The following is a 114013-nucleotide window of genomic DNA, read 5'->3' as shown; positions in this document are numbered from 1 at the left end:
GCGGAGCCATCGGATACGCCGCCCGCTTCCCCGGCAGGTTCACCGCCGCCGCCTCCTCCTTCAGCGGAGCGCTCGACAACGACCAACCGGTCTGGACCGCCACGCAGGCCACCAAGGACACACCCGCCTGGGCGGCATGGCTGCCCGGAGACCTCCCGATGGCCTCGCACCCGGTGATCGGCCGGCTGGAGGACGGCCGCCCGGTGGCCTTCGCCGTGGACGCCGGTGGCGAGCCGTGGGTGCTGCCGCAGACCGCGGCGAGCGGGCCGTACACCTCGTGGATCAGCCTCGGCGTGGCCGGGCTCGGGAGCGCCACCCCGACGGTGACCACGGTCAGCGGCGGGATCAGGGTGTTCGTCCGCGGGACCGGCGGAACGGTGCTCACCAATCGGCAGGACAACGCCTGGGAGCAGGCGCCGGGCTTCACCGTCGCCGGTCGCCCTCCTCAGCCCGACGACCGGCAAGACCGAGATCTTCACCCTCCCGGCACGGACGGGGCCGTCTACAGCACCGGCGAGACCACGCAGGGCTCCGGCACGTGGCGTGGCTGGGAACGCAAGACGTTCGACCCCGGCATGTGCGCGACCGATCCCACCGCGTTCGCCTTCCCCAGCGTCAACGGCCCCGACTGGGCGTTCCCGTTCCGCAACGCCGACAACCGGACCCGGATCTACGTGGTCCCGACGTCGCCGGCGGCCGCGGCGCAGTACGGCGAGGCCGGGCAGGACGCCGGGCGTTCCCCACCTGCCCTCGCGGCGGTCGCTGCCTGCGCTTGCCCGTGACGGCACGCGTCTGTTGCGGCGGCCGCCGCGGCCGGGCATCGTAGAAGCGCCGTTCCCTTCCTGGAGGCGGACCATGACGCGGGTGCGGGGGTGAGGGTTTGTCCGGCAGGCTCGCGTCGTCCGCCCGTCGGCTTTCCGCTCTGGACCCGCGGTTGCTCGACGTCGCCCTGGCGGTCGCGCTGGGCGTCGGCACCTCGTTGTGGGAGGTGCTGGAGCTGGGCAAGGGGCGCCCGGCCGATGCGCGGTCGCTGGCGCTGACCGCGCTGGTGAACGCGCCCCTCGCGCTGCGCAGGCGGGCGCCGTTCACGGTCCTGGTCGTCTCGACGTCGGCTGCGCTGCTCTACCACCTGCTGGGCCACCACCCGGGGCTCAACAGCATCGGCCCGCTGCTGGCGCTGTACTCCGTGGCGGCGCACGGTTCCTGGCAGGCCGGCGCGGGCGGGGCGGTGCTGGTGGTGGCCGAGTGGACGCATGCCTCGGTCAACCAGCCCGGCGTGGCGCTGTGGTCGGCGCTGGGCCAGTCGCTCATCGTGGGCGGCTGGGCCTTCACCACGGGGACGATCGTGCGCCTGCTGAGCGCGCGCGGCAAGCAACTGGTGGCGCTGGCCGAGCAGTTGGCCGCGGAACGGGACGCGGCCGCCCGCCGGGCGGTGACCCGCGAGCGGGTGCGCATCGCCCGGGAGCTGCACGACGTCGTCGCACACCACATGTCGGTCATATCCGTACAGTCCGGGTTAGGCCGTTACGTGGCGCTGTCCGACCCCGCCACCGCGCACGCCACGCTGGGCGTCATCGCCGACACCAGCCACGAGGCGCTCACCGAGATGCGGCGCCTGCTGTCGATCCTGCGCGTCGAGGCCCACGAGCAGGACGAAGGGCGCTACTCCACGATGTCCCGCCTGAGCGACCTGGAGACCCTCGTGGAACGCATGCGCGCGGCCGGGCTGAACGTCCGGTTGACCGTCGAGGGCCCGGCCAGGACACTACCGCCGGGCCTCGACCTGTGCGCCTACCGCATCGTCCAGGAGTCGCTGACCAACGTGCTCAAACACGCCGGGGCCGGCCGGGCGGACATCAACCTGACCTACGCCCCCGACAAGCTGACCCTCCGCGTCACCGACGACGGCGCGGGCCCCGCCCCGGGACCAGGCCGTGGCGGGCACGGGTTGATCGGCATGACCGAACGTGTCAGGCTCTACCAGGGAACGATCATCGCAGGCGGTCGCCCGCAGGGCGGCTACGAGGTTCTGGCGACCTTCCCGCTCTCCCCCTCCGAAGAGGACGAACGGATCTGATGACCAAGGTCCTGGTGGTGGACGATCAGGTGCTCATCCGGGCCGGCCTGGCGGCGCTGCTGCGGGCCGCCGGGCTGGAGGTGGTGGGCGAGGCCGTCGACGGCGAGGAGGCCGTGCGCCTGGCCGCCGAGCTCCGGCCCGAGGTGATCCTCATGGACATCAGCATGCCGCGACTGGACGGCATCACCGCCATGGAGCGCATCCTGGCCTCCGCCGCCGGCCTCCCGCCCAAGGTCCTCATCCTGACCACCTTCGACCTGGACGAGTACGTCTACAACGCCTTACGCCTGGGGGCCAGCGGCTTCCTGCTCAAGGACACCTCCCCCGAGCGCATCATCTCGGCCATCGGCGCCGTCGCCACGGGTGACGTGCTGCTGGCGCCGGGCATCACCAAGCGCCTGATCGAGGCGTTCATCGTCCCGCCCACGCCCCCGCCCTCCCTCGACGGCCTGACCGCCCGCGAGACGGAGGTGCTGTGCCTGGTGGGGCAGGCGCTGTCGAACAAGGAGATCGCCGACCGGCTGTCGGTGAGCGAGGGCACCATCAAGACCCATCTCAACCGGCTGATGAGCAAGCTGGGCCTGAACAGCCGCGCGCAGGCGGTGGTGCTGTCCTACGACTGCGGCCTGGTCAAGCCCGCCGCCCCCTGACCGGCGCCTCGGCAGGCGGTGCGTCTGGGATGACGGGCTCCTTCGCCGCGCTGCGACTGCTGCCCATGAGCGATCGAGACAAGGACATACGCCGACGAGACCGGCTCGGCGGAGTCCTCCACGAGTACTCACATGCCGCGTGACCTCTATGGAGGTAATTTCTGGCAGGTGCACTTCCGGACAGACCCGTTCTCCGAAGCCGGCGCCGACACCGTGCGTGCCTTGTCGTCGCGCCGTTCCGGCGAGCCGCTCGAATGAGCAGCTAATCTATTAATAAACTTTACTTTAAATTCTGTCCGGCCCGCAGGTAGAAAGAGCCCTATGAAAAGACATGCTCTTCGACTGGTGGTCATCGCCCTCGCCCTGACCGCCGTCGGCGGCATCCCCGCCAACGCCGGCACCGCCGATCAGCCCGTGCCTCTCGGCCGCACCACGCTGGGTGGCGCCGACCCCAGCGTCATCAAGGTCGGCGATCTCTACGTCGCGGCCAAGTCGGTGAACGGCGGCGTCGCTGTACGGACGGCGACCACTCTCGAGGGCATCGCCGTCGCGTCCCCGCGCCAGGTGTGGATGGACACCGGAAACCTCGGTGAGGTGTGGGCTCCCGAGATCGTGCACCACGACGGCCGCTACCACATCTACTTCGCGGCGGGCCGCGGCGCCGCCCACCGGATGTACCACATCAGCTCCGCCACCGCCGATTCCGGTTATTCCGCCGCGACGAAGGTCGCCCTGCCCGGCGACAAGTGGGCCATCGACGGCGTGCCGTTCACCTTCAACGGCCAGCGCTGGTTCGTGTGGTCCGGCTGGGCGGGCGACACCAACGTCGAACAGAACCTCTACCTCGCCCGGATGAGCGGCCCGACCACGACCACCGGCGGCCGGTACATCATCTCCCAGCCGCGGGAGCCGTGGGAGCGGGTCGTCGGCAACCCGTTCATCAACGAGGGCCCCGAGCCGATCCTGGACCCGAACGGGCAGTTGCACATCGTGTACTCGGCGAACGGCAGTTGGAGCAGCAAGTACTGCCTCGCCGATCTGCGGCTGCGCTCCGGTGGTGACCCGACGAACGTGTGGGACTGGTACAAGAGCAACGGTTGCCTGTTCGGCTCGTACGCGGAGTACATGATGGCGGGCTGGACCCCGACGCTGCACGTGGACGGCCCGGGTCACCACACGTTCGTGCTGGAGCGCGGGGACATCGCCACCAGCCCGCCGTCCGGCAACCGGTTCCCGACCATGTACCACGCGGTTGCCAAGGGCACGCCGTACTCGTGGTCCAACCGGTACTGGTACACCGGCACGGCCGTGTGGTGGAGCAATACCACCTACCGGCGGGCGAACGTGCCCGGCGCCAACACCAACGTCGGGTACAGCCTCAAGTTCTTCGAGTGACGCACGTACGACGCCTGATCCGCCATCCTTGGTGAGCGCCTCGACTGGTTCGTCACATCCGAGCCGATGTCGGTGCGGAACGGCGCCTCCCGTACGGGCGCGCATCGCCGAGCGCGCCGGGACCTCCCCGGCCGTGCCGGTGTTGTGGAGCTGCGAGTCGCCGCACCGGACCGCGACAGGAGCGGCCCGATCACGATCAGGAACGCCGGTCCCCTCCTCAGCCGGAGGCGCTGCGGCCTTCGAGGCGGCTGATCGCCTGGGTTCCGGCGTTGCCGCGCAGGCCCGCGGCGTAGTGCCAGCCGTTCAGCGCACCGGGCTGGGTGAAGTCGACGCGGCCCTGGGTCGTGCTCGTCATGATCTGGGACCAGCCCCAGCCGCGCCCGCGGTCGACCCACGTGCTGATCGCGTTGCCGTCGAGGACGAACGCCCAGCGATCGGCGGGCTCCAGGGGCCCCGTGGCGCAGCAGGCGCTGGTGAGCTTGCCGTCGATCCTGATGTCGATGCCGTGCTGGCCCTTGATCCCGGTCCAGGCCATGACGTAGTTGCGCTCGTCCTTGACCAGCCCGTTGAACAGGGCGTCCTGCCCCTTCCCCGTGCCGGCCCATTTGCCGTGGTCGACGATCACCACGGCCCGGGAGCTCTTCGGCCCGGAGCCATGGGCGACCAGCCCGTAGTAGGCGCCCGGCCCCTGCGCCCGCAGGGTGCCCGCGCCGAAGGTCAGCTGCGGCAACGCCTCGCTCGCCGACGGCTTGTGGAGCGTGTAGCCGGCGCTGGAGTCGGTGTCGAAGGTGTCGTCCACGCCGACCTCGGGGTAGGCCTCGGGGGCGAAGTCGACCGTCGATCTGCTGATCGTCTGGATCGCGTGCTCGCCCCAGCTCGCGGTGGCGGTGAAGTCCGCGGTCCGGCCGGTCGACACGGCCGATTCGGACCGTACGGTGAACGCGACATGACGGGCTTCGCCGGGCTTCAGTGAGCTGATCACATCAGACTCGGCGGCGGTCGCGGTCCAGCCCTTCGGGGCCGACAGCCGCACTCGGACGTTCCTCGCCGTCCTGGCGGTGTCGTTGACCACCGAGACGATCGCCGTCCCGGAGCCGGATCCGGGAGAGATCGCGGCCGGAGCCTGGTACACCGAGAGCCGGGAGTCGACAGCCCGGAATCGTGGACGCTCGTCGGGCACGGAGACATGACCGCTGACCAGCGTGGGCGGTGTGCCGTGGCGGCCCGAGCGGGCGCCGAAGATCGACAGCCCGCCGCCGTCGGAGGCGAAGCGCACGGTGACGGTGTCGGCGTCGCCGAGTTGCCGCGTGGTGATCGGGATCGCGACGCGATAGCCGTAGCGGTTGCCGAAGTCCCCCGCGATCGAGCCGCGTGATCGACCGGCCAGCGCCGTCGGACCGTGGGGATCGTCGGGCAACTCGATCATCGGCAGCGAACTGCCGTTGACGGACACGGTGAGGCGGGTGGGGTAGCGGCGCGCGCTGGTCACGTTGTTGGGGTCGTACCAGCCGCGTGCCTGGGCGGCCGCGATCTCCGCCACCAGGGTCGCCCCGCGCGCCCGGGCCGTGCGTACCTCCTCCGGCACCTGGACCTTGTACTCGAAGTGGCCACGGCCGTAACCGGTGACCCAGTCCGACCCGCCGGTGGTCTTGGCCTGGGCTCCGCCGGTCCACTCCTGCGCGGTCACCTCGCCTGCCGGGAAACCGGCTTCGCCGTCAGGGCCGGGGGTGTCGAAGGTGAGGTAGTTCTCGGCGACGGTCCTGCCGCCGGCCTCGAGCCAGATCCACAGGTGCCCGGCCCGCAGCTTGCCGGGTGCGGTGACCGACACAGTGCCGGCGTCGGAGACGCCGTACCGCGAGGGGGCGACCGGCCGCGACCCGCCACCGGCGTCGGAGACCCAGCGGCCCTCGTCGTCGTATCCGCCGATCTTCCACCGGAGCTCGGCCCGGGAGAGATCGTCATCGGAGAAGTGGCTGATCCTGACCGGGACGTCGATCGCGCCTCCACGCTCGACGGTGCGCGTCGATGGGCCCATCAGGGAGATCGCGTCGTCGCCCTGGAACATCTCGATGCCGCGGGACCTGCCGTCATGGTCCGTGAACTCCGGCTGGTTCGGCTGCCGGTCGAAGGTGACCGGGCTGTGGACCTCCTGCTCGGTTTCGGCCAGTTGGACGCCGACGTAGCCGTTCAGCTGGGGATAGGCGCGGAAGAGGCTCGCCGTGTGCGGGAACTGTCCGGACCTGATGGCGAACTCGGAGTTGAGCCAGGGCTGTCCGCTCTGGGCGCCGTCGTCGAAGTTCCAGGTGGAGCCCGGCTTGACCTGAGCGTCGAACCCGTCCAGGAGTCTCTTCCACTCGTCGTAGGTGGACAGGTAGTAGTGGAAGTCGTTGAGATCGGTGTCGAGGTGGCCGTTCTGGCAGCAGGCGGAGTTGTCGACGACCAGCCGGGTCGGGTCGAGGCCGTGCGCGGTCTGCACCATCCTGCGCACGTACGGGAATGCCGCCGCCGGGATCGGCTGCTGCCACGGTTCGTCGTTGATGCCCCAGGATTCGTTGAAGATCGTCCAGATCACGATCGACGGGTGATTGTGATCACGCTGGAACGTGTCGCGCAGCAACCCCTCGAAGAGCCGCTCCGCCTCCTCTCCCAGGGAGTGCCAGCCCGCGTTGGGGAGGTCGTACCAGATCATCAGCCCGAGCTTGTCCGCCCAGTGGTAGTAGGCCGGTTCGTTGACCTTGAGGTGGTTCCGGATCACGTTGAACCCGAGCTTCTTGGCGTTCTTCAGGTCGAGCAGGATCGACCCGCGGCCCGGCTCGGCCTCCGTCCCGGTGCGCAGATCGGGGCCGGCGGTGACCCCGGTGTAGGTGTACAGGCCCCACGGGTTGTAGCCCTGGTCGAGGACGCCGCGCAGGTAGACCGGCCGGTTGTTGAGATGGATGTACTGGTATTCGCCGGTGTGGCCGGGCGCCCATTGACGGTCGATCGTGCGCATCCCGAAGGTGGTCCGGATGCCGTCGTCGTCGCCCAGCCGGATGTCGGCGGTGTACAGGGCCGGATCGTCCGGCTCCCACAGGAGCGGGCGCTCGATCGGGATCCGCGCCGAGCCCTTGCCGTCGCTCAGGGGTACGGTGACGGCGCCGGCGACCTTTCCGCCGGGGTCCTTGATCTTCACCGTGGCGGTTCGCGCGCCGACGGCGGTGACGTCGATCCTCGCGGCCGCCGCGGACGGGGCGCGCGTGTCCCCCTCGAAGGTCAGCTCCGGGGTCACCCGCGTCTGGACGAGCCGGGCGTCGGTGTACGGCTCGATCCACACCGACTGCCAGATGCCGCCGACGTCGGTGAACCAGCCGGTGTTCTCCCCGTCGGGCACGCCCGTCTGCTTGCCCATGGGGTACGGCGATTCGGGCGTCGTCGGTGGCGCGACCACCCGGATCGTCACCGTGTGGGTCGAGCCCGGAGCCAGTGCGCCCAGCCCGGCGCTGATCTCGGTGTAGCCGTTCCCGGTGTAGGGCAGCACCGGCCTGCCGTCGAGCCAGACCGCCGCGCCCCAGTCGGCGGCCCCGATGCGCAGCCGCACCTGCCCGGAGAAACCCTTGGGCACGGTGAACGAGCGCCGGTACCAGACCGTCCCGCGGTAGCCGGAGAAGGCGCTGCGGAAGATCTCCTTGGTCGCCAGTTCCTCCTCGCCCCAGGCGGCGAGCGACTGGTAGCCGAACGGCACCCGGATCGCCTTGCCCAGCGTGTGGGCCGGGTCGAACCACCGCTCACGCTCGCCCACGTCGCCGGGGTCGAAGTCGAACGACCAGGTGCCGTTCAGCGACAGCCACGCGTCGCCGGTGAACGGGCGCCGATCGGCGTCCGGGCGCGGGTACTCCGTCCTGGCCGGCTCGTCAGGCTTGAGCTTGAGGGTGAGCGAACTTCCCACGACCGTCGATGCGAAGGCGTAGCCCTCCTTGGCCGCGACCACGAGGGCGCTGCTGTCGGGCACGCCGGCCAGCGTGAAGGTGCCGTCGCCCGCGGTCGTCGCGTAGACCCCGGACCTCGAGGCGTGCACGCCGGCCCCTGCGATCGGCATGCCGTCACGGGCGTCCACCACCCGGCCTCGTACCTCGATCGTCCCGCCCTGCACGGGGGCGACGGCGAAAGCGGCGTCGGGGGTGAGGGCGGCCGGGGACAGCAGCGTCAAGACGGTGACCAGCCCGACGGCGAACGCCCGCCGCTTCTTCGCGCTGGTTAACATCCCTCGGCCTCAGATCGCGCCTGCTCGATGGCGGCCGGACGTAGCTGTGCCGCGCGGATCCGCGAGACGTCCAGCTTGCTGGAGCGGTCGAAGCGATAGATCCCGTTCTGTTCCTGGAAGACGTCGGTGAGCTGCGTGTAGCAGTAGCCGAACATCCGAGGGTCGTTCAGCAGGACCCCGACCAGGCCGGCGAACCGCTGCTGGAGCTCCTCCTCGCCGGCGGGGCGCTCGCCGTATCCCCAGGAGCTCTCATCGGGACGCACGTCCGGATTCCACCAGATGCCGCCGAACTCGCTGCAGAAGTACGGCTGCCCCTGGTACGGCACCGACCACGCCGTGCCGTCGGGATCGGCGTTGACGTACGGCGTCCCGTCGGCCAGCCCCGCCATCAGCTTGCCGAACACCTCGGGATCCTGCTCGTAGCAGTGCGAGTCGTAGACGTCGGCGCCGGGGACCCGGTGCGCGTAGCCGGACGCGTCGATCACCGGGCGGGTGGGGTCGGCCGCCTTCGTGGCCAGGTACATGCCCCGGGTGACGTCGTCGAGCACGGTGATCCGGTCGTGCAGCCGCTGCCAGGTCTCGTTGAGCGGGCACCAGCCGACGATGCTCGGGTGGGAGTAGTCGCGCTCGACCGCCTCCAGCCACTGGGTCACGAACGACGCGGTCGGCTGCTGGTTGTCGCCGGGCGGCCCGCCGACGTTGGCCCCCCAGTCCCCGAACTCGCCCCAGACCAGGAAACCCGCCCGGTCCGCGTGGTACAGATACCGCTCCTCGAACACCTTCTGGTGCAGCCGCGCGCCGTTGAACCCCGCGGCCACGGCCAGCTCGATGTCGCGGCGCAGGGCCTCGTCCGTGGGCGCGGTCATCAGGCCGTCGGGGTAGTAGCCCTGGTCGAGCACGAGCCGCTGGTAGCGCACCTCGCCGTTGAGCAGGACGGCGTGCCCGTCGATGGCGACCGAGCGGAGCCCGGCGTAGCTGGTGGCGGTGTCGACCACGGCGCCGTCGCCGTCGAGCAGGTCGATGCGCAGGTCGTACAGGTGCGGGTCCTCGGGGGACCACAGCCGTACCCGGTCGTCCGGCAGCGGCAGCCAGACTTCGGCGGCCAGGTCGAGGCCGGCGCGAGCCTGCGCCTGCGCGAGGTCGCCGGCCTGGTCCGACACCGTCACCCTGACGGCGTGCCCGGAGCGGTCGCCCGACACCGGCACGGTGACGCGGAACGCGGAGGCCGCGACGTTCGGCGTGATCCGCGGCCGGCCGAGGTGCGTGCCGGGCACGGGCTCGCACCACACCGTCTGCCAGATGCCGGTGGTGCGCCCGTAGTGCGCGCCGCGCCCCTCGTAGTCGGTGCTCTGCTTGCCGCGCGCCTGCGGGCCGGAGCGGGCGTCGCGGGCGCGCACGACCACGGTGTACGTGTGCGCCGGATCGGCCGCCGCGGTCAGATCGCAGGTGAACGGGGTGAACCCGCCCCGGTGCCGGCAGGCCTCGACGCCGTCCACCCACACCGTGGTGTCGTGGTCCACCGCCTGGAAGTGCAGCAGCACCCGCTGCCCGGCCCAGTCCTGCGGCACCCGGACGGTACGGCGGTACCAGACGGCCGGATGGAAGTCCGGATCGCCGATGCCGGACAGCGACGCCTCCGGGCAGAACGGCACGACGATCTCGCCGATCAGATCCCGGTCGAGCAGGCCCCGCTCCAACCCCGAGTCGCCGGGGTCCCTCTCGAACTGCCAGGTTCCGTTGAGGCACCGCCATGCGGGGCGGACGAACTGCGGACGCGGGTACTCGGGACGGGGAATGACGGTGTTCACAAGACTCGCTTTCTCCGGGGATTCAGGACTTGACGGCACCGGCGATGCCCTCGACGAAGTACCGCTGCAGGACGATGAACAGAGCGACGACGGGCAGCAGCGAGATCGTCGCCGCGGCGGCCATGCCGGACCAGTCGGTGGTGTTCTCGCCGACGAACGCCAGCATGCCGACGCTGACGGTGCGCAGGTCGGGCCTGGAGAACGTGAAGACCAGCGGCAGGAAGAACGCGTTCCAGGTGTTCAGGAAGGTGAGCACGGTGACCGTGGCCGTCACCGGCTTGGCCAGCGGCAGCATGATGCGGAAGAAGACGGTCAGGAACCCGGCGCCGTCGATGAGCGCGCTTTCGGACAGTTCCTTGGGGATGCCGCGGAAGTATCCGGCGTAGAGCAGGATCGCCGACACGTTCGCGGCCCCCGACATCGCCACGATCATGCCCGTCAGCGAGTTCAGCAGGCCGAGCTGCTGGGAGAGGTCGACCAGCGGGATGATGGTGTATCCGGCCGGGACGAACAGCGTGGCGACCAGGACGCCCATGACGATCCGGCGCCCGCGGAATTCGTGACGGGCCAGGACATAGCCGGCCATGGCGCACCGGACGAGCACCACCACGACCGTGCTCACCGTGACGATCACGGTGTTGAGCAGGTACTTCCCGAACTGCGCGCTGCTCCACGCGCGCTCGTAGTTCTCCCATGCCGGGTTGTCGGGCAGCAGGCCGAGCCCTTGGGTGAACACCTCCGCCGACGTCTTCAGCGACGCGGAGACCATCCACAGGAACGGGTAGATCCACAGCAGGCAGCCGATGGCGAGCGCGGCGGCGGCCAGCCACCAGGGCAGCCGGCGCAGCGTCGCGCTCCAGGTCCGTCGCGGGCGGGGGCGCGTCTGCGCGACCGTGCTCATGCCGCCCTCCTGGTCCGCCGGGCGGCGCGGACCGCGAGCAGCTGCAGGATGCCGACGAGGCAGACGAACAGGCCGAACAGGACGGCGGCCGCGGAGGCGTACCCGAGGCGGGGGATGGTGGCGGCGAAGGCCCACCGGTAGATGTAGACCTCGATCACCTCGGTCGAGTAGAACGGGCCGCCGCCGGTCATGGTCAGGACGAGGTCGAAGACCTGCAACGACGCCTCGATCGACAGCAGCGTGATGATGACCAGGAAGGGCTTGAGCAGGGGCAGGGTGATGTGCCGCAGGATCGCGGGGGCTCCGGCGCCGTCGAGGCGTGCCGCCTCGTACACCTCGTTCGGCACCGTCTGCAACGCGGCCAGCCAGTAGACCAGGGTGATCCCGAACCACTTCCACACGTACACGGCGATCGTCGTGCCCAGCGCCGTCGACGACTGGCCGAGGAAGTCGATGCCGTCCGTCACCAGGCCGGCCTCGCGTAACGCGAGGTTCACCGGGCCGCTGGCCGGGTCGAAGACGAACTGCATGACGACGCCGACGATCGCCGTGGTGGTGACCACCGGTAGGAACAGCGCGGTGCGGAACAGCTTGCGCAGCGGCATGCGGGGCGAGTTGAGCAGGATCGCGACCAGCAGGGTGACCAGCACCTGGAGCGGCACCGCGCAGACCATGCACGTCAGCGTCAGCCGGAACGAGCTCCAGAACATGGGGTCGGCGAGGACCTCGCGGTAGTTGGCCACGCCGATGAACGTCCGGCCCGTGTCGAACCCGTTCCAGTCGGTGAGCGAGTACGCGTAGCTGCCGATGATCGGGTAGACGGTGAAGGCGCCGTACAGCAGCACGGTCGGGGCCAGGAACAGCCAGACGTACGCGGTGCCGCGCGGTCGCGTTCCCGAAGCGGCAGGAAGTGCGACCGTCATCGGCGCGTCTCCGGAGCGCTCTGCCCGGTGCCGCCGGTGGTGCTCTGGTCGATCACCAGCCGCCAGGGCGCCTCCAGATGGACGGGCGGGCCCTGGTCTCCCTCGACGCGCTCCAGCAGGCGGGTCACGGCGAGCTCGGCGATCCGCTTCTTGTCGGGCGCGATGGTGGTGAGCGCCGGATTGGCGAACCGGCCCTCCTCGATGCCGTCGAACCCGACGACGGCGACGTCCTCGGGCACCCGCAGCCCCCGGGACACCACCGCCCGCACCGCCCCGATGGCGAGCAGGTCGTTGTAGCAGAACACCGCGTCCGGCGGCTCCGCCAGATCGAGCAGCTGGTCCATCGCGCGCCGGCCGTCTTCGCGCTGGTAGCGCCGCACCCGTACGGTGAGCTCGGGCCGGAGCGGCAGCCCCGCCTCGGCCAGCGCCTGCTCGTATCCGTCGGACCGGTGCGCCGAGGTCTGCCTCCGCGCCGCGGCGGTCTCCGAGCGCGGCAGGTGGGGCACGCCGATGGCGGCGATCCGGGTGCGGCCCAGCGAGACCAGGTGCGCGGTGGCGCTGCGCGCCGCGGCGGTGTCGTCGATGGCGACGTGGTCCATGCCCTCCACCCGCATCTCGCCCAGCATCACCGTCGGGCAGTTGCCGGCCCAGCTACGCAGCTCGTCCTCGGTCAGGCCGAGCGGGCTGAAGATGAACCCGTCGAAGAGGGCCGACCGGTCCCGCCGCATGACGATCTGCCGCTCCCGTTCGGCCACCCCCTCGGTGCGGTCGATGAGCACCGTGTACCCGCGCTCCTCGGCCCGATCCACCACGTGGGCGGCCAGTTCGGTGAAGTACGGCACGTCCAGCGGCAGCACGAGGGCCAGCAGGTTCGACCGCCCCCGGTTCAGGCTGCGCGCCGCGACGTTGGGCCGGTAGTCGAGTTCGTCCAGGGCGCGCTGGACCTGGGCGCGGGTCTCCTCCGACACGTAGGCGAAGTTGTTCACGACGTTGGAGACGGTCCGCACGGAGACTCCGGCCAGCCGCGCAACGTCACGTTGTGTCACCACGGTCGTTCACATCCTCCAGGGGAAGCCGATGACATTGAGTTCATACAAGAGTCTTGCCGCGCGGCATGCCGCGTGGCAAGAATGAATTTGCCGCGCGGCAACATTTTTACGCGACGTTCACAGCCGCCGGTGGGAGGCAGGACCGATGACCGCGATGACTCGGCGGGGATTCCTCTCCGCAGCAGGCACCCTGGCCGCCGTGGCGGCGACCGGCGCGTGCGGTGGCGGCGGAGGCGGTGGCGGCGGTGCCGCGGGCGGGTCGCTGACCTGGTGGGACCACCAGAACCAGCTGCAGAAGGCGAAGGCGGACATCTTCGCCAAATTCGCCAAGAGCGCCGGCGGCGCCCCCGTCCAGTACACGTACTACAACCCCGCGAAGATGGGCCAGGCGCTGCAACTGGCCAAGCAGAGCAACCAGCTGCCGGACGTCCACTCCAACGCCGGCCTCAACAACGTGCCGCCCGCGGCGCTCATCGCCGCCGGGTGGGCACAGCCGCTGGATCTCGGCGACGAGGCGACGGCCCGGGTCAAGGACTCGCTCATCGAGGGCCTGCACGTCTTCGACGGCAAGATCTACGCCTTCCCCGTCTTCAGCCACCAGGTCTACGTCGCGGCGTCGTGGTTCAACACGGAGCTGGTCACGCGCGCCGGGCTGGACCCGCAGGCCCCGCCCAGGACCTACGACGAGTTCCGGGCCGCGGCCCGGACGGTGCAGAGCAAGAGCGGCGGCCAGTCGTACGGCTGGGTGTGGAACGTCGGCATGCCGCAGCGGCTGGGCGAGCAGGTCCACGACCTGGCGCAGGCGGCCGGGTTCGAGGGCGGCCTCGGCCTGCGGTACGCCACCGGCGAGTACGCCTTCCACGCCGACGAATACCTCGACGTGATCGAGTTCCTGGTGTCGCTGAGCCGGGACAAGCTGCTGGTGCCGGGGGCGAACTCCTGGACCGACGACGTGGCGCGCGCCCGGTGGACCGCCGGGGTGGCGGCGTACTACTTCGACGGCCCGTGGTGCCCCGGCGTGGCGCTGCAGAGCACGCCCGACTTCGCGGACAAGCTCGGCGTGGGGCCGATCCTGGTGCCCGACGCGGGCGACACCGTGGCCACCTACCATGTGCCGCAGCCCGGCGAATACTGGCTGTCGCCCGGAAGCAAGCACGCCGCGGCGGCGAACAAGCTGCTCGGCGACTACTTCACCACGGAGGACTACTCGCGCCGGGTCGCCGAGACCATGTCGCAGCCACCCCGCGACATCGCCGTCGTCGAACAGTCCCAAGCGCACCCCGCCTACAAGAAGCTGATCTCCTGGTTCAAGGAGAGCGTCTACCTCGCCCCCACTCCGGTCGCCGGGAACAAGGACGTCCAGCGGGTGCAGATCGAGTCCAAGCCGGTCACCCCCACCCTCGGGGACATCGTCCAGGGCGCGTTCAGCGGCGACGTCACCGACGTCCGCGCGGCGCTGACCAAGCTGTCCAGCGACAGCGCCAAGGAACGGGACGCGGCGATCGCGGCGGCCAAGGGCAAGGGCGCGAAGGTCGGCCTGGACGACTACGCCTTCCCCAACTGGAAGCCGCGGGCGGACTACCTCAAGCCCATGTACGCCGAGCGCTAGCGATGGGGGCTCATCCCGTGAACCGACCGAACATCGTGCTGATCATGACCGACCAGCAGCGTGCCGGCTGGACCGCCGCGAGCGGCTTCCCCCTGGACACCATGCCCTTCCTCGACGGGCTGATGGGCGGCGGCACGCAATTCCAGCGGGCGCACACCACGTCCCCGCTGTGCGTGCCCGCCCGGGTCAGCCTGCTCACCGGACGCTACCCGTCCGCGCACCGGGTCAGGCAGAACAGCGCGGCGCAGCACGTGCTGCGCGGCCCCGACCTGGTGGACGTGCTCCGCGACGCCGGCTACGCGCTGCACCTGGCGGGCAAGACGCACTTCCACCGCAAGCCCGGCGACTTCGACACCTTCGCCGCACCGTACTGGCACAACCGCGGCCCGGCCGGCGCGGCGACCGCCGACCAGGCGCGGTTCGAGCAGTGGCTCGGCGCGCTCGACCACTCGGTCAGCCACGAGCCGACACCGTTCCCGCTGGAGTGCCAGTTCCCGCACCGGATCGTCTCCGACGCGATCAGCGCGATCGACCGGACGCCCGGCGACCGGCCGTTCTTCGCCTGGCTGTCGTTCCCGGAACCGCACAATCCGTACCAGGTCCCGGAGCCGTACTTCAGCCTCTTCGGGCCGGACCAGGTGCCCGACCGGCTGGCCGGGCCCGAGGGCGCCGCGCGCAAGGGCGGCGCCTACACCTGGCTGCGCAAGCTGATCGAGGAGAAGCGGCCCGGCTACGACGCCGAGTGGCGGCGCTACCGCGCCAACTACTGCGGCATGCTCCGGCTGATCGACGACCAGCTCCAACGGTTCTTCGCGCACCTGCGCGAACGCGGGCGGGACGCGGACACGCTGGTGCTCTTCGTCGCCGACCACGGCGACTACGTCGGAGACTACGGGCTGCAGCGCAAGGGCGCGGGCATGCCCGAGTGCCTGATGCGCATCCCGTTCGCCGTCGCCGGGCCGGGCGTGCGGGCCATGGACAACCGCACCGACTTCGTCTCGCTCGCCGATCTGTTCCCGACGATCTGCGACGCGATCGACGTCGAGATCCCGCCCGGTGTCCAGGGCCGTAGCCTGTGGCCCCTGCTCACCGGGGCTCCGTATCCGGCCGAGGAGTTCGCCAGCGGATACGGCGAACGCGGGTTCGGCGGGCTGTCCTACGACGTCGACGAGCGCCCGCCGTTGCACTTCCCGTACGAGGGCCGGACCTTCGACGAGCTCAACACCGTCACCCAGTCCGGCACGACGGTGATGCTCCGGCGCGAGCAGTGGAAGCTGCTCCTGGACGAGCGCGGCGCCGGCGAGCTCTACGACCTGGACGCCGACCCCGCGGAGCTGGACAACCGGTACGACGATCCCGCGCTCGCCGAGATCCGTGCCGCCCTCACCACCGATCTCGCCCGCTGGATGATCCGCGTCCGGGACGACCTGCCGGAGGCGGTCTACACCCTCAAACGCGCGTCACACAACTGGCACCAGGCCGGCTCCGCCCCGGCCGGCGCGGAGGCGGTGGAGGCGCGGTAGACCATGGACACGGGGAGCACGACATCCTCCGGCGAGGTGCCTCCGGACGCGATGCGATCGAGGAGGAGGCGGACGGTGCTCATCACCCTGGGGACCGTGGCGCTGGTCGTCCTGCGCTGCGCGCTGGCCGGCTACGTCATCGCCCACCGGAACTTCATCGGCAAGCGCGCGGTGGTCGCCGTCCTGCTCTACGCCGGCTATTTCAGCCGCATCCCGCGTGAGCTCGAAGAAGCGGCGATCATGGACGGCGCCGGCTTCCTGCGGACGTTCTTCCGGGTCATGCTGCCGCTCGCGGGACCGGTTACCGCGACGGTTGGTCCGGCCTCGCCGCCGCGGGCACCATCTCCCTGATTCCGCTGCTCGTCGTCTTCCTCGCGCTCCAGCGCTACTTCGTCGAAGGCATCGCCGGGGCCGTGAAGTCCTGACCTCGAATGAGAGACATGAATCAACCGAACATCCTGCTCATCTGCACCGACCAGCAGCGCTTCGACGCGATGGGCGCCTACGGCAACGACGAGATCGACACGCCCAACCTCGACCGGCTGGCGGCCCAGGGCGTGCTCTTCGAGAACTGCTACGTACAGAGCCCGGTCTGCGGCCCCTCCCGCGCCAGCCTGATGTCGGGCCGCTACGTTCACGCGCACGGCGCCTGGGCGAACGGCGTCGGGCTGCCCGCGCATGAGCACCTGTTCTCGCGCACCCTGGCCGACCACGGCTACGACTGCGGCCTGGCCGGGAAGTTCCACGTCGGCGGGGCCTGCTTCGGCGGCCGTCTCGAGCCGCGGCTGGACGACGGCTTCCGCGTGTTCCGGTGGGCACACGACCCCTACGTCGGGTCGTCCGAGAACGCCTACCACCGGTGGCTGCGGGCCGTACGGCCGGACCTGTACGAGGCCGCCGCCCAGGCCGATTCCGGGGCCGGCTTCGACACGCTTCCCACGGAGTTCCACTACAGCCGGTGGATCGGCGACGAGACCATCGACTACCTGCGGCGCTCGCGCGACGCGGACAAGCCGTTCTTCTTCGTGGCCAACTTCTTCGACCCGCACCACGGGTTCGGCGCGCCGAAGGAGTACGTCGATCGTTACCGCGGAAAGGCTCTGCGGCGTCCGGTCACCCGGGACCAGGAGCTCGCCGGCAAGCCGCCCGTGCAGACCGAGGCCTCGCACCGCTCCTACGCCGGCCACGCACGCGGCTACACGGAGTACACGGAATCCGAGCTCCACGACGTCAGGGTCAACTACTACGCGATGGTGAGCTTCGTCGACGACGAGGTCGGCCGGATTCTCACCGCCCTCGACGAGGCGGGCCTGGCCGAGGACACGCTGGTCGTCTTCACCAGCGACCACGGCGAGATGCTCGGTGATCACCAGCTCATGCTGAAGGGGCCGCTGATGTACGAGTGCGCCGTCCGCGTGCCGCTCGTCATGCGCTGGCCCGCCGGGTTGCCCGCCGGCCAGCGGCGGGCCGGGCTGGTCCAGTGGATCGACCTGGCGACGACGTTCCTCGCGGCCGCGGGCGCACCGCCACTCCCCCGCGGGCAGGGGCTGAACCTCCTGCCGCCGGCCCGCGGCGAGCAGGACGCGCCGGCAAGGGACTGGGCGCTGTGCGAGTACCGCAACAGCGGCCACCCGTACGAGGAGCCCGTGCACACCACGATGCTCAGGCACGACCGCTGGAAGGTCGTCGTCTACCATGGTGCGCCGTCCACGACCCGAGCGCGTTCCGGCGAGCTGTACGACCTGGAGACCGACACGATGGAGCTGGACAACCTGTGGGACGACCCGGCTCATGCGGCGGTCCGGGCCGAGCTGCAGGAGCTGCTGCTCGACGTCCTGGTCGCCACCGAAGATCGTAGCCAGCCGCGGACGGCGCACTGGTGATCCCACGAGCGCGCCGGCGAGCCCGGCCGCCGCGGTTCGCGGCGGCCGGCGCGGCCTGGTCAGTGGCGCTGCAGCGCGCGGAAGTCGTCGAGCCAGTAGCCGCGCCCCGACAGGGCGCCGCGGGGCTGCACGGTGTAGGGGGCGTACACGCTGTTGAGCAGCCACGGGGCCTTACCGGGGCCGAAGTTCTCGACCATCAGGTCGTCCTGCTTGAAGGCGTACGTGGCGACCGCCAGCCGCCCGGTGCCCCGGTACAGCTTCATCTGGTCGCGCAGGAAGCCCGACTGGCTGGTGAACCACGGGCTGCCGGCCAGGAAGTCATCCCACTTCCGCTCGCTGAACGGCTTGTCGATGGCGGCCTTGATGACCTGCCATACCAGCGTGCCGGAGGGGAAGCCGTACTTCTGGGCGAACGTGGCCGCGACCGGGTCCTTCAGGTGCTGCTGCCAGTACCAGACGAGAGAGAACTCGGTGACCAGGAACGTCTGGTCGGGGCGCATCCTCGGCAGGATGTAGTCCAGGAACGGCTGCGCGTTCTCCGGCGCGGGGATGTGCGGGTGGATGTCCACGCCCTCGATCTCCGGCGTCTGGCGCACGAAGGTCATCCAGCGCTCGGCCGCCGGCGTGCGGCGGTCCGGCAGGTCGAGCCGGTTCAGCGCGCCCATGTAGAGCGCGGTGCCGCAGTCGGCGCCGCACCGCTCACGCCGGTAGTCGATCACGTGCCGGGCGACGGTCTCGTAGAACTCGTTGAGCCGCCGGTCACGCTCGGCGGGCAGGCTCTCGATGAAGGGTTCGTTGCCGATCGTGAGGATGTCCACCTTGCCCATCACCGTGGGCAGCACCTTGTCCAGCCGGGCCAGCTCCGCGGCCATCCTGGGGCTGCCCGGCGCGGGAAAGGACGCCGCGTCGTAGGGGAACTTCAGGCTGAGGACGGTGTCGTAGCCGCGCGCCGCCGCCTTGGTGATGGTGCTGATCGCGAAGTGCTCGGCGGGGTCGCCCTTGTCGGCGGCGGGCATCGGGAAGAACCCGCGGACCCACCGGGCGCGGGCCTCGCGAAGTTCCCGGTAGTCGAGGGCGTCGAGGTTCTGGTTGAAGTTGGCTCCCAGAGCGCCGTACGCGCGGGCGAGCGGCTTGGCGTCGGGCACGGATTCTGCTCCTTCCGCCGCGGCGGCGTGGGTGACGGGCGAGACGGCGAGAACCGCGGTTAAGGCGATGATCGACAGTCGGCGCAGCATGTGACCTGCTTTCTCGGAAGGGAAGGCCGATGCGTTGTTCAGCTGAGCACATTCATGTTTGCGCTAACCCGAGCGGCCTGTCAACGGCCTGGACAGTGGCGGTGAGGTCAGCGGCGCGGCGGCGCGGTGGAGGCCCGCACCACCAGCTCCGGCCGGACGAACCTGCTGGCGGGAGCGGACGCCTCGGCCCCCTGCGGGGCCTCGATCTGCATGATCAGGTGCTCGAGACAGCGGCGGCCCACCGTGGCGAGGTCCTGGCGGACGGTCGTCAGCGGCGGGATGAGGAACGGCGCGAAGTCGAGGTCGTCGAAGCCGACCACACTCAGGTCGTCCGGCACCTTGCGGCCCAGCTCGGCCGCCGCTTGCAGGACGCCCACGGCCATCTGGTCGTTGGCGGCGAAGACGGCGGTCACGTCGTCGTCGGCCAGCAGGCGGCGGGCGGCGTCGTACCCCGACTGCGGGGACCAGTCGCCGACGACGGGCGGCGGGACGGCGCGGCCCGACCGCTTCAGCAACCGCTGCCACGCGGCCCGGCGCCGCTGCGCCGGGTTCGAGCCGGTCGGCCCGGCCACGTGGTGGACGGTGGCGTGGCCGAGCCCGAGCAGGTGATCCACGGCGGCGCGGACGCCGGCGGCCTCGTCCATGCCGAAGGTGGGGTGCCGGTGCGCCGCCCTGCTGTCGGCGATCACCACCGGCACCTCCTCGGGAAGCTGCAGGTGCGGGGTGTCGAGCACCCGGGCCTCTATCACGATCACGCCGTCCACCGCGCGGTCGGTGAGGCCGCGGACGGCGGCGCGGATGTCCTTCTCGGTCGGGCCGTTGACCATCGCGACGCTCACCGAGTAGCCGCGGGCCTGGGCGCCGGTCACGACGGCCTCGAGGATGCGGACGTTGAGCACGGCGCTGAGGTTGAACATGACGACGCCGATCGTGCCGAACCGGCCGGTGGCCAGCGCCCGCGCGGCGATGTTGGCGCGGTAGCCGAGCTGTCTCATGGCCGTCTCGACCTTGAGCCGCGTGGCGGCGGTCACCCGGTCGTTGCCGTTCACGACCCGCGACACGGTCTGTCCTGACACACCGGCGATCTTGGCGACGTCCGCCATCGACGGGCCGCCGGACGCCCCCGTTCCTGGTTGCCGAGCCACGCGGGGTGCTCTCCCTTCCTCGTAGCAGCGCTGAACAAGGTCAGGCCAGGCCCTGGTGATTGGTTCCTTCGAAGTCGCTCAAGGACGTGTCGTAGTCCTTGCCGCCGACAGCGTACATCGACGTCATCCAGTGGTGGAAATTGTCGCCGGAGGCCCGAAGCCGCTGGTAGAGACGGCCGATCAGCGCCGACCGGACCTCGCCGAGCGCCGGGTCGCCGTAGCGGTTGGTCAGCTCGGACGGATCTTCTTCCAGGTCGTAGAGCTCGTTGACGCTCTCCGGGTTGACCACCAGCTTGAACCGGCGCGTGCGCAACATGCGCTGCGGATAGGGGAAGTGGTGGCCGTGGAACTCCGCGGTGATGTCCTCGCGCCAGCCGGCGGGCTCCTCCCCCAGCGCGAACGGCACCAGGCTGCGGCCGTCGGCGCCCGGCTCGGGGCCGGCCCCCGCCAGGTCGAGTATCGTCGCGGTGAAGTCGACCAGGCTGACGAAGGCCCCGGTCGACGCGCCGCCCGGCGAGCCGGGGACGCGCAGCAGGCCGGGGATGCGGTAGATGTCGTCGTACATGGCCGGGCCCTTGTCGTGCAGGCGGTGGGCGCCGGTGAACTCGCCGTGGTCGGCGGTGAAGGCCACCGCCGTGCTGCCGGTCAGGCCGAGCCGCTCCAGGGCCTCGGTCAGGCGGCCGACCTGCTCGTCGATGAGCGTCACATATCCCCAGTACGCGGCCACGAGCCGGCGCGCGGTCTCCTCGCCGAGCGTGTCGTGCGTCCAGTGCTCGCTGTAGCGCCGCTGGACGGGCGGCTTGTTCTCGAACGTCTCCTTGATCGACTCGGGCAGCTCGACCAGGTCGGGCGAGTACATCTCCAGGTACTCGCGCGGCAGCAGGTAGGGAAGGTGGGGCCCGTAGAAGTGCACGGCCATGTAGAAGGGGCGGCCGTCGCGGTGGAAGTCCTCGGCGTAGCGTTCGAGCCGGTCGATCGTGCGGTCGGCGAGGAAGCGCTCGAACGTGGCCTCCCCCGGCTGGTGCAGGACGCCCGCGAGCAGGTTGCCGGGCTCTCCGTTGGGGAAGACCCCGCGCACCTCCTCGCTGATCTCGGGTCCCGGCAGGCCGTGGCGCTCCAGCCAGGCCAGGTAGTCGGGGTGCCCCACCGGGTTGTGCCAGCCCGGGTAGTGGGCGCCGTCGAAGCCGAACTCACCGGGGCCGCGCCGCCGCCCGACGTGCCACTTTCCCTCGATGCCGACGTTGTAGCCGTGCTCGCGCAGGCGGCGGGAGAAGGGCGTGAACGCGTCCGACAGCTCCTCGGAGTACCCCACGTTGCGCTCGTAGTTGGCCAGCAGCCGGTGCCGGAACGGCAGCACGCCGGTCAGCAGGCTGGCCCTGGCGGGGGTGCAGATGGCCGACGGGGTGAAGCAGGCGTCGAAGCGGGTGCCCGAGGCGGCGAGGGCGTCCAGGTGCGGTGTGGCCACGTGGGGGTTGCCGTAGCAGCCGAGGGTGTCGACGCGGTGCTGGTCGGTCATCAGGAAGAGCACGTTCGTGGGTTGGCTCATCGGGCCTCCATGCTTGTTTCCGCAAACATCGGATTCACCGTCAGCAGCGGGGATCATGGCGCCTGAGCTGCAGCTCAAAGAAACCTCACCGTCATGACCTTGACGCTGATAGGTGGCAGTCATAGGTTAGCGCAAACATGGAACCGCTTCACGGGGGTCCCTGAAGGTTCAGGGCTGGGCGGGATCGTGACCGACTCGACGACGAAGAGGAGTCGCCATGGGGTCGCATCGCCGAATCCTTGGAACCCTGCCCGATGTGTCAGGCGCCGGGCGCCGTGACGTCAGCCGCCGCCAGTTCCTCGGCGGCACGAGCGCCGCCGTCCTGGCGGCGGCGCTGACCGCGTGCACCGGCGGCGGGCAGATGAGCCGCCAGAGCCAGGCCGCCGGTAACGCGCTGCAGTGGTGGGACCAGTTCAGGCCGCTGACCAAGATGCTGGAGAGCGACCTCTTCAGCCCCTACGAGCAGGGCCACGCGGGCGTCACGATCGAACGGCGCCAGATGGACGCGCCCGACCTCGGCCAGGCGCTGCAGGTGGCCCGGCGCAGCAACCAGATGCCGGACGTGCACTCGCTGGCGGGGCTGGGCGCCGTCTCCCCGGCCGCCCTGGTCAGCGAGGGCTGGTTCCAGCCGGTCGGCAAGCTCGCCGACTTCGCCGGCAGCCCGGTCGCCGGCCAGCTCTACGACGGCATCCACCGCTTCAACGGCGAGATCTACTCCTTCGCGCCGTTCTCCGGCCGGAATCACGAGGCGGTGCCGTGGTTCAACACGGCGCTGCTCAAGGAGGCCAAGGTGGACCCCGAGGACGAGCCGGCCACCTGGGACGACCTGCGCGACGTCGCCCGCCGCGTGACCAAGGGGAACGCCGCCGGCGCGTACGGGATGGTGATCCCGCTCAAGGACCCCGCGTACCTGGCGGCGCTGGTGCACCGGCTCGCGATGACCGCGGGCGCCCCCGGGCCCGGCGCCATCGACTGGAAGACGGGCGAGTACGTCCACGACTCCCAGCCGTACATCGACGCCGTCGAGTTCCTCGTCTCGCTGCAGAAGGACAAGGTCGTCCACCCGGCGTCCGCGTCGATGGGCCCCCGCGACGCCCGCGCCCGATGGGCCGCCGGGCAGGCGGCCATCTACCCGTGGGGCGCGTGGTTCGTCGGCGGCCTGCGCGTGGACGAGCCCGAGGCGGTCGAGCGCGGGGTCGGCGTGTGGCACATTCCGTGCCCCGAGACCACCAGGAACTTCGTCTACAGCCCTCCGGCGCCCGGCACGTTCTGGGTGTCGAAACAGTCGAAGAAGGCCCAGACCGCGGCCGAGGTGCTGCTGCAGATGACCACCAGGGAGTTCCAGCTCAAGCTGGCCGCCGCCATGGACCAGCCGCCCGCGCTGGCCGAGGTGGTGGCGGAGGCGCAGGTGCACCCCGCCTACCGGCAGTGCGTCGCCAACTTCCAGGACGACGTGCGCATCGGACCGGTGCCCGAGGTCGGCACGCCGGGCGTGTGGCAGGTGCTCGCCGAGATGCGCGACATCCATCCCGACCTCGGCGACATCGTCCAGTCGGTGCTGACCGGCTCCAACTCCGACGTGGGCGGCCAGCTCCGGCGCTACAAGGACCAGCTCAGCACCGAGCGCGAGCGTGCCATCAAGGCGGTCAAGGAGGAGAAGGGGGTCGAGGTCGGCCTCGACGCCTGGGTCTTCGCCAACTGGGACCGCAAGAAGGACTACGAGCAGCAGGACTACGCCGGCCGCTGAGGGGCGGCCGGACGGGAGCACCATGACGACAACCCACGGGCAGACCTCCGCACACCCCCGGCCCGGACGGCTGAGGCGCCTGCGCAAGGACTGGTGGATCTACCTCTTCCTCCTGCCGACCCTCGTCGGGTACGGCGCGTACACCATCTATCCCCTGCTGGCGTCGTGGTGGTTCGCGTTCCTCGACTGGCCGGGCTTCGCCGACGCCGGGACGTTCATCGGCGTCGAGAACTTCGCGCGGCTGATCGAGGACGAGCTCTTCTGGAACGCGTTCTGGAACTCGATCGTGTTCCTCGTGATCGCCGTGCCGCTGCGGGTCGGGCTGGCGCTCGCGCTGGCGATCGTGCTCAACCGGAAGAAGACGCCGTTCAAGGGCTTCTTCCGCACGCTGTTCTTCCTGCCGGTCGTCACCACGGGCGCCATCGTCGGCATCGTGTTCACGCTGCTGCTGGACGCCGGCGGCCCGGTGAGCATGTCGCTCGTCTGGGCGGGCCTGATCGAGTCGCCGGCGAACTTCGCCGCCGACGCCGGCACCTCGCTCTTCGCCGGGATCGCCGTCTGGGTGTGGAAGTGGCTGGGCATCACCCTCATCTACTGGCTGGCCGCGCTGCAGACGATCCCGCAGGGCGTCCACGAGGCCGCGATGATCGACGGCGCGGGCCCCTGGGCGGAGTTCCGGCGCGTCACGCTGCCGCTGCTGGTGCCGTTCCTGGTGATCATCACGTTGATCGACACCGTGGCGGCGTTCAACGTCTTCGACCTGATGCAGACCCTCACCGGCGGGGGGCCGTCCTTCTCTTCCGAGGTGATCGAGATCTTCATCTTCCGTACGGCCTTCCAGGCCACCGTCCCCCAGCTCGGATACGCCTCGGCCGCGGCGGTGCTGTTCGGGCTGCTCACCATGGTCCTCGCGATCGCCCAGGCGCTGGGCATGCGCTGGGCCAGGAGCCGGATGGGCTCGGCATGACCGCGCCCGCGGACACCCGGCCCGCCCGCCGCCCGCTTGCCGGACGGCCGGCCCTGCGCCGCCGCCCGCTTGCCGGACGGGCGGCCCCGCGCCGCCGGCCGAGCACCGGGCAGGTGGTGACCGCCGTCCTGCTGCTCGTGCTCGGCGGCCTGTGGGTCTACCCGTTCGTCTGGCTGGTCTCGGCGTCGCTGAAGACCTCACCCGAGATCTTCGGCACGGGGCTCGGTCTGCTGCCCGAGGAGCCGGTCTGGGAGAACTACGCCCGTGCCTGGAGCGAGGTCGGCTTCGCCAGGTATCTGGTCAACACCCTCGTCATCACCGCCGGCACGGTGGTGCTCGTCGTCGTGCGCAGCGCCCTGGCGGGCTACGTGCTGGGCCGCTACGACTTCGCCGGCAAGAAGTTCGTCATCGGCCTGTTCCTGGTCACGTTCTTCCTGCCCGAGGGCTACACGATCATCCCGGTCACCCAGCTCACCGACCAGCTCGGGCTGCTCAACACCCACGCCGGCGTGATACTCGGCCTGGGCGCGGGCGGGCAGATCGCCTCGACCCTCCTCTACGCCGGGTTCTTCAGGAAGCTGCCGAAGGAGCTGGAGGAGTGCGCCCGGCTGGACGGCGCGGGCCACTTCACCGTCTTCTTCCGCGTGATGCTCCCGCTGGCCTGGCCGATCACCGCCACGGTGGTCATCCTCACGTACCTGTTCGCCTGGAACGTCTACCTGCTTCCGCTGGTGTTCACGCTCAGCGACTCCGACCTGCGGACGCTGGCCGTGGGCATGACGGTCTTCGTGGGCGAGCGGGAAACGGACTGGTCGGGGATGGCCGCGGCCGCCGTGATCTCGCTGATCCCGGTGATCGCCGTCTTCGTCGTCCTCCAGCGGAAGTTCGTCGACAGCATCGCGGGAGCGGTGAAGCAGTGACAGGAACGTCGCAGTGAAGAGAACGGAGTTCTGAAACATATGTCTGTCCATGGCCGTGAGGCACTCGTGACGATCGACACCCGTCGCCCGGCGGGCCGGATCGACGACGACGTCTACGGACATTTCCTGGAATCGGCGTTCTTCGGCAACATCGAGGGCGGCGTGTTCGACGAGGGCTCACCGCTGTCCGTCGCCGAGCCCGGCCTGCTCAACGGCGTCCGCACCGACGTGCTCGACCTGGTCCGCGAGCTGGGCCCGGGGCCGATCCGCTGGCCGGGCGGCAACTTCACCTCGGCCTACCACTGGGAGGACGGCATCGGCCCGCGCGAGACGCGGCCGAGCCGGCTGGAGCTGGCCTGGGGCGGGCAGGAGTCCAACCGCTTCGGCACCGACGAGTTCCTGGCCTGGTGCGAGGCGGCGGGCGCGGAGCCGTACCTGGTGCACTCCTGCCGGAGCGTGGACGACGCGGTGCGCTGGGTCGAGTACACCAACTCCGCCCGCGCCACCACGCTCACCGGCCGCCGCGCCGCGAACGGGCGGGCCGAGCCGTGGAAGGTGCGCTACTGGGGCGTGGGCAACGAGGTCTACGGCCCGTGGCAGATGGGCCACCGCACGGCCGAGGAGTACGCCGCCGCCGCCCGCGAGCACGCCCGGTTCATGCGCCTGGTCGACCCCGAGATCCGCCTGATCGGCGTCGGCATCCCCTGGCAGCAGGAGCAGTGGACGCGCCCGGTGCTGGCCCGCGCGGGCAAGCTGCTGGACTACCTGTCCCTGCACCTGTACGGAGCCGGCACCCACCTGTGGACCGGCGACGACTACGACGCCGTCGTGGCCCAGGCGCTGTACTTCGAGCGGGAGATCCACGCCTACTCGCAGCTCGTCACCGAGCTCGCCGCCGAGGTGGGCCTGGAGCGCCCGCCCGCGCTCGCGCTCGACGAGTGGACCATGCGCCACCTCGAACCCGAGGACTGGCCACAGCCGCTGCCCGGCGACGACGGCGGCGTCGCCGAGCGCGAGCTGCCCGAGGCGGGCGACGGTCCGGGACGCCGGGTGCGGGTGAACCGGTGGAGCCCTCGCACGGTCGCCGACCTGGTCTTCTGCGCGGGCGTGTTCCACGCCGTCCACCGCTCCGCCGGCCTGCCCGCGCCCGTGTCCATGGCCAACCCGGTCAACCTGGTCAACGCCAACGGCCTGGTGGTCGCCCGCCCCAGTGGCGCGCTGCGCTCGGCGATCTACCACGTCTGGCACCTCTACCGGCACCACACCGGCAGGACCGTGCTGCCGTCCGAGGTGGACGGCCCGGCCAGGACGACCGCGGTCCGGCTCGGCGACAACTGGGGCCCGGACGGCCGGCTGCTCACCGCGCCCATGACCGTCCCGTACATCGACGTGTCGGCCACCCGCGCCGACGACGGCTCGGTGCGGGTGGCCGTCGTCAACCGGCACCGCGACGAGACCATCCGCGTGCGGCTCGTCCTCGACGGCAGCTCCGGCGCCACCCCCGCCCGCGCGCGGGTGCGCACCGTCGGCGGCGACGTCCCCGGTCTCGGCGTGGTCAACACGCTCGGCGCGCAGGACACGATCGGCGTGCGGGACCTGGGCGAGGTCGAGGCGAGCGGCGGGGCGTGGGAGATCGCACCGCACTCGGTGACCGTGCTGACCCTTCTCGAGGAGCCTTCGTGACCCAGGATGCCGGCCACCCCCGTCCTCTCCTCGTCCGCCCGCGCTGGCAGGACCTGTGCGGCGAGTGGGGCTACGCGACCGACGACCACGACCGCGGCCTGGCCGAGGGCCGGCACCGCGACGCCGGGGCCTTCACGCGCGCGATCACCGTGCCGTACCCGCCCGAGAGCGAGCTGTCCGGCGTCCACGAGCCCGAGCCGCACCCGATCGTGTGGTACCGCCGCACGCTGCGTCTGGAGCGCGAGCCGGGGCCGGACGAGCGGCTCCTGCTGCACTTCGGTGCGGTGGACTACCGGGCGCTGGTGTGGTTCAACGGCGAGTACGCCGGCGAGCACGAGGGCGGTCACACCCCCTTCACCTTCGACGTCACCGAGGCCGTCGTCCCCGGCGGGGAGCAGGTCGTGGTGGTCCGCTCGCAGGACGAGTGCGACGACGCGACCCAGCCGCGCGGCAAGCAGGACTGGCGCGGGGAGCCCCACGACATCTGGTACCACCGCACCACCGGCATCTGGCAGCCGGTCTGGGCCGAGGTCGTGCCCGCGCTGCACGTCCGGCGGCTGCACTGGACCCCGGACGTGCCCGGCGCCGCGGTGGCCGTCGAGGTCGAGCTCTCCGAGCGGCCGGACCCCGCCGTGGACGTCCACGTGGTCCTCACCCTCGGGGGCGAGGTCCTGGCGGAGCAGACGTGCCGCGCCGACCGGCGGGACGGCCGGTGGGTGATCGCCGTCCCGGCCGCCCGGCACCAGATGGAGCTCGGCGGGCTCCTGTGGACGCCGGAGCGGCCGACCCTGCTGGACGCCCGCGTCGAGCTGCGCCGCGACGGCGTCCTGATCGACGCGGTGACCTCGTACGTCGGCCTGCGCAGCGTCGGTGTCAGAGACGGCAGGTTCCTGCTCAACGGCCGGCCCCGGTTCCTGCGCCTGGTCCTGGCCCAGAACTACTGGCCCGGCTCCCACCTGGCCGCCCCCGCTCCCGGCGCGCTGCGCCGAGAGGCCGAACTGGCCAAGGAGCTCGGGTTCGACGGCGTGCGGGTGCACCAGAAGGTCGAGGATCCGCGGTTCCTGGCCTGGTGCGACCGGCTCGGCCTGCTGGTGTGGAGCGAGATGCCCAGCGCGTACGAGTACTCGCCCCGCGCCGTCGAGCGGCTGACCCGCGAATGGCTGGAGGTCGTCGCCCGCGACCGCAGCCATCCGTGCGTGGTGACGTGGGTGCCGTTCAACGAGAGCTGGGGCGTCTGGCACGCGGCGGACGTGCCCGAGCAGCGGCACGCCACCGCCGCGCTCTACCACCTCACCAAGGCGCTCGACGGCACCCGGCCGGTGATCTCCAATGACGGGTGGGAGCACACGGAGAGCGACATCTGGGGTCTGCACGACTACGCGCCCACCGGCGAGTCGATCCGCGAGCGCTACGCCGGGCCCGAGGCGCTCGCGCGCATCCTCGGCGACCGCCCGCCCGCGCGGCGCGTCGCCCTGCTCGGCGACCCGGTCCGGCGCGGGCAGCCGGTCGTGCTGTCCGAGATCGGCGGGACCAGCCTCCGCCCGGGGCCGGACGAGGCCTGGCACGGGTACGGCACCGTCGGCTCCACCGAGGAGCTGACCGAGGGGTTCCGGCAGCTCGTGGACGCGGTGCTGGACAATCCGGAGCTGGCCGGTCTGTGCTGGACCCAGCTGACGGACACCGAGCAGGAGCGGAACGGGCTGCTGACCGAGGACCGCGAACCCAAGGTGCCCGCGGAGACCATCCGCCGCATCCTCACCCGCCCGGCCCGGTCGGTGCCCGCCGAGGCCATCGACGCGGCCCGCCGCGCGGCCAGGGACCGCTGAGCCTGCGCGCGCGGGGGCGGCGGGTGCGTGCTCGCGGCCGCACACCCTTGACATCCGCGGATGTGACGAGTTAGCGTCCTCGAAACCCAGGATTAACGTTCACGTTAACGTTAATCCTGGACCCGGAATTTCTATGGGAAGGACGCCTGCGAGCGTGGAGACCACCCATGTTCCGGCCGAGGACCTACGCCGCGCGCTGATCGCGGCCGATCCGAAGCTGTCCAAGTTCAATCCCCTCCCCCGCATCCTCGCCTTCGACGAGTTCAATACCGGAACGCACGGTTGGTGCGAGCTCATCGGCAATCACGACGGCCACGGAAATCTCGACACGGTGGACGTGCACATGCGCGACTTCCGGCCGCCGCAGCTCAGCTCGTGCGATTTCTTCGACATCGGCACGCACGCCGCGATGAGCGGCAATTACGCGCTCAAGGTCGCCACCCGCCCGGTGGCCGGCCACACGGCGGTCGCGATCCGCCGCCTCACCATGGCCAGGCGCGGCGTGGTGCAGTTCGAGACGTACTTCACCTACAAGAGCGAGGCGGCCACGGCCGAGTCCTCGCTCGGCAACAGCTTCGGCGACATCGAATGGGACGGGAACCTGCACCCGTCCGAAGCCCAGTTCGGGGCGTTCACCGTGGCCACGGACCTGTGCGACGGCGAGGGCATCCGCTATCACTGCGTCGCCCGCTACCAGAACACCGACCTGGACAACAGGTTCACCAGGCGCTGGATCTACCCCGTGGTGCCCGAGCCCACCCCCAGGGAGAACCTGCACAACCAGGAGAACCTGTCCCCGGTCGAGGACTTCACCGCCCCGAATCCGGAGGACTGGCGCCCGCTCGACGACAAACCGCAGTACCTCTGCTACAACGAGGTGCCGACAAAGGTCAATTGGCACTACCTGCGCTGGCAGTTCGACACCAGGACCCGCACCAATATCGAGCTCCAGGTGAACGACCGGGTCATGGACATGCGACATGTCCCGGTCCCGCAGTATCCCGACAAATATGACGGCCTGGAGAACCTGCTCAATTTCTACGTGAGCGTGCGCACACATTCTCCGGTACGCAACTTCCTCTTCCTCGATTCCGCACTGATTTCCGTGGATTGGTGAACACCGGCATGAGGCATGCTCTTACCGCCGTTCTGGAGCGCAACACCACCTTCACCAAGGATTTCGTCACCGAGCCGTACGAGGCCGGATGGGCGGCCGAGGCGCGCTGGTTCGTGCGGACGCTGGAGCTGGAGGGCCAGGAACTGCGCCTGACCGCCCAGATCTCCCCCGACGGCCTGCACTGGTGCGACGACGACGAGACCACCGAGCAGATCGTGAAGGAGCCGGGCCTGGTGTCCCTGCGGGTGCGCGAGTTCGGCCACTGGCTGCGGCTGCGGGCCACGCTGGCGGGCGGCGACCCGCGGGCCAAGGTGCTGATCTACCTGGCCCTGAAAAGCTGAGAAAGGTACGACCATGGCAACAAGCAGGCGCCAGTTCCTGACCCTCCTGGGAGCCGCCGGCGCCGCAGTCGCGGGGTGCGCCCCTGGCGGCCCGGCGACAGGATCGGCCTCGGGGGGCAACCGGCCGTTCAACGCGGCGTTCTACCAGGCGATCAACGATCTGGACCCGCACGGGGCGAGCGCCGTCGACGAGGCCTCGCTCCTCGCCAACCGGCAGATCTACGACACGCTCGTGGCCAGGGACGGCGACCGGCTCGTGCCGCGCCTGGCCACCTCGTGGAAGCAGCCCGACGACACGACGTGGGAGTTCACCCTTCGCGAGGACGTCGTCTTCCACGACGGCACCAAGCTGACCTCGGCGGACGTCAAGGCGTCGCTGGAGCGGCTGGCCGCGTCCGACGGACCGCAGAAGCCCCTGTGGTCCGCCGTGGACGCCGTCGAAGCCCCCGACGCGGGCACCATCAGGATCACCACCAAGGACCCGCTGGGCACGATGCTGGTGAACCTGACGCTCGCCTTCATCGTCCCGGCCGCCCGGATCGGCAAGGCCGACCTGTCGCGCAGCCCGGTCGGCAGCGGGCCGTTCGCCGTCGAGTCGTTCACGCCGTCGTCCCAGCTCCTGCTCAAGCCCGTGCCCGGCTACTGGGGCGGTGCGGCCAAGCTGCCCGGTCTGCGCCTGCCGTACATCCCCGAGGCCTCCACGCGCATCACCTCCCTGCAGAACGGCGAGGTGGACGTCACCTGGATCATCCCTCCCGACGAGCTCAAGCGGCTGGGCGGCGTGAACGGCGTGAAGATCGACAGCAAGCCGGGGGTGAACTACTTCCTCGCCTGGTTCAACTGCGGCAGGAAACCCTTCTCCGACCCGCGGGTGCGCCGCGCGCTCCATCACGCGCTCGACGTCAAGAGCATCGTCTCCAGCCTGTACGGCGACGCCGCCGCCGTCATGGACGCCCCCATCCCGTCGGCCGTCTTCGGCCACGCGCCCCAGCAGCCGTACGACTACGACCCCGATCTGGCCAAGCGCGAGCTGGCCGAGGCCGGCCACGGCTCCGGCATCCGCACCTCGATGATGTGGTTCAAGGACACCGGCCCGCTGGCCACCGAGCTGGCGCAGTCGATCATCTCGGCCTGGGCCAAGGTCGGCGTCGTCGTCGAGCCGCAGCAGATCGAGAAGGCCGCCTGGCTCAAGCGCCTGACGGCGCTCGACTGGGACATCGAGCTCCAGGTCAACACCGTGACCACGGGAGACGCCGACTACACGCTCGGCAGGCTCTACACCAGCGAGGCCAACCGCATGGGCTACCGGAACAAGGAGCTCGACGGCATCCTCGCCAAGGCACGCTCCACGCCCGGCCAGGACGAGCGCAAGTCGTTGTACGCCCAGGCGTGCGAGATCATCTGGCGTGACGCGGTCGGCGTCTTCCCCGCGGCGCTGTCCAGCACGTACGGGCTGCGCTCCTCGGTGGCGGGATTCGTCCCGGCGGCCAACAGCCAGCCCGAGTTCCGCACGGTGTCGACCGCCGGATGATCCCTACGGAACGAGAGTGACATGCGCGAGGCACGCCGTACCACTCTGAAGGACATCGCCGAGAGCCTCGGCGTCTCGGTGAACACCGTCTCCCGCGCGCTGTCCGACAAGGACAGCGTCGGCGTGGAGACGAGGAACCGGGTCAAGGCCGAGGCCGAGCGGCTCGGTTACGTGCCGAACGTGACCGCCCGATCCCTGGTGCTGGGCTCGGCGAGCACGCTCGGCATGGTCATCACCAATCCGTCCAACCCGTTCTACGCCCAGCTCATCAGCGGCATGGAGCAGCGCTGCCGGGAGCACGGCTACTCCCTGCTGCTGATGGCGACGGAGGAGAGCCTGGACAACGAGCGGCGCGCGGCGGAGGAGCTGCTGCGGCGCGGCGTGGACGGCGTGCTCGTGGTGACCGTGCAGGAGGGGGCCGAGCACTGGCGGCGGTTCAGGGCGGCCGGGGTGCCTCTCGTCCTGATCAACCGCGACGTGCCCGAGCTGAACACCGACCTGGTGGGCGTCGACCACGTCCAGGGCGGCTACGAGGCCGCCAGGCACGCCGTCGCCCAGGGTGCCAGGAAGCTCTACTTCCTGGAGGAGGACCTGCACGTCTCGTCCGTCGCCGACCGCGTCGAGGGCTACCGGCGGGCCATGGCCGACAGCGGCCTGCCCATCGAGCCGGACACCCTGATCAAGGTGCCGACCCGGCGGCTGGAGCAGAGCGCGATGCCGTGGGACCCGAGCGAGGCCTACCGGCTGGGCAGAGAGGTCGTGCGGACCGCTCAACGGCCGATGGCGTTCGTCGCCGGCAACGACTACTTCGCGCTCGGCGTCTACCGGGTGGCGAACGAGGAGGGCCTGCGCATCCCCGACGACATCCTGGTCGTCGGCTACGGCGGCCACCCGTTCGCGCCGTACGTGATCCCCTCGCTGACCACCGTCGAGCTGCCCGCCGCCGACATCGCCGTGTCCGCGGTCGACCACATGCTCCGGCGGCTGGGGCGGCCGGCGGCAGGGAGGCCTCCCGAGCAGATCCTGTTCCCGCCGCGGCTGGTCATCCGGGCGTCGAGCGGTGGGGGCGTCACATGACCGCCTTCCTCGGACGGCGGCTCGCCCAGGCGCTGCTGCAGGTCTGGGGCGCCATCACCATCGTCTTCATCGCGCTGCGCGTGCTGCCGGGCGACCCGGCCGAGCTGATCCTCGGCAGCCAGGCCACGCCGGAGGCGCTGGAGGCGCTGCGCGACCGGCTCGGGCTGCGCGACCCCCTGCCCATCCAGTACGCGCGCCACCTCCAGGACATCGTCACCCTCGACTTCGGCCAGTCCTGGCGGCAGGGCGTCAGCGCTCTGGACGCCTGCCTGGAACGGCTGGGGCCGACCCTGTCGCTGTCCGTCTGGGCGATGGTGATCACCATCGTGCTGGGCTTCGCCGCCGGCTCCTTCGCCGCCCGCCGCGCGAACACCTGGGCCGACCACCTCGTCTCGGTGTCCTCGCTGGTCGGCCAGGCGCTGCCGCCGTTCTGGATCGGCATCATGCTGTCACTGATCTTCGCCCGGTGGCTGCAGATCCTGCCGAGCACCGCCGACGGGACCCTGGTCAGCCTGCTGCTGCCGGCGTTCACGCTGGCGCTGCCGTTCGTCGGCTGGCTGGGCCGGCTCGTACGGACCGGGATCCTCGAGGAGATGAACCAGGACTACGTCCGGACGGCCCACGCCAAAGGGCTGAGTCACCGGGTCGTCTTCTACATCCACGTGCTGCGCAACACCCTGGTCCCGGTGGTGACCATGCTCGGCCTGCTCATGGGCTACTTCATCGCCAACGGCGTGATCGTCGAGGTGATCTTCGCCTGGCCCGGGATCGGCTCGCTGCTGATCGACTCGATCACCTTCCGCGACTACGCCGTGGTCGAGGCCGTCCTCACCGTGATCACGGTCTGCTACATCGTGCTCAACCTGCTGGTCGACGTGCTCTACGTGTACCTCGACCCCAGGATCCAGTTGGAGAACGCCTGATGTCAGTGAAAGCCCCGAGCCGACCGGCCGCGTTGCCGCTGCGGGCTCGCCTGGCGCTCGGGACCGTGCTGGTGTTCGCGACGGCCGGCGTGCTCGGGCCGCTGCTGGCGCCGTTCGACGCCGCCCGCACCAGTCCCGTCGACCGCCTGCTGCCGCCGGGGACCCGGTTGTCCGACGGCGCCGTCGCCTGGCTCGGCACCGATCAGGTCGGCCAGGACATCCTTGCCGAGGTGCTGGCCGGGATGCGCACGTCGTTGACGGTGGCCCTGGTGACCGTGCTGGTCGGCGGGACGGCCGGGCTGGTGCTCGGGCTGTTCGCCGGCTACTTCGGCGGCTGGGCCGACGGGATCATCTCCAGGGTCGGCGACATCCAGCTGGCCTTCCCCAGCCTCCTCCTGGCGATCCTGCTGGCAGGAGTGCTCGGCCCGAGCATGGTGAACGTGATCATCGCGCTGGCGGTCACCCGGTGGGTGATCTTCGCCAGGGTGGTGCGCGGCTCGGCGCTCGCCGTGCGCGACCGGGAGTTCGTCGACTCGGCCCGGGTGATGGGCGCCTCGCACGGGCGCATCCTCGTGCACTACATCCTGCCGTCGTGCCTGCCGCCGCTGCTCGTCGCGGCGACCGTGCAGGTCGGCCTGACCATGGTCGCCGAGGCGTCGCTGAGCTTCCTCGGCCTCGGCGTCCCGGCCTCCCAGGCGTCCTGGGGCGCGACGATCGCCGAGGGCCGCGACTACCTGGCGTCGGCCTGGTGGATCGCCGCCGCGCCCGGAGCCGCGCTGGCCCTCGTGGTGGTGAGCATCGGGGTCCTCGGCGACCTGTTGCGCGACGCCTCCGACCCGATGACGGAGCTGTGACGATGGCCAATCTGCTGGAGGTCCGGGAGCTGGCGGTGGAGTTCGACACCCCGGAGGGGCCGCTGCGTGCCGTACGCGGGGTGTCCTTCGAGGTGGGCGAGGCCGAGACGCTCGCGATCGTCGGCGAGTCCGGCAGCGGCAAGAGCGTCACCGCGCAGACGCTGATGGGCCTGGTGCCGCTGAACGCGCGGATCGCGGGCGGTCGCGTGACCATCGAGGGCCGCGACGTCGTCGGCCTGTCCGACCGCGAATGGCGGGAACTGCGCGGCGAACGCATCGCGATGATCTTCCAGGATCCGCTCAGCGCCCTGAACCCGTCGCTGACCGTCGGCTACCAGATCGCGGAGATGTTCCGCAGGCACCGCGGCACCCGCAGGGCCGAGGCCAGGCGGCGGGCGGCGGAGCTGATGACGCAGGTGGGCATCCCGGACGCCGAGCGGCGCCTGGACGACCACCCGCACCGCTTCTCCGGCGGCATGCGGCAGCGCGTGATGATCGCGATGGCGCTGGCGCTCGATCCCCTGCTGCTCATCGCCGACGAGCCGACCACCGCCCTCGACGTCACCGTCCAGGCGCAGATCCTGCGGCTGCTGCGGCAGCGCCAGCAGGCCCAGCGGCTCGGCATGATCCTCATCAGCCACGACCTCGGCGTGGTGGCGCGTGCCGCCGACCGCGTGGCCGTCATGTACGCCGGCCGCGTCGTCGAGACGGGCACCGTGGCCGAGGTGTACGAGCGGCCCGCGCACCCGTACACGCTGGGCCTGATGCGGGCGGTGCCCGATCCCCGCGACATCGGCGCCCCGCTGGAGGCCATCGAGGGTCAGCCGCCCGACCTCGCCACGCCGCCCGCGGGCTGTTCCTTCCATCCGCGCTGTCCGTTCGCCAGGGACGTCTGCCGCACCGACGACCCCTTGCCGCGTGAGCTCGGTACCCGCAGGGCCAGCGCCTGCCACTTCGCCGAGGAGGTGGCGGCGCATGGCTGAGCCGTTGCTCGAGCTCACCGATCTGGTCACCACCTACCGCCTGCGGGCCGGGATCGGCCGGCCCGGCGGCGAGGTGCGCGCCGTGGCCGGCGTCAGCCTGACCGTCCACGCGGGAGAGACCGTCGGCCTGGTCGGCGAGTCCGGCTGCGGCAAGTCCACGGTCGCGCGGACCATCGTCGGCCTGGTGCGCCCGTCCAGCGGCAAGGTCCTGTTCGAGGGCCGCGACCTGGCCGCCCTGCCCGCCAGGGAGCTGCGCAGGCTGCGCCGGGAGATCCAGCTCGTCTTCCAGGACCCGTACGCCGCGCTGAACCCCCGCATGAAAGTCGCCGACCTCATCAAGGAGGCCTGGCGGATCCATCCGGGGCTGGTGCCGCGCGAGCGGTGGGACGCGGAGGTCGGCGCCCTGCTCGACCGCGTCGGCCTGCGCCCGGAGCACGCCGGACGCTACCCCCACCAGTTCTCCGGCGGGCAGCGGCAGCGCATCAGCATCGCCCGCGCGCTCGCCGTCCGCCCCCGCCTGATCGTCTGCGACGAGGCGGTCTCCGCGCTCGACGTCTCGGTACGGGCCCAGATCCTCAACCTGCTCGGGGAGCTCCAGCGGGACCTGGGTGTGGCATACCTGTTCATCTCCCACGATCTGGGCGTCGTCCGTCACCTGTGTGACCGGGTGGCGGTGATGTACCTGGGCAAGGTCGTCGAGACCGGCTCCAAGGAGGACGTCTACCGGAGCGCGGCCCACCCGTACACGCAGGCGCTGCTGTCGGCGGCGCCGAGCGTGGACGACTGGAGGGGCGGCGAACGCGGCGAGATCGTCCTGTCAGGAGATGTTCCCTCACCGTTGGACCCGCCTTCAGGCTGCCCTTTCCGAACACGCTGCTGGAAGGTCCAGGATCGGTGCCGCGACGAGGAGCCGGCGCTCATCGGCCGGGACACGGGTCATCCGGTCGCGTGCCACTTCCCCGACGCACCGGCGACACCCGCGGCCGATCATGGCCGCGTCCAGAAGGAGTGATCCATGCTTGGCAAGTCCCTGTCAGTGCCGGCCGCCGTCGCTGCCGCCGTCATGGCCGCGGCCACGTTGACGGGCGCCGCCCCGGCCTCGGCCGCGGCCTCCGCCTGCGCTGACGCCCCCGTTCCCGCGCACGTCACGACGACCGCCGTGTTCAACGACCCCGCGGGCGGGGACCCGGCCGCCCTCGTGCGTACGCTCTGCGGCCTCGTCCGGCAGACCCCCGCCGGAGCCCGCATCCAGGTCGCCCACTTCGTCATGTCGGGCGCCGCGGGCACCGAGTTCGCCGACGAGCTGATCAAGGCGCACCAGCGGGACGTGGACGTCCAGGTCATCCTGGACGGGGACACGCGCGGCGCGGCCGTGGCCGGCAAGCTCTCCGCCGCGCTGGGCACCGACACGGCGGCCGGTTCGTGGACGCACGTCTGCAGCGGGCCGCTCTCCGGCGGCACCGCCGCGTGCATCGGCAACAAGGGGCAGCACAACAAGTTCTACCTGTTCTCCCGCACGGGCGACGCCTCCGACGTGGTGGTCCAGTCGTCGGCCAACCTGACCGACCTCAACTCCTCCACGTACTGGAACAACGCGGTCGTCCTGCCCGGGAACCGGCGCCTGTACGACGCCTACTCCGGCTACTTCGGCGACCTGGCCGCCGAGCGCAAGAACCTCGACTACTACCGCGTCGTCCAGACCGGCGGCCCCGGCGGGTCGGTGCGGGCCTCCTTCTTCCCCAAGGCGGACGGCGACCCCATCGTGGACGAGCTCGGCAAGGTGTCCTGCCGGGGCGGCACCACGATCCGGGTCGGCATGTCCGAGTGGGACACCTTCCGGATCGCCATCCCCGCCAAGCTCCGCGACCTGGCCGCCCGCGGCTGCACGGTCCAGATCGTGTACGGCATCATGAGCGACGAGGTCAAGCAGCTCCTGCTGGCCGAGCCGCGCGTCGAGCTGCGCACCCTGGGCAACGGCGGCGCGCTGCCCGGCCGCGTGCACTCCAAGTACCTGCTGATCGAGGGCTCGTACGACGGCGACCGCGACGCCCGCTGGGTGATCACGGGCAGCCACAACTACATCGAGACGTCGCTGCGCCGCAACGACGAGACGCTGCTGAGGCTCAACAACAAGGCGATCTACCGGCAGTACGTCGCCAACTTCGAGCGCATGCGCGCCGTCGCGCCCCTGGCCGGTTGATCCCGGACGCCGGCCGGCGATCCCCCGATCGCTAGCCGGCGTCCTTGTGGTCGGCCAGGACCTCGTCGATGACCCGCCGCTGGACGGCGGCCTGCTCCTCGTCGGTGCCGAGCTTCTCGGCCAGCACGATCAGCGCCTTCCACAGTGCCCAGCCCCGGGCCCGCGCCCACATGGCGCGATCCTGGCCGGCGGCCCTGCGGAAGGCCTCCCGGCTGTCGCCCGAGAACATCGTCCAGGCGATCACCAGATCGCAGGCGGGATCGCCGACACCCGAGGTTCCGAAGTCGATGACGGCGGCCAGCTTTCCGTCCTTGACCAGCAGGTTGCCGCCGGCGACGTCGCCGTGGAACCACACCGGCGGCCCGGACCAGGTCGCCTCCAGGGCGGCGTCCCAGACTGCCGAGGCCAGGCCGGTGTCGAGCTGACCGTCCAGCGCGGCGAGGGCGTGACGGGTGTCCTCGTCGTAGTGCGCCGGCGGCGCACCCCTGTAGAAGCTGTGCGCACCGGCCGCAGGCCCGCCCGTGGCGTCGACGCGCCGCAGCGCGAGGACGAATCCGGCCACCGACGCCGCGAACGCGCACGGGTCGTCGACGCGGTCGAGGGTGGCCGTCCGCCCCTCCAGCCACCTGCGGATCGACCAGCCGAACGGGTATCCCGCGCCCGGTACGCCCTTGGCCAGCGGCACGGGAACCGCGACCGGCAACGACGGCGCGAGGACCGGCAGCCATCGATGTTCCTTGTCGACCGCCGGCGCGTATCCGGCGGCGGTGGGAAGGCGCACCGTCATCTCCTCGCCGAGGCGATAGGTGCGGTTGTCCCAGCCATCGACCTCGACCGGCGTCACGGGCAGATCGCTCCACTGCGGGAACTGGTCCTCGATCAGCCGCTTGACCAGCGAGGCGTCGATTCCGGCACGTCCGTCGGGGGGCACACTGTCGATCACCCCGAGAGTGTGGCGGCCGCGACCGCCGCCGTGCAAAGGGTTTTCAGGCCGGGCTCTCGTCCTCCTCGAAGCGGAGCGCGCCGCCGATCTGCGCGCCCAGCTCCAGCTGGTCGTAGTAGATGCGGTGGCTGACGATGAGATCGTCCTCCACGGTCGAGACACTGCACGCGCGCACGAGGATGGGACGGCCGGTCGCCGCGGCCACGCCCCCTCCGGGCATCAGGAAGGCGCCCTTGTGCGTGCCGCTCAGGGTGTACTCCGCCACCAGGGTGTCGCCCAGGATCGTGAGCGACTGAACGGTGCACCTCGAGTCCGGGAACGCCTCGATGAACGCGCCGTAGTAGGAGGCGATCTCGTCCCTGTCCTGGCCCACGCCGTCCGGCGCGACGAGGACCGCGCCGCGGCTGAAGGTGTCCGCGAGGCCGTCCAGGTCGTGGCGGTTGAAGGCCCTGCGCAACCGGTCCAGCGGGCGTCGGGGATCAGACATCGACTCATTTTAATAGTCGAATGGGCAATTATTGGGCCAACCCTCAGTACAGAAGCTATGCCAGGTTGATTATCCGCAATATCGGGCATAGGCCGTTTTCTATAGATATACGCCTGTCACAGGTTGCCGAGCTGTCCTGTCAGAGGGGGTGACCACCCTGGTGCCGGCATCGTCCCGGCCACTACCATCTCGGCCAGTTCGGAAAACGAGGAGTGCCTGCCCGGTGAAAGTCGAGACCGCCTGATGCAGGCCTTCCTCCACGCGGTGGGGATATCGGCCGGGTGCGCCCTGGCCCTCGCCCCGGCCCTGCTGCCCTCCGCGCGTCCCACCAGGAGGTGGCCGCACGTCGTCATGGCGCTCGGCATGGCGGCCGGGCACCTGGGCGGCTGGTTCCTGTCCGCCGCGGTGCTCGCGCTGCTGACCGCCGGCTGGCTCTGCGGCTCCCCCTCCCGCCGCGCCGAGACCGGCCATCACATCCAGGACTTCGTGGTCATGTCCATCCTCTTGGTGCTGACGGCGTTCGGCTCGCCCCCTCTCGCCGGCGCCACGGCCGGGCACCCGCACGGAGGCGGCTCGCCGGCCGTGCTGGCCCTGGCCATCGGGCTGGCCTGGACCTGCGCCCGGCTCCTCCGCGTCCTGCCCGAGCGGAGCGCGGACCGAAGGATGTTCGGTCAGGACGTGTGCTCGGCCGGGATGGCGGCCAGCATGGCCTTCATGGCCGCGCTGGCCCTCTGACGGGTCAGAGTGTTGTCACACATCGGGACGCTGTCTTGTCTGAGCTGGTGCACGGCCGGACCGAGCCGGCCGACGTCCCGTGAAAGGAACCTGATGAGCATCGACCAAGCTCACGCCCACCAGCTCGAGAACCCCGACCAGAGCGGGCCGCCGCCGAAGATCGAGATCGTCGCCACCGTGCCGGGGGCGCCGCGCGCGCCGGAAGGCTCCGAGGCGATGACGATCCTGGTCACGTTGCCGCCGAACAGCCCCGGCGCGCCGCCGCACCGGCACTCCGGCCCCGCGTACGGGTACGTGGTCAAGGGCGCCATCAACTTCGAGCTCGAAGGCGAACCCGTGCGGGTCGTCCGGGCCGGTGAGGCGTTCTGGGAGCCCGGTGGGGACGTGATCCACTACCAGGACGGCAACCACCTGGCTGACGAGGAGTCGGCGTTCGTGGTGACGATGTTCTGCGCGCCCGGGCAGCCGATGCTGGTCCCGGTCAGCCCGCAGGAGCTGGAGGCCCGGCAGGACCGGCGCGCGCCGCGGTCATGACCATGGAGGACGTGCGGAACGGCACGTTCCTGTTCACCACCGCGCGCTGAAGACGAAGAAGGCGGGAACCGGGTTCGGTTCCCGCCTCTTCGAACAAAGACGTGCGCTTGGGCTGGTTTTCACCGTTTATATAGCTGTGATTGTCACTGTTTATATAGATTTGCGATCGCAAAACAACGGGGGAAATCATGGAGAAAACGCTTGACCAGGATCGGGTGAAGGAGTTCCTGGAACGCGTGACGATCGACAGCGGTGCCGCCCTCGCGGGCCTGTGCACGTCGATCGGCACCCGGCTCGGGCTCTACGAGGCGATGGCCGGGGCCGGGCCGCTGACCTCCGGGGAGCTCGCCGCCCGTGCCGGCCTCGACGAGCGGTACGTACGGGAGTGGCTGGCCTCCCAGGTGGCCGGCCAGTACGTGCGCTACGAGCCCGGCACGGACACCTACGTGTTCCCCGACGAACACGCCGCCGTGCTCGCGGACCCGGCCTCTCCCGCGTACTCGGCCGGCGCGTTCGCCATGCTCCAGCCGCTCTACGCCACCCAGGACGCGCTGGTGGACGCCTACCGGACGGGCGGCGGCGTGGGCTGGGAGGAGCACGAGTCCGCCTTGTACGAGGGGGTGGCCAGGTTCTTCCTCCCCGGCTACGCGGCGTCCCTGGTGCAGGAGTGGTTGCCGGCCATGGACGGCGTCGTGGAGGGGCTGGAGCGGGGCATGTCCGTCGCCGACGTCGGCTGCGGCTTCGGCCACAGCACGCTGCTCATGGCGCACGCGTACCCTGCCTCCCGCTTCCACGGCTTCGACTTCCACGGCCCGTCCGTCGAGAGCGCGCGGCGGGCGGCGGCGGAGCAGGGGCTGGCCGATCGGGTGACCTTCGAGGTCGCGGGCGCGGGCGACTTCCCCGGCGGCGACTACGGCCTGATCACCTTCTTCGACTGCCTGCACGACCTCGGTGACCCCGGCGCCGCGTTCCGGCGGGCCGCGGCGACGCTGGCCGCCGACGGCGCCTGCCTGGTCGTCGAGCCGAACGCCGCCGCGGCGCCCCAGGACAACATCAACCCGCTCGGCCGCGCGTTCACCGCGACGTCCGCGACGTTGTGCCTGCCCGGGGCGCTGGCCCAGAAGGGGCCGTACGCGCTGGGGAACCACGCCGGCGAGGACGCCCTGCGGCGCATCGCGCACGAGGCCGGCCTGCGTACCTGGAAGCTGGCCGCGGAGGGCCCCGCCAACCGCGTCTACGACGCCCGCCGCTGATTCCCCGGCCGCGTCAGTCGTCCTCGTCGTCCCAGTCGTCCTCTTCGTCGTCCCACAGGTCGCTGGGCGGCAGCGGGTGCTCGTCGTCGACGAGCGAGTCGTCCACGTAGCGCCGCCAGGCGCGGCTCTCGTCCGGATCGGCCCAATCCTCGTCGGTGATCCTCGGGATGGGGATGGTGGCCCGCTGGTGGTCGACCATCCACGAGTTGCGGAAGAAGTCGAACGTGAGGTGGTAGCAGCCGTCGGACTCGGTGAAGATGATGGGCGGGACGAGGAACTGCGCCACGCCGACCTTGGCCGCGACGACCACGTAGTCCTCGGGGATGGATTCGTCGTTCCAGCAGGCGGCGAAGTTCACCGGCTGGAGGGCGCCCTTGCCGAGCACGTGGATGAGGTCGCCCTGGATGACGAACCGGTCCGGGTCGAGGGCCACGTCCTCACCGAGCATGAGGATCGGCGCGGGCAGGATGTGCGCCTTGGCGAAGGACTGCGCGTCGGTGTAGAGATCGATGATCTCGCCGTGGCGGGTGGGGTCGTAGCGTCCGGAGGAGTGGAACGGGCAGCAGGTCTGGTTGTTGGGCCGCTCCGGCTCGGGGAAGAACGCGGACTTGTCCACCCGCGTCATGACGGACCCGCCGCGCCGGGCACTCAGGAACTCCGGGATCCAGGCGGCGTCGTCGGACTCGATCACCTCCGTCTCGCACAGCGCCCGGAACGCGGTGTCGCCGAGCTTGCAGTTGAAGTAGTCGAGCAGGGTGATCGCGGCGCACTCCGCCAGAGACAGCTCCTCGCTCTTGGCGAACCAGAAGTCGTAGCCGTTGGCCACGAAGTGCACCCCGCGGAACTCCTTGTGCACGAAGGTCTCGCGAGCCGGGCCCTCCCCCAGGCCGTTCCAGTGGGCGGCCGCCACCTGGTTGTAGTACGCGTCGGCGTGCCGGGCCAGTTCCGGCGCGAACACGCTCTCACCGGTGAGGTAGCACGCCTTGCTGAACAGCTCGCCGATCTCCGGCGCCTCGGTGACCTCGTCGGCGGTGAAGATGAGCTCGGTACGCAGGAACACCTTGCGGCCGTCGCGGTAGGGGGCGCCCTCGTGCTCGTACCGCTGATCGAAGATCACACACGTGAAGTCGCCGATCTCGCTCAGCGCGGCGCCGCCGACCAGGTCCAGCGCCGGCGACCCCGTGCCGCCGGTGAGGTAGAGCAGCACCGTGTACCGGGAGATGTGCCGCCGCGCCGCGTCGAAGTACGGCGTGTCCCGGTGCCGGTGGAAGTTCGCGTCACCGGGCTCGAACCGGTTGCACCTGAACACCGGGTTCACGTGCGAGAACCCCTCCGCCGTCGCCGGCGGCAACGCGTCGGCCACCGCCGCGCTCAACGCCTCGGCCAGCAGCGCCGAGTGGAAGATGAACCGTTCGCCGCCCCGGGACCCGGCGTTCAGCGGCGGCACGTACAGCTTCAGCTCGTCCAGCCGCTCCAGGCGGGCCCGGGCCTCGGCCGGCAGCCGCAGTGAGAACGAGAACACCCCGTCCGCGTGCTCCGCCCGCTCGGCCAGCTCCGCCTCCAGCGGCACGTCCTCGAACAGGCGGTCCAGCGGGACGATGTTCTCGAACGTGCGGAACGACAACTCGTGCGGATCCACGAACACCGCCGCCAGGTACGGCGCGTCCGCGCTCGGCCGGGCGAACAGCTCCCGCACCCGCTCGTCGATCCGCTCGGCGTCGATGAACCGCACCGCCTTGAACCGCGCCGACGGATGCCAGGAGATGTCCAGCCCGTCCACCGTCGCGGCCGGCTCGGCGTCGGTCGCGTCCACCTCCGCCCGATACCGGGCGGCCTCCTCGGCGGGCGCGTCCCCGGCCGACAGGACGAAGAAGCGATCCCGAAGTTCGATGCTCACATGGACCTCCACATGGTGCGCAGCCCGGACGGAAGGTTCGCGGCGTGCGCCAGTCTGCGCACGCCGTCCTTGCCCACATCGGAGCCGTACAGCCACAGCCGCGCGAGGGAGCCGGCGAACGGGGCCGCGATCAGGGCCTCCGCGCCCGCCTCTCCGATGTGGTTGTACCGCAGGTCGAGCTCGGTCAGCTCCGTGAACCGATGCAGGGAGCGCACGCCCTCGGCGCTCACCCTGTTGCGCTGCAGGTGCAGGCGGCGCAGTCCGCCGAGGTACGGGGACGCCGCGAGGGCCGCGAGACCGGCGTCGCCGATCCGGCAGTACCGCAGCTCCAGTGCCCGCAACCGGTCCGTGCGGAGCAAGGTGACGAGGAGCTCGGCGCCGTTGGGACCGAGATCCAGATAGGAGAGGTCGAGCCCGGTGAGCCGACCGAGATCCAGCCCGTCGAGTGCCCGCAGGTCCAGGCGCCCGGAGCGAACCCCGCCTCCCGGGCCGTCCTCGTCGTCGTCCTCGTCGTCCTCGTCGTCCTCGTCGTCATCCCAGTCGTCGTCCTCGTCGTCCCACTCCTCGTCCTCGTCGGACGCCTCGTGGGACGTGATCCTCAGCGTGGTGACGAACCGGCCGCGCAGCACCTGCTCCACGACCTCGCGGACGTCGTCCGACCACGGGACGGCGACCTCCGTGGCGAAGCCGTACCGGCGGGCCAGCACGTGCGCCGTCGCCGGCAACCCGTCGTCCCACCCGCCCTCGTGCTCCGCGACGAGGCCGGCGATCTCCCGCTCCATGGCCGGGCGGTCGGCGGGACGGGTGCGTGCCAGGCGCTGTTCGAGGCGGATCAGCGTGCCTCTGGCGTCGCCCTGCTCCAGCAGCCAGTCACTGTAGGCACCCCACGAGGCGAGGTCGTCGGGATGAGCCCGTAACGCGTCTTCGACGGCGGTCACTTGCATTCGTACGAATGTACGGAGATCGACAGATGTGTCAAGGCGCCGCACATCATCTGTAAACGGACCCCGAGTGACCGCGCGGGCAGGTATCGTGCTGCGCCGAGTACATGATCGCCGACGTGTCCCAGGCGGCACGGTGTCGTTTGCGGCGCTCTCGGGCGGAGCCAGGGGGCCCGCCTCAGTTGGAGGTCTCCACCGTGAATTCACCGGGTCCTGAGCCGGACGACGACGCCGCCATCGAGAGGCGGGCGTGGGAGTCCGCCGCCCGCGCCTGTTACCGGGAGATCGGGGTCCCGTTCCCGGAACGGGTCGTGTGGGTGTCCTCACCGCTCGTCGGCGCGTTCGCCGCACCGATCGCGGCCTGCCTGAGCACCGGTCACCGCAACAACCGCGTCCTGGAGTCCGTCTACCGCGCGGTGGACGACACCGCCGGTGAGAGCGTCGGCCACGCCGTGCGAACCGCGGTCCGGGTCGCGGCCGAGGGGGCGGCGAGCGATCCGGTGCACGGCGCGGCGGCCACCGCCCTGCACGCCGAGATCGCCGCGAGGATGGACGCCGCGCTGGCCTCGGCGGTGCGGGACGTGCCCGCCCGCGAGGAGGGCCGGAATGTGCCCGCCGGCGTGTTGAACCTGGTCGCCGACGCGTCGAACGCGGCCGTGCGGGCGGCGGTGGACGCGGCGGTGGGCGGCTCGCGGCAGGACACGATCCGCGGCGAGGTACGGCGGCTGTGGCGGGCCCACCTGGCGTTCCAGCGTTCCGGCACCTGGCTCCCCCTGGTCGACCGCTTCAGGCAGGACGCGGTCCCAGGGCACGCCGGACAGGACACAATCCAACCGCACGACTCCGGACAGGACACGGCCCCACCGCGCGACCTCGGACAGGACACGGTCGCGCCGCTGGACGAGGACGGGCCGTGGCAGGGCGCCGCGGAGCAGGACCCGGCGCGGTCCGCGCCCGCCGGCTGGTGGTGGTGGCCCTTCCTCGACTTCGTCATGCTCTGCCCGCGCCCGGCCGAGCTGCACCTGGAGCAGGTCGGCGAGGGCGCCAGGGCCGTGCACCGGCCGCACCGCGCCGACGGCCCCACCGCCGGCTGGTCCGACGGGTTCGGGGTCTACTTCTGGCACGGCACCCACGTCCCCCGGGCCGTCATCGACGACACCCTCACCACCGACGAGATCCTCCGCGAGACCAACGCCGAGATCCGCCGCTGCGCCATCGAACGCCGCGGCTGGGACCGTTTCATCATCGAGGCCGGCCTGGAGCAGATCGGGCCCGCCGTACCCGACCCCGGCAATCCCGGCCAGACCCTCACCCTGCATGACGTCCCCGAGGACATCTACACCACGCACGTGCGGGTCCTGCTGTGCACCAACGGCACCGTCGAACGGGACGGCACCCGCCGCCGCTTCGGCCTCACCGTCCCCGCCGACTGCGGCGACCCCATCCAGGCCGCCGCCTGGACCTACGGCCTCACCCCGGCACAGTACGCCGGCGCGCAACGACGATCCTGACCCCGCCCACCGGCAAAGGAGCCCGAGAGAAGATGCTTACCATCGAGCAGGCCATGGCCACCTTCGGTGTCACCGTCGACGAGCACCTCGACCGGCAGGCCGAGATCCCCATCCTGTCCGGCCTGCAGTTCCAGGGCGATGTCGCCGTCGTACCGGCCAAGCGGGACCCGGCCCGCACCCCGGTCCCCGAGGCCGGCGTCCCGATCGTCCGCGGCCAGGGCGGGGCAAACACCCACCTCCTGCTCTCCACCGGCAAGGCGTTCTTCACGCCGGAGCGCTTCGGCGGCGGAATGGTGCTCGGCGTCCTGACCGTGGCCGACGATGCGACCGCCTACCTCGCGCACCCCGAACACGCCTTCACCGGCATCGCACCGGGCACCTACGAGCTGCGGCGCCAGCGGGAGCAGGCCGACCAGACCCGCCTCGTCGCCGACTGAAGGCCATCCGCCGTCGGGCCGGGAAGGGCGGATGCCGGACATCCGCCCTTCTGTCTTCTCTCAGGGCACCAGAGCGGCCATCAGCCCGTACTCGATGGCTGTCGCGGCGTTGGCGGGCCCGGCGACGGTGCCGGCGAGCAGCGCCAGCGCCGAGACGCCCAGGACGAGCAGGAGGGAGATTCGTCGCGCCATGAGGGACCTCCAGTCAGGTTTCTGCCGCGCATTCGAGAACAAGACGTGCGCGGATCACGGCGAGCGGCACCTGTGACGATGACGTTACCTCGCGAACCCCGACGTACGGCGCGTCAGGAGCCGGTTGAGGCCACCTACCGGATCTCGTAGATGGCGGTGGTCCCGCTCACCTCGTTGCCCACGATCAGCAGCGGCCGGCGGGTCGGGCTGTCCCCGGCGGACACGAAGAAGACACCCTCCGGGCCGACGTCGCCGGCGGTCCCGTCCTCGACGGATCCGGCGAAGTCGCGCGTGTTGAGATAGTCGACGAGGGCCGGGCGCCGAGGGTCGGTCACGTCGTAGGCGACCACCCCGCTGACCCGCTCGAGCCCGACGAACGCGTACGTCCTCCCCCGTACCTGACCCACCGCGACGCCCTCGGGCTCCGGGCCCTTGTTGTCGCTGCGGCTGTCGAAGGAGTCGTTCTCCTCGTTGTCGGCGTTGAACTCCTTGGGCAACTCCCGGGCGATCAGCTGCTCGAGCTCGTCCCCCGAGTCCCAGACCAGCGCGCCCGAGGCCGAGCGTACGGAGATCGAGCGGGCGCCGAAGGCGTTCAGCTGCCGGTAGGCGCCCGAGGCGTCCTTCGGCGAGTCCGCCGCCACGGTCAGGCGGCCGAGCTCCGCGTCCTTCTTCAGCGCGGCGGCGTTCGGGAACGCCTCGGCCGACAGCGTCAGGTCCTTCACGCGCACCTCGTCCGTGTGGCAGTCCCAGTCACGGCCGTCGCCCTCGTTGGCGGTGACGAGGTACGTCTCCCCCTTCGAGCGGAAGTGCGCGACCGAGTCGGGCATGTACATCCCCTTGACGCCGGCCCGGGGACGGATGTCGATCTTCCCGTCCTTGTCGGAGGCGTCCACGCCCACCGTGCCGAAGTCCTTCAGGCCGAGCGGCACGATCCGCTGGACCTTGGCGCGGCCGAGATCGACGATCGCCACCGCGTTGTTCTCCTGCAACGTCACCCACGCCGTGTCACCGGCCACGGTGATGTACTCCGGCTCCAGGTCCTGGGCCACCGTCGCGCCCGGACCGGAGATGCGCACGCCCGCGGCCCGGAGCGCGTCGGCCCGGTCGTTGAACGCCCGGAAGTCGGCGGTGCGTACGGTGCCGCTCCTCACGTCGATGACGCTCACCGACCCCTCGGGGTCGTCGACGGCGCCCGCGCAGTACGATTCCGGCTCGCCTTCGTTGGCGACGACCAGCCGGCGGCCGTCCTCGCTGAAGGTCACCATGTCGGGAAGCGCCCCCACGGGGAACTCCTTGAGCTTCTTGCCGGAACCGGCCTGGAAGAGCGTCACCTTCCCCTGGCCGGTCTTCTTGGCCGCCTGCTGCGCGACGGCCACCAGGCCTTTGCTCACCGCGACGCTGTTCGCTCCGGGAGCGGGCAGGGAGGTGACCCGCTTCGGGTTGCGCGGGTCGCGGATGTCGAGGACGTCCACCGTTCCCGCCTGCGCGTTCACCACGAAGGCGCGCTTGGTGGCGGGGTCGTAGGAGGTGATCTCCGAGGCCCCGGTGCCGGCCGACCCGGTCGAGAACCGGCCGAGGAACGCCAGGCTGACGCCCTTGGTCCCGTTGTCCTGCGAAATCGTCGCCTGGGCGGGAACGGCGAGCAAGGCGAGCGAGAGAGCGGCGCCGACGGCGGCCGCGGTCATCCGGAAGGCATGTGAGCGGTGCATTCGCCGATCGTGACGACAGCCGATGACCGTTTGAGCGCCAGAGGATGTCTTTGCGGTGAATTGCACCTGGGAAGAGCCTCATCCACGCAGCTCAGGCCCCATGGGGTCGGCGCATCACGATGCGCTCCCGGCGCCGACGTCGGTGTCCCGCCGCAGCGGCTTTCAGGCGCCGCCGAGCGTGCCGGCGAAGCGATCCACCTGGGTCACGTCCGAGGCCCAGCAGTAGAACATGACCTCGTCGGCGCCGATGTCCGCCATCCGGGTCGCCGTGTCGCGGATCTGGCCGGACGCGGTGAGCATGCTCGCCACCGCGCCCTCCGCGAAGCCCGCCGGCAGGTTCATGTAGTGGGGGCCGCCGTAATAGTCGTGCAGCCGGTCGCGCGCTTCCTTGATCAGATGATCGGGCCCCAGCGCGGCGTTGAACTGGGCGACCAACCGGGGACGGCCCGAGCGTCCCTGAGCCTGCCACTCCGTCTCAATGGACCGGAACAGAGTCTCGGCGTCGGCGAGGTGCGCCGCGCACAGGAAACCGTCGCCCAGGCGGGCGGCCCGACGGATCCCGGCCGGGCTGAAAGCACCGAACAGCACTTCCGGCCCGCCCCGGCGGGCGGGCCCAGGCCCGATCGGGCCGATCCCCTCGCCGTACGGCTCGCCCGACCAGACGCGGCGCATCAGCCCCAGCATCTCCTCCAGCCGCGCCCCGCGTCGGTGCACATCCGCGCCCACGGCCTCGTAGTCGTCCCGGCGTGCTCCCAAGCCGATGCCGAGCGTGAAGCGCCCTCCTGACATGCGGTCCAGGGTCGCGCACTGCTTGGCCAGCAGTGCCGGCTCGCGGAGCGGGGCGAGCAGCACCTCGGTCTGCAGGCGGATTCTGGTGGTCGCCCCCGCGAGCACGGCCAGGGCAACCAGCGGCTCGGGATTGTCGTAGACGAGACGGTCCAGCAAGCCGAGCGTGCTGAACGGGCCCTGGTCCGCGAGCCGGGCCCACTCCAGCAGGGCCGCGGGCTCGCCGACGGGCAGGCCGAGACCGACTTTCATGCGTCCCCCGAGGTCCGTCGGCAGGTTGCGTACCCCTGATCACCGTGCCCGCCGTGCCCTCGCTGATGCGGGCGTGCCGCATCTCTGGACACAACCTTTCCGCCCCTTGGGACGGCGGTCACCGACGCGCGAAACCATCCCCGCGACAAGGGATTTCCTTGACCAGGCCACGCCGGTCCGATCCGGGTAACCCGCGCGGCGCGGTGGCCAGGCCGCCGGCAGCGAACGCGGCGCGGCAGCCTGGCGGGACAGGGATCATCCGGTCCGTAGCCGCGACCGGGTGCCGGGGGCGGCGGGCTCAGGTGGCGGCTTGGCGGATGAGGTCGGTGACCGTGGCGGGCTGCGAGACGTACACGGCGTGGCTGCCGATGGCCTCCACGACGGACGATGCGGCGCGCTCGGCCATGGCCCGCTGGGCCGGGGGCGGGATCATGCGGTCCTCGGTGGCCACCAGGTACCAGCTCGGCCTGTGCCGCCAGGCCGGTTCGGTGACCGCCCCGCCGAGGGCGTCCACGCCCCAGGGGACCTGCGAGTCGGCCATGAACGCGGCCAGCCGCGCGGGGGCAGGATGGGCGGCAGCGGCCGGCCGCCTCGGTGTCACCGATCGCCTCGAACACCTCGGCCGCGCGCGCGTAGGCCCGGCGGCTCTCCTCGGTCCGGCCCTCGTCGGTCAGGACGGCCGCCAGGGTCTCCAGGGCCCGGGCGTGCGGGTTGTCGGCGAACTGGAGCTCCTCCATGAGGGCGATCGCCACGGTGAGCGCGGTGACGGTGCGGTGCCGGGGTCCCCTGCTGCGTCCCCGCTCCATGTCCGACAGCGTCCGGACGCCGACCCCCGACGCCTCGGCGAGCTGCTCCAGGGTCAGTCGTGCCGCATGCGATGACGGCGCAGCAGCTCGGCCAAGTTCGACGGCGCAGCGCCTGATTGCTTGCGGAGGTTTGGCCGGTACCTGATGCAAGGCACAGCGTGGGGCGGGAAGGTTCCGGTGCGGCGGGCGGCGCACCGAGCAGCCACAGCGACCTTGCCCGCGCGGAGTTCATGAAAGGCATCGTCATGGCACAGGCCAGCCTCTACCAGCAGGTCCTCGACCCCGCCAACCGGGCGAACCCGTACCCGCTGTACGCCGAGCTGCGCAAGACCCCGGTGACGCGGGAGGCCGACGGCACGTACGTGGTCAGCACGTACGAGGAGATCGTCGCCCTGCTGCACGATCCGCGGGTCAGCTCCGACCCCCGCAGCCGCCCCGGCGTGGCCGAGGCCACCGCCTCTCCCGAGGACAGCCTGCTCCTGCCCTTCATCAACCGCGACCCGCCCGAGCACGACCGGCTGCGGGAACTGGCGATGCGCCCGTTCGGGCCGCCTCAATCGCCCGGGCGCGTCGACGCCCTCCGCCCCTGGCTCGCCGGGGTCACCGACGGCCTGATCGACGGCTTCGCCGGGAAGAACCGCATCGACGCCGTCGCGGAGTTCGCCTACCCGCTGCCCGTGGCCGCGATCTGCCACCTGCTCGGGGTGCCGCACGAGGACGAGCCGCGCTTCCACCACTGGGCCGACGCCACCGTGGAAGCCTTCGACCCGACCACCGGAACGTTCGAGGAGCGCCAGCGCAGGAGAAGCGAGGTCACCCGCGAACTGGGCGAATATCTCAACACGCTCGCCGAGGCCCGCGTCCGCCAACCGGGCGACGACCTGATCTCCGGCCTGCTCACCGACACCGGCCCGCACGGGCCGATGGCCCGTGCCGACCTGCTCAACACCGGCGCGCTGCTGCTGGTCGCCGGCCACGAGACCACCGTCAACCTCATCGCCAACGGCCTGCTCACCCTGCTGCGCCACCCCGACGTGCTCGATCGGCTGCGCCACGAACCCGACCTGAGCATCCCGCTGGTCGAGGAGCTTCTGCGCTACGAGCCACCGGTGCACATGCTGACCGGCCGCAGCACCCTGGCCGACATCGACATCGCCGGCACCACCATCCCGCGAGGCTCACCCCTCGCGCTCGTCCTCGCCGCCGGCAGCCGCGACCCGCACCGCTTCCCCGACCCGGACCGCTTCGACCCCGGCCGCGCCGACAACACGCATCTCGGCTTCGGCAACGGCATCCACTACTGCTTCGGCGCGCCGCTGGCCCGGAGCGAGACGCAGGTGGCGCTCTCCGCGCTGGCCCGCCGGCTGGTCAGTCCCCGGCTGGTCACGGACCCGCCGCCGTACCGGCCCAACCCGGCGCTGCGCGGCCCCCGCCGGCTCATGATCGAGTTTGACGCCATCGCACCTTGAGGGGCCGGTCCGCGCGCATCCTGGGAGGGGAAACCTACCTCGCTTCCTCCAGCAGCAGCGCGAGCTTCTTCTCGCAGGGTGCGTGTCCGATCTGCCGGCACAGCCGCAAAGCCTCGCCGGCCCGGTGCTCCGCCGCCTCGCGGTCGCCTCGTCGCCGTTCCAGCTTGGCCAGCTCCGTCAGCGCGGCCAGCTCCGGCAGCCGGTACGTGCTCTCGGCCGCCACGGCGTGTCCCCGCAGCGCGTGGCGGACGGCGCCCTCCTGGTCGCCCACGGCTTCGAGCAGCCGGGCGCGGGCGAGCAGCGCGTAGGCCAGATGCCAGTTCAGGCCGCCCGCGCCGATGAGGCCGTCGGCCAGGTCCAGGCTGTCCGCGGCCTCTGCCGTCAGGCCGAGGCGGACTCCGGCGTCGGCCAGGGCGACCAGCGCCGCCGCCTCCACCAGCCGGTCGCCCTGGCCGCGGCACACGCCGAGCGCCGCCAGCGCCTCGTCCCGCGACTGCGCCCACCGGCCGTTCTCCCAGTGCAGCCGGCTGATCCAGATCTGCGTCGTGGCCGCGCCGTGGCCGCCTATCGAGGTGATCAGGGCGACCGACTGCCGCAGGCAGGTCTCCGCCTCGCCGTACCGGCCCTGGTCGAGGAGCACGGCGCCCAGCTGCCGCAGATCGGCCCCCTCGGCGTAGGGCAGATCGTGGCGCCGGCTCAGCGCGAGTGCCTGCCTGCAGTAGTCCTCGGCCAGGTCCAGCCGGCCCAGGTGGTGGTACTGGTAGCCGAGCGCGTGGAGTGCCCGGACGTGGCCGGGCACCGAGCCGAGCTCGCCGAAGAGCTGCGCGGCCCGTACGTTGTCGGCCATCGCCTCGACGAGGTCGCCCGTCCACGCCCGCGCGAAGCTCAACCCCATCCTGGCCGCCGCCTCGCCCTCCCGATCGCCGCTCTCGCGGGAGATCCGGACGGCCTGCTCCAGATGACCGACGGCCTCCTCACGGCGGCCGACGCGGAAGAGGCCGTCGCCCATGCCGGTGTGCAGCATGGCGGTCACGGCCGGGACGTCGTGCGCGGAGGCGGCCTCCAGCAGCGTCGGCGCGATCTCCATCCACTCACCGATACGTCCGGTACGGGCACAGATGGCGCGGACCATGTCGGCCAGGCGCCAGACGGCCGGGCCGGGATCCCGCTCGATCGCGCGCCTCAGCGCGGCCAGCAGATTGATGACGTCGGCCGCCTCGGGGGACGGCAGCTCACGGGCGTCCGGGCCCGGCTGCGGGCCGGAGAGCAGGGACTCGCCGGGCGCGCACCGGGCGGCGATGGCGGCGCCCAGTTCCAGGTAGTGCTCGAACAGGCGCTGCCAGGCCGGCTCGCGCTCGGGGTCGCGCCCGGCTTCCGCCACCGCGTACAGGCGGACCAGGTCGTGGAAACGGTAGCGGTCGGTGATGTGGTGTTCGAGCAGGTGGGCCGCGGCCAGGGCCTTGAGCGAGGCGCGGGCCGCGTCCCGCGGGAGGCCGGTGACCGCCGCCGCGGCCGCCACGGTGACATCGGGGCCGGGCACGAGCCCGAGGAGGCGGAAGACCCGCTGCTCGGCGGGGGCGAGCACGCGGTAGGAGGCGGAGAAGGCGACGGTGACGGCGTTGTCCTTGGCGCCGTCCACGGTGAGCCCCGCCAGCGGGTTGCCGGCGGCCAGCTCCGCCGCGACCGCCGCGGTGCCGTCCTCGGGCCGGGCGGCGGCGTTCGCGGCGGCGATGCGCAGCGCGAGCGGCAGCCCGCCGCACGCGCGTACCAGCTCGCCGCGCGCGTCCGACTCGGCCGGGCCGCCCGCCGGCCCGAGCACGCCGTCCAGCAGCGCCCGGCCGTCCGCCTCGGACAGCGGGCCGAGCGAGTGCTGCCTGGCACCCGCGAACGCCACCAGCTCGCCCAGGCGGTGCCTGCTGGTCACGAGCGCCACGCCGTTCGGGGGCAGGAGCTGCTCGATCTGGGCCGCCGCGCGGGCGTTGTCCAGGAGCAGCAGGAACGAGTGCCCCGACAGCAGCGAGCGGTAGAGGCCGAGCTGGGTCTCGAAGCCGCCCCGCACCCGTTCGGGATCGACGCCGAGCGAGACCAGCAGCCGGGTCAGCGCCGCCGTCGTGGTCAGCGGCTCGTGGTCCGGATCGTAGCCGCGCAGGTCGATGTAGAGCTGCCCGTCGGGGAAGCGGTCCTTGGCCTGGTGCGCCCAGCGCAACGCGAGGGCCGTCTTGCCCATGCCGGCCGTGCCGCTCAGCACGCACACGCCGTCGCCGCCGGCCAGGCACTCGTTCAGCCACGCCAGCTCCGCGTCGCGGGCGGCGAACTCGGGCACGTCCCTGGGCAGCTCGGCCGGCCGCGCGACGAGGGGTTCTCGTCGCGGCGGAGGAGGCGCCGGCTGCGTGCCCTCCCCCGGTAAGTCCGGTTCGTCGTCCCGCAGGAGCCGCTGGTGCAGCTCGCGGAGGGGGCGGCCGGGCTCGATGCCCAGTTCGTCGACCAGCCGCCGTCTCGCCTCCCGGTAGACGGCCAGCGCCTCGCCGCGGCGCTCGCACCGGTGCAGGGCCAGCATGAGCTGTCCCAGCAGCCGCTCGCGCAGCGGGTGCTCGGCCACCGTCGTGTGCAGCTCGCCGACGATCTCGGCGTGCCGCCCGGCCGCCAGCTCGGAGTCGTACAGCTCCTCCAGGGCGCAGATCCGCCTGTCCTCAAGACCCGGACGTTCCTGGTGGATCAGCTGGGCGCCGGCTCCTGCCAGCGCGGACCCGCGCCACAGCCCCGCCGCGGCGCGCAACCTGGCCGCGGCGTCGGTATGGCGACCCTCCTCCGCGTCGGCGCGCGCGGCGGCTCTGTACTGCTCGAACAGCTGCAGGTCGAGCTCGTCCGCGCCGGCGTGGATGCGGTAGCCGGCGCCGACGCGGCCGATGCGCTCCTTGCCGACCAGCGCCCGCAGCTCGTGGACGTAGACCTGCAGGCGCGAGACCGCCGTGCGCGGCGACCGCTCGCCCCAGATCAGGTCGACGAGCCGGTCGTCCGACACCGTGCGGTTCGCGTGGAGCAGCAGGGCGGCCAGCACGGTCCGCTGTTTCGGTGAGCCCAGCGCGATCGGCCCGTCAGGCCCGTCGACCGACACCGGCCCGAGCAGCGCGAAGCGCACCTCCGATTCCATGTGCCCCCTTCACGTCCCGATTCCCCCGCTGTGATGCCGGCGAGTGATGATCGTACGACGGGGGGTACGGGAGTGATGGCAAGATCCCGCCCAATCACCAAGATCAGGCGGGATCCCGTCGGCCGGGGGGTTACTTCAGGACCCAGAGTGCCCAGAACGGGCTGTCCCAGTCGCAGTCCCAGTATTCGTGGTCCCCGGAGTACTTCCAGCCCGCCGCCTCACACTTCGCCAAGGTCCGGTGGACGCTCTTGATGTAACCGGCCTGGACCTCCGCGTTCGCGGGCACGCCGGCGCCGGCTGTCGCGGCCATCGCCAGGGCGGCCGCCGGGACCAGCGCTCTCATGATCTTGCTTCGCATGGAGAACCTGCCTTCGCTCGATGACGCGAGGAGCGTCGCAGCCAAGGCTTCCGTAACGCTTCCCTTTCACTCCCGGATCCAGACGGTCATGTCGGAGAGGCCGCGGTTGGCCCAGGAGAAGTACGGCACGGCGGTCAGCGTGACGCCGCGCCGGGCGGGAGGTCGGTCGCCGTACAGCGAGCCGTCGGCCTCGGCGTCCGCGGTGGCGTCGGCGTTCAGGATGACGACGCCGGTCCGCTCGTCCGGCACCGCGTGGACGGGGGTGTCGCGGGCGAGGGTGAGGCTGTGCACGGCGCAGTCGTGGTCGACGCCCTCCAGGCAGAACACGATCGGACCGCGCTCGAGAGCGACCTTGCCGGCGGTGGCGGCGACGGCGGGATCCGCCCAGGTCCGGCGGACCTCCATGCCGAGATCGATCTCGACCACGTCGCCGGCCCGCCAGCGGCGGGAGAGGACGCAGTAGCCGTCGCGGAGGACAGGCTGGTCAACGGGCTCGCCGTTGACGGTGACGACCTGTTGCCGGCTCCAGCCGGGGATGCGGACGGCCAGCGTGAACTCCGCCCCGTCGTCGGCGTGGGTGACGGTGACGGCCAGGCGGCCTTCCCGGGGGTAGGCGGTGTCCTGGCGGAGGGTGACCTCGCCGCCGGCGAAGGTGAAGCGGGCGGTGCCGGCCACGTACAGGTTGACGACGGCCTCGCCGGGTCCCTGGGCGTAGACGTAGCGGCCGAGCTCGCTGAGCAGCCGGGCGAGGTTGGGCGGGCAGCAGGCGCAGTCGAACCATTCCTGCCGGGTGACGGTGCCGTGGCTGGCGAGGGGGTTGCCGTAGAAGTAGCGAGTGCCGTCGGCGGAGGCGCCGCTGAGGACGCCGTTGTACAGGGCGCGTTCGAGGGCGTCGACGTAGTGGCCGTGGCCCGTGAGGTTGCTCATGCGCCGGGCCCACTGGACGAGGCCGATCGCGGCGCAGGTCTCGGCGTAGCCGTGGGCGTCGGGCAGGTCGTACGCGGGCCCGAAGCCTTCGATACTCGGGTCGGAGCCGAGCCCGCCGGTGACGTACAGCTTCTTGTCCGTGACGTTGGCCCACAGCCGGCGCACGGCCTGGAGCAGCCGGTCGTCGTCGTACTCGCCGGCCAGGTCGGTCATCGCGCTGTACATGTACATGGCGCGGACCGAGTGACCGACGGCCTCGGCCTGGTCGGCCGCGGGCAGGTGGCTCTGGTTGTACTCGCGGAAGCGCCGCAGGTCCCTGGGCTTCCGGGGGAGCCTGGTGCCGAAGTAGCCGGGGGTGCCGCGCCGCCGCAGTTCGTCCTCGAAGTAGTAGGGCTGCTCCCCGCGCCAGTCGATGAACCGCCGGCCGAGGTCGAGGTAGCGGCGCTCGCCGGTCGCGCGGTAGAGCTTGACCAGCGCGAGCTCGATCTCCTGGTGCCCGCAGTAGCCGCCGGCGCGGGGGCCTTCGGGGCTGAAGACGGTGTCGATCAGGTCGGCGTAGCGGCGCACGATGTCGAGCAGCCGGGTCTTGCCGGTCGCCTCGAAGTGGGCGACCCCGGCCTCGATGAGGTGACCGGCGCAGTACAGCTCGTGGGCGTCGCGAAGGTCGGTGAACCGCTCCCCCGGCTTGACGACGGTGAAGTACACGTTGAGGTAGCCGTCGTCCTGCTGCGCGCCGGCCAGCAGCTCGATCGCCTCGTCGACGGCCCGGTCGAGCTCGGGGTCGTCGGTGGTGGCCAGGCAGTAGCTGGCGGCCTCGATCCACTTGGCGACGTCGCTCTCCCAGAAGATGTGCGGCTCGTCCGGGTCCCCCGGCCGCCAGGACAGGCTCAGGGCGTCGAACTGCTGTCCGGGCCGGCGCAGCTGGCCCTCCTGGTGCCGCAGCGTACGGGTACGGATCAGCTCGCGGCGCGGCGCCCAGAACTCGTCGTCGATGGTGACCGCGGTCAGCGGCAGCGGCTCGCGACGCAAGGCGGCGGCAGAGGTCATGGTCATGGTGTTCCCAACGAGGTGTCGTGAGATGAGCCCGGGGCCCTGGGAAGGACCGCGGTGCCCCAGACGTAGGCGAAGGAGGCGAAGGCCGGTACGGCGACGCCGAAGACCGGGACCAGCCCCGGGACGACGTAGTACGCGCAGAGGATCACGCCGACGACGAGCAGCGTGACGAGCGCCTGGACCGGGCGGGCGAGGACGAGGATCGCGCTCCGGCGGACGAGCGCGCCCGGCCCCTCGTCGAAGTGGGCGGCGAGGATCCAGATGTTCGCGGTCATGCCCGACACGAACAGCGTGACCAGCCAGAGCAGCGCGCCGAGCAGCGGCTCGACGACGCCGAGGTCGGCGCTCTCCAGCAGCCGCCGGTCCAGCAGGAGCACCGCCCAGGCCGCCCCGAAGACGTAGCCCACCACGTTGGCGGTGCGGAACTCCTGCCGCCAGAGCCGGCGGAACTCGCGAGGGGCCGCTGAATGGAGGAGCTCGCCGCGGATGACGCCGTACACCGCGGCGGTCGCGGGGAAGACGCCGAGCACGACGCCGCCGGCCAGGGTCCACACGATCCACAGCAGGTGCAGCTTGAGCAGCAGCAGGCCCACCTCGCCCGCCCTCGTGTGCCAGGTGAGGACGCGTCTCATCAGCCTTTCACCGACCCGATGAGCACGCCCTTCTCGAAGTAGCGCTGCAGGAACGGGTAGAGCACCAGGACCGGGAGGCTGGAGACGACGATCACGCCGTACTTGATCTGGTCGGCGTACTGCTGGTCGTAGGAGGTGCCGCTGCCGCCGGAGGCTCCGACGCCACCGGCGAACGCCTGGTTGGACAGGAGGATGTCACGCAGCACGATCTGCAGCGGTTGCAGCGCGTTGTCCCGGACGAACACCATGCCGGTGAAGAAGTCGTTCCAGTGCTGAACCAGGTAGTACAGGCCGATGACCGAGACGATCGCCTTGGACAGCGGCAGCGCGACCCTGGCGAAATACTGCAGGTAGGACACGCCGTCGATCATCGCCGCCTCGAACAGCTCCTTCGGCAGCGAGTGCTCGAAGAAGGCGCGGGCGATGATGAGGTTGTAGACGTTCACCGCCGACGGCAGGACGAACACGAGCCAGTTGTCCAGCAGGCCGAGATCGCGATAGAGCAGGTACGTCGGGATCAGCCCGCCGTTGAAGAACATCGTGAACACGAAGAACAGCATGAGGATCCGCCGGGGGCGGAACTCCGGCCGCGACAGCGCGTACGCCGCGGGGATGGTCACGACGAGGTTCAGCGCGGTCCCGACGACGCTGTAGAGCAGCGTGTTGCGGTAGCCCGTCCAGATCCGCTCGTCGTTGAAGATCTCCCGGTACCCGAAGAGGTTCACGCCCTTCGGCCACAGCCACACCTCGCCGGTGGAGATCAGCGACGGGTTGCTCACGGACGCGATCACCACGAAGTAGACCGGATAGACCACCGCGAACAGGACCGCCACGCAGATCGCGCCGAGCGCCAGCGTGAAGACGACGTCGCCCGGTGTCTTCTTGCGGAAGAATGTCACCACAGGCTCCAGTTCGACACGCGGCGGGCGATCGCGTTGGCGGCGATCAGGAACGCGAAGTTGATGACCGTGTTGAACAGGCCGATCGCGGTGGCGTAGCTGAACTGCGTGCTGAAGATGCCGATCTTGTAGACGTACGTCGCGATGACCTCGGACACGGGGAGGTTCAGGTTGTTCTGCATCAACCAGACCTTCTCGAAGCCGGTGTTCAGCACGCCGCCCATGGTGAGGATGAGCAGGATCACCATGGTCGGCACGATGCTCGGGACGTCGACGTGCCGGATGAGCTGCAGCCGGTTCGCGCCGTCCACCTTGGCCGCCTCGTACAGCTGCGGGTCGACCCGCGAGAGCGCGGCGAGGTAGATGATGCTGTTCCACCCGCAGTGCTGCCACACGTCGGAGATCACGTACACCGGTACGAAGGCCGCCGTGTCGCCGAGGAAGTTCACCCCGTCGAGGCCGAACAGGGCGGAGACCCGGGTGAGCAGCCCGGTGGACGGGTTGAGGAACGCCTGCAGCATGCCGACGATGACCACGATCGAGATGAAGTGCGGCAGGTACGTCGCCGTCTGCATGACCCTTTTGCGCCGGCCGCCGGCGATCTGGTTGATCATCAGCGCCAGCAGGATCGGCGCGACGAACCCCACCACGAGGGTGGTGAAGGCGATGACGAACGTGTTCTTCAGCAGCGGCCAGAACAGCGGGCTGTCGAAGAACTGCCGGAAGTACTTCAGGCCGACCCAGTCCCCGCCGGTGAGCCCGGCGGTGAAGTCGAACTCCCGGAAGGCCAGCTGGATCCCGTACATCGGGACGTACATGAACACGGCGACGAACCCGACGGCCGGCAGGACCATGAGCCACAGTTGCCAGTACCGCCTGACGTGCCGGCCGGCGCCCATCCTTCGGGCGCCGGCCGGCTTGCGAGCCGCGACGAGAGACTCCGCCATCAGCGCGTCTTCACGTACTCGTCGTAGTAGCGCTGGTAGATGTCGATGTTCTTCTGCAGGCCGGCGTTCTGGACCTGCTGGACGTACTGTCCCCACTGATCCTCGACGCCGCCCTTGGTGATCCACTCGGCGAACTTCGTCATCGCGGTGTTGAGCATCGTGGTGTTGTTCAGCCCGAGCTGGTTGGTGTCGTCGGGCTTCATCTGGATGAACTGGAACGGGTAGACGTCCTTGTCCACGTCCATGTTCGCCAGCGCCTTCTGCAGCGGCTCGGTCTGCTCGACGGCCTCGTCCAGGTCGGCCGGCAGCTTCACCTCGATGTCGTCCCGGATCCAGACCGGGCCGGCGTCGGCGATGGTGACCGTCCACTTCCAGGTCGACGGGTCGACCTTGGGGTCGGCCGGCGGGAGCACCTCGTACTCCTTGTCGCTGACCTTCTTGACGTACTTGCCGAGGTCGCCCCACAGCACCTGCAGCGACATCTCCTTGTCGTAGAGGGCGTTGACGACCTTGAGCGCCGCCTGCTTGTTGCTCGTCTTGGCGGACATGAGGATCTGGTTCGACGGGAAGTTCTCGCCGTTGGAGTCGTACGTCCAGGTCACCGGGGTGGTCTGGCCGGGTTTGGCCAGCAGCGGCGCCATCGCGACGTACTGATCGGCCAGCTCGGCGCCGAACCGGTCGCTGGCCGTCCAGCCCCAGCTGAAGCCGACCTTGGCCACCTTGCCGGAACCGCGGCCGACCGCCTGGTAGGCCGAGTAGTCCTGCGTCATGACGTTCTTGCTGACCAGGCCGGCGGCGTAGCAGCGATGGAGGAACTCGATCACCTGCTTGTAGCGCTCGTCGACGAGGAAGTTGCCGACCTTGCCGTCCTCCAGGAAGTAGCCCTGGCCGCCGCCGCCCGCGATCGGCAGGCCGACGCTGCCGAGCAGCACGCTGGGCTGGAAGTAGCCGAAGCCGCCCGTGCCGACCGGTGACCAGTCCATCGGGATCTCGTCGTTCTTGTCACCGTTGCCGTTGGCGTCCTCCTCCTTGAACGCGACGAGCACGGTGTAGAGCTCGTCCCAGGTGGTGGGGACCTTCAGGCCGAGCCGGTCGAGCCACTGCTTGTTGATGTACTGGTGGGTCACGGTCGTCGGCCAGAACCGCTTGTAGCCCGGGACCGCGTAGACCTCGCCGCTGGTCAGCGTGGCCATCGACTTCAGCTGCGGCTTCGCCGCGAACAACGCCTTGACGTTCGGGAGCGCGTCCAGGTCGTCGGCCAGGTTCTCGAAGAGCGTCCGGTACGTGCCCAGGTCGGCGTTCGTGATCGCGTTCGTGCCGATGATCAGGTCCGGCACGTCGCCGGCCGCCAGCATGGTGGACTTCTTCTGGTCCCAGTCGGCGGAGATCTCCTGCCACTGGATCTTCACGCCCGCGATCTTCTCCAGCTGTTTGGGCCACTCCATCGTGCTCATCGGCTTGGTCAGCGGATGCTTGTTGACCAAGATCCGCAACGTGTTCGGATCGCCGGAGTTCTTGCCGGAGCAACCCGCGAGTGCGGTGAGGCCGGCCGCTACGACGAAGGCCCGGCGGGACAGAGCCGGTGAGGTGGCCATGCGGTCCTCCTGAGGGGGGACGGAGGGGTGTGACCGAGATCTCGGTGAATGTTTCAGCGATGTTAGGGGCCGTCATTCAGCGTTGTCAATGACAAGACAATCAGGGGAAGAAGTGACCGGCGTCGAGGGGTGCGGAGTGGGTCAGGCCTGCCCGGACGAGTCGCGAATCAGCAGGTGCACACCGGTGTGCACCTGCCGGGCCGCGCCGTCGTACCCGTCGAGGCGCTCGATGAGCAGGTGGACGGCGGCGGCCACCATCTCGCCCTGGTCGGGGCTCACCGACGACAACGACGGGATGGTGAACTCGCCCTCGTCCGTGTCGTCGAAGCCGGTGACCGCGACGTCCTCGGGGATGCGGATGGCGTGCGCGCGCAGGGCTTTCAGCACGCCCACGGCGATCGTGTCGTTGACGCAGACCGCGGCGTCGAACCTGGGGCCGGAGCGCCGCAGCAGCCCCACCATCGCCTCGTAGCCCGAGGCCCTGCGGTCCCAGTCGGAGCTGTAGGCTACTAGCGAAGGATCATGCTCGATGCCGTGCTCCTCCAGAGCGGCCACGAACCCGGAGTAGCGGTCCCCGGTCGGGACTGCGCCCGCCGGACCGTTCCACACGAACGCGAGCCGCCGCCGGCCGGTGGCCAGCAGGTGCCGGGTGATCGCCAGGAAGCCCGCGTGCTCCCCCATCAGCACACCGTCGAGCGTCCTGATCGGCGCGCCGCCGAGGGCCACCGCCGGGCGCCGCGGCGCCGCGCCGGCGAGCAGCTCGTCCGACAGGTGGTGCGGGCAGATGATGACGCCGTCGACGTCGGCGATCGTCACGCCGAGCACCGCGTCGCGCTCGCGCTCCCCGCCGTTGGCGATCCGCAGCGTGCTGGTGAACCCGCACTCGGCCAGGGCGAGGATGAGCCGCTCGGCGTTCTCCGCGAAGTACGGCTGGTAGAGGTTCGGCACGACGACGGCGATCCGGCCGGTCCGGCCGGAGGCGAGCCCGCGCCCGGCCTGGCTCGTGGCGTGTCCCGCCTCGTAGCCGACCTCCTCGACCGCGGCCTGGACCTTGGCCCGCGTGGCGGCCGAGACATGCGGGCGGCCGAGCAGGACGTTGGACACGGTCTTCGCCGAGACCCCGGCCCGCACGGCGACATCCGCCAGCGTCGGGCGCTTCACCGCGGGTCCCGGCCGAGCGTGGACTCACGCCGGATCAGCTCGACCGGGGAGACCACCGCGCGCGGCTGTCGCGGCGCCGTGCCGGCGAGGCGATCGGCGAGCAGCTCCAGCGCGCTGCGCGCCAGCCGGGCCGGTCCCGGGTCGATCGTGGTGAGCGACGGCGTCGAGAACCGCCCGTCCTCCAGGTTGCCGTAGCCGGCGACCGCCACCCGTCCGGGGACGTCCACCCCGTGCTTGACGAGCGCCGCGAGAGCCCCGAGCGCCACCTCGTCGTTGACGCACAGCAGCACGTCGACGTCCGGGTGCCGCTCCAGCACCTGTACGGCGGCCCGCGCTCCCGCGCGCCGGTCGGCCACCTCGCCGAGATCCGCGCACGGCACGGGCACCGGACCGGATCGGTCGAGACAGGCGCGCAGCTCATCCTGATGCGCGCCGAGCAGCGCCGGGCGGGACCGGCCCATGACGGCGAGGTGGCGGACCATCAGGGCCGCCGCCTCCGCGACGTCCTCCTGAACGCGATCCACCTCAACCCGGTCCACCTCGGCCGCGCCGCCCTGCACGACGACCACCGGGCGGTCGTCCAGCCCGTCGCCGACCGGCCCGACCGGCCCGATCAGCACCACGCCGTCGAACGTCTTCCCCCGGGCGGCGAGCACCGCCGCCACCCGGGCCGGATCGCCGTGCGTCGGCTCGACCGCGGCGAGCATCCCCCAGCGATCGGCCTCGGTGACCAGGGCTTCGACGAGTCCCGCGAGATACGGGCGGCGCAGCTCGGTGACGGCGATGCCGACCACCCCGACCTGCCCGGTCCTGAGCGTCCTGGCGGCCCGGTTGGGGACCCAGCCGAGCTCGTCGATCGCCGCATGCACCCGGCTCACCTTCTCCGGACGGATGTGCGGCTCGCCGTTCACCACACGTGACACGGTCTTGATCGAGACGCCCGCCCGATCGGCCACCTCCCGCATCGTCACGCGCATGCGAACAGCGTAGGTCACGGTAGGACTTCTCAGCATTCGGTTTGTGATCAGCAGGCCAGGGGTGCCGAGCCGAGCGCCACGTCGTCGTACCAGAGAGTGTCCTGGTCGCTGCCGTAGCTCTCCCAGCCCAGCCGCAGCGTGGCCGGGCGCGGCGCGGTGGCGCGGCGCAGCCACTGGGAGTCGATGTCCTGCGTCGGGGTGCCGTCCACGCGCAGGCCGGCGACCTCCTGGTTGTCCAGGTACGTGCGCATCGACTGCTTGGTGGTGTCGATCTCGTAGCGCAGGCAGACCCAGCGGTTGACGGGAAGCGCGGTGCTGAGCGCGACGCCCGCCGGGCTCTGCTCGGGCAGGGTGGCGTCGTCGGACTCGCGGTTCCACTGCAGGGCGCCGTTCTGGCCACCGATGCGCAGGTCGCGGTTGCCGTCATTGGCGTCGGCCATGGTGATCATGCTGACGTGCGTCGCGGGCAGGGCGGTCGTGTGCCGGACCCACATCCTGGCGTAGACCACCGGGCCGACGCGGGAGACGTCACGGGTGGTGCCGACGAAGAGGTGGTTGCAGTAGCCGCCGCCCCCGTTGACCCGCAGGGACTTGCCGCCGCTGTGCGTGATCGCGGTGTCGATCACGGCCGTGCCGGTGCCGGCGCAGTTGGGGGTGACGACCTGCCAGTCGCCGGACGGGCTGCCCGCCTGGTCCTCGAACCCGGAGCAGACCGTCGCCCCCGAGCAGCCGGGCGGCACCGTGGGGGTGACCGTCGGGGTGACAGTGGGCGTTACGGTGGGCGTGACGGTGGGGGTCTGGCTCGGGGTGGTGGTGCCGTTGCAGGCCACGTCGTTGAGCGTGAAGTCGGTGGGCGCGGGGTTGGCCGCCGACCAGGTGGCCTGCAGGCCGAACTCGGCGCTGCCGCCCGTGGCCAGCGCGCCGTTCCACGCGACGTTGGCCGCCGTCACGATCCGGCCGCTCTGCTCCACCTGCGCGTTCCACGCGCTCGTCACCCGCTGGTCCCCGGTGTACGTCCACCGCAGCCGCCACCCGCTGAGCGCCGTCCCCAGGTTCGTGACCTTCACCTGCGCGGTGAAGCCGCCCTGCCAGGAGTTCACGGTGTAGTCCACTTTGCACCCGGTGTCCGCGGAAGCGGGGGCGGTCACGGCGGCGATGCCGCCGATCGCCACGGCGACGCAGGCGACGACTGCCCAGAGCCGGGCAGACAGCGTGAGGGGACCGGACATGACATCGCTCGCCTTCGGGTCCGTATGGGAGCGCTCCCAAACCGTCTCTTGAAGACGATGGTTCGCGGGATCACGCCGAAGTGTCAACCCCGCACCTGCTCCCTACGCACCTGACCAGGGAGCTCACCGCTGAACCTTTCATCCCGGCCGCACGGGATCAGCCCGCGGCGAGGGCGGACAGGATGGAGTCGGCGATGACCCGATGTCCGGCGGCGTTGGGGTGGTCGCCGTCGGCGGCCAGCAGCGGGGTGTCGTCCCGGGAGCCGTCCCCCTTGAACGGGCCGTAGACGTCGACGTAACGCGCGCCCTTCGCCGCGGCCGCACCGGCGAGGGTCCGGTTCACGACGCGCGTGAGGGCGTCGCTGTTCGACACGTACGCCGTCCCCTTGGCCCGAGCGTTGTCGCCGTCCAGGAACACGTTCCAGTAGCCGGTCACGACGATCCGGCTGCGCGGGCGGGTCTGCAGCGCGCGAACCTTGCCGAGGATGCCGTCCACGTTGGCGCGCAGCCGCGCGAGATCGTTCTTGTAGCAGGCCAGCCCCGCGCGGGGAGCGCAGTCGTCGTCCTCGAGCGCGTCGCTGTCGAAATCGTTGGCGCCGATGGTGATGATCACCAGGTCGGCCTTGACGATGGCGTCCGTCGCCGACCCGCCGTCCATCTGGTCGAGCAGCCCCTGCGAGGTGAGCCCTCCAGTGGCCAGGTTGTCGACGGCGACGCCGGTGCCTTGCCTGGTCGCCAGGGTCTTCCTGATCAGCGAGACGAAGGTGTCGCAGTCACACGCGGAGCCCGCGGGCACCGAATCGCCCAGCCCCACGATGGAGGTCACCGCCGCCGGTCCGGGGTGCGGGGTGGCGACCGTCTCACCGGCTCGCGCGTCCCTCGCCACCCTCGCGACCGGGACGGTCTCAAGCGCGACGCTCCAGGCCACGGCGAGGACCGCGACCACCGCGACCCCTCTGAACCGCCGGGTCATGCCTGCTCCGTGACGCCCGCGCATGATGCCTGCCCACCGCACGCGATCGCCCCCTGCCTTACCGTCTCAGCCCCGCGTCACCGTACCGGCCGCCTGCGGCAGCGTGAGCGAGATGCATCAGCTTACGCTGGACACTCCACGCAAAACCCCGCAACCACGGCAGAACCCACGACCCACGAGGACCCTTCAACGGCGGTGACGGCCGGCGAGTCCCGTGCCGGATGGGTCTCATCGGCGCGGCCGCCGGCCCCGGTGCCGCCGGATCAGGCGGCCCGGTGGCGCTGACGATGACGGGCTGCTCGCTCATGAGTGGACCTTTCCGGTGTTCGGTACGTCGCGGCTTGTGACAGCCCCCGAGAAGTTCCTGGTCGATGTCCGGATTTTGGTGGGCCTACCAGTCATCGACGACGGTCACGCTAGGGACGTCACGGATGCGAAGGCGGCGCGGACAGGTGGACCCTGTCCCGGCAGGAGAGAAGGGGGCTGACGGGCGATGGCCGATCTGGACTATGGCTGGCGTCTTCGCGAGGTCATGGCGGAGCGCGGCATGTCCTCCACCGTGGAGCTGCGTCCCCTGCTGGCCGCTCGCGGTGTCGATCTGTCGCCGAGCCAGGTGTACCGGCTCGTGGTCGGCAAGCCGGAACGGCTCAGCCTCCGCACGCTGATGGCGCTGCTGGACATCCTCGGCTGCACGATGGACGACCTGATCCGGCCGCTGCCCGCCCGCCGTACCGGGAAGTGACCGCGCCTCCCCGCGATAACGCCTGAAGAAGTCCGCACCCTCCCCGCCGGACACGCCGTTCGCCGCATCCACGCTCGCCACCGCGCGACGCCATCCAGCCGGTTCGTTGATCAGGCCGTCTGGATGAGATATTGCATTAGATGAAAGTCGGTCCCGGTATCACCGGTGAGGCGTGGTGCGGAAGATATGGCGGGGATGTCGGATAAGGCTGATCTTGGGGGTGGGTGGTCCGCGACAGGCGGAACCCCGCGGCCGGGGTGGCTGGTGGGCAGAGAGGCGGAGTGCGCGACGCTCGACCGGCTGCTCGCGGACGTCCGCGGCGGCGAGAGCCGGGTGCTGGTGCTGCGCGGCGAGGCCGGAGTCGGCAAGTCGGCGCTGCTGGACCACCTGATCGCGAAGTCCGCGGGGTGCCGGGTCGTGGCCGTGACAGGGGTCCAGTCGGAGATGGAGCTGCCCTTCGCGGCCGTCCACAAGCTGTGCGTGCCGATGCTGGACCTCCTCGACACCCTGCCCGAACCCCAGCGTGACGCGCTCGGGACCGCCTTCGACCTGTTCACCGGGATCGGCATGAAGGCCTTCGCCGACCGGGCCGCACGCGAGCTCCAGGCCACCGGGGAGACCGCCAGGAAGCGGAACGTCGAGACCACGGAGCAGCTCACCCCGCAGGAGGCGCAGATCGCCAGGCTGGCCCGGGCCGGCCTGACCAACAAGGAGATCGCGGAGCGCCTGTACGTCAGCCCGCGCACCGTCGAATACCACCTGCGCAAGGTCTTCACGAAACTCGGCGTCACCTCCCGCCACCAGCTCGACGACATCCTCTGAGTTCTCCCTCCGATTACGGAGGTTCGTCGCTCGACGGTTGCCCGGTGGCTCCCGAGGCTGACCGGCTCCTCACCGGGGACCCTGGCCAGGCATCTCCCTGATGCGACCGGGGCACCCACCCGGCCACAGTGTGTGGTGTCGGCGACAGGCGCCCGCCGGCCGGCCGAACCGACAGCCCCCGCCTGACCACCCGTTTCCGGGACACCCGCACCACCCACGCCTGCTCAAGCGCGTCGAGATCACCGCCGCCTCGCCGAGGCGTGCCTCCCCATCACCAGCGTCCGCCGCGACTTCATGCTGCTCAACCCCGCCATCGGCACCCGTGCCGCGCGGGCCGCCGTCGTCCAGGCGATCGCGGTTCTTCGGAAAGGACAACTCATGAGCACCACCACGGCGGCTGACGGACCAGCCCACTCGAGCTCCCTCGACCAGGCCGCCGCCACCTTCGTCGAGGTGCGCCCGCGCCTGTTCGGCATCGCCTACCGGATGCTCGCCGGCTCGGCGGAGGCCGAGGACATCGTCCAGGAGACCTGGCTGCGCTGGCAGAACACCGAACGCTCGGCCATCGCCAACCCGGCGGCGTTCCTGACCCTGATCACGACGCGGCTGTCCATCAACGCCGTGCAGTCCGCCCGGGCCCGGCGCGAGACCTACGTCGGCCCCTGGCTGCCCGAGCCCATCGACACCGGCGCCGACCCCGCCGCCGGAGCCGAGCGAGGTGAGGCGCTCGAACTCGCCCTGCTGTTACTGCTGGAGAAGCTCACCTCGGCCCAGCGGGCCGCGTACATCCTCCGTGAGGCCTTCGTCTATCCCTACGAGCAGATCGCCGAGATCATCCAGCTCAGCCCGGCCAACGTCCGCCAGCTGGTGAGCCGCGCCCGCAAGCACCTGAGCACCACCCGGCGCGGGTCGATCGGCGCCGACGAACACCACCGCCTCCTGTCGGCGGCGGAGTCCGCCGTTCACCCCATCGCCCGCAGGACGTCACGCACCCGGCGCAGGTCCCGCATGCGAGCCTCGTACGTCGCCCCGACGACCACGAGCAGCACCCCGCCGACGGCGATCGGCACCCAGCGCGGCACCGCGAGGAACATCTCCGACACGTACGGGGCCAGTTCCCGCACCACGACCCCGGCGAGCACGGCGCCCCCGATCACCGTGGGCGCCTGGAGCCGGAATCGGGCTCCGGCGAACAGCACCGCCAGCGCCAGCACGCCGAGCGCCAGCGACCGCCGCCATTCCGTGTCCGAGTAGACGACCACCAGGCTGAGCAGCATCGTGAAGGAGAGGCCCGGGCCGTAGGCCGCCCAGGACGAGACCGGCGCGCCGCGCCGCCGCAACCAGCCGGATCCCACCAGCACCAGCGAGCACGGCACCGTGTACGCCTCGACGACGGTGACCTCGTCCGCCCCCAGCCGCAGCCACGAGGCCAGCAGCAGCAGGGTGGTGCCTGCGTACCTGAGGCCGTTCGCACCGCCTGCCCACAGCGACATGAGCAGCACCAGCACTCCGGCCACGGCGAATCCCACGCTCGCCGCGACCAGGACGCGCAGGCCCAGCGAGAACCCCACCGCCACCGCCTCCAGCCCGAGGAACAGCGCGGCGAATCCCAGCCCCCAGACCCGCAGCCCCTTCAGCCTGGCCACCAGCGCCATCGCGGCGGCCGCCAGCGCCAGGATCGGCAGCACGATCAGCGTCGCCGGCTGGCTGCCGAACGCGTACGCCGCCGCCCGTACCGCGGCCGGACCGGCGACGAGCGCGCAGGCCACCGCCCACCAGGGCGCCCGGCCGAGTGTGGCGGCCACCGCCGGCGCGACGGCCAGCACCGCCAGCACCGCCACCGCGGCCGGGTAGGGCATCGCGAAGGCTTGGGGTGCGACCGCGACCATGAGCACCCCGGCCACCAGCGCCCCGACCGCCGGCACCCGGAACACCAGCCCCCCGGACACCAGCGCGCGGGACACCGCTGCGTGGGACGTCGCTGCCTCGGACGCCGCTGCCTCGGACGCCGCCCCCTTCATCGGCATCGGCCACCCGTCGATGCCGCGCACGGCCACCGCCAGGAGGCCGGCCGCCAACGTGCCCAGCACCGCCACGTCCGCCGGAGTCGCCATCTCGAACGACGGCCAGTGCCGCGCGTTCCACGTGCCCGTCCAGAGCACGTCCAGCCAGGCCAGCGGCGCCACCAGCGTGGCCACGAGCCGAGGCAGCACCACCAGCGTGGTCAGCAGCGCCACCAGCCCACCGGTGGCCATGCCCGCCAGCCGTACCCGCCGCCAGGGCAGCCAGGCGGCGGCGAGCACCACCACGAGTGCGGGAACGAGGAACGCCAGAGGACGCCAGTTCGTCCCCGGCCCGACCAGCACCGGCTGTGCCAGCGCCGCCGGGACGGCGATCAGCGTGAGCGCGATCCCGACGGTGACCACGGAGGCCCAGGTCTCCCCCAGAGCCTTGCCCGGCCTGGCCAGCAGCCACGTCACGAACCCGCCGAGCAGAGCCAGCGCGACCAGCGGCGCCGACCTGACCAGCGCCTGACCGACGGAAGGGGACCCGAGCGCGTCCACCGCGCCCACCAGCAAGGCGAGGGTCGCGACCCCGCTGCCTGCCACGGCGGCCGTCACCCGCACCGCTCCCCGGCCATAACGGACCAGGGGGACGTCCAAGGCCGCCGTGGCCACCAGCATGGCCACCAGCCAGGTCTCCGGCAGGTCGCCGGTCAGCAGCGGCAGAACCGGCTGCGCCAGCACCACGGCGACCGGAGCGGGCCCGCGCAGCCGGGTGACCCGGGCATAAGCCACCAGAATGAGCGCGATGAGCCCGAACACCCCCGCCGTGTAATGCAGCGCGTCGAGCGCGTCGAGCCCGAGGAACCCCACCCGCCTGGCCGCGTACCCGTCGAGCAGCAGCAACACGACCGCGAGCCCGGCCACGGTCTCAGCCGTCGCGGTGAGCCTGCGCCGGATCAGCACGATCGGCGCCAGCATGACCAGAGCGGTGAACGCGGCCAGCACGGCCGCCCGCCCGGCCATGCTCATCTGCCCCCAGCTCACCACGGTGAACACCACCGCCGCCACCGTCAGCAGCAGCCCACCAAGGATGAGCAGGACATTCTTCGCGGCACCCGGAGAGACCTCCCGCCCCGGACCACCGGGCCCCGCACCTCCAGGCCCGCCCGCCACCCCCGGATGCGGCGGCAACACACCCGCATAGGAAGGCGCCACCCCCGCCGCACCCGCGCCTGCCGCCCCCTGACCCGCGATGCCGGCGCGCAGGATGCCGATCAGTTCCGTATGGCGGGCCTGCAGCCTGGCCTGCTGATCCCTCAGCCCGGTGAGAGCCTGATCCACCTGCCAGAGCTCGTACGCGGCGGGCCCCTCCAGAGGCAGCGCACACCTCGGGCACCTGGACACCGGCCCTTGGGACCCGGTCCCGGACAACACCGCACCGCAGTCCGGACATTTCATACTTCCACGCACCGATACTCCGTTTGAGCCTGTCGAGATGACCCATATTTCACCCCGACGCCCTTGCGAACCACTGTCACTGCAAACCACGAGTGACAGCCAGCCAATGTACGGGGAGCAACGTCGGGGCGAGGCCACCGAACCGGCCGCGTCGGTCAAGCCTCCGGCCAGCAGGGAGACCCCGCATCACAGGCCGACCAGGGTGAAAGGCTGACGGGAAGCCGCGGACCGGCCGAACATCTGCACGCTCTCGGAGCCCTGCGCCCGGACCTCCCTCCGGCCAGGGCCGCCGAGCAGATCTATGTCCTCACCTCGACGGAGAACTTCGAGAAGCTGACCGAGGTGTGCGGGTGGAGTGAGGCCGAGTACGAGGAGTGGCTCGCCTCGATACTCGCGGCTGCCCTCCTCGGGCCCCCTCAGGAGTGAGATCCCCGGCGCCGTGCCGGCACTCGACGACCTGCGCTGGGCGGACGCCCCGTCGCTCGTACTGACCGAGTTCCTGCTTCGCCACCCACCCGCCGCCAGATTCCTGCTGGCCATCGCCTGCCGCTCCACGATGATCCCGCCGGCGGTGGCCGACGCCGTCGCCCGCCAGGACGCGTACATCACCAGGCTGAGCCTGTCCCCGCTGGACGAGGAGATGGCGGCCGCGCTCATGCCGTCCGACGCCGGCCCCCGGCGCCGGCGGTTGATGTATCGGATCAGCGGCGACAACCCGCTGTTCCTGCGGGCCTTGCACGACGCCGACGACAACCCCCTGAGAACCGGCAGCTCGGCGTCGGCACCGGGTGCGGCTCACCACCGAGGAGCGCGCCTTGCCGGCCGGCCCATGGAGAGCGGACCGCCCCGAGAAGCGCGCCCTTCTGGTCGGCGCGCCGAGACCGGGGATCGGGATCGCGCCCTCCACCGTCCGGGAGATCCTCAGGCGGGATTCGCCGCCCGGGCTGACGTCCACCACATGCTCCGGCTCCCTACGGCCGCCGCTCCACGGGCGTCCGCGTCCGGCGGCGCGCCGCTGCCCTCCAGGCGGGTGGTGATCGCGATCCGGTTGTGCGCGTTGATCACTGTCGCGGCCCAGATCAGCGCCGCGAGCTGTGTCTCCTCGAACTGCCTCGCCGCCTCGGCGTACACCTCGTTCGGGACCTGCCCCGCGAAGACGAGGGTGATCGCCTCGGTCAGCGACAGCGCGGCGCGCTCCCTGCCGTTGAAGAGCTTGCTGTTCCGCCAGGCCCGCAACTGGCGGATGCGCTGCTCCGCTTCCCCCATGGCCCGCGCGTCCTGGGTGTGCCGGTCGAGCGAGAGGGAACAGCCGTTGATCTGGGACGCGCGAATCTTGATCAGCTGGAGCAGTCCCGGCGCGATGTCCGCCGCCTGCGCCGCGGCCAGAGCGGCCTCGTGCAGGGCGCTCATCGCGCTGGAGACTTCGGGGGTCACGTTCTTGATCGCAATCCGCGGGGCAATCGTGGCTACAGACATGTCGTGACTCTCATCTCGCTCGTTGAAGCTCTTTCAAGCAAGGACGGGCGCAGCGACGATGTGGCGATATGTCCCCCTCTCCGTCCCGCTCGAGAGCGCGCCCCCGGCACCAGGCCCTGCGCGCGCCCTCCGTACTGCATGGGATACGCGACATCGGCCGCCCCGGTTCGCACCACGGATCTCACCGAGGGCGCGCTCGATCGGGAGCACAGGTCAGAGGTCGGGCCCGGCCGGCCGGGACCGTAAACGATTCCCCGGAGTGCCGCTCAGCCGCACGCCTTCGCGGTGCCGCCGGAGCCGGTCTGGACGCTGCGGCGGCCGGCGTTCCACTCCACCTCGACCCTGCCCCAGGCGCAGGTTCTGGGGGCTCGGAGCATGTTGCCCCAGTGACGGCCGTTGTTGCCCGGCTTGAAGTCGTACGCGTCCCTCCTGTTGTCCACCGTGTGCACGTAGATGGTGCCGCTCACCTTGGAGTCGGTCCTGATCTCGACCCAGTTGGTCTTGCACCGGGGGGACCACCAGAGGTGGATCCGCCCGGCGGCCCCGCGGGGCTGATGTCTGACGAGCGTGCCGGTCCGCACCACCTGGGCGGAGTTCCAGCAGCCCGTATCGGCCGGGTCTTGGTGGTCGTACGCAGTGGCCTGCGCGTACGCGGGAGCCTGCGCCGGCAGGACCGCCGTCACGGCGGCCACGGCGATGGCCGCAACTCGAAGCTGCACGAGGAGTCGACTCCTTACCTCGAACGAAAAATGAAGAATGCCGAGGTTCAGAATAACAGAGCATGTGCTCCAAAATTGCGGACCGTGACTACCGCGGGACGAGGTCGCGGACGCCCGCGCGCATGCCGAGACAGGCGAGCACGCCGAGACCCGCGCACATCACCCAGACCGCGCCACCGACGTACTCGAACAGCGCCGTGCCGACGCTGGGGCCGATGGCCCAGCCCGCCGTCTGGCAGGTGGACAGCGCGCCGATGTAGCGGCTCCGCAAGGCGGGCGTAGGGGCGGCGAGGGCCGGATACGCGCCGATGGACGGGGCGCTGATGATCTCTCCCAGCGTCCAGACGACGGCTCCGAGGATGAAGACCCACGGGCCGAAGGGCAGGCCGAACAGGCCCAGGCCGATGCCGAGGAGGAGGCAGCCGGCGGCGACGGTGGCCCGCATGGAGAAGCGCTGGATGAGGGTGGTCAGCGGCAGTTCGACGAGAATCACGAGCGCGCCGTTGAGCGCGACGACCGCGCCGTAGAGCGCGGTCGGGTAGCCGCGTTGCTGCACCTCGAGCGGCAGCGTCGACTGGTACTGGACCTCGGCGACCGCCGTGATGAACATCCCGGCGAGGAACAGCAGGAACCGCCGGTCCCGCAGCAGGTCACGGTACCGAGCGGTGTCCTCGGGCTCGGCGGTGTCCTCGCTCGCGTGGTGCCCGGCCCCGGCCGGCATGACGAGCAGGACGACGACGGCGAAGAGCAGGTCGACGACGGCGTTGACGACGAAGAGCACCTGGTACGAGAACGCGGCGGCCAACCACACGCCGAGCAGCGGCCCGATGGCGGCGCCGAGGTTGAGCCCGAACCGGCTGGCGGCCGAGGTCATCACGAGCCGCTGCGGCGGCGTCAGCTCGGCGAGCATCGTCGCCGCCGCCGGGCGGTACATCTGCCCGAACGCGCCTGCCGCGAAGCTGACGATCAGCAACGGGACGATCGCCGTCACGGCGGCGAGCCCCGCGGTGGAGAAGCCGCACAGCAGCATCGACCCCACGATCACCGCCCGCGCGCCGAACCTCCCTGTCACGCTGCCGCCGACGAACGTCCCCACGATCGACCCCACCCCGAACCCGGTGAGGACGAAGCCGGCCTGCGCGGGGCTGTAGCCGATGCCGGTCAGGTACAGGACCAGGAAGAGCGCGACGAAGCTCCCCATCCGGTTCAGCGCGATGCCGAACAGCAGCACGATCGCCGGCCGCGGCAGCTCGCGCAGCGTGCGGATCACTCCGGCGGGAGCCCCGTCGGCGGGCGCCTTCGACACGTCGGTCATGCGGGGCTCCACGTGCAGCGCAACGCCGCCAGGGCCCGGTCGAGCGCGGCGGACAGCTCCTCACGGGTGGCCGCGGCGGCGGTGGCGAAGGCGACGCGGCCCTCCATGAGGTCCTTGTGCGGCAGCAGGACGACCTCTCCCGGGCGGACGAGCGGGACGGCCAGGTCCGCCTCCGGCGGCAGGCCGGACTCGTCGAAGGCGATCTCCTCGACGCGGGTCTCGTGCCACGGCGGGTAGGCGAACCTGATCCCCGCGCAGAGCGCGCGCGTCCGGGTGAGGTCGGGGACGTCGCCGCACGAGACCGCCGCCAGAGCCAGGCCCGGGTCCACGCCGGAGGCGCTGTGGCACAGGTACGAGATGAGGTCACCGCCGAGCCGGCCGTTGATCTCGATGAGCTTCGGGCCCTCGTCGGTGAGCTTGAGCTCGGTGTGCGTGGCGCCGGTCGCGTACCCGATGGCCGCGTGGACCTGGGTGAGGAAGCGGGTGATCGCGGGGTCGCCGAGCAGCGGGTCGTCCCCGCGCGTCCAGTGGCCGGTCTCCTCGAAGTACGGCGCGTAGCCCATCTCCTTGTGCGAGACGAAGACCGGCAGGACCCGGCCGTCCCGTACGACGGAGTCGACGCCGATCTCCTCCCCGGTCAGGTACTCCTCGATCATCACGGAGCGGTCCGGGGAGCGCAGATCGGCGGCCGGGAGGCGGCGCGCGGAGGCGAAGTGGTCGGCCAGTTCCTCGCCGTCGCGGACCAGCGCGACGGCCTGGCTCGCGACCCCGGCTCTGGGCTTGATGACGACCGGATAGCCGAACTTCTCCGCCACGGCACGCGCCTCGGCCACGTCGGCGACCAGCACCGACTGGGGCTGCGGCACGCCGCGCGCGGCGAGGGCCGAGCGGGTGACGTGCTTGTCGCGGCAGGCGCGGGCCGCGTCGGGGCCCGGGCCGGGCAGGCCGACGGCCGCGGCGGCGAGCGCGGTGTCGACGACGTGGTCCTCGGCCCACGTCATGACCCCGTTAACGGCGCCGTCGACGGCGCCTTGTGCCACGACCGCCCGGACGGCGGCCACGATGCCGTCCGCCGTCATGCCGGGTACGACGCTGGCCCCGGAGACGTACGGCGCCTCCCACTCGGCCGGCCGGCCGATGACGAGGTGGACGTCGTAGCGCTCGCCGATCCGGCGCAGCATGAACTCCCGGTACAGGCGCGGCCCCGTCCCCACGACGACGAGCCGCTTCATGACGGCCGCTCCGCGCCGATGCCGACGAACGCCATCAGCGCCGGTGTCTCGGCGCGGTTGTGCCAGGCGTGCCTGGTCCCCTGCTGAACGACGCACGCGCCGGGGGTGAGCCGGACCTCGTCGCCGGAGTCGAGTTCGAGCCAGAGCTCGCCTTCGAGGCAGATGCCGTAGTCGAGGGTGTCGGTGGTGTGCATCCCCGACGGGTCGCCGGGTTCGAAGACGTCCATCAGCCCGGGGAGCCGCCCCTCGACCTCGGCGTCGATCTCGGCCTGGTCCTCGGGCGACGACGCGGACGGCAGTCCGACGATCGCGGACGCGGGCGGGAAGCGCACGAGCAGCAGCCGCGTCCCGCCGGCTCCGGCGAAGAACGGCAGCGTGATCGGGTCGGCGGCCTTCGGTCCGACGGTCGCGCCGCCGTCGGGGCTGCCCCACAGCAGGTACATCTCCTGGCCGGGCAGCGCGCGGGCCGTGATCGGCGCGACGGGCGTGTCACGTACGATCACCGCCGCGCCGTCCGGGCCGAAGCCGGTCACGACCAGGCGTGGATCGATCGCCATCAGGCTCCCCCTTGTCCCCGCAGCCGCTTCAGCGTGTCCTCCTCCGCCGCGCGGAGTTCCGCGCACGCGGCGGCCACGCGGAACGCGTCCACCTGGCCGATCGCCTTGCCGATCATCAGCTGGTTCCTGATGTCCTTGCACCGGCCGACGAGGTCCGCGAGCGCCGGCTCGACGTCCGCGTACGCCGGTTGCCGCGTGGCGAACTCCCGCAGGCAGGCCCGCGACCCCTCATACACCGAAAAAGCGTCATAAAGCAGGGCGATCGTCCGCGCGGGCGTGATCCACCGCGTCCCCAGCAGGTCCGCGACCCCCTCCAGCAGCGCGTACGTGTCGTCGTACGTCCGGAGCACCTCGGAGAACGCCGCCGACGCTCCGGTCACCGCCGCCGCCTTGTCGTACGGGCCGGCCGGGAACCAGCTGACGTGCCGCAGCTTCCCGTTGTCGTACGCCGCGGCGATGACGTCCTCGGGGTAGGCGTACCGGCACAGCACGCTCGCCCGGTTGTCGTCGAGGATCGACCAGTGCCCGTCCGCGTACGAGGTGAGCGTGATCGTGTGCACGACGTGGTCGGTCCGGTACTCGGGGGTGTGCGGGAGGTAGTAGACGTCCACGAACAGGATCACGTAACCGGCGCGCCCGGCCGTGTCGATGACGATCTCGCGCGCCTGCGCGTAGGTGTCGAACGGGACGTACTCGCGGGCGATCCCGACGCGGGCGAGAGCCGCGGGGTCGAGGAGCTTGCTCTGGAAGTCGTATTTCGGGCGGCCGAGGCGGATGACCTGGTCGGCGATGTCGTCACCGCCGACCAGGCAGTTGTAGAAGACCAGCGGCAGGTCGGGAACCCGCTCGGCGAGCATGACCATGGCCTGCCGCTGGTAGCAGTTGAGGAACGACCGGTCGTATAACTGCTGGTCGTAGTCGTAGACGTCGTCCTTCATGCCGTCAGAGCGTCCGGGTCATGAAGGCGCTGTGCGGGTCGGGGCCGTAGCCCGCGAACGGACCGCAGGGCTCGAAGCCGAACTTCGCGTACAGCTTCCGCGCCTGCTCGAAGTGCTCGGTCGAGCCGGTCTCCAGGCTGAGCCGCTCGAGGCCCATCGCCTTGGCCTCCTCCAGCATGTGGGCGAGGAGCAGGCTCGCGATGCCGTCGCGCCGCCGCTCGTGGGCGGTGCGCATGGACTTGATCTCGCCGTGCCCGTCGTCGATGCGCTTGATCGCACCGCAGCCGACGAGCTGGTCGCCGTCGTACACCGACCAGAACGTCACCTCGGGGACGCGCAGCCCGTCGAGGTCGAGCGCGTACACGCTCTCGGCGGGGGTGATGGCGTGCATCTCCCGCAGGTGTTCCTCCAGGAACGCGGCGATCTCCGGTCCGCGCAGGTCGTCGACCACGATCTTCATTTACTCTGCCTCCAGTAGTGCGCACGCGAAGAAGCCCGGTGCGGAGGCCTGCGCGAGGTAGAGCGCTTCTCGCTCCGGGCCGGACTTGTCGGTGTGGTCCATCAGGTTGATCAGCCAGTCCGCGTTACCGCAGTGACCGTACCGGGTCATCGGCCCCTGGTAATGCAGGAGCTCGCGGGCCTGGCCGGCGGCCATCGCGTTGAAGCTCACGATGGGAGCGAACAGGCTCGAGGTGAAGATCTTCGTGACGTCCCCCGGCGCGCGGCCCGCCTGGCGGAACGCCTGGTCCAGCGCGGCCCGGGCGACCGCCTGCCGGGACGCGAACGTGTCCTGCCCGACCATGCCGGAGAAGTCCGCGGCCAGCCCGGTCCCGGCGAGCGTGAGGCCGCCGTGGTCACGGCTGATCAGGCAGCCCGCCACGGCGTCCCCGAAGAGCGCGAAGGACTTCACCCGGTCGCGGTCGTCCGGGGTGAAGTCCAGCGCCACCAGCACGACGTTGCGCGCGTCCGCGCCGACCTCCGCGCCGGCCAGGCCCCAGGCGTACCGAAGGGCTTCGAGCGAGCTGCAGCACTGCTGGAGCGACACGATCGCGGGAACGCACGCGGTCAGCCCGGCGGCGCGCATGACCTCGACGGCGACGTCCCTGCCGAGCAGGCCGAGCACGGCGTCGGAGGTCGCGAGCACGAGCCGGTCCACCTCCCCCGCGCGGACGCCGTGCGTGCTCAGCACTTTCGCCACGCAGTCCACGACGTACGGGACGAGCGGCCCGGTCATCTTCCGGTACGTGCCCGTGCCCATCGCGGCGAACGCGGTGTCCGGCGACACCGCGCGCCACAGGTCCTCGAACCCGGGGATGTCCTCAGGACGGCCTTCGGCGTCGCCGACCACGTACGCGAAGGACCCGATGCCGCCCACTCAGACCTCGGCCGGCGCGCTCGCGTCGATTTCCTCGATCACCGACAGGATGCCGTCGATGTCCTCGAGCATCGGCACCCATTCGGGACGCAACGCGATCCGCCCGTTCGCCTTCTCCTCGATGTAGCTGTTGACGAGGATGAGGATGTTGAGCGAGCTGATCCCGAGCTCGGCGCGCGACCTGCTCTGCGCGACCTCGTCGTAGGTGAGGTCCGGCGCCATGGGCTGCGTGCCGAGGAAGTCGACGAAGTTCCGCAGCCGGTCGTCGATGTCAGGCATCGGCGGCCACCCGCTTGAACGCGAAGCCGTTGAGGTTCTCGGTGTAGATGCGGTTGTAGCCGTACCTGTCCTCGCCGGAGACCAGGACGCAGCCGTGGTAGTCGAGGGCGATCTCGTCGCCGAACTCGACCAGCCTGTCCACGTGCTCGTACACCTTGGTCTGCGGGATCACGTACCTGGAGGCGTAGCCGAGGCGGGTCTGGTCGCTGGCGTTGGGCAGGGACCCGTGGACGCACTTCTCGACGAACAGGACGAACTGCCCGGGGCCCATCTCCATCTCGACGACGTCCTCCTTCTCCGGGTCCCAGTCGGGGTCGAGCTGGAGCTCGGAGTAGTCGTAGCCGAAGAAGTCGGTCTTGCGCTGCGGGCCCTTGGTGAGCCGCTTGTTCTCGTCGTAGAACCAGCGCTTCTGGCTGCCGCGGATGAAGCGCAGGCAGCCGTTCTCGCGCTGGGCCGGGGAGAAGGCGGTCCAGACGCTGACGTCCTGGAGGACCGCGTCGTCGTCGCGGTCGTACGCGAAGCTCAGCGACGGCGTGGCGGCGGTCGTGGTCTCGCCGACGATGTACTTCTCGACCTGGTGCCAGCCGGTGCCCGCGTCACCCGGCTGCTTCTGGAAGATGTTGGACTTCCAGCAGATGATGTCCTCACCCAGGAGCGAGCGCAGCTTGTTCACGATCTCCGGCCGCGAGATGTGCTCGGAGAGCGTGTCGCAGTCCAGGTGCCGGTCATAGTTGATGACCGTCGAGTTGTGCGGCTTGTTCTTCGACAGCGCCATCTCGATCATGGCCTTGCCCCAGATCTTCTGAGCCTCGTCGGGCTCGTAGAGATCGAAGGGGCCGACGTAGCCGTTGTCCTTGAAGAACTGGACCTGCTCGGCGGTGAGGCCGTCGGTCAACGTGGTCATCTGCCTGTGCCCTTCTTGTCGAGGAGCCGTTTCGCGTTCTTCCCCATGAACAGGTCGCGATCGGCCTGGGTCATCTCAGCCGGGAAGGCTCCTTCGGCCGTGAGTCGTTCCACGAAGTTCGTCTGCTTGCCCTGCAGCCGGAAGATCGGCCAGTCGGTGCCGAACAGCACCTTGTGGTTGATGTTGCGGCGGAAGAACCGGTTGAGCCCGGCCACGCCGTCGGGGGCCTCGTAACCGCTGGCGTCGATGTAGACGTTCGGCCGGTTGTTGCAGAGCATCGCGCACTCGTCGGGGTAGTGGACGCTGCCGTGCGCGAGCACGAAGTCCACGCCGGGGAAGTCGCGCGCGGGCCGGTCCACGTAGATGGGCAGCGCGATCTCGAAGTCGAGCGCCGGGGAGGTCGCGCCGATGTGCGACAGCACCGGCAGCCGGTGCTGCGCGCAGATCTCGTAGAACGGGTAGAGCGCCTTGTCGTCGAGGCGGTAACCGCACGGCGGGTAGAGCTTCATGCCGTCGAAGCCGTACTCGACGACGGCCCGCTCGAACAGCGCGATCCCGTCGGCCCCCCAGCGCGGGTCGACGCCGGCCAGGACGCGGAAGCGGCCGGGATGCCGATCGACGACCGCCTTGTGGTGATCGATGATCTCCTCGATGGAGTGCGTGCTGTCCTTCAGCGCGTACGTGAAATCCGGCAGCAGCAGGACGGCCTCGTCGATCCCCGCGTCGTCCATCTCCTTCACGAGCTGGTCGCACAGCGGGTCCTGGAGGGTCGCGTCGTGCATGCGGCGCAGCCGTTCCTTCGTCGCGGGCAGGCCGCGCGCCTGCATGGCCGCGGCCATGTTGTCGATGACCCCGTCGCGGAACGACGGCGGGAAGCACATCTCGGCCGCGACGTGGCAGTGGAAGTCGATGATCGTCATGAGTTCGCTCCCAGGCAGATGCCGACGATGTCGTGCACGTACTCGGCCTCGATGAACTCCCCCATGCGGCTCATGGCGTCGATGCCGGTCTGCTCCTCGAGGACGAACACGATGCTCATGAGCCCGATCGAGTCGACGCCGAGGTCGTTCCTGAGGCTCATGGACGGCGCCACGTCCCTGCCGGGCAGAACGCTGGCGATGATCTGGCAGAGCGCGTCCTCGGTCACCTGTCGCCACTCCCCCAGACGGCGCGCGCGACCGCGCCACGGTCGATCTTGAAGTTCCGGGTCAGCAGACCGCTCTCCACGGTGAGCTCCTCCGCCGGGCGGACGAGAGTCGTCGCGATCCGATGCGACGGCTCGCGGCCCGCGTTCCTCCGCTTGATGTACGCCTCGATGTCGGCCGCCCTACCTGTGTCTTCGGCCCAGACGACGCAGGCGAGCAGCGCGGCGCCGTCCGGCAGGGCCACCATGGCGCGGACGCCGGGAAAGGCGCGTTCGACGTCGGCTTCCAGCTCGGCCGGGTTGATCTTCACCCCGCTCCGGGTGATGATCACGTTCTTCTTGCGGCCGGTGAGCCTCAGGAACCCGTCCTCGAGGACCCCGAGGTCGCCGGTGGCGATCCTGCCGTCGGGGAGGAAGACCGTGTCCTGCGTGTCGACGCCTTCGTACACGTAGCCGACGACCTGGGGCCGATCGGCGCGCACGACGACCTCGCCGTCGTCGCCGAGTTCGACGGTGATGCCGTCCACGGGCCGTCCTGCGCTGCCGACCCTGGCCTGGCCCGGCACGTTCATGGCGATCCAGCCGATCTCGGTGCTGCCGTAGAGCTCGTAGAGCGGCGCGCCGAGCTCCTGGAACAGGGTGACCATGGCCGGCGGCACCGGCGCGGACCCGGTGTACATGAGCCGCACCCGCGACCCGTACATCGACAGCCACCCGCGGCCCTTGTCCATGCGCTCGGCCGGGGCGGCGGCCATGACCCGGTTGTGGAGCAGCTCGAAGAAGGACGGCGGGCCGAGGATGATCGTGGGTTCCACGGCCTTGAAGGCCTGGAACATGATCTCCGGCGGGACGAGGGTGGCCGCGCAGCCCGTCCAGATCGCGAGGTAGGTGAGGTAGCGCTGCTGGAAGTTCGAGTACGGCATCACGATCGCGATGTCGTCGTCCGGCGTGACCCGCCACGCGCGGGCCGACAACTCGACGGTGTTGGCGATGCCGTCGTCGGTGAGCAGCAGGCCCTTCTGCGTCCCCGCGGTGCCCGAGGAGAACGCGATCGTGCGCACGCCGGGCGGCAGCGCCGGAGCGTCGGCGTGCCGTACCGGGTCGAGCTTGACCGGCCGGTCGGAGAGGATCGCGGTGGCCGCGGGCAGGCCGGCCTCGCCCGGGAGCGCCCGGGTCACCAGCAGCGCGGCCAGCCGGTACGTGCCGATGAGCGCGCCGATCTCCGCGGGATCGTGACGGTTCTCCGCGGGGATGGCGACGGGGACGCAGCCGAGGGCGAGCAGCGCGAGGTCGGCGAGGATCCACTCGTAGGAGTTGGGGCCGAGCACGCCGACGAGGTCGCCCGCGCCGAGGCCGCTGTCGCGCAACTCGGTCATGAGCCGGCGGGCGTCGTCGTGGATCTCGGCGTACGTCCTGACCAGCGTGCTCCCGTCGCGCGACAGGAACCGCATCCGCTGCCCGGGGTGCTCGGCGAGCCTGTCCACCAAGGAGTCAACGAACATGGAGGTGTTCCTGGACGTACTCGACGGACCGCATGGGCCTGCGGCGTAACTCCTCGACCAGCGGCTCGAGGGGCCCGAGGTCGGCCGGGCCGTACGCGGCGTGGAAGGCGAGCGCGGGTCCGGGGTCCGGCAACAACAGGGTCTCGGCGAGGACGCGGGCCAGCGACCGCAGCCCGGCGAGCACCGCGTCCGGCTCACCGATGAGGGCGGGGCCGTCGAGCGCGAGCGCGCCGAGCTTCGCGAGGTAGGACAGCTGGAGGAACATGCCGTCGCTGTCGGGGAACGTGCCGAGCCCGCGGTCCACGTAGCGCAGGCATTCGGCCAGGTAGTACGCGATGACGTCGGCCTGGTCCAGCCCGAGCGGCCCGGCCCACACCTCGGCGAGGACGAGGATGCCGAACACGTCGGCGGCCGTCTCCTGGAGCACCCCCACGACCCACGGGTCCGCCGTCCACAGCGGGGTGAAGTCCGTGGCGGGCCGGTGCACGAAGTGCCCGAACTCGTGGCTGAGCACCCCGAGCGTCGGAATCCCCGCGAACCGCTCGGCCGCCGGGTCGAACCCGTTCCCCACCCGCGCGTACCGGGCGGAGAGCGGCCCGGACACCGTGTCGAGGACCGCCCGGTGGGTGTTGCGGAAGTAGTAGGTCTTCTTGTACGGCGACTCGTCGACTCCTTCGTCCTCCGGCAGGAAGTACGCGATGTGCTTGGGGTGCAGGTTGCCCTCCCCGGCCATGAAGAACAGCCGGGTCGCGCCGAACGCCGGCAGGTCGCCGAGCCGGAGGTCCGCCATGAGCGTGCGCAGGTACGGCTCGACCTGGTGCCGCTCGGCGAGCGCGGCGGCCACGAACTCCTGCCCCACGTCGTCGCGGCGGCAGGCGAACGCCGTGGGCAGCCCGCCGGGGTCCTTGCCCGACCAGGTGCCGAGATGGCCCGCGACGAGCGTCACGTCCTCCCGCAGCTCCGCCAGCTCGCACAGGGCCTCGGCCGGGTAGCCGTGCTCGACGGCGTCGGCGCGCAGCGCGAGCGCGCGCCGGTCGGCGTCGCCGGGCAGGTGCTTGGCGATGTCACGCATGGCGGAGGCGACCAGCGCCGGGGCGTGGAAGCGCCGTCTTTCCCGCGCGTCCTCGGGCGGCCCCGCCGCCTCCTTGACCCGTTGCCAGTCGGCGTCGACGGCCGCCTTCAGCGCGGCCAGCCCGGCGAGGAAGCCATCACCGAGGTCCGGGGTCTCGGCCGCGAGGTCGAGGCAGGCCAGCTGGTAGCCGTCGGACGGCGGCCAGAAGGCGCTGCGCCAGTCACGGAAGGTCCCGGCGGCGGCCAGATTGCGTGCGTAGTCGAACCTCATGCGTTCTCCAGGAAATCGGCGATGACGAGGGCTGCGCCTTTTTCGCCGATCATCATGCTCGCGGCGTTCGTGTTGCCGGAGACCATGGTCGGCATCACCGAGGCGTCGATCACGCGCAGCCCGGACAGGCCGTGGACGCGCAGCCGGTGGTCGACGACCGACATCGGGTCGGCGCCCATCCGGCACGTCCCCACCGGGTGGTAGGACGTGTCGCCGTTCTCCCGCGCGTAGGCGACCAGCTCGTCGTCGGTCCGGACGTCCTTGCCCGGGATCAGCTCGAACTCGCGGTACGCGTCGAGCGCGGGATCCTCGACGACGCGGCGCGCGATGCGCATCCCGGCGACCAGCCGCGCGCGGTCGGCCTCGGCGGCGAGGAAGCGCGGCCGGATCGCGGGCGGGGCCATCGGGTCGGCGGAGCGGATGTGGATGGACCCGGCCGACTCGGGCCGCAGCGGATAGACGCCGACGGTCATGCCGGGAGCCGTGTCCAGCCGCCGGGTCGCCCCCGCGCCGTAGCTGGCCGGAGCGAAGTGGAACTGGATGTCCGGCCGCTGCTCGGCCTCGGACGAGCGGACGAACCCGTGGCCGAGCGCGATGGGCAGGCTGAGCAGCCCCCGGCGGCGCGTCACGTACGTCGCGACCTCGCGGGCCAGGCGCAGGCCGCGCGAGCGCTCGTTGAACGTGATGGGACGGCGGACCCGCCAGCGCAGCCGGGTCGCGTAGTGATCGCGGAAGTTCTCGCCGACGCCGGGCAGATGGTGCACGACCGGCACCCCGGCCGCGGCGAGCACGTCGGCGGAGCCGATCCCCGACAGCTCGAGAAGCTGCGGCGACTGGACGGCCCCGGCGCTGAGGATCACCTCGCGCCGGCAGCCGGCCTGCCGCGCCCGGCCCTGGTGGCGGAAGCTGACGCCGACGCAGCGCGTTCCCTCGAACCGCAGCCCGGTGACATGCGCTTCGGTGAGCACCATGAGGTTGGGCCGCCGCAGCGCACGGCGGAGATACGTCCCCGCGGCCGACGAGCGGCGGCCGCGGTCGTGGTTAACCTGGTAGTAGCCGAAGCCCTCCTGGTCACCGGAGTTGTAGTCGGGGTTCTCCCGGTATCCGGCTTTCTGCGCGGCCACCAGGAACGCGTCGCACAGCTCGTCACGCTCGCGCGGCAGGCCGACGCTGATCAGCCCGTCGCTCCCCCGGCTCGGCCCGCCGACCCCCGCGCTCTCCAGGCTCCTGAAGTACGGCAGGACACCGGCCCACGACCAGCCGGGGTTGCCGAGCCGCTCCCACTCGTCGTAGTCCTCGCGCTGGCCACGGACGAAGATCATGCCGTTGATCTGGTTGGATCCGCCGAGCAGACGCCCCCGGGGGATGCGCAGGGTCCGGCCGCCGATCGTCGGGTCGGCGTCGGTCTCGAAGCACCAGTCGTACCTGGGGTTGCCCATGAGGATGGTCTCGGCGGCCGGGATCGACAGCAGCGGGCTGCGCCGCCGCGACCCCGACTCCAGCAGGAGCACCCGCGTGCCGGGGTCCTCGGACAACCGCGACGCGAGCACGCACCCCGCCGCGCCCGCCCCCACGATGATGTAGTCCGCCCGCATCTAACCGGCCGCCGCGAGGGTGGTCCGGTGCATCAGGCGCCGGTGCTTGACGTGGTCGTAGGAGGTGGCCCGGTGCATGGCGCTGCGGTTGTCCCACAGGACGATGTCGCCGGCCTGCCACCGGTGGCGGTAGGTGAACCGCGGCATCGTGGCGAACTCCTGCAGGAACGTGATGAGCGGCCGGCTCTCGTCCTCGGACATCCCCTCGATCCGCCACGGCACGTTGCCGCCGACGTACAGGGCCTTGCGTCCGCTCACGTCGTGCACCTTCACGATCGGGTGCGCGACGTCCGCCCACTCCTCGCGTTCCTTCGCGGTGGGCGGCGGCCGGTCCGGGTAGTTGTAGGGCCGTGACCGGACCCGGCTGATGACGACCCTGAGATCGGCGATCCGGTCCTTGACCTGGTCCGGGAGCGCTTCGTAGGCGGCGTACATGTTGCCGTACCAGGTGTCCCCGCCGACGGGCGGGACCTCGCGTGCGTACAGCATCGACCCCGCCGGCGGGGCGGTCAGGTACGCGCCGTCGCTGTGCCACACCCGGCCGCTGTACGCCGAGCCGATCGGCTTGCCGTCGCGGGTCAGATTCGACAGGACGAGGATCTCGGGATGGTCGTCGGCGTTGAACTGGGACCGGGTGTACGTGACCACCTGACCGAACCTGCGGCTGAACTCCACCTGTTCGGCCGGGGTCATTTCCTGACCCCTGATCAGCAAAATGGTGGTGTCGATCCAGGCGCGATAGATGCGCTCGAAATCATGGTCGGAAATATAACCGGTGACATCGATCCCGCGGACTTCGGTGCCAATACCCGCCGTGATGGGAATCAACTCAAGCACGGCGGGAGCATACGACCCGGCCGGCGCGCGGCGCAAGGACGCGGGAAACTTTCATTTTCCATAATCGGCCCGGCGGGCGACCCCGGTAAGTGTCGTGACAAAATCCAGGCACCGGCACCGACCAGCGAGTTTACATGTTACAAACTTCTCACACCCAACGAATGAGCGGGCGCCGGCCTTTGCTCCGGCCGGAATTGGACAGGGGCCTTTGCCCGCCGTCGGCCGCGTGTTACGCTCCTGCCGCTCGTCCGACGACCGGAAACTCAACGGCGAGAAATCCGCCCCGCCGGCACGGCTTCGACACCGTCAACCCAGGGAGGGAAAGGGTGCCGCAATCCAGACCGGAGCTGGCGCGCATTCACGACTATTACTGCCTGCCTCGCTCCGTCGGCTCCGCCGCGCAGAGCATCTATGACATTTGGGAGAGCGGTGGCGCTTTCAACGACTCCATCACCCCGTCGACCTACGTCCCCGAATACCGTGCGCACATCGTCCTCAAGATCCTGATGCTGACCGCGCCCGGGGCGGCGGTGCTGTCGCTCGGCTGCGGCAACGGCTTCGTCGAAGGCGACCTCGTCGCGCACGACCGCGACGTGCGCGCCATCGACTGCAACGCCGAAGCCGTCGAGCTGACCAGGAAGAAGGGGGTCGACGCTCGCACCGTCGACTACTTCGACCTGCGTCCGGCCGACGCCGCCGACGTCTCGGCCGTCTACGCCGACGGCCTGCTCGGCCACCTCTTCGACGCGGCCGGGGAGCTCGCCCCCGCCCTCGGCAAACTGCGCGACCTGGACCTGCGGCCGGGAACGTACCTGGTCCTGTCCAACGACGCGCCCCGCGACGCCAAGGCCGACTTCGCGCCGCACCAGCACGTGGACGGGTTCTGGTTCATCGCGAAGGACTATCTGCACAAGAGCCTGATTTCTTTCGGGTTCGAGCCGGTGGAAAGCTATTATTTCCCGTATTTGCGGCCCGTGAGCGGAATACGCAACCGCACGATCTGCGTCGCGCTCGTACCCTGACGATCGGATCCCGCCTTGCCAATGTCGGCTGAATTCGCCGAGCGACTGCTGCCGCTGCTCCCCGATCTCGTCGCGGATTACGGCACGCCATTCCATCTCTACGACGCGCGCGGCATCGTGGCCACCCACGAGGCGATGACGCGCGCATTCGGCGACACCTCGTACCGGCAGTATTTCGCGGTGAAGGCCTTGCCGAACCCGAATATCCTGGCGTTGCTGCGCGCCGCCGGAAGTGGTTTCGACTGCTCCTCGGCGGTGGAAGTGCGCCTTGCCGGGACGGCCGGCGCGCAGGCCGGCGACATCGTGTTCACCTCCAACAACACCGCGCCGTCCGAATATCGCACGGCCCGCGCCGCGGGAGCTCTGATAACGTTCGACGACAGGTCGTTCGCGGAAAAGGTCGATGAACTTCCCGAGACCGTCGCCTTTCGCATCTCCCCCACCGGTCTGGCCGCCGGTTGCGCGCTCATGGGCAACGCGGCGCACAGCAAGTTCGGCGTGCCCGTGCACGAGCTCGCGGACGCGTACGCGGACGCCGTCGCCCGTGGCGCGCGACGGTTCGGCATCCACGGCATGACCTGCGCCAACGAGCTCGACACCAGCCGCGCCGCGCGGGCGGCCGCCGACGTCATCCGGCACGGCGCGCGGGTCGCCGAGGCCGTCGGGATCGAGCTCGAGTACGTGAACGTCGGCGGCGGGCTCGGCATCCCGTACCACGAGGACGACAAACCCATCGACTTCACCGCGTACGCGGACGAGATCCTCGCCGCCCGGGAGGAGTTCTTCGGCCCCGGCGGGCCGCGTATCCTCACCGAGATCGGCCGGTACGTCACCGGCCCGCACGGCGTCCTCGTCACCCGCGTCATCAACCGCTGCCGCAAGGGCCACGAGCTCGTCGGCCTGGACGCCTCGATGTCGTCACTGATGCGGCCCGCCATGTACGGCGCGTACCACCACATCTCCCTCCCCGACGCCGAGGGCAGGGAGATCGGCAGATTCGACGTCGTCGGCGCGCTCTGCGAGAACCTGGACAAGTTCGCCGTCGACCGCGAGCTGCCTGAGCCACGCGACGGCGACATCGCGCTCATCCACGACACCGGAGCCCACGGCCACGCCATGGGCTTCACCTACAACGGCCGCCTGCGTCCCGCCGAGCTGATGCTCACCGACGGCGGCGACGTGGTGGAGATCCGGCGGGCCGAGACCTATGACGACTACATCGCGACCGTCCGCTGGGGAGCGTGATCGTGAACAGGAGCTTGGTCGAGACCGCCTTCGAGCGGCGGGAGTCGTTGTCCGCGGACGAGCTGGCGGCCCTCGCGCCGCACGTCACCGCCGGGCTCGCGGCCCTCGACCGTGGAGAGCTGCGCGCGGCACGGCCGGAGGGGCCGGAGTGGGTGGTCGACACGTTCGTGAAGAAGCTCATTCTGCTGTCGTTCCTGATCGGCCGGAACGAGGTCGGGTCCGGCGGCCCGCGACAGCCGAAGAGCTTCGACAAGATCGCGCTCAAGTTCGAGACCTGGGACGACGCCGTCTTCCGCGACGCGCGCCTGCGCGTGGTCCCCGGCGGGGTCGTCCGCCACGGCGCGTACGTGGCGCCCGGGGTCGTGCTGATGCCGTGTTTCGTCAACGTGGGCGCCTACATCGGCCCGGGCACGATGATCGACACCTGGGCCACCGTCGGCTCCTGCGCGCAGATCGGTGCACGCTGCCACATCTCCGGCGGAGCCGGCATCGGCGGCGTGCTCGAACCCATCGGTGAGCAGCCCGTCATCGTCGAGGACGACGTCTTCGTCGGCGCGCGCTCGGAAATCGCCGAGGGCGTGGTCGTACGGCGGGGCGCCGTGATCGGCATGGGAGTCTTCCTCGGGCGGTCCACCCCCATCGTCGACCGCGCCACGGGAAAGGTCACGTACGGCGAGGTCCCCGAGAACGCGGTCGTCGTCCCGGGCGCCCGCATCGACGCCAACAATCCCGATATATCGGTGTATGCGGCGATCATCGTCAAGCACGCCGACGACCGCACCCGCGGCAAGACGGCCCTGAACGACCTCGTCCGCGACTGAGCCCCTTCATCGATGCCGTCAACCTCATCGCCGAGCGCCTTCGACCGGCTGCGCGCGCTCCTGGCGGGAATCCCCGCACCCGCCGGCGTCACCCCGATCCCCCTCCATCTCGGGGAGGCTCGCCTCGTCACGCCGCCGGTGGACGGCCGGCTCCTGGCTGACGTGGCCGGCTGGACGCGGTATCCCCCGCTCGGCGGCACCCCCGAGCTCCGCGCCGCCTACACGGGCTGGCTCGAACGCCGCTTCGGCACCCGTGTCGGCGCCGCCGTACGTGAAGGGTCGCTCGCGATCGAGCCGTCCCCCGGCACGAAGCAGGCCGTCGCGGCCGCCATCGCCCTCGCCGTCTCCGGCAGCGTCCGCTCGCCCGCTCCGGCGGTCGTCCTGCCCAATCCGTTCTATCCCACGTACCACGCGGCGGTGTCGGCGGCGGGCGGCCGGGCGATCTTCTACGGCCACGCGTCGGAGGTCGCCGCCGCCGTGGCCGCTCGGCGGGACGTCGCGGCGGTCGTCGTCTGTTCACCGGGCAACCCGCGCGGCGAGACGCACACCCCCGGCACGGTACGCGCGATCAGCGCGGCGACGCGGGCGGCCGGTGCGCTGCTCATCGTCGACGAGTGCTACATCGACCTCGTCCACGGCTCGTCCGCGGGCGGCGGATTCCTGACGTCCGGCACGGCGAGCGAAGCGGGCCGCTTCCTGGTGCTCCACAGCCTGTCCAAGCGGTCCGGGATGCCGGGCCTGCGGTCCGGGTTCGTGATCGGGGATCCGGGGAGCGTGGCGGCGTACGCGAACCACAACCGCACCTGCGGGGTCTCGCTCGCGGAGCCGGTGTGCGTGGTGGCGGCGGGGCTGTGGGCGGATGACGCGCACGTCGCGCGCCTGCGGTCGGCCGTGAGCGCGAACTGGGACATCGCGGACGAACTGTTCGGCGATCTCGCCGGTTATCGGCGGGCCGAGGCGGGATTCTTCCTCTGGTTCCCCGTACCGGACGACGAGGAGGCGGCGCGCCTGCTGTGGCGGGAGGAAGCGGTGACGGCGATGCCGGGCCGCTACCTCGGCGCGGCCACCGACCGCGGGGCCAACCCCGGCGCGGGTCACCTGCGCATCGCGCTCGTCCACGCGCCGGACCGCACCCGCGAGGCGCTGACCCGCGTACGGCGGTCGCTCGCGGAGCTGAGACCCACTACTACTGCAGGGGAGCTGACCAGATGAGCGGCGGCCTCATCGGATGGATCGACCTCGAACGTGACCTCATGGAACGGGCGGACGTCGTGAGCGCCATGACGGACACGATGGGCGATCGCGGGCCTGACGGAGGCGCGGTCCACATCATCAGGCACGCGGCGCTGGGCCATCGCCGCCGCACGACCCCGGGCGCCGGCGAAGGGCGTCAACCGGCGCTGTTCGCCACGCGCGGCGGCCCCTCGCCGGACGACGGGACCGTCGTGCTCGTGTACGACGGCGCGATCTACAACCTGGCCGCGCTCCGCCGGTCCCTCGGCCTGTCCCCCGTGGCCACCGACACCGATGTGCTGCTCCACGCCTACCTGACGCACGGCGCGGACTTCGTCGGCCGTCTCGTCGGCGCGTTCGCGATCGCGATCTGGGACGGGCGGGACCGGCGGTTGCTGCTGGCGCGGGACCACATGGGGCTGAAACCGCTCTACTACCACCCTTATGCGGGCGGGATCCTGTTCGCCTCCCTCCCGAGGGGGATCATGGCGAATCCGCTGTTCACCCCGGTTCTCGACCGGTCGCTGATGACGATCGCGCTGCAGCCGCGCCTCACGCTCGCCGGTGAGACTCCGCTCGTCGGGGTGCACGAGGTCAAACCCGCGCACGTCATCACGTACACGGCCGATCACGGGCCGATTTCGCGCGCGTACTGGCGGCTGACGAGCGAGCCGCACGACCACACGCCCGCCGAGACCGCCGAACGCGTGCGGGAGCTGCTCCATGACGCCGTGGCGGGCCAGTTGCCCGCGTCGGGGCCGTGCGGCGCGATGCTGTCCGGCGGCGTGGACTCGACGTCGGTGGCGGCGCTGGCGGCTCGGCTGCTGCCGCACGCGCTCGATACGTACTGCGTCGAGTTCGACAGCGACAAGGCGCACTTCGCGCCGACTGAGCTGCGCCCGGATGTGGACGCGCCGTACGCCGCGGCGGCGGCCGAGTACATGGGGAGCAGGCACACCACGCTCACGGCGACGATGCCGGACCTGCTCGCCGCGATCCCGGCGACGCGCCGCGCGCGCGACCTGCCCGGGTGGGGGCAGTTCGACGCGTCGATGTATCTGCTGTTCCGGCGGATGCGGCAGGACACGACGGTGGCGCTGTCCGGCGAGGCGGCGGACGAGTTCTTCGGCGGGTATCCGTACCTCTTCAAGACCGAACTGATCCGGCGCGACACCTTCCCGTGGCTCGGGGACGGGCCGAAACTCGCCGACTTCCTCGTGCCGGAGCTCGCGCGGGACGGCGACGAGAAGGCGCGCTACGCGCAACTCCTCGGCGAGGTGCCGCGCCTGCCGGGTGAGGCGGGGCTGGACGCGCGCATGCGGGAGGTGCTGTATCTCGGGATGGCGGGGCCGCTCGCCGTCGTGCTCGACCGCAAGGAGCGGATGAGCGCGGCGCAGGGGCTTCACGTGCGGCTGCCGTTCTGCGACCACCGGCTCGTCCAGTACGTCTGGAACGTCCCCTGGTCGATGAAGTGCGCGGGCGGGTTGAAGAGCCTGCTCAAGGACGCGATGGCCGACATCCTCCCGCCGACGACGCTGACCCGGGAGAAGAGCGCGTACCCGCACGTCCAGAACCCGGCCCACGATCAGGCGCTGGTACGCGAGGCGACGTGGATCGTGAACGCGAGCGAGTCGCCGCTGCGCGCCATGTTCGACGCGCCGCGGCTCAACGACCTGCTGAAACGGATCGGCGCCGACGAGCTGCGCGCGCAACTGCCGGGCGGGGCCAGCGCCGCGCAGCTGCTGGTGCAGCTCGTCGAGCTGAACGCGTGGGTGCGTGAGTATCGGGTGTCCCTGTCCTGAGGGCCCATACGGTCACCCGCCAGAGCGCCTCGAAGAGGACACCGGCGCTCATCTTGCTCGCCCCGCTCGTACGGTCGACGAAGGTGATCGGCACCTCCGCCACCGTGCACCCGTGACGGACGGCTCGCAGCGTGAGATCCACCTGGAAGCAGTACCCCCGCGACTCCACGCTTCCGAGGAGGATCTTCTCCAGTGCGGCGGCCCGGTAGACGCGGAACCCGCCGGTGGCGTCGGCGACCGGAAGCCGGAGCGCCAGCCGTACGTAACGGTTCGCGAGTCGTGAGAGGAGCTCCCGTCTGCGCGGCCAGTTCGCCACGCGGCCGCCGGCCACCCAGCGGGAGCCGATGACGAGGTCGGCCCGCTCGGCCGCGTCCAGCAGGGCGGGCAGCCGCTCGGGAGGATGCGAGCCGTCGGCGTCGATCTCCACCAGCGCGTCGAAGCCCCGGTCGAGTCCCCAGCGGAAGCCCGCCAGGTACGCGGCGCCCAGCCCTTCCTTGCGTTGCCGGTGCAGGACGTGCACGCCGTCGAGCTCGGCCGCGAGCCTGTCCGCGATCAGGCCCGTCCCGTCGGGGCTGTTGTCGTCGACGACGAGAATGCGGGCGGCGGGTACGGCGGCGCGGATCCTGCCGACGATGCCGGGCAGGGTGTCTCGTTCGTTGTAGGTCGGCGTGATGACCAGGACGGTGTTCATGATCGCTCCTCAACTCGCGTGCCGGAAGTCGGGCCAGGCGCTCTTCCACGAGGTCCGCGGTCCTGAGCAGACCGTGACGGGCAGGCCCTGCTCCTCGTTCGCGACGCCGGTGCCGTGGTCGATGGCCCCGGCGGATTCGCAGCGCGTGAAGCGCAGCCGCAACCGCTCCGGCGGCAACCCCACGGCGACCACCGTCCGCGCCGTTTCCGGCGGTGGGCCTTGGAACCACAGCTCGTTGTGGCCGCTGTAGACGGGAATGTCCGGCGCGAACCGGTCCAGCGCGCCGGCTTCGCCGTAGTTCGCGGTGAGCACGACCGTTCCGGACGGCAGCGTTCGGTACACCCCGGCCACCTGGGCGACGAAGCGCGGCCAGCCCACCGACTCCCTGGACACCTCGTTCGGCGAGGAGCCGAGCGCCGACAGCGGGAGCAGCGGCAGCGCCACGGCGATCCCGATGACCGAGGTGCCGAGCAGTCCCCACCACACCAGCCGACGCCGGGCGACCCGGCTCTCCGTCCACGCGGCGGCGGGCACGCAGCCGGCCACGAAGGCGAAGATCAGGCTCCCGGCGACATAGTCCGCCCGTCCTCCCGACGCCCAGCCGAGCAGGATCGTCACCAGGGACGCGATGGCCAGCGGCCGGGTCTCCGGCCGCCCGCGCAGCCAGAGCCACCCGGCGACGGCGATCGCGAAGGCTCCTATGCTGAGCAGCGCCACCAGCATGGGCACGAACATGATCCGGTTCACGGATTCGCTGAGCGTGGCGGCCATGGTGAGCTGGGGCCAGCCGTTGGTGGCCTGGTAGAGCAGGTTCGGAGAGGCGATGAGCGCGGCCAGGAGCGCCCCGGACCAGAACCACCTGTCGCTGAAGACGGCACGCGGCCCCTTCACCGCCACGCCGACCGTGATGAGCAGCCCGGTGGCCAGACCTGTGATCAGCAGGACGATGAGGTGCTTGTTGAACGTGGCGGCTCCCGCGACGGCGCCGGCCGCCAGCCACCATCGCCCGTCGCCGCGCAGCAGGGCACGCAGCACGCACAGGATGCAGGCCGTCCAGAACACGAAGTCGGCCGACTGGGTCAGCAGGGTGTGCCCGGCGAGCAGGGGGAACATCCCGGTGCCGAGGCCGGCGGCGGCGAGCGTCTGCGCGTTCGCGCGGCCGCCGAGCTCCCGCGTGATCGCGGCACCGAGGAGGATCAGCAGGCCCGCGCACAGCGCGGGGACGACCCGCAGGCCGACGATGGTGTCCCCGAACAGTCCCGTGGACAGCCGCGCGAGGAGCGGGGTCAGCGGAGGCTGGTCGAAGTACCCCCAGGCGGGAGTCTGGCCGAGCATGCGGAAGTAGAGCTCGTCGCGGTGGTAGCCGTACCACGGGCTCAGCATCAGCAAGGTGACCACGACGACGCCCGCGATGGGACCGATGGTCCGCCAGGCGATCGCCGGGAGCGAGGGAGCGGTGTTCCGGAGTCGGGGGGCTTGAAGAAGCATGCCTCCACGGTTTCCGATGGCCCGCTGTCTGTCGTCTGGCCGGGAACAGAACCTGGGGTCAGACCCCAGGCATAGGCGGCGACTCCCCGGGGCGGACGACGCCGTGGTCGAACGCGAAGACGACCGCCGCGGCCCGGTCGCGCACCGACAGCTTCGTGAAGATCCGGCCGATGTGGGTCTTGATCGTGCCCTCGCCGATCACGAGCCGGTGGGCGATCTCGGCGTTCGTGAGCCCCCGGCCGATGAGCTTGAGCACGTCGAGCTCGCGGGCGGTGAGGTCGCCGAGCCGCCGGACCGCGTCGGGGTCGGTCACCGGATCCGCGCGGTAACGCCGCAGGACCCGCCCGCAGACGGCGGGGTCCAGCCAGCCGTCGCCCGCCGCCACCGCCCGTACGGCCCGCTGGATGTCCTCGGCCGGAGCGTCCTTGAGGCAGAACCCTGACGCGCCGGCCCGCAGAGCCGCCGCCAGAATGTTGTCCTCGCCGAACGTGGTCAGCACCAGGATGCGGGACGCCGGATCCGCGGCCAGCAGCGCGCGGGTGGCCTCGACCCCGTCCATGCGCGGCATGCGAATGTCCATGACCACGGCGTCGGGCCGGACGCGCGCGACCTCCGCCAGCGCGGCCTGGCCGTCGGCCGCCTCGCCGACCACGTCGAACCCGTACGGCTGGCGCAGGATCGTCCGCAGTCCTGCCCTGGCGAGCTCCTGGTCGTCGACGAGCACCACCGAGATCATGCGGGCAGCTCCGTCCGTACGACCCACCGGTCGTTCTCGACGCCGGCGGTGACGTGGCCGCCGACCATGCGCACCCTGTCGGCCATCGCGCGAAGTCCCATGCCGCCATTGTGCCGAGGTGGGCCGCCGGGCAGGGAATTGGTGATCGTGGCCCGTACGGCGCCTTCCTCCGATATGCGCAGCCGTACCTCGACGGAACTCCGCGGCGCGTGGCGGCTCGCGTTGGCCAGTGCCTCCTGCATCAGCCGGTAGAGCACCATCCCGGTCGTCGGGCTCACCGCCGTCAGCTCACCGTCGACGCTCGACTCGAGTTCCAGGCCCGCCGTCCGGTATTCCTCGAAGAGCTCGGGTAGCCGGGGCGCGGTGGGCTGGGGGGCGACCACGGCCGGGTCGGAGCCTTCTTCGGCGAGAACGCGGACCACCTTTCGCAGCTCCGCCATGCTCTGCCGGGCGAGGCGCTCGGCCTCGGCGATCCCCGCCGCCGCTTCCCCGGGGTCGTGCTCGAGCGCCAGCCGCGCACCCCCCAGATGCAGCACCGTCACGGCGAGCGTGTGCGCGACGATGTCGTGCAGATCGGCCGCGAGCCGCTGCCGTTCGGCCAGGGCGGCGGCAGCGGCGGCGGTGCTCTCCGCGCGGTGCAGCCGCTCGCCCACCTCGATGCGGTAGCGCGCGGCCCAGCCGCTCCAGAAGACGAGCGTCACGGCGGCCAGCCAGTTGGGCCACCCGGGGTCCGGCGTGGTGAACGCCGCCGCGACCACCACGGCAAGCGAGGCGAGCCACATGGCGATGCCCGGCCAGAGCCGCAGGTTCAGCGCGACGAACGCGATGTAGATCACCAGGACGAACCAGCCGATGCTGTTGACCGCGAGCCCCGTGAGCGCCGCTATGGCCGCGGGGGCCAGGAGACCGGCCACCTCGGCGAGCCGGCCCGACGCCGTACGCACGATGACGAGACAGAGAACGATGAAGGCGCCCCCTCCGGCGAACGGCCACCCGCAGCCGCAGCCACGCGTGATCGTCTGCGCCCACGACAGCCCGACCAGCAGCATCAGCAGCCCGAGGCCGGCCGGTAACAGCCAGCGGGGAGTCACCACCACCCGCCCATCGTAGGAACCGCCGGTTCGGCACGCATCCACCTGGAGTGGTACCCGCCATCTGCCCACGGTCAGAGGGCAGAGGCCCCTGACGAGCACGCCCGCGGGCGATCGGCAGCCGAGGCTCAGGAACTCGCAGTCATCGAGTAAGGCCGTAATGCCGTGCGAGCCGTGGAAGGCGACGGACGAACTCTGCCTCGTCGCCGAAATCCCATTCCTCGCCGGCCCGCTTGAGGAGCCGGCGGGCCATGACGCGGCGCTGGATCCGGTGGGTGCCCTCGTGGCCAGCGAGCCGGTCGTGGCGGGGGGCTCACCGTCGCGAGCCGGGTGTCCAGGCCGCCGGGGCGTGCGCGCCTGGCCGACTGGCGTCCCACACGCCTGCGGTCACCGTCGGCGTTCTTGTCAAAGGCGTTCGAGTTCTTCGGCGCGGCGCAGGTCCTTGGGGCGTCCCAGGGCTCGGCGCATCAGGATGAGGTCGTCCCGGCGCAGGTAGCGCACCCGCAGACCGTCCGTGTCGACGGCGGTCAGTGCCCGGTCGAGCAAGGGGCGTACCGGCAGTGTTCCCCACGGCAGGGCGGGCGTGCAGCAGTCGCCGCTCACCTGCGGGGAGTCGAACTGCACCTTGGGACGCAGGAACGCCTGCGGCCTGGGCGGGATGGGGGGATGTCCGTCGTCCAGCAACGTGCAGCCGGCGGCGGCGAAGGCGTGTGCCAGGGCGTCGGCCTGCTCCGGTGCTCCGTCCCACAGCAGGTCGAGGTCCCCGGTCAGCTCCGTTGAGCCGTGCAGGATCCCGGCGACCTGGCCGATCACCACGGCCCGTGCTCCGGCCGCGTCCAGAGCCCGCAGCAGCGGGAAGGGGTCGAAGCGCTGGGCGCTGTCGGTCGCGAGGCTGCCGGCGACGGGATCGGCGTCATCGTGGGTGCGACCGGTGGCGGGGCGGCTGCGGGTCAGGGCCCTGGTGCGGTCGACGGCCCTGTGCAGCAGCTCCAGTGGTCCACGGTTCACCGCTTCATCCAACACCACGCGTACGACCGTGATCAATCTCGGCGCCGACGGCCGTGAGGTACGGACTCCCCGCCCAACCGCGATTGACCCCACGCGACCGCGCACGCCACGACCGGTCACCGTCAGGCAACGCGGCTCGGGCGCCCACCGGGACCGCCTCCTGCCCGCCGCAGAAGCCCATGGGACCGGCGATGTGCCGCCTCGAGCACTGCGCCGGGCGCGCCGAACGGCTCTACGGCCATGCCGCCTTCCGGGAGATCGACGGGGTCGCGTTCGCGCTGCCGTTCACCTTCGATCATGAGGACTACGCGCAGATCCTCACCGACATCGGCACCGAGCTCGGCCGGCGGTCCCGGCGTTAGAGGGCCGGCACGCCGGCCCGGGTCCGGATCACCGTTCCGCTGACCGGCTGTGGGTTGCGGATCAGGTTGAGGATGGGGCACACCCGCTCGACCTCGGCGTGCAGGTTCGCCAGCTCCTCGTCCGAGGCGGGCGAGTCGATCAGCACCTCATAAGTGAAGTTGTGCGGGTACACGGGAATGTCGCCGTCGCCCGGCTGCTGGGCCCTGGGGTCGTATTCGGCCTGTACGTCCACTTCCAGCGCATCGATCGGCACCGCCAGCTCGGCCGCCTTGATCAGGAAGATGTGCGTGACGCAGCTGCCCAGAACGCCGGCCTGCAGCTCGGGCGAGGTAGGGCCGAGGTCGTAGCCGGCGAAGTCGGACCCGCTGTCGCTGATGATCTGGAAGTCCCTGATCCTGATGCGCCGGATCCCGCTGCGGCCTTCGGCGGTGACGTGGGCATGCAGCGGGACCGGCCCGGCGGCGGGTGCCTGCCGGCGGGCCAGCAGGGCGGTGCGTTTGTGTGACAGGTACTCGCGTAGGGTGCTCATGGTCTTTCTCGTCTGATCAGCGCTGGTCACGGGGCCGAGCGGGGTCGAGCGGGGTGTCGAGCGGGGTGTCGATGACGGCGCGCGGCGCCGGTTCGGTCCTGGTGGGATGTCGAGCCGGATACCGCCGGATGGACCTGCTCGCGCGTCATCGGCCCCGCCCGTGCGGGGAGTCCCAGGCGGCGGGCAGCCCCTCGATCGTCTCCCTGAACGCCGGCCGCTGGTACAGGTCGCGCGCGTACGGCCACAGGTGCTCGAAGTCGGTCAGCGTCCGCTCGCTGATGAGGTCGCCGCGGTTGTACTCGGAGTCGAGCCTGGCCAGCGTCACCCACAGCCGCACGTCCGCCTCGGTGATCGTGTCGCCGGCCAGGAACCGCTGCCCGGACAGGCGCTCGTCCAGTCGTTCCAGAGCCGCGACGACGCGGTGGCGCTCGCTTTCGCGGTCTTCCTCGGTGGCGGCGCGGGCCACCCGGGAGACGCCGGCGTTGATGTCGTAGTAGATCCAGCCGTTGAGTTTGTTGATCTCCGGGCGGAGCGAGTCCGGGTAGAGGTCGACGGAGGTGTCGGCCCACTGCTCGAACTGGGTGGCCAGGTCGATGGTGATGTCGGGGAAGTTGTTGCTGACGATCCGGCCCGTCCGCCGGTCCCAGAGCACGGGGACCGAGATGTGGCCGCCGTACGCGTGCTCGGTGGCCTCGTAGGCCTGCTCCAGCAGGGTGAAGCCGTTGACCGGGTCGGGGCCGCGGCGCTCCCTGAACGCCCAGCCGCGGCCGTCGCGCTCGTCGTCGACGTACGACAGCGAGACCACGTCCTCCAGGCCCTTGAGCTTGCGGACGATGGCGGCGCGCTGGGCGTACGGGCAGACCCAGGCGGCGTAGAGGTGGTAGCGGCCGGGCTCGGCGCGGAATCCGCTGGAGCCGTCGGCGGTGACGCGGCCCTGGAAGGGATAGATCGGGCGGTTCCAGTCCGGCGAGAGGTGCAGACGGCCGGGGCCGTAATGACCGTACGCGGCGTGGTCGACGGGACTTGCGTAGACCGGCGTCTGGGTGATGGACACGGGCTCTCCGGGTTTCAAGAGTTATTTCCTACTCGACTTATAGGGTACTTGATATCCCATACTTCTGGTAGGAAAATGGGTCTACTTTGACGAGCGCCAGGAGGAACCCGGTGTCCCTGCCTGATTTCCTGATCGCCGGTGTGCCCAAAGCAGGGACGACGGCCTTGCACAGCGCGCTGCAGCAGCACCCGGAGCTCTATCTGTCCACCGTCAAGGAGCCGAAGTTCTTCCTGACCGACGGCCCGCCGCCCGGCGGCCCCTGTCCTGGGAGCAGCGGCCCGCGGCTCATCCCCTACTTCGCCGACGACATCCGGCTGCTCCAGCGCGTCACCGGCGAGGACTTCAGCGACTGGCTCCGCCCCCGCGAGCGCTCCGGCGGGCTGGTCGGCGCCCGGCCACCGGGCCGGCGGCAGTCACGTAACGGCCGCCGGTCCTGATCACCGCAGCTCGGTACGCAACTCGTGGGCGCCGTCCGGGCGGGTGAACTCGTAGTACAGCCGGACCCCGCCACCCGGCAGGTCCACGAGCTCCAGGTAACGCAGGCCCCGGCCGCGATACGGCGACTCGGCCGCAGGGGCCTCGCCCACGGCGGTCAGCACGGCCGGGTCCGTGCCGGCGGCGATGCCGGTGCGCTCCTCGTAGTTCTCCGCCGCACTCGCCCGCCCGTCGTAGAACGCCACCACGCGGTCGCCGTCGAAGCGCACCGCGCTGATCCGGACGCCGCGCGCGTCCCACAGCCCGGGCCGGCCGCTCAGCGCCGTGCCGTGCCAGGTCCACTCCAGGCCGTCGGCGCTGGTGGCGTAGTCCGTGACCATCTGGTCGGCCTCATCCGGGTCGGCGAGCGGGTGGCAGGAGGCCCACAGGTGCCAGACGCCGTCGCGCCGTACGATCACCGTGTCCTTCACTCCGGTCTTCGGGTCGCCCGGCAGAACGGTGACCCGCGAGCGCGCGTCGAACGCCGCCGGGTCGGCCGCCTCGAGCACCTCCACCCGCCAGTGCTTGGTGCCGGTGGTGGCGCAGCTCAGGTACAGCCGCCAGCGCCCGTCCGGCAGGCGTACCAGCGCGGGCCGCTCCAGGGACTCGGCGTCCATCTGCTCACGGGTGACGGTGGTCAGCGTCTCGAAGCGCTCGCCGTCCGCCGAGCGGCGACCACGACGGCGTACCCGCGTCCCTGCCCGACCGGGCGGCGCAGCCGGTAGGCGAGGTAGATCAGCCCGTCCGCGGCCACCGCGCTGGGCGCGCCCGCCCAGTGCCCCTCCCCCGCGACCGGCGGCTCGACCGCGACCACGGCGCGATCGGGGTCGGGGAGCAGGGTGGCGTTCTCGTCGATCGACATGTCCGCGACACTAGGCGACGGCTCGGGGCTGGGCACGGACGATGACCTTCCTTTGAACGTTTCCTCTGTGGCCGCCGTCACGCCTCGGCGGCATCGGTGAACGCCGACCGGCGCCACCAGGGCCGCCGCGGCGCGGAGGGCTGCTCCTCCTGCTCGAGCTCGGCCTCGTCGTCCGGGAGGTCGTACCAGTGCATATCCCCCGGGAGGTCCGTGCGGACGGCCACGTCGCGGTCCTCGTTCATGCCGGTAATGTACGATCACACGTCGCGGATAGTCAACTTTCCCTACTCGCTTTACAGGAATCCATGCAGATCCTTGACGAAGGCGAGCGGGCCCTGCGCGGGGCGGTCGGCGACGTCGAACTGCGGGTCGTAGCCACTGGCCAGATAGAGGCGCACGGCCTCGGGCTGGCGCGGCCCGGTGGTCAGGTAGATCCGGCCGTACCCGCGGCGCAGCGCTTCCCGCTCCAGCTCGCGTACGACGAGGCGGCCGAGCCCTTCGCGGCGGTGGCGCGGGTGCGTCCACACGCGCTTGACCTCGGCGGTCGCCGCGTCGTAGCGGCGGAACGCGCCGCCGGCCACGGTCTCGCCGCCGGACACCACGATCAGGAACGCCCCGTACGGCGGCGCGAACTCGGACTCCGGATACCTCGCCAGCTCGTCGTTGGGCCCGTACCGGGAGGTGTACTCCAGTTGCAGCCCGGCCAGCAGCGGCGCGGCAGCCGGGTCCGACATGGGGACGAGCCGCACCTCCGCGGTGAGCTCGCTCATGACTCCTGCCGCGGCAGGCCGGGCGGGTTGATCTGCGACTCGGGGATCGCCTCGTTGCCCAGGCCCCACCGGTCGAGCACCTCCTTGTACTTACCGTTCTCGATCACGGTGTTGAGCGCCTCGTTGAGCGGCTTGACCAGGCCGTTGTCCTTCTTGGTCATGGCCGCGATGAGTCCTTGCAGGTCCGGGCCCGCGCCGGAGAAGGTGCCGACGATCCTGGAGCCGCCGCTGACGGCGATGTTGTAGGCGATGGTGGGGTTCGGGCCGAAGTACGCCTGGACGCGGCCGGACTTGAGCCCCAGCAGCACGTCGCTGTACTTCTCGTAGTAGAGGATCTCGACCGGTTTCAGCCCGGCGGCCCTGTTCTGCTTGTCCCAGTCGAGCAGGATCTTCTCCTGGTTCGTGCCCGACCCGACCGAGACGCGCAGCCCGGCGATGTCGGCCGGCTTGGCGATCTGCTTGATCGGGCTGTTGCCGGGGACCTGCCAGCCGAGCTGGTCGACCCGGTACGTCGCGAAGTCGTAGGTGTCCTTGCGCTCCTCGGTGACCGTGACGTTGTTGAAGACCACCTCGTCCTTGCCGGACTTGGCGGCGAGGAAGAGGTTCTCCCACGAGCTGATCCGCGGGGAGATGTCCAGGCCCAGCACGTCGGCCACGAGCTGGGCGAGGTCGGTCTCCACGCCGATCAGGGTGGTGTCGTCGTCGGCGCGGAACACCAGAGGCGCCGCGCCCTGGCCGCTGAAGCCCACCGCGAGCTTGCCGTCGGCGGCGACGTCCTTGGGCACCTGGGCCGCGATCGCGTTCACCTTGTCGGCCCGTACCCGGTTCTGGTCAGGGCTGAGGTTGATCTTCTTGCCCGCCACCACGGGGGCGGCGGTGGCCGACGGGGCGGTGACGGCGGGCTCGGCGCCGCAGGCGGCGGTCAGGAGGAGGAGCGCGGGCACGGCGAGGGCCCGCGCGAGCGAAGCGCGCATGTCATGGTGTCCTTCGGGATCAGAGAACCTTGCTGAGGAAGGTGCGGGTACGTTCGTGGGCGGGGGCGTCCAGGAGCTGTGCGGGCGGTCCGAGCTCGACGATGCGGCCGGCGTCCATGAAGGCCACGATGTCGGCCACCTCCCGGGCGAACCCGATCTCGTGGGTGACCACGATCATCGTGGTGCCGCCGCGGGCGAGGTCCTTGATGACGTCCAGCACCTCGCCCACCAGTTCGGGGTCCAGCGCCGAGGTCGGCTCGTCGAACAGCAGCAGCTTGGGCTCCAGCGCGAGCGCCCTGGCGATGGCGACCCGCTGCTGCTGCCCGCCCGACAGCGTGCGCGGGTAGGCGTCGGCCTTGTCCGCCAACCCCACCCGGGCCAGCAGCCGCTCGGCCAGCGGCGCCACCTCGGCCCGCGGCCGGCCCTGGGCCGACAGCGGCGCCTCCATGAGGTTCTGCCTGACGGTGAGGTGCGGGAACAGGTTGAACGACTGGAAGACGAACCCGATCTGGGTGCGCTGGCGCAGCACCTCGCGTTCCGGCAGCTCGTACAGGCGGTCGCCGGCCTGCCGGTAGCCGAGCAACTGGCCATCGACGCGGACCGAGCCGCGGTCCACCTTCTCCAGGTGGTTGATCGTCCGCAGGAGCGTGGACTTCCCCGACCCCGAGGGGCCCAGGATCACCAGCACCTGCCCCTGGCGGACGTCCAGGTCCACTCCGCGCAGCACGTGCAGGGCGCCGAAGCTCTTGTGCACGCCGCGCAACCTCACCATGGCGCTCATCCGCGCCCCCTGCCGTAGTGCCGCTCCACGTAGTACTGCACGATCGACAGGGCGGTGGTCAGGATGAGGTACCAGATGGCCGCCACCAGCAGCAGCGCCATGACCCTGCCGTTGCGGTTGTAGATCACCTGCACCTGGTAGAACAGCTCCGGCAGCGCCATGATGTAGACGACCGAGGTGCCCTTGACCAGGCCGATGATCTCGTTGCCCGCGGTGGGCACGATGGTCCGCATGGCCTGCGGCAGGATGATCCTGAAGAGCCGCCGCGCCGGCGGCAACCCCAGGGCGGCCGCCGCCTCCCGCTGCCCGTGGTCCACCGACAGCAGGCCGCCGCGGACGATCTCGGCGGCGTACGCGGCCTGGTGCAGCGCCAGCCCGAGCGCCGCCGCGGTCAGCGGCCCGATCAGGTCCATCGTGCCGAAGTCGAAGAACGCCGGCCCGAACGGCACGCCCACCGACAGCCTGGGGTAGAGCAGCGCGAGGTTGTACCAGAACAGCAGTTGCAGGATGAGTGGCACCGACCGGAACAGCCACACGTATGCCCAGGCCACCGACGACAGCAGCCGGTTGGGCGAGAGCCGCATGAGCGCCAGCAGCGTGCCCAGCACGAACCCGAGCACGATGCCCAGCGCGGTCAGCTCCAGCGTGAGCAGCACCGAGCGCACCACCGACGGGGCGAACAGGTACTGCCCGACGATGGGCCACTCCCACGCGGGGTTGGTGATCAGGGCGCTGGCGACCATGGCGAGTACGACGAGCACGCCTGCCGCGGCCAGCCACCGCAGCGGGTGCCGGGCCGTGACCACCTCCAGGGGCCGCTCCGCGTCCTGGCGCGAGACCTCCTGCACCTCCGGCAGCGTCACGAGCCGCCTCCACTTTCGATCACGAAATCACTCCTCTGGAGAGGGGGGTCGATGGATGAGATCTCGTGATCAGCGACACTGCGCGCTGGCGACGTGGCCGTGGTCCACGTGCGGGCGCCGGGTCAGGTTCGCGGCCTGGCTCATGCCCACGAAGCTACGAGCCGGATCACCTAAAGTCAACATTTCCTACTGGATATACATAGTTATCCGCCGCCCCACACTGCGGGCGAGGCCGTGCCGGAAGCCCCCATCGGCGCGTCCACCCATCCCCCACCGGCGCACTGAGGTCGGCGAGCCGCAACGCCACCCACGGATACGGTCGTGACAGCCAACCGGCTCGTCGAGATGCCCTGCAGCGTTGGCCGTTCGGACATCTTGACATTTCAGCCGTAGGGTGTTTCTGCATAATACAAATGGACGTAAGTTACGCGCTTCGGACTCAAGTTATTTGATCTTATGATTTCCGTGTACTTTCGCTCTATCTTAGGTACGCGAACGTGGCCCACCAGGAGGGACGTCATGGACGTACGCGTATCGATCGAAGATGAAGAAGATTCACGCCACCTGGAGTCGTTGCGCCACTGGATCGGAGGCACGGCCGAGCTGAAAGGCCGTGTCAATGACGTGACGGCCCCGCCACCTCCCGGCACTTTGGGGCCGTTTCTGGAAAGCATTGTCGTTGCTCTCAGTTCTGGTGCGGCGGGCACCGCATTCGCTTCTGCTCTGCTGTCCTGGGTACGGCAACAAAGCGGCGCGGTCAAGGTTCGAGTAGACCTGCCCGACGGGCATCAAATCCATATCGATGCGACTCAGGTCAAAGCACTTTCGCCCGCGGAATTGCGGGAGCAAGTGGGGTCGGTCCTCCGTGAACTCCGCCAAGCGGAGGAGAAACACGATCAGGGGCGGACGACGGATGAGTGACCTGTCGGGTGAGGGTGTGCGTGTCCTGCTGATCGGCACCGCCGACCACGGTGACTCTCAACTGCCGGCGGTGCCCGCCGTCGAACGGACCATCACCGCACTACGGGACCGCCTGGTGAACAGGTGTGGCGTGCCGGACGAGCATATTCGCCTGCTGCTGAATCCGCCCAATGCCTTGGCCATCGGATCCGCAGTGACCGAAGAGGCAAAAAAGGCCAAGACCATACTGCTGGTCTACTACATCGGCCACGGGCTCTGGAGTTCGGAAGGACAGCTCTACCTGGCAGCGTCTTCCACCGGCACGCTCACACCTGGCCTCGCGGAACTCCAGGCCTACTCGACATCGATGTTGCGGCAGGCCATCGCCGGCTCGCCGACCGCCTCGACCGTGGTCGTCCTGGACTGCTGCTTCTCCGGACGCACGGACCTGGGGTCCTGGGCACCGGAATCAGTCTTTCAGCCGTCCCCGACCCATGGGTTGTACCTCCTCGGTTCCGCCGAACAACTCGCGCTGGCACCCGAAGACCAGGAATACACCACATTCACCGGTGACCTGATCTCGCTGCTGGACAACGGCGATCCCCTCGCCGGTAATTTCCTGACCCTTGACGACGCCTACCATTTCATCCTCCGCAGAATGTGGGAGAGAAGCGGCCCACTGCCTCACCGGCAGGAAGGAGGACGAAGCGGCCATATCATCCTGTCGTCAAATCGATCTGCTTCACAAGAGCTCTCTCCCATGCAGAAGGAGGCCCAGTTACCGGGGCGCAGCCCTTATCTGAGCCTCCAACCGTTCGGCGAGGAGGACTCGAAGATCTTCCACGGACGCGACGAGCTGACTTCCGCGATTCTCAAGAAGATCGCCGATCGGCTGAGCACTGCCGGGGTCATGCTGTTGGTCGGCGCGTCAGGCAGTGGAAAGAGTTCGCTGCTGCAGGCCGGCCTGCTCGCGAGAATGCGTCGTGGAGATCTCAACATATCCGGCACCAGCGGCTGGCCCTGCATCAGCATGACCCCGGGATCGTCTCCCGTTCAAGCACTGGCCGCGCGACTGGCCCCTGATGACCCGGCAGCCTTCAATCGGGTGTTCTCCGACCCCGACCACTCCTGCCGCCTGGCCACAGATCTGCTCGCCGACCGCCCGGGCGTGCGCCTGATCCTCCTGGTCGACCAACTGGAAGAGATATTCACTCTGTGCGAGGACGAAGGACTGCGTAGCAGGTTCATTCGCTGCCTGCACGCCATGACCCTTCCTGATCCCCGGACCGGCCGGCCTCCGGCAGTCGTCATCGGCGCACTCCGCGCGGATTTCTACAGCCAGGCGACCCGGCATCCGGAACTGTCCGCTGCCCTTCAGGACAGGCAATTCGTGATCGAGCCGATGAAGCCGCCAGAGCTACGTGCGGCCATCGAGCGACCTGCGACGATGCTGGGCCTGGAACTGGATGAAGGGCTGGCGGATCTGGTCCTGCACGAACTAGGCGCCTTTCGCCCACAAGGTCCTGAACCCGGATCTCTGCCGCTGCTCTCACACTCGCTCTGGGAGACGTGGAAACGTCGGGAGGGCAGACGGCTGACAGTGCGAGGCTACCGGGAGAGCGGAGGCATAGAGCGGGCGATCGAGCGATCAGCTGATGACACCTACCAGGCGCTCACCCCTTCGGCGCAGCTGGCCACGCAGAGCATCATGCTCAGGCTCATCAAAATCAGTGGCGATGTCTCGAACATCGACACCGAGCCGATCGTCACAGCGCGACCCGTGAACCAGGGCGACCTCCTACGAGGCCTGGATCCCGAGGCGGCGTTGCAGTCCGTGAAGGCGCTGGACGCGGCCCGATTGATCACTACCGATCGAGAGATCGTCCGTATCAGTCACGAGAGGCTGCTGCAGGCCTGGCCACTCCTTCAGGACCTGGTGAAGGAGAATCGAGAATGGCTGATCCTGCGCGACGAGCTCGCCGCGGACGCGAAAGCGTGGATGGTCGACCGTGATCCCTCTCTGCTCTACCGGGGCGGGCGGCTCGACGCGGTCAGGGAACGGGTGGCCAAGGCGATCGACCACCACCAGCTCGAATCGAACTCGGAGCAGTTCTTCGAGGCGTCCGTCGCCCACGAACGGCAACGCGGCAGAATCAGGCGCGGTGCGATAGCGGCGCTGGTCGTACTCACTCTCATCGCTTCGACGGGCGCGTTCGTGGCATGGTCACAGAGCAGGGCGGCACAGCGCCAGGCACAGGTGGCGACCGCCCGAAGCATGGTCGCCGGCGCGGAGGCGGTCCGGGAGTCCGACCCGCGCCTGGCGCTGCAACTGGGGGTCGCCGCGTACCGGCTGGACCCCAATCGAGCCACGCACGCAAGCCTGTTGCAGACTTTGACGACCTCGCGCTACGAAGGCACCATTCTCGACTTCAAGGGTCGTGTGGAGTCTGTGGCGATGTCACCCAAGGACGCCGTCATGGCCAGCGGTGACGACAATGCCACGCTCAAACTCTGGGATGTTTCCGATCCACACCGTCCGCAATCGATCGGCTCGCCTCTCACCACGTTCAAGGACGTGGTGTCCGCACTGGCCTGGCGGCCCGATGGCAAGATGCTGGTCGTCGGAGACCGGGATTCCGTGTCGTTCTGGGACATGTCGACCCGGGACAAGCCAAGGAAGCTGGGGCAGATCCCTGGGCTCGGCAGCAATGTGACCGACATCGTCTGGGCCGCCGACGGGCAGAAACTCGTGGTCGGCAATCCTGCCAATGCCGCACTCCTGCAGGTTCGGCCCGACGGGGATCTGAAGGTCGCCGCCAACTTCAGATCTCGAGCGGGGAGTCATGACAACCCGCCTCTGGCAATGTCGGCGGACGGCCGCCTGCTGGCGGTCGCGGACGGCAGCTCACAGAAAATGCAATTGTGGGATGTGGCCGACCCGCAAGCCGCACATCGACTCGGGAAACCCATTCCGGCCCCGTCCTCACTTATCAGCGATCTGGCCTTCTCTCCCGATGGCGACCTCTTGGTGATGGCGACCGAGGACGTCGGCCTGACCATCTGGAATCTGACGGATCCAGCGTCACCGCGAAAGGTCAGCGACACGACGTCGGCCACCAACCAGACCGACAAGATCACATCCATGACCTTCACGCCGGACGGCACGCGCCTGATTTGCAGCAGCCAGGACGGCACGGTTCAAATATTGAAGTTTCCGGTCGGCGTCAAGCTTTCCGAGCAAGGATTCCTGGCCCCCGATCGAACCGACATTCCACTTACCGGCCACCGTGGGCCGGTTCTCGGAATATCGCTGTCCAAGGACGGATCGCTGCTGGCCACCGCCGGACAGGACGGTTCGGTGATGCTGTGGGACATGTCGGACGCCAGGACTCGCCCTCACCTTCTGGGTGTTCCCTTGCCCGGGCAGCAGAAATTGCCGGGAAGCGCTCTGGGACCGACCTCGGCGACGCTGTCCGCTGGAGGCGACATCCTGGCCGACGGCGCGGAGAACGGTCAGGCCATGCTGTGGGATGTCGGCGACCCAGGCAAGCCGGTGGCTCTGCCGACGATCAGGTTCTGGGCGCCACCGGACAAGAACTCCGAAGGCGGTCCGTACGCTTCGGCCCTCTCGGCGGACGGACGCTTCCTTGCCACGCCGAGCGGCCCAGGCGACTTCGGTGTCAAGATTTGGAAAGCCTCCGGGCGGAGCGGCTTCGTACCACTCCCCACCGCGGTTTCCGGGCACACGGGCACTGTCGTGTCCCTCGCCTGGAGCGCTGACGGGGCCATGCTTGCCAGCGCGGACGTGCGTGGCGCGGTGCGTCTCACCGACATGCGGAGGGTGGAGACTCCTGCCGAGTTGGTGACGATCCACCATGGAGGCGAACTCAGGGATGTCCTGCTGGCTTCGAGCAAGCGGATTCTGGTCAGTGTGGGCGTGGATGACAGTGCCAAGATCTGGGATATCTCCAATCCTCGTTCGCCGCGGCAGGTCGGGACCGTTCCCACCGGCCTCATCGGTTCCTTCCGTTCATCGGTCGGCCTCTCGGCTGATGGGCGATTCTTCGTCGTCGGACACACCACCGCTTCGTTCAGTCTGTGGGATATCAGCACGCCGGAAGCGCCAAGGAAGATCGTCACCGGCCTGACCGGGAAGGTCGGACCCGTCTCCGCGGTGGCCTTTTCGAAGAACGCCGACCTGTTGGCCACGGGAAGTGTGGACGGCAGCATCATCCTGTGGGACATCTCCGATATCGGGCGTGTTCATCGGATAGGGCCGGCCATGGACACCAACGAACTGCTGGTTGTTTCCCTGGTCTTCCTGCCCGGAGACGGGACTCTTGTCGCGCACACGAACTCCTCGTTCTCGTTGTGGGACGTCTCCATGGTCGGACGGGTGCGCGACAACGTTGCGCAGTTGGCGTGCGAGAGATTGAACGGCGAAGGAATGACGCGCGCGCTGTGGTCTTCCTACGCTCCGGAACTGCCATATCCCAGCAGATGCTGAAGAGCGCGCTGTCACCTCGGGGACGGGGCAGCGCCAACAGGGCCATGTTCCTCGACCTTGCCCCCGAGTTTCCTGCTCAATTCCTGCATGAAGGACTTGGACTTGGCCGACAGCGCCCATCGATCGCCGACGAGGTAGAGGCCGCCGTACATCTCGGCGTAGTCAAGCCACTCACGCTGGCCTTCAACCGTGACGAAGTCGAGGAACACGTACGGAATCCCGTCGCTGGTGCATTCCCCTTGTCGGTAGTCCAGTGCCTTGAGGGTGATCTCGGCGGTGCAGCCGATGGCGGCCGCCAGTTGCTCCACGGTGTACGTGCGGGGTGCGTTCCCGCCGGAGGCGGCAGTGCTCCTGGCCGACTTCGGCCCATCGGCCGCCTCGGCCTGCACACCGCATCCGGTGAGCGTGAGCGCCGAGGCGATGGCCAGCGACAGGACGATGCCGCCGTGATCTCGCCTCCTGATGGCGCCGGTCAGACGCGCCACAGCCGCTGGCGCGGCGCCTTGAGCGCGCCGCGGGCGGGAGAAGCCAGCCATGATGTTGCCCTTTCTCGCACCTGATGTGGTCTTGCTCCTGGCGATGAGGACGGCGTGGCCAGTCGCCCGGCCACGCCTTGCTCAATTCAGGGTCAGCGGCAGCGTCTGCCACTGTTGATGCAGTCGACGACCCGCCCCATCTGCTGCTCGTTCATCAGGTTGATGAAGTCGCTGTGGTCGGTGACCGGCTTGTGCAGTTCCTCGGGAAAGGTGTCGACGGCGAAATTGGGGCCCTGCGGCACGTTGTAGACGAGCCGGTGTTCCAGCGCGGGAATGGGCTGGAAGCCCTGCGGGCAACTGCCGTCGGCCTGCGGGAAGGTGACATGGGTGCGGTGGTTGGCACTGTCGACGTTCTGGCCGTCCCAGCAGCTCTGGAAATCGAAGACCCGCACCAGCCTGCTACCTCGCGGGCAGAGCGGGTACTTGTCCGTCAATTGGCGGTTCTCGAAGCCGGTGCAGGTCCACCCGGCGTTGGCTTCGGCTCCCCCGACCCGGGCGTTGCCGGTGATGATGCGCAGGAACTGCGGAGCCGCCACCACCTTGCCGGTCGGGTTGCCCTTGAAGGTGATCTGCACCGAGACCGGAGTGAGGATTTTGCCGACGTTCAGGTCAAGCCCGCCGCCTCGCCGGTTGGCGTCGAATTCCTCCTGCCCCAGAGCTCTCAGCACGGGCCAGTAGTGCGTGGACTTGTCGCCGTTGCGGCAGGTGGTACTGGCCGCCAGCAGGCTCTCATTGGTGGACTGGTTGTTGGTGGACTCGTTCCCCACGTAGTCGTGCGTATGCTGCGCACCGTTGGACACGCCGGGCGCCACGATGACGTTGTCAGAGTTGAAGATGCGCTTCTCGTTGCGTCCGCAGTCCACGCTGAAGGTCCCATTGGAGCCGTCCTGCTGCGTGCGGGGCGTTCTCACATTCGGTTGTACAGAACGGATGTCAACGAAGTCCTCCGGAACGGGTCCCCTGGCCTGGCCTCCGCCGTTCCCATTGTTCCCGTTGTTTCCGTTGTTCTCGCCGTCTCCGCCATCTCCGTTGTTTTCGCCGCCTCCGTTGTTCCCGTTGTTCCCGCCGTTCCCGTTGCCCGGATTGCCGTTCCGAAGCTCACATGTCGCCAGGGTTCGGAGGCTGGCCGGCGCTTGGGCGCCGGCGCGCTGGAAGGCGATCTGGATCCGTTGAAGGGTCGCCGTCCGCTTGTCCCGCAGCGGCCCGATGATCGCATTCTGCACGAAGTTCGGGCCGCCCTGCCCCGCCGAGCCTGCCAGCCGCCGATTCGCCTCAGCGATCTGGGTCTCCAACTGCTGCAGGTTCCGTTCCACTTCCGCCTGAGCGCGAGCGGGGACTTGGCCTAGCCTGTCCGCCACATCAGGACAGGAGATTTGACCAGCGGCACCACCATTGTCCTGGCCACCGTTGCCCTGGCCATCGTTGTTCTGCTCGCCGTTGTCCTGGCCACCATTGTCCTGGCCACCGTCGCCCTGGTTACCGTTGTCCTGGCCACCATCGCTCTGATCGCCATTGCCCTGATCGCCGTTGCCCTGATCGCCGTTGTTGTTCCCAGCCTCATCGTCCTGCACAGTGCAGCCGGCCAAGCCCTGGAGGCCGGTCGGTGCTTGGGCGCCGGCGCGCTGGAAGGCGATCTGGATCCGTTGAAGGGCCGCCGTCCGCTTGTCACGCAACGGTCCGATGATCGCATTCTGCACGAAGTTCGGGCCGCCCTGCCCCGCCGAGCCTGCCAGCCGCCGATTCGCCTCAGCGATCTGGGTCTCCAACTGCTGCAGGTTCCGCTCCACTTCCGCCTGAGCGCGAGCGGGGACTTGGCCCAGCCTGTCCGCAACAGAAGGGCAGGAGATGGCCGGCGCGAAAGCCGTTCCGGATGCCCCGCCTGCCGCCGCATGTGCAGCGCCGGCCGTGAGACCGCTGCTCATGACAGCCAGGGCCGTGAGCATACCCGCCGTCCTTCGGCGGACGCGGGAACCATGTCGATGTCTCATAAATCCCTCTCTCCGTCTGTGGATGCGGCCCGGCCTTGAGAGTCATCAGGCGGCATCCACAGAGGGGGTCGCGGCCGTCGTCAGAACGAGATACGCGCGCCCGACGCTTCAAGTTCGACATCGCGTAGAAGTTGGTCAGACGTGTATGGCCGCGCTTGCGGCCAGCCCGCATTGGGTGGCAGGGCGATCGGCTCGTGATCACGCCGCTGTCCGGGGCCGCCTGCGAAGTCGTTCGGACGCACTGATGATCGACGTCGAGGTGGGAACCGTTCGTGATCGCCGACCAAGCGGCGGGCGGTCACCCCCAGCACGCGCATGCACTCCCCTCCGGAGCGGGTTATGCGGAGGGTTCCAGATGTTCGCCGAGGAACTGCAGCGTCGACTCGTGCAGCCGGGTGCGGTGGGGAACGGTGCTCCATCCGTGGTCGGCTCCGGGGACGACTTCCAGTTCGGCGTTGCCGCCGTAGTGGTCGAGATAGCGGCGAGCGTAGGCGACAGGGGCGATGTCGTCCTTGTCACCATGGATGATGCGCACCGGCCCGGCATAACCGCAGGACCGGCCATAGACGTCGAGTCCGGCGATGTCCTCGACGAGGGCGGGGCTCATGCGGTGGCTGTCGGCGTCGAAATAGCCCTTCTCCCTGATCTCGGCGGCGATGTCGCGGCCCTTGAGGTAGCCCGAGCCCACTTCGAAGGGGGCGACCGCGGCCGGCGACCACAGGCACGCGGCCCGGATTCCGGGTTCCTCGGCGGCGACGATGCCCGCGACGACGCCGCCCATGCTCATCCCGACCAGGGCCACACGCTCGGGGTCGGCGAAGCCGAAGGTACGGACGGCCCGCACAACCGACGTGGTTTCGGCTATTTCGTTGGTGATGGTGACGTCGAAGAAATCTCCGTCGCTTTCCCCGTGCCCGGACAGGTCGAACCGGACCGACGCGATACCGACGCTCTCCAGCAGCCGCGCCATGAGGACGAAGGAACGATTCTCCATACGGTTGTTGGAGAACCCGTGGACGAACACCACCGTGGGCCTGCGGGCGGTGGCTTGGTCCTCAGGAATGTGCACGCTGGAGCGCAGGGTCAGCCCTCGGTGCTGGAACTCGTGGTGGTGAATCATCAGGCAGCCTTTCCGGATACGCACCGCCCCCAGGTCATGTCATCCCTTGATGGCGCCGGCGGTCATGCCGGCGACGATCTTGCGGTTGAAGAAGATGAAGAGCAGCAGCGGTGGGATCGTGATGAGCACGATGTCCATGAAGAGCAGGTTCCACTGGGTGTTGTACTGGCTCTGGAAGTTGTAGAGGGTCACCTGCACGGTGGCGTTGTCGTCGCCGGGGGTGAAGTAGAGCGGGTTGACGAAGTCGTTGAAGATGGCCACCGAGGTGGTCAGGATCACGGTGATGGTGACCGGCTTGAGCAGGGGGAAGATCACCCGGAAGAAGAGCGCGAGCCCGGTGCAGCCGTCGATCTGGGCGGCCTCGTCCAGTTCGCGCGGGATGGCCGCGATGAATGCCCGGAAGAGCAGCACCGCGTACGACAGCCCGAAGGCCACCTCCACCAGGATCAGCCCGGGCAGGGTCTTGAACAGTCCCAATCCCTGCAACAGCCAGATCGTGGGCACGATCGCCGGTGGGATGATCAGGCCGGACAGCACCAGGAAGTCGGCCACCCTGCCGACCTTCCCCACCCTGCGTTGCAACACGAACGCGGCCATGGAGGCGAACACCACGATCAGCGCGACGGAGGCGACGGTCAGGACGGTGCTGTTGACGTACGCGCGCAGCAGCACGTAGTCGCGGGCCTCGATCACGTCCACGAAGTTCTGCACGATCGGCCAGTTGGCCGGCCAGGCGAAGTCCAGGTCGGTGGCCTGCGTCTGGTCCTTGACCGCGGTCAGCAGCATGAGCGCGAACGGGATCAGGAAGATCACCCCGGCCAGCACCAGCGCGATCGCCTCGGCACCGAGCCTTCTCAGCGCGGTCATGCGGGCACCTGCCTTTTGCCGAGGAAGTAGTTGAGCGG

General features: G+C 70.4%; 100 protein-coding genes and 4 pseudogenes (1 of these 104 cut by a window edge). 40 read left to right on the top strand and 64 right to left on the bottom strand.

What is annotated here, in order from left to right:
• The 4 genes from ACWDRB_RS31480 to ACWDRB_RS31465 all read left to right on the top strand — a co-directional run.
• Positions 1-782, top strand: the 3' portion of a protein-coding gene (locus ACWDRB_RS31480) for a hypothetical protein (protein WP_449899735.1). It extends 82 nt beyond the left edge of the window; the window shows 782 of its 864 coding nt (coding positions 83-864); its start codon lies beyond the left edge, outside the window; it ends in the stop codon at positions 780-782.
• A gap of 98 nt (positions 783-880) precedes the next feature.
• Complete coding sequence (locus ACWDRB_RS31475; RefSeq protein ID WP_449899733.1) at positions 881-2077, top strand: sensor histidine kinase; 1197 nt, start codon at positions 881-883, stop codon at positions 2075-2077.
• Positions 2077-2727 (top strand): response regulator, encoded by a 651-nt coding sequence (locus ACWDRB_RS31470; RefSeq protein ID WP_449899730.1) that lies wholly within the window; start codon positions 2077-2079, stop codon positions 2725-2727. The genes ACWDRB_RS31475 and ACWDRB_RS31470 overlap by 1 nt, the downstream gene beginning before the upstream one ends.
• Positions 2728-3048: 321 nt before the next feature.
• Entirely contained in the window at positions 3049-4122 is a 1074-nt protein-coding gene (locus ACWDRB_RS31465; protein WP_449899728.1) for a glycoside hydrolase family 43 protein, read from the top strand.
• A 217-nt stretch (positions 4123-4339) separates the two neighbouring features.
• Here the strand turns inward: ACWDRB_RS31465 and ACWDRB_RS31460 are convergent, their stop codons facing one another.
• The 5 genes from ACWDRB_RS31460 to ACWDRB_RS31440 are packed head-to-tail and all read right to left on the bottom strand — an operon-like array spanning position 4340 to position 13043.
• Positions 4340-8362 (bottom strand): glycoside hydrolase family 2 TIM barrel-domain containing protein, encoded by a 4023-nt coding sequence (locus ACWDRB_RS31460; RefSeq protein ID WP_449899726.1) that lies wholly within the window; start codon positions 8360-8362, stop codon positions 4340-4342.
• A complete protein-coding gene (locus ACWDRB_RS31455; protein WP_449899724.1) occupies positions 8356-10170 on the bottom strand; it encodes a glycoside hydrolase family 2 protein in 1815 nt (604 codons plus the stop codon). The genes ACWDRB_RS31460 and ACWDRB_RS31455 overlap by 7 nt, the downstream gene beginning before the upstream one ends.
• Positions 10171-10192: 22 nt before the next feature.
• The gene (locus ACWDRB_RS31450; protein ID WP_449899721.1) at positions 10193-11071 is read right to left on the bottom strand and encodes a carbohydrate ABC transporter permease; all 879 of its coding nucleotides are present in this window, start codon (positions 11069-11071) and stop codon (positions 10193-10195) included.
• Positions 11068-11994, bottom strand: coding sequence for a carbohydrate ABC transporter permease (locus ACWDRB_RS31445; RefSeq protein WP_449899718.1), 927 nt, complete (start codon positions 11992-11994; stop codon positions 11068-11070). Before ACWDRB_RS31445 ends, ACWDRB_RS31450 begins: the two co-directional genes overlap by 4 nt.
• Positions 11991-13043 (bottom strand): LacI family DNA-binding transcriptional regulator, encoded by a 1053-nt coding sequence (locus ACWDRB_RS31440; RefSeq protein WP_449899716.1) that lies wholly within the window; start codon positions 13041-13043, stop codon positions 11991-11993. The genes ACWDRB_RS31445 and ACWDRB_RS31440 overlap by 4 nt, the downstream gene beginning before the upstream one ends.
• Positions 13044-13188: 145 nt before the next feature.
• Here ACWDRB_RS31440 and ACWDRB_RS31435 point away from each other — a divergent pair, with 145 nt between their 5' ends.
• The 4 genes from ACWDRB_RS31435 (at position 13189) to ACWDRB_RS31420 (ending at position 18058) form a co-directional block, all read left to right on the top strand.
• Positions 13189-14652: an ABC transporter substrate-binding protein gene (locus ACWDRB_RS31435; RefSeq protein ID WP_449899713.1), complete on the top strand. Its 1464-nt coding sequence runs from the start codon at positions 13189-13191 to the stop codon at positions 14650-14652.
• A 17-nt stretch (positions 14653-14669) separates the two neighbouring features.
• Positions 14670-16175: a sulfatase-like hydrolase/transferase gene (locus ACWDRB_RS31430; RefSeq protein WP_449899711.1), complete on the top strand. Its 1506-nt coding sequence runs from the start codon at positions 14670-14672 to the stop codon at positions 16173-16175.
• A 75-nt stretch (positions 16176-16250) separates the two neighbouring features.
• Positions 16251-16526 carry an ABC transporter permease subunit gene (locus ACWDRB_RS31425; RefSeq protein ID WP_449899708.1) on the top strand — a complete coding sequence of 92 codons (276 nt, stop codon included), beginning with the start codon at positions 16251-16253 and terminating at the stop codon, positions 16524-16526.
• A gap of 89 nt (positions 16527-16615) precedes the next feature.
• A complete protein-coding gene (locus ACWDRB_RS31420) occupies positions 16616-18058 on the top strand; it encodes a sulfatase family protein (RefSeq protein WP_449899706.1) in 1443 nt (480 codons plus the stop codon).
• Positions 18059-18117: 59 nt separating this feature from the next.
• Here ACWDRB_RS31420 and ACWDRB_RS31415 read toward each other — a convergent pair whose 3' ends face one another.
• The 3 genes from ACWDRB_RS31415 to ACWDRB_RS31405 all read right to left on the bottom strand — a co-directional run bounded on the left by ACWDRB_RS31415 (position 18118) and on the right by ACWDRB_RS31405 (position 21984).
• Positions 18118-19293 (bottom strand): hypothetical protein, encoded by a 1176-nt coding sequence (locus ACWDRB_RS31415; protein WP_449899704.1) that lies wholly within the window; start codon positions 19291-19293, stop codon positions 18118-18120.
• Positions 19294-19400: 107 nt separating this feature from the next.
• Positions 19401-20438: a LacI family DNA-binding transcriptional regulator gene (locus ACWDRB_RS31410; protein WP_449899702.1), complete on the bottom strand. Its 1038-nt coding sequence runs from the start codon at positions 20436-20438 to the stop codon at positions 19401-19403.
• A gap of 40 nt (positions 20439-20478) precedes the next feature.
• Positions 20479-21984 carry a sulfatase-like hydrolase/transferase gene (locus ACWDRB_RS31405; protein ID WP_449899700.1) on the bottom strand — a complete coding sequence of 502 codons (1506 nt, stop codon included), beginning with the start codon at positions 21982-21984 and terminating at the stop codon, positions 20479-20481.
• A 256-nt stretch (positions 21985-22240) separates the two neighbouring features.
• Between ACWDRB_RS31405 and ACWDRB_RS31400 the strand changes: the two genes are divergently transcribed.
• The 14 genes from ACWDRB_RS31400 (at position 22241) to ACWDRB_RS31335 (ending at position 38153) form a co-directional block, all read left to right on the top strand.
• Positions 22241-23731: an ABC transporter substrate-binding protein gene (locus ACWDRB_RS31400; protein WP_449899698.1), complete on the top strand. Its 1491-nt coding sequence runs from the start codon at positions 22241-22243 to the stop codon at positions 23729-23731.
• Positions 23732-23753: 22 nt separating this feature from the next.
• Entirely contained in the window at positions 23754-24698 is a 945-nt protein-coding gene (locus ACWDRB_RS31395) for a carbohydrate ABC transporter permease (protein WP_355209310.1), read from the top strand.
• The gene (locus tag ACWDRB_RS31390; RefSeq protein ID WP_449899695.1) at positions 24695-25618 is read left to right on the top strand and encodes a carbohydrate ABC transporter permease; all 924 of its coding nucleotides are present in this window, start codon (positions 24695-24697) and stop codon (positions 25616-25618) included. The genes ACWDRB_RS31395 and ACWDRB_RS31390 overlap by 4 nt, the downstream gene beginning before the upstream one ends.
• A 66-nt stretch (positions 25619-25684) precedes the next feature.
• Positions 25685-27301 carry an alpha-L-arabinofuranosidase C-terminal domain-containing protein gene (locus ACWDRB_RS31385; protein ID WP_449899693.1) on the top strand — a complete coding sequence of 539 codons (1617 nt, stop codon included), beginning with the start codon at positions 25685-25687 and terminating at the stop codon, positions 27299-27301.
• Positions 27298-29127: a glycoside hydrolase family 2 protein gene (locus ACWDRB_RS31380; protein WP_449899691.1), complete on the top strand. Its 1830-nt coding sequence runs from the start codon at positions 27298-27300 to the stop codon at positions 29125-29127. The genes ACWDRB_RS31385 and ACWDRB_RS31380 overlap by 4 nt, the downstream gene beginning before the upstream one ends.
• Before the next feature lie 154 nt (positions 29128-29281).
• Positions 29282-30244, top strand: coding sequence for a DUF6772 family protein (locus ACWDRB_RS31375; RefSeq protein ID WP_363971787.1), 963 nt, complete (start codon positions 29282-29284; stop codon positions 30242-30244).
• A gap of 8 nt (positions 30245-30252) precedes the next feature.
• Positions 30253-30585 carry a hypothetical protein gene (locus tag ACWDRB_RS31370; protein WP_350734139.1) on the top strand — a complete coding sequence of 111 codons (333 nt, stop codon included), beginning with the start codon at positions 30253-30255 and terminating at the stop codon, positions 30583-30585.
• Between the two features lie 13 nt (positions 30586-30598).
• Positions 30599-32116, top strand: a complete 1518-nt coding sequence (locus ACWDRB_RS31365; RefSeq protein WP_449899688.1) for an ABC transporter substrate-binding protein — start codon at positions 30599-30601, stop codon at positions 32114-32116.
• A gap of 21 nt (positions 32117-32137) precedes the next feature.
• Positions 32138-33193 (top strand): LacI family DNA-binding transcriptional regulator, encoded by a 1056-nt coding sequence (locus ACWDRB_RS31360; RefSeq protein ID WP_449899686.1) that lies wholly within the window; start codon positions 32138-32140, stop codon positions 33191-33193.
• Entirely contained in the window at positions 33190-34116 is a 927-nt protein-coding gene (locus ACWDRB_RS31355) for an ABC transporter permease (RefSeq protein WP_449899684.1), read from the top strand. The genes ACWDRB_RS31360 and ACWDRB_RS31355 overlap by 4 nt, the downstream gene beginning before the upstream one ends.
• A complete protein-coding gene (locus ACWDRB_RS31350; RefSeq protein WP_397372568.1) occupies positions 34116-34970 on the top strand; it encodes an ABC transporter permease in 855 nt (284 codons plus the stop codon). Before ACWDRB_RS31355 ends, ACWDRB_RS31350 begins: the two co-directional genes overlap by 1 nt.
• A 2-nt stretch (positions 34971-34972) precedes the next feature.
• A complete protein-coding gene (locus tag ACWDRB_RS31345; RefSeq protein WP_449899682.1) occupies positions 34973-35953 on the top strand; it encodes an ABC transporter ATP-binding protein in 981 nt (326 codons plus the stop codon).
• Entirely contained in the window at positions 35946-36965 is a 1020-nt protein-coding gene (locus ACWDRB_RS31340) for an ABC transporter ATP-binding protein (protein WP_355209327.1), read from the top strand. Before ACWDRB_RS31345 ends, ACWDRB_RS31340 begins: the two co-directional genes overlap by 8 nt.
• Before the next feature lie 3 nt (positions 36966-36968).
• Positions 36969-38153 (top strand): phospholipase D-like domain-containing protein, encoded by a 1185-nt coding sequence (locus ACWDRB_RS31335; RefSeq protein ID WP_449899678.1) that lies wholly within the window; start codon positions 36969-36971, stop codon positions 38151-38153.
• Positions 38154-38184: 31 nt separating this feature from the next.
• Here ACWDRB_RS31335 and ACWDRB_RS31330 read toward each other — a convergent pair whose 3' ends face one another.
• Positions 38185-39096 (bottom strand): aminoglycoside phosphotransferase family protein, encoded by a 912-nt coding sequence (locus ACWDRB_RS31330; RefSeq protein WP_449899676.1) that lies wholly within the window; start codon positions 39094-39096, stop codon positions 38185-38187.
• Between the two features lie 43 nt (positions 39097-39139).
• Positions 39140-39583, bottom strand: a complete 444-nt coding sequence (locus ACWDRB_RS31325; RefSeq protein WP_449899674.1) for an ester cyclase — start codon at positions 39581-39583, stop codon at positions 39140-39142.
• Between the two features lie 243 nt (positions 39584-39826).
• Between ACWDRB_RS31325 and ACWDRB_RS31320 the strand changes: the two genes are divergently transcribed.
• The 3 genes from ACWDRB_RS31320 to ACWDRB_RS31310 all read left to right on the top strand — a co-directional run bounded on the left by ACWDRB_RS31320 (position 39827) and on the right by ACWDRB_RS31310 (position 42105).
• Positions 39827-40318, top strand: a complete 492-nt coding sequence (locus tag ACWDRB_RS31320) for a hypothetical protein (RefSeq protein WP_350734123.1) — start codon at positions 39827-39829, stop codon at positions 40316-40318.
• 93 nt (positions 40319-40411) lie between these two features.
• Entirely contained in the window at positions 40412-40852 is a 441-nt protein-coding gene (locus tag ACWDRB_RS31315; RefSeq protein ID WP_449899671.1) for a cupin domain-containing protein, read from the top strand.
• Positions 40853-41040: 188 nt separating this feature from the next.
• Positions 41041-42105 carry a class I SAM-dependent methyltransferase gene (locus tag ACWDRB_RS31310; RefSeq protein WP_449899669.1) on the top strand — a complete coding sequence of 355 codons (1065 nt, stop codon included), beginning with the start codon at positions 41041-41043 and terminating at the stop codon, positions 42103-42105.
• A gap of 13 nt (positions 42106-42118) precedes the next feature.
• Here the strand turns inward: ACWDRB_RS31310 and ACWDRB_RS31305 are convergent, their stop codons facing one another.
• The gene (locus ACWDRB_RS31305; RefSeq protein WP_449899667.1) at positions 42119-44002 is read right to left on the bottom strand and encodes a hypothetical protein; all 1884 of its coding nucleotides are present in this window, start codon (positions 44000-44002) and stop codon (positions 42119-42121) included.
• Complete coding sequence (locus ACWDRB_RS31300) at positions 43999-44946, bottom strand: TIGR02996 domain-containing protein (RefSeq protein ID WP_449899665.1); 948 nt, start codon at positions 44944-44946, stop codon at positions 43999-44001. The genes ACWDRB_RS31305 and ACWDRB_RS31300 overlap by 4 nt, the downstream gene beginning before the upstream one ends.
• Positions 44947-45140: 194 nt before the next feature.
• On the opposite strand from ACWDRB_RS31300, the gene ACWDRB_RS31295 reads away from it, so the two are divergent.
• Together ACWDRB_RS31295 and ACWDRB_RS31290 are read left to right on the top strand one after the other, a co-directional pair.
• On the top strand, positions 45141-46454 hold the full coding sequence (locus ACWDRB_RS31295; protein WP_449899663.1) for a DUF6745 domain-containing protein: 1314 nt from the start codon (positions 45141-45143) through the stop codon (positions 46452-46454).
• Between the two features lie 32 nt (positions 46455-46486).
• Complete coding sequence (locus ACWDRB_RS31290) at positions 46487-46891, top strand: hypothetical protein (RefSeq protein WP_350734113.1); 405 nt, start codon at positions 46487-46489, stop codon at positions 46889-46891.
• 60 nt (positions 46892-46951) lie between these two features.
• On the opposite strand, the gene ACWDRB_RS31285 is transcribed toward ACWDRB_RS31290, so the two are convergent.
• The 5 genes and pseudogenes from ACWDRB_RS31285 to ACWDRB_RS31265 all read right to left on the bottom strand — a co-directional run.
• Positions 46952-47083, bottom strand: coding sequence for a hypothetical protein (locus tag ACWDRB_RS31285; protein ID WP_449899661.1), 132 nt, complete (start codon positions 47081-47083; stop codon positions 46952-46954).
• 134 nt (positions 47084-47217) lie between these two features.
• Entirely contained in the window at positions 47218-48792 is a 1575-nt protein-coding gene (locus ACWDRB_RS31280) for a choice-of-anchor I family protein (RefSeq protein WP_449899658.1), read from the bottom strand.
• A gap of 162 nt (positions 48793-48954) precedes the next feature.
• Positions 48955-49830, bottom strand: a complete 876-nt coding sequence (locus ACWDRB_RS31275; protein WP_449899656.1) for an LLM class flavin-dependent oxidoreductase — start codon at positions 49828-49830, stop codon at positions 48955-48957.
• A 298-nt stretch (positions 49831-50128) separates the two neighbouring features.
• A pseudogene (locus tag ACWDRB_RS31270) lies at positions 50129-50446 on the bottom strand (alpha/beta fold hydrolase); the annotation flags it as partial.
• 178 nt (positions 50447-50624) lie between these two features.
• Positions 50625-50831 (bottom strand): annotated as a pseudogene (locus ACWDRB_RS31265) (helix-turn-helix domain-containing protein); the annotation flags it as partial.
• Positions 50832-50866: 35 nt separating this feature from the next.
• On the opposite strand from ACWDRB_RS31265, the gene ACWDRB_RS31260 reads away from it, so the two are divergent.
• The gene (locus tag ACWDRB_RS31260; RefSeq protein WP_449899654.1) at positions 50867-52105 is read left to right on the top strand and encodes a cytochrome P450; all 1239 of its coding nucleotides are present in this window, start codon (positions 50867-50869) and stop codon (positions 52103-52105) included.
• A gap of 34 nt (positions 52106-52139) precedes the next feature.
• Here ACWDRB_RS31260 and ACWDRB_RS31255 read toward each other — a convergent pair whose 3' ends face one another.
• From ACWDRB_RS31255 to ACWDRB_RS31205, 11 genes are all read right to left on the bottom strand, one after another.
• A complete protein-coding gene (locus tag ACWDRB_RS31255) occupies positions 52140-55256 on the bottom strand; it encodes an AfsR/SARP family transcriptional regulator (protein ID WP_449899652.1) in 3117 nt (1038 codons plus the stop codon).
• A 130-nt stretch (positions 55257-55386) separates the two neighbouring features.
• Positions 55387-55614, bottom strand: coding sequence for a hypothetical protein (locus tag ACWDRB_RS31250; protein ID WP_449899650.1), 228 nt, complete (start codon positions 55612-55614; stop codon positions 55387-55389).
• 66 nt (positions 55615-55680) lie between these two features.
• Positions 55681-57594 (bottom strand): glycoside hydrolase family 127 protein, encoded by a 1914-nt coding sequence (locus tag ACWDRB_RS31245; RefSeq protein ID WP_449899648.1) that lies wholly within the window; start codon positions 57592-57594, stop codon positions 55681-55683.
• Positions 57591-58226: a YesL family protein gene (locus ACWDRB_RS31240; RefSeq protein WP_449899646.1), complete on the bottom strand. Its 636-nt coding sequence runs from the start codon at positions 58224-58226 to the stop codon at positions 57591-57593. Before ACWDRB_RS31240 ends, ACWDRB_RS31245 begins: the two co-directional genes overlap by 4 nt.
• Positions 58226-59125 (bottom strand): carbohydrate ABC transporter permease, encoded by a 900-nt coding sequence (locus tag ACWDRB_RS31235; protein WP_350734098.1) that lies wholly within the window; start codon positions 59123-59125, stop codon positions 58226-58228. The genes ACWDRB_RS31240 and ACWDRB_RS31235 overlap by 1 nt, the downstream gene beginning before the upstream one ends.
• A complete protein-coding gene (locus ACWDRB_RS31230; protein WP_350734097.1) occupies positions 59122-60072 on the bottom strand; it encodes an ABC transporter permease in 951 nt (316 codons plus the stop codon). Before ACWDRB_RS31230 ends, ACWDRB_RS31235 begins: the two co-directional genes overlap by 4 nt.
• Entirely contained in the window at positions 60072-61667 is a 1596-nt protein-coding gene (locus ACWDRB_RS31225; RefSeq protein ID WP_449899643.1) for a hypothetical protein, read from the bottom strand. Before ACWDRB_RS31225 ends, ACWDRB_RS31230 begins: the two co-directional genes overlap by 1 nt.
• A gap of 141 nt (positions 61668-61808) precedes the next feature.
• The gene (locus ACWDRB_RS31220) at positions 61809-62828 is read right to left on the bottom strand and encodes a LacI family DNA-binding transcriptional regulator (RefSeq protein ID WP_449899641.1); all 1020 of its coding nucleotides are present in this window, start codon (positions 62826-62828) and stop codon (positions 61809-61811) included.
• Entirely contained in the window at positions 62825-63805 is a 981-nt protein-coding gene (locus tag ACWDRB_RS31215) for a LacI family DNA-binding transcriptional regulator (protein ID WP_449899639.1), read from the bottom strand. Before ACWDRB_RS31215 ends, ACWDRB_RS31220 begins: the two co-directional genes overlap by 4 nt.
• A 47-nt stretch (positions 63806-63852) precedes the next feature.
• Positions 63853-65034, bottom strand: a complete 1182-nt coding sequence (locus ACWDRB_RS31210) for a cellulose-binding domain-containing protein (protein ID WP_449899637.1) — start codon at positions 65032-65034, stop codon at positions 63853-63855.
• Positions 65035-65191: 157 nt separating this feature from the next.
• On the bottom strand, positions 65192-66007 hold the full coding sequence (locus tag ACWDRB_RS31205) for an SGNH/GDSL hydrolase family protein (RefSeq protein ID WP_449899635.1): 816 nt from the start codon (positions 66005-66007) through the stop codon (positions 65192-65194).
• Positions 66008-66500: 493 nt separating this feature from the next.
• Between ACWDRB_RS31205 and ACWDRB_RS31200 the strand changes: the two genes are divergently transcribed.
• From ACWDRB_RS31200 to ACWDRB_RS31190, 3 genes and pseudogenes are all read left to right on the top strand, one after another.
• On the top strand, positions 66501-66749 hold the full coding sequence (locus ACWDRB_RS31200; RefSeq protein ID WP_350734089.1) for a helix-turn-helix domain-containing protein: 249 nt from the start codon (positions 66501-66503) through the stop codon (positions 66747-66749).
• A 264-nt stretch (positions 66750-67013) separates the two neighbouring features.
• Entirely contained in the window at positions 67014-67571 is a 558-nt protein-coding gene (locus ACWDRB_RS31195; protein WP_449899633.1) for a BREX system ATP-binding domain-containing protein, read from the top strand.
• Between the two features lie 294 nt (positions 67572-67865).
• Positions 67866-68453, top strand: a pseudogene (locus ACWDRB_RS31190) (sigma-70 family RNA polymerase sigma factor); the annotation flags it as partial.
• Between the two features lie 80 nt (positions 68454-68533).
• Here the strand turns inward: ACWDRB_RS31190 and ACWDRB_RS31185 are convergent.
• From ACWDRB_RS31185 to ACWDRB_RS31100, 18 genes are all read right to left on the bottom strand, one after another.
• Entirely contained in the window at positions 68534-70918 is a 2385-nt protein-coding gene (locus ACWDRB_RS31185) for an SCO7613 C-terminal domain-containing membrane protein (protein ID WP_449899631.1), read from the bottom strand.
• Between the two features lie 303 nt (positions 70919-71221).
• The gene (locus tag ACWDRB_RS31180) at positions 71222-71692 is read right to left on the bottom strand and encodes a hypothetical protein (RefSeq protein ID WP_449899628.1); all 471 of its coding nucleotides are present in this window, start codon (positions 71690-71692) and stop codon (positions 71222-71224) included.
• Between the two features lie 264 nt (positions 71693-71956).
• Positions 71957-72469: a carboxymuconolactone decarboxylase family protein gene (locus ACWDRB_RS31175; RefSeq protein ID WP_449899625.1), complete on the bottom strand. Its 513-nt coding sequence runs from the start codon at positions 72467-72469 to the stop codon at positions 71957-71959.
• 308 nt (positions 72470-72777) lie between these two features.
• Positions 72778-73230, bottom strand: a complete 453-nt coding sequence (locus tag ACWDRB_RS31170) for a DUF2690 domain-containing protein (RefSeq protein WP_449899623.1) — start codon at positions 73228-73230, stop codon at positions 72778-72780.
• 88 nt (positions 73231-73318) lie between these two features.
• Positions 73319-74545: an MFS transporter gene (locus tag ACWDRB_RS31165; protein ID WP_449899621.1), complete on the bottom strand. Its 1227-nt coding sequence runs from the start codon at positions 74543-74545 to the stop codon at positions 73319-73321.
• Complete coding sequence (locus tag ACWDRB_RS31160) at positions 74542-75777, bottom strand: ATP-grasp domain-containing protein (RefSeq protein WP_449899619.1); 1236 nt, start codon at positions 75775-75777, stop codon at positions 74542-74544. The genes ACWDRB_RS31165 and ACWDRB_RS31160 overlap by 4 nt, the downstream gene beginning before the upstream one ends.
• Entirely contained in the window at positions 75774-76334 is a 561-nt protein-coding gene (locus ACWDRB_RS31155; protein WP_397372607.1) for a cupin domain-containing protein, read from the bottom strand. Before ACWDRB_RS31155 ends, ACWDRB_RS31160 begins: the two co-directional genes overlap by 4 nt.
• Positions 76334-77272, bottom strand: a complete 939-nt coding sequence (locus tag ACWDRB_RS31150; protein ID WP_449899615.1) for a hypothetical protein — start codon at positions 77270-77272, stop codon at positions 76334-76336. Before ACWDRB_RS31150 ends, ACWDRB_RS31155 begins: the two co-directional genes overlap by 1 nt.
• 4 nt (positions 77273-77276) lie before the next feature.
• Positions 77277-77732 carry a GNAT family N-acetyltransferase gene (locus ACWDRB_RS31145; protein ID WP_363971865.1) on the bottom strand — a complete coding sequence of 152 codons (456 nt, stop codon included), beginning with the start codon at positions 77730-77732 and terminating at the stop codon, positions 77277-77279.
• Positions 77733-78647, bottom strand: coding sequence for a hypothetical protein (locus ACWDRB_RS31140; RefSeq protein ID WP_449899610.1), 915 nt, complete (start codon positions 78645-78647; stop codon positions 77733-77735). It abuts the gene before it with no gap.
• Positions 78648-78926 (bottom strand): hypothetical protein, encoded by a 279-nt coding sequence (locus ACWDRB_RS31135; RefSeq protein ID WP_350734068.1) that lies wholly within the window; start codon positions 78924-78926, stop codon positions 78648-78650.
• Positions 78919-79830 carry a chlorinating enzyme gene (locus ACWDRB_RS31130; protein WP_449899607.1) on the bottom strand — a complete coding sequence of 304 codons (912 nt, stop codon included), beginning with the start codon at positions 79828-79830 and terminating at the stop codon, positions 78919-78921. Before ACWDRB_RS31130 ends, ACWDRB_RS31135 begins: the two co-directional genes overlap by 8 nt.
• Positions 79827-80750 carry an amidohydrolase family protein gene (locus ACWDRB_RS31125; protein ID WP_449899605.1) on the bottom strand — a complete coding sequence of 308 codons (924 nt, stop codon included), beginning with the start codon at positions 80748-80750 and terminating at the stop codon, positions 79827-79829. Before ACWDRB_RS31125 ends, ACWDRB_RS31130 begins: the two co-directional genes overlap by 4 nt.
• Positions 80747-80977 carry an acyl carrier protein gene (locus ACWDRB_RS31120; protein ID WP_350734063.1) on the bottom strand — a complete coding sequence of 77 codons (231 nt, stop codon included), beginning with the start codon at positions 80975-80977 and terminating at the stop codon, positions 80747-80749. The genes ACWDRB_RS31125 and ACWDRB_RS31120 overlap by 4 nt, the downstream gene beginning before the upstream one ends.
• Entirely contained in the window at positions 80974-82476 is a 1503-nt protein-coding gene (locus tag ACWDRB_RS31115; RefSeq protein WP_449899601.1) for an AMP-binding protein, read from the bottom strand. The genes ACWDRB_RS31120 and ACWDRB_RS31115 overlap by 4 nt, the downstream gene beginning before the upstream one ends.
• Positions 82466-83818, bottom strand: coding sequence for a hypothetical protein (locus ACWDRB_RS31110; RefSeq protein ID WP_449899598.1), 1353 nt, complete (start codon positions 83816-83818; stop codon positions 82466-82468). The genes ACWDRB_RS31115 and ACWDRB_RS31110 overlap by 11 nt, the downstream gene beginning before the upstream one ends.
• Positions 83815-85413 (bottom strand): GMC family oxidoreductase, encoded by a 1599-nt coding sequence (locus tag ACWDRB_RS31105; protein ID WP_449899596.1) that lies wholly within the window; start codon positions 85411-85413, stop codon positions 83815-83817. Before ACWDRB_RS31105 ends, ACWDRB_RS31110 begins: the two co-directional genes overlap by 4 nt.
• Positions 85414-86250 carry a TauD/TfdA dioxygenase family protein gene (locus tag ACWDRB_RS31100; protein WP_363971881.1) on the bottom strand — a complete coding sequence of 279 codons (837 nt, stop codon included), beginning with the start codon at positions 86248-86250 and terminating at the stop codon, positions 85414-85416.
• A 326-nt stretch (positions 86251-86576) separates the two neighbouring features.
• Between ACWDRB_RS31100 and ACWDRB_RS31095 the strand changes: the two genes are divergently transcribed.
• From ACWDRB_RS31095 to asnB, 5 genes and pseudogenes are all read left to right on the top strand, one after another.
• Complete coding sequence (locus tag ACWDRB_RS31095; protein ID WP_449899593.1) at positions 86577-87272, top strand: class I SAM-dependent methyltransferase; 696 nt, start codon at positions 86577-86579, stop codon at positions 87270-87272.
• 21 nt (positions 87273-87293) lie between these two features.
• Entirely contained in the window at positions 87294-88517 is a 1224-nt protein-coding gene (locus ACWDRB_RS31090) for a diaminopimelate decarboxylase (RefSeq protein WP_449899590.1), read from the top strand.
• A 2-nt stretch (positions 88518-88519) separates the two neighbouring features.
• Positions 88520-89338 carry a 2,3,4,5-tetrahydropyridine-2,6-dicarboxylate N-succinyltransferase gene (locus tag ACWDRB_RS31085; RefSeq protein ID WP_449899588.1) on the top strand — a complete coding sequence of 273 codons (819 nt, stop codon included), beginning with the start codon at positions 88520-88522 and terminating at the stop codon, positions 89336-89338.
• A 12-nt stretch (positions 89339-89350) separates the two neighbouring features.
• A complete protein-coding gene (locus ACWDRB_RS31080; protein ID WP_449899586.1) occupies positions 89351-90550 on the top strand; it encodes an aminotransferase class I/II-fold pyridoxal phosphate-dependent enzyme in 1200 nt (399 codons plus the stop codon).
• Positions 90547-92289, top strand: a pseudogene (gene asnB / locus ACWDRB_RS31075) (asparagine synthase (glutamine-hydrolyzing)); the annotation flags it as partial. The gene ACWDRB_RS31080 and the pseudogene asnB, both read left to right, overlap by 4 nt.
• Here asnB and ACWDRB_RS31070 read toward each other — a convergent pair.
• From ACWDRB_RS31070 to ACWDRB_RS31050, 5 genes are all read right to left on the bottom strand, one after another.
• On the bottom strand, positions 92237-93064 hold the full coding sequence (locus ACWDRB_RS31070) for a polyprenol monophosphomannose synthase (protein ID WP_449899583.1): 828 nt from the start codon (positions 93062-93064) through the stop codon (positions 92237-92239). The pseudogene asnB and the gene ACWDRB_RS31070 sit on opposite strands and share 53 nt — an antisense overlap.
• Before the next feature lie 9 nt (positions 93065-93073).
• Positions 93074-94552, bottom strand: coding sequence for an ArnT family glycosyltransferase (locus ACWDRB_RS31065; RefSeq protein WP_449899580.1), 1479 nt, complete (start codon positions 94550-94552; stop codon positions 93074-93076).
• Positions 94553-94610: 58 nt separating this feature from the next.
• Positions 94611-95288 carry a response regulator transcription factor gene (locus tag ACWDRB_RS31060; protein WP_449899577.1) on the bottom strand — a complete coding sequence of 226 codons (678 nt, stop codon included), beginning with the start codon at positions 95286-95288 and terminating at the stop codon, positions 94611-94613.
• A complete protein-coding gene (locus ACWDRB_RS31055; RefSeq protein WP_449899574.1) occupies positions 95285-96385 on the bottom strand; it encodes a sensor histidine kinase in 1101 nt (366 codons plus the stop codon). Before ACWDRB_RS31055 ends, ACWDRB_RS31060 begins: the two co-directional genes overlap by 4 nt.
• A 399-nt stretch (positions 96386-96784) precedes the next feature.
• Positions 96785-97387 carry a hypothetical protein gene (locus ACWDRB_RS31050; RefSeq protein WP_449899572.1) on the bottom strand — a complete coding sequence of 201 codons (603 nt, stop codon included), beginning with the start codon at positions 97385-97387 and terminating at the stop codon, positions 96785-96787.
• Positions 97388-97578: 191 nt separating this feature from the next.
• On the opposite strand from ACWDRB_RS31050, the gene ACWDRB_RS31045 reads away from it, so the two are divergent.
• Positions 97579-97749 carry a hypothetical protein gene (locus ACWDRB_RS31045; protein ID WP_449899569.1) on the top strand — a complete coding sequence of 57 codons (171 nt, stop codon included), beginning with the start codon at positions 97579-97581 and terminating at the stop codon, positions 97747-97749.
• On the opposite strand, the gene ACWDRB_RS31040 is transcribed toward ACWDRB_RS31045, so the two are convergent.
• Both ACWDRB_RS31040 and ACWDRB_RS31035 read right to left on the bottom strand, forming a co-directional pair.
• Positions 97746-98279, bottom strand: coding sequence for an OsmC family protein (locus ACWDRB_RS31040; RefSeq protein ID WP_449899566.1), 534 nt, complete (start codon positions 98277-98279; stop codon positions 97746-97748). The genes ACWDRB_RS31045 and ACWDRB_RS31040 overlap by 4 nt on opposite strands.
• 145 nt (positions 98280-98424) lie before the next feature.
• Entirely contained in the window at positions 98425-99333 is a 909-nt protein-coding gene (locus ACWDRB_RS31035) for a glutathione S-transferase C-terminal domain-containing protein (RefSeq protein WP_449899564.1), read from the bottom strand.
• A 110-nt stretch (positions 99334-99443) separates the two neighbouring features.
• On the opposite strand from ACWDRB_RS31035, the gene ACWDRB_RS31030 reads away from it, so the two are divergent.
• Positions 99444-99770, top strand: a complete 327-nt coding sequence (locus ACWDRB_RS31030; protein WP_449899561.1) for a hypothetical protein — start codon at positions 99444-99446, stop codon at positions 99768-99770.
• Here the strand turns inward: ACWDRB_RS31030 and ACWDRB_RS31025 are convergent, their stop codons facing one another.
• From ACWDRB_RS31025 to ACWDRB_RS30995, 7 genes are all read right to left on the bottom strand, one after another.
• A complete protein-coding gene (locus ACWDRB_RS31025; RefSeq protein WP_449899558.1) occupies positions 99771-100424 on the bottom strand; it encodes a hypothetical protein in 654 nt (217 codons plus the stop codon). It lies immediately after the preceding gene.
• Between the two features lie 20 nt (positions 100425-100444).
• Positions 100445-100669: a hypothetical protein gene (locus ACWDRB_RS31020; protein ID WP_449899556.1), complete on the bottom strand. Its 225-nt coding sequence runs from the start codon at positions 100667-100669 to the stop codon at positions 100445-100447.
• Positions 100670-100746: 77 nt separating this feature from the next.
• Positions 100747-100911 (bottom strand): hypothetical protein, encoded by a 165-nt coding sequence (locus ACWDRB_RS31015; protein WP_350734028.1) that lies wholly within the window; start codon positions 100909-100911, stop codon positions 100747-100749.
• A gap of 51 nt (positions 100912-100962) precedes the next feature.
• The gene (locus tag ACWDRB_RS31010; RefSeq protein ID WP_355209462.1) at positions 100963-101439 is read right to left on the bottom strand and encodes a GNAT family N-acetyltransferase; all 477 of its coding nucleotides are present in this window, start codon (positions 101437-101439) and stop codon (positions 100963-100965) included.
• The gene (locus ACWDRB_RS31005) at positions 101436-102413 is read right to left on the bottom strand and encodes a transporter substrate-binding domain-containing protein (RefSeq protein ID WP_449899553.1); all 978 of its coding nucleotides are present in this window, start codon (positions 102411-102413) and stop codon (positions 101436-101438) included. Before ACWDRB_RS31005 ends, ACWDRB_RS31010 begins: the two co-directional genes overlap by 4 nt.
• A 19-nt stretch (positions 102414-102432) precedes the next feature.
• Positions 102433-103194: an amino acid ABC transporter ATP-binding protein gene (locus ACWDRB_RS31000; protein ID WP_350734023.1), complete on the bottom strand. Its 762-nt coding sequence runs from the start codon at positions 103192-103194 to the stop codon at positions 102433-102435.
• Entirely contained in the window at positions 103191-104057 is an 867-nt protein-coding gene (locus ACWDRB_RS30995) for an amino acid ABC transporter permease (protein ID WP_449899550.1), read from the bottom strand. Before ACWDRB_RS30995 ends, ACWDRB_RS31000 begins: the two co-directional genes overlap by 4 nt.
• Positions 104058-104576: 519 nt before the next feature.
• Between ACWDRB_RS30995 and ACWDRB_RS30990 the strand changes: the two genes are divergently transcribed.
• The gene (locus tag ACWDRB_RS30990; protein WP_449899548.1) at positions 104577-104978 is read left to right on the top strand and encodes an effector-associated constant component EACC1; all 402 of its coding nucleotides are present in this window, start codon (positions 104577-104579) and stop codon (positions 104976-104978) included.
• Complete coding sequence (locus ACWDRB_RS30985; RefSeq protein ID WP_449899546.1) at positions 104971-109464, top strand: caspase, EACC1-associated type; 4494 nt, start codon at positions 104971-104973, stop codon at positions 109462-109464. Before ACWDRB_RS30990 ends, ACWDRB_RS30985 begins: the two co-directional genes overlap by 8 nt.
• Positions 109465-109475: 11 nt before the next feature.
• On the opposite strand, the gene ACWDRB_RS30980 is transcribed toward ACWDRB_RS30985, so the two are convergent.
• The 4 genes from ACWDRB_RS30980 to ACWDRB_RS30965 all read right to left on the bottom strand — a co-directional run bounded on the left by ACWDRB_RS30980 (position 109476) and on the right by ACWDRB_RS30965 (position 113975).
• A complete protein-coding gene (locus ACWDRB_RS30980; RefSeq protein ID WP_449899544.1) occupies positions 109476-110000 on the bottom strand; it encodes a hypothetical protein in 525 nt (174 codons plus the stop codon).
• Positions 110001-110092: 92 nt separating this feature from the next.
• Positions 110093-111943 carry a DUF1996 domain-containing protein gene (locus ACWDRB_RS30975; RefSeq protein ID WP_449899542.1) on the bottom strand — a complete coding sequence of 617 codons (1851 nt, stop codon included), beginning with the start codon at positions 111941-111943 and terminating at the stop codon, positions 110093-110095.
• 382 nt (positions 111944-112325) lie between these two features.
• Positions 112326-113108 (bottom strand): alpha/beta hydrolase family protein, encoded by a 783-nt coding sequence (locus tag ACWDRB_RS30970; RefSeq protein WP_449900077.1) that lies wholly within the window; start codon positions 113106-113108, stop codon positions 112326-112328.
• Between the two features lie 39 nt (positions 113109-113147).
• Positions 113148-113975, bottom strand: a complete 828-nt coding sequence (locus ACWDRB_RS30965) for a carbohydrate ABC transporter permease (protein ID WP_449899540.1) — start codon at positions 113973-113975, stop codon at positions 113148-113150.
• Positions 113976-114013 lie beyond the last annotated feature (38 nt).

The sequence above is a fragment of the Nonomuraea sp. NPDC003707 genome (genome assembly GCF_053587055.1).
Note: the sequence above shows the minus strand (reverse complement) of the source record. Positions and strands in the feature narration are given on the sequence as shown.

What these genes read in the sequence shown, in the direction of transcription:
- ACWDRB_RS31470 (WP_449899730.1), top strand. Translation starts at nt 2,077, where the DNA reads ATGACCAAGGTCCTGGTGGTGGACGATCAGGTGCTCATCCGGGCCGGC.
- ACWDRB_RS31465 (WP_449899728.1), top strand. Translation starts at nt 3,049, where the DNA reads ATGAAAAGACATGCTCTTCGACTGGTGGTCATCGCCCTCGCCCTGACC.
- ACWDRB_RS31460 (WP_449899726.1), bottom strand. Translation starts at nt 8,362, where the DNA reads ATGTTAACCAGCGCGAAGAAGCGGCGGGCGTTCGCCGTCGGGCTGGTC.
- ACWDRB_RS31450 (WP_449899721.1), bottom strand. Translation starts at nt 11,071, where the DNA reads ATGAGCACGGTCGCGCAGACGCGCCCCCGCCCGCGACGGACCTGGAGC.
- ACWDRB_RS31445 (WP_449899718.1), bottom strand. Translation starts at nt 11,994, where the DNA reads ATGACGGTCGCACTTCCTGCCGCTTCGGGAACGCGACCGCGCGGCACC.
- ACWDRB_RS31435 (WP_449899713.1), top strand. Translation starts at nt 13,189, where the DNA reads ATGACCGCGATGACTCGGCGGGGATTCCTCTCCGCAGCAGGCACCCTG.
- ACWDRB_RS31420 (WP_449899706.1), top strand. Translation starts at nt 16,616, where the DNA reads ATGAATCAACCGAACATCCTGCTCATCTGCACCGACCAGCAGCGCTTC.
- ACWDRB_RS31415 (WP_449899704.1), bottom strand. Translation starts at nt 19,293, where the DNA reads ATGCTGCGCCGACTGTCGATCATCGCCTTAACCGCGGTTCTCGCCGTC.
- ACWDRB_RS31405 (WP_449899700.1), bottom strand. Translation starts at nt 21,984, where the DNA reads ATGAGCCAACCCACGAACGTGCTCTTCCTGATGACCGACCAGCACCGC.
- ACWDRB_RS31395 (WP_355209310.1), top strand. Translation starts at nt 23,754, where the DNA reads ATGACGACAACCCACGGGCAGACCTCCGCACACCCCCGGCCCGGACGG.
- ACWDRB_RS31390 (WP_449899695.1), top strand. Translation starts at nt 24,695, where the DNA reads ATGACCGCGCCCGCGGACACCCGGCCCGCCCGCCGCCCGCTTGCCGGA.
- ACWDRB_RS31370 (WP_350734139.1), top strand. Translation starts at nt 30,253, where the DNA reads ATGAGGCATGCTCTTACCGCCGTTCTGGAGCGCAACACCACCTTCACC.
- ACWDRB_RS31365 (WP_449899688.1), top strand. Translation starts at nt 30,599, where the DNA reads ATGGCAACAAGCAGGCGCCAGTTCCTGACCCTCCTGGGAGCCGCCGGC.
- ACWDRB_RS31360 (WP_449899686.1), top strand. Translation starts at nt 32,138, where the DNA reads ATGCGCGAGGCACGCCGTACCACTCTGAAGGACATCGCCGAGAGCCTC.
- ACWDRB_RS31355 (WP_449899684.1), top strand. Translation starts at nt 33,190, where the DNA reads ATGACCGCCTTCCTCGGACGGCGGCTCGCCCAGGCGCTGCTGCAGGTC.
- ACWDRB_RS31350 (WP_397372568.1), top strand. Translation starts at nt 34,116, where the DNA reads ATGTCAGTGAAAGCCCCGAGCCGACCGGCCGCGTTGCCGCTGCGGGCT.
- ACWDRB_RS31345 (WP_449899682.1), top strand. Translation starts at nt 34,973, where the DNA reads ATGGCCAATCTGCTGGAGGTCCGGGAGCTGGCGGTGGAGTTCGACACC.
- ACWDRB_RS31340 (WP_355209327.1), top strand. Translation starts at nt 35,946, where the DNA reads ATGGCTGAGCCGTTGCTCGAGCTCACCGATCTGGTCACCACCTACCGC.
- ACWDRB_RS31335 (WP_449899678.1), top strand. Translation starts at nt 36,969, where the DNA reads ATGCTTGGCAAGTCCCTGTCAGTGCCGGCCGCCGTCGCTGCCGCCGTC.
- ACWDRB_RS31325 (WP_449899674.1), bottom strand. Translation starts at nt 39,583, where the DNA reads ATGTCTGATCCCCGACGCCCGCTGGACCGGTTGCGCAGGGCCTTCAAC.
- ACWDRB_RS31320 (WP_350734123.1), top strand. Translation starts at nt 39,827, where the DNA reads ATGCAGGCCTTCCTCCACGCGGTGGGGATATCGGCCGGGTGCGCCCTG.
- ACWDRB_RS31315 (WP_449899671.1), top strand. Translation starts at nt 40,412, where the DNA reads ATGAGCATCGACCAAGCTCACGCCCACCAGCTCGAGAACCCCGACCAG.
- ACWDRB_RS31310 (WP_449899669.1), top strand. Translation starts at nt 41,041, where the DNA reads ATGGAGAAAACGCTTGACCAGGATCGGGTGAAGGAGTTCCTGGAACGC.
- ACWDRB_RS31300 (WP_449899665.1), bottom strand. Translation starts at nt 44,946, where the DNA reads ATGCAAGTGACCGCCGTCGAAGACGCGTTACGGGCTCATCCCGACGAC.
- ACWDRB_RS31290 (WP_350734113.1), top strand. Translation starts at nt 46,487, where the DNA reads ATGCTTACCATCGAGCAGGCCATGGCCACCTTCGGTGTCACCGTCGAC.
- ACWDRB_RS31285 (WP_449899661.1), bottom strand. Translation starts at nt 47,083, where the DNA reads ATGGCGCGACGAATCTCCCTCCTGCTCGTCCTGGGCGTCTCGGCGCTG.
- ACWDRB_RS31280 (WP_449899658.1), bottom strand. Translation starts at nt 48,792, where the DNA reads ATGCACCGCTCACATGCCTTCCGGATGACCGCGGCCGCCGTCGGCGCC.
- ACWDRB_RS31275 (WP_449899656.1), bottom strand. Translation starts at nt 49,830, where the DNA reads ATGAAAGTCGGTCTCGGCCTGCCCGTCGGCGAGCCCGCGGCCCTGCTG.
- ACWDRB_RS31260 (WP_449899654.1), top strand. Translation starts at nt 50,867, where the DNA reads ATGAAAGGCATCGTCATGGCACAGGCCAGCCTCTACCAGCAGGTCCTC.
- ACWDRB_RS31255 (WP_449899652.1), bottom strand. Translation starts at nt 55,256, where the DNA reads ATGGAATCGGAGGTGCGCTTCGCGCTGCTCGGGCCGGTGTCGGTCGAC.
- ACWDRB_RS31250 (WP_449899650.1), bottom strand. Translation starts at nt 55,614, where the DNA reads ATGCGAAGCAAGATCATGAGAGCGCTGGTCCCGGCGGCCGCCCTGGCG.
- ACWDRB_RS31245 (WP_449899648.1), bottom strand. Translation starts at nt 57,594, where the DNA reads ATGACCATGACCTCTGCCGCCGCCTTGCGTCGCGAGCCGCTGCCGCTG.
- ACWDRB_RS31240 (WP_449899646.1), bottom strand. Translation starts at nt 58,226, where the DNA reads ATGAGACGCGTCCTCACCTGGCACACGAGGGCGGGCGAGGTGGGCCTG.
- ACWDRB_RS31230 (WP_350734097.1), bottom strand. Translation starts at nt 60,072, where the DNA reads ATGGCGGAGTCTCTCGTCGCGGCTCGCAAGCCGGCCGGCGCCCGAAGG.
- ACWDRB_RS31225 (WP_449899643.1), bottom strand. Translation starts at nt 61,667, where the DNA reads ATGGCCACCTCACCGGCTCTGTCCCGCCGGGCCTTCGTCGTAGCGGCC.
- ACWDRB_RS31215 (WP_449899639.1), bottom strand. Translation starts at nt 63,805, where the DNA reads ATGCGCGTGACGATGCGGGAGGTGGCCGATCGGGCGGGCGTCTCGATC.
- ACWDRB_RS31210 (WP_449899637.1), bottom strand. Translation starts at nt 65,034, where the DNA reads ATGTCCGGTCCCCTCACGCTGTCTGCCCGGCTCTGGGCAGTCGTCGCC.
- ACWDRB_RS31205 (WP_449899635.1), bottom strand. Translation starts at nt 66,007, where the DNA reads ATGACCCGGCGGTTCAGAGGGGTCGCGGTGGTCGCGGTCCTCGCCGTG.
- ACWDRB_RS31200 (WP_350734089.1), top strand. Translation starts at nt 66,501, where the DNA reads ATGGCCGATCTGGACTATGGCTGGCGTCTTCGCGAGGTCATGGCGGAG.
- ACWDRB_RS31180 (WP_449899628.1), bottom strand. Translation starts at nt 71,692, where the DNA reads ATGAGCGCGGCCGCCATCTCCTCGTCCAGCGGGGACAGGCTCAGCCTG.
- ACWDRB_RS31165 (WP_449899621.1), bottom strand. Translation starts at nt 74,545, where the DNA reads ATGACCGACGTGTCGAAGGCGCCCGCCGACGGGGCTCCCGCCGGAGTG.
- ACWDRB_RS31160 (WP_449899619.1), bottom strand. Translation starts at nt 75,777, where the DNA reads ATGAAGCGGCTCGTCGTCGTGGGGACGGGGCCGCGCCTGTACCGGGAG.
- ACWDRB_RS31155 (WP_397372607.1), bottom strand. Translation starts at nt 76,334, where the DNA reads ATGGCGATCGATCCACGCCTGGTCGTGACCGGCTTCGGCCCGGACGGC.
- ACWDRB_RS31150 (WP_449899615.1), bottom strand. Translation starts at nt 77,272, where the DNA reads ATGAAGGACGACGTCTACGACTACGACCAGCAGTTATACGACCGGTCG.
- ACWDRB_RS31145 (WP_363971865.1), bottom strand. Translation starts at nt 77,732, where the DNA reads ATGAAGATCGTGGTCGACGACCTGCGCGGACCGGAGATCGCCGCGTTC.
- ACWDRB_RS31135 (WP_350734068.1), bottom strand. Translation starts at nt 78,926, where the DNA reads ATGCCTGACATCGACGACCGGCTGCGGAACTTCGTCGACTTCCTCGGC.
- ACWDRB_RS31130 (WP_449899607.1), bottom strand. Translation starts at nt 79,830, where the DNA reads ATGACCACGTTGACCGACGGCCTCACCGCCGAGCAGGTCCAGTTCTTC.
- ACWDRB_RS31125 (WP_449899605.1), bottom strand. Translation starts at nt 80,750, where the DNA reads ATGACGATCATCGACTTCCACTGCCACGTCGCGGCCGAGATGTGCTTC.
- ACWDRB_RS31115 (WP_449899601.1), bottom strand. Translation starts at nt 82,476, where the DNA reads ATGTTCGTTGACTCCTTGGTGGACAGGCTCGCCGAGCACCCCGGGCAG.
- ACWDRB_RS31110 (WP_449899598.1), bottom strand. Translation starts at nt 83,818, where the DNA reads ATGAGGTTCGACTACGCACGCAATCTGGCCGCCGCCGGGACCTTCCGT.
- ACWDRB_RS31105 (WP_449899596.1), bottom strand. Translation starts at nt 85,413, where the DNA reads ATGCGGGCGGACTACATCATCGTGGGGGCGGGCGCGGCGGGGTGCGTG.
- ACWDRB_RS31090 (WP_449899590.1), top strand. Translation starts at nt 87,294, where the DNA reads ATGTCGGCTGAATTCGCCGAGCGACTGCTGCCGCTGCTCCCCGATCTC.
- ACWDRB_RS31080 (WP_449899586.1), top strand. Translation starts at nt 89,351, where the DNA reads ATGCCGTCAACCTCATCGCCGAGCGCCTTCGACCGGCTGCGCGCGCTC.
- ACWDRB_RS31070 (WP_449899583.1), bottom strand. Translation starts at nt 93,064, where the DNA reads ATGAACACCGTCCTGGTCATCACGCCGACCTACAACGAACGAGACACC.
- ACWDRB_RS31065 (WP_449899580.1), bottom strand. Translation starts at nt 94,552, where the DNA reads ATGCTTCTTCAAGCCCCCCGACTCCGGAACACCGCTCCCTCGCTCCCG.
- ACWDRB_RS31060 (WP_449899577.1), bottom strand. Translation starts at nt 95,288, where the DNA reads ATGATCTCGGTGGTGCTCGTCGACGACCAGGAGCTCGCCAGGGCAGGA.
- ACWDRB_RS31045 (WP_449899569.1), top strand. Translation starts at nt 97,579, where the DNA reads ATGTGCCGCCTCGAGCACTGCGCCGGGCGCGCCGAACGGCTCTACGGC.
- ACWDRB_RS31040 (WP_449899566.1), bottom strand. Translation starts at nt 98,279, where the DNA reads ATGAGCACCCTACGCGAGTACCTGTCACACAAACGCACCGCCCTGCTG.
- ACWDRB_RS31025 (WP_449899558.1), bottom strand. Translation starts at nt 100,424, where the DNA reads ATGGACGCCGAGTCCCTGGAGCGGCCCGCGCTGGTACGCCTGCCGGAC.
- ACWDRB_RS31020 (WP_449899556.1), bottom strand. Translation starts at nt 100,669, where the DNA reads ATGTCGATCGACGAGAACGCCACCCTGCTCCCCGACCCCGATCGCGCC.
- ACWDRB_RS31015 (WP_350734028.1), bottom strand. Translation starts at nt 100,911, where the DNA reads ATGAACGAGGACCGCGACGTGGCCGTCCGCACGGACCTCCCGGGGGAT.
- ACWDRB_RS31010 (WP_355209462.1), bottom strand. Translation starts at nt 101,439, where the DNA reads ATGAGCGAGCTCACCGCGGAGGTGCGGCTCGTCCCCATGTCGGACCCG.
- ACWDRB_RS31005 (WP_449899553.1), bottom strand. Translation starts at nt 102,413, where the DNA reads ATGCGCGCTTCGCTCGCGCGGGCCCTCGCCGTGCCCGCGCTCCTCCTC.
- ACWDRB_RS31000 (WP_350734023.1), bottom strand. Translation starts at nt 103,194, where the DNA reads ATGAGCGCCATGGTGAGGTTGCGCGGCGTGCACAAGAGCTTCGGCGCC.
- ACWDRB_RS30990 (WP_449899548.1), top strand. Translation starts at nt 104,577, where the DNA reads ATGGACGTACGCGTATCGATCGAAGATGAAGAAGATTCACGCCACCTG.
- ACWDRB_RS30985 (WP_449899546.1), top strand. Translation starts at nt 104,971, where the DNA reads ATGAGTGACCTGTCGGGTGAGGGTGTGCGTGTCCTGCTGATCGGCACC.
- ACWDRB_RS30980 (WP_449899544.1), bottom strand. Translation starts at nt 110,000, where the DNA reads ATGGCTGGCTTCTCCCGCCCGCGGCGCGCTCAAGGCGCCGCGCCAGCG.
- ACWDRB_RS30975 (WP_449899542.1), bottom strand. Translation starts at nt 111,943, where the DNA reads ATGCTCACGGCCCTGGCTGTCATGAGCAGCGGTCTCACGGCCGGCGCT.
- ACWDRB_RS30970 (WP_449900077.1), bottom strand. Translation starts at nt 113,108, where the DNA reads ATGATTCACCACCACGAGTTCCAGCACCGAGGGCTGACCCTGCGCTCC.
- ACWDRB_RS30965 (WP_449899540.1), bottom strand. Translation starts at nt 113,975, where the DNA reads ATGACCGCGCTGAGAAGGCTCGGTGCCGAGGCGATCGCGCTGGTGCTG.